Source organism: Flavonifractor hominis (assembly GCF_040095835.1).
In the GTDB taxonomy this organism is placed as follows: Bacteria; Bacillota; Clostridia; order Oscillospirales; family Oscillospiraceae; genus Flavonifractor; species Flavonifractor hominis.
Genome location: NZ_JBBMFT010000001.1, coordinates 224506 through 339848, shown reverse-complemented (window position 1 = coordinate 339848; position 115343 = coordinate 224506). Strand labels below are relative to the sequence as shown.

Below are 115343 nucleotides of genomic sequence, written 5' to 3'. Positions count from 1 at the left end.
AGTATAAGCAGGGCCTGGTGGATCGTGCTTCGGAGCCTGTACCAGATGAGCTGGAATTTGAGGATGATGCCATCCGCCAGAGCCGTGATGTCCCACCGTTTGACCTAGGAGAATAACGTCCATGACAAGGTATACCATCAAACCCGCGCAAGAAGATGCGCATGAACTTGTTCACTCAGGGCTTCGCTCCTACAATCGCCGCTTTGTATCTGATGCTGCCGATCTTTCTTTGGTTGTGGAAGATGAGGCTGGAAACATGATCGGCGGGTGTGATGCATTTCGCCTGGGTGATCTGGCTATTTTGGATGCGCTTTGGGTTGCCGAACCCTATCGGAAAAACGGCCTTGGTTCGCAAATGCTTCGACAGCTGGAACAGGAAGCGTCTCATCAGGGCGCTACCCATTTGGAGTTAAATACATTTGAGTTTCAAGCTCCTGGTTTCTACGAGAAAATGGGATACCATTGTTTTGGAACGATAGCATCTGCAATCGGAAACTACTGCCATTACTTTTATATCAAAAATTTAACCTGACAGGATCCGTCAGTCGGCGGGTGCACGGTATTTTCCGTGCACCCGCCGACACTTTTATATGACAAGCGTACCGTTCTCGTCTTCCAGCAGCAGCAAAATACGCTCTTGCTGACCGGTGATTGCGTTGACATAGACCAGCACATGCCCTCCGTCGGAATTCTGACATTTAAATTCATGACAGAGCACCTCATACTCTCCATCTGTAGGGATGAGAACCAGCTGCTGTGCCAGAACCGTAAGGCTGCCATCCAAGCCCGCCTGGGCTTGGGATACCGTAACGGTGGGCGTGGGGAGTGTGCGGCTGCCATGGTTCATCAGGTAGCCTTCTGCTTCAAATCCCACCACATCTCCATTGTCCAGAGCGACACTGACCTTGACCAGGTCTGGATAACAGTAGACTCCGTCCTGCACAGACGCAAAGTGGACTGTCAGGATACCGCTCTGATTGATACAGTAACTTGGCTTCATATCCTGATAGCCTTTCGAGCAAAGAAACTCCGCGGCTTTTTGCCGCCCCTCTTCCTGCGAGAGCATATCCTCTCCAATGGGACGGGAACTGAGCACCTGCAAGATCTGTCCACCCTGTTTTGTTACCTCCACATAGAGTTCGCCCCCATCTACCAGCGCTGAAAAGCCCCAGGCAGGAAGATTTCCTGCCCCATCGGAGGTCAGTGAAAAGATTTCCGGCCGCAGATCCAGAAACGAAGCAGCCGCAGAACGTGCTTCCTCCTGTGTGAACTGAGGTAATCCATCCAACATTTTGGGGGTTCGGCTGGAGAGATGCTCGGAGAAGGGCCCGTCGTAAATAAGAGATGGGACTTCTGGGAAATCCGCTTCCACTGTCTGAAATGCGGACCCGGCTGTTATCTCATTCCCGTCGGTAGCCGCCGCTAGCCGTTCCTGAGCGGTGCGCAAATCCTCCGGTTGTATCGCACCGGCATCCAGATCGGCCTGGAGAGACTGCAGCGTAGCGGAAAGGGAGGAGGCTGCTGAGGACAGGCCGCACAGTGTCTCTCGATGCTCTTGGGTACAAGCCTGTTCCGCCGTGGCATCTCGGACCATAGCCATAATATAATCTCCCGTTTTTGCCAGAAAGGAGGCGGTCTGCTCCAACTCCACATTGCCGTAAGGCAGTTCACCCAAGGCAGCCTGAGCGGCTTGCGCTTTGCTGTATGCCTGAGTACAGAGGGATGAAAATAGAGCTGGTGTGGTAGCATAGGTCACTTTTTCCAGAGCTGTATCCAGCTCACGTACTGTTGTAGTCAGTTCGGTAAACGCATGTTGATACCCGTTATCCAGTAGATGGCGGTACTGAGCAGCCTGGGCATGTCCTTGTACTGCAAACCCCGCTGTCACCGCAAACGCAGCGACCACCGCCGTGATGGAGAAGATCTTCCACGGTTGTTTCTGCATAAAAACGCCCCCTTTTCCGCTAGTTTGCGGAAAAGGGGGTATTCTATGTCCGGGAAAAACTGTTTTTACCGGCTAAGCTGTTCAATACCCAGGCGGATGCGGCGCAGAGCCTCTTCCTTGCCCAGGATATGGCACAGCTCTACCGCTCCACCGGGAGTAACCGCTTTGCCGGAGAGTGCTGTGCGTACCGGCCACATAATGCGTCCGTTTTTGAGCTCCAGACGCTGAGCCAGACCAATCAGCGCATCATGGATGGCATCAAAGGTCCACGCATCCAAACCTTCCAGCACAGGGAGCACCTGCTCCAAGGCTTCCTTGGAGTTCTCCTCATTGGTCTTCATCTTCTTATGGCAATAAAGCTCATTGGAGTACTCGGGAAGCGCATCAAAAAAGTCTACCTGGGGTGCGATATCCAGCCAGGTGTCACACCGGGGCTGGACCAGCGGGGCAATAAGCTTGAGATCAATGCCGGGAGTCTTTACTGCCTGTTTCAGATAGGGTTCAGCACCTTCGTAAAATGCCTCGGGAGAGAGTGCACGCAGATAGTTGGCATTGAAATACTTCAGTTTCTCCAAATCAAAGATAGCAGGAGACTTGGAAATACCGGCAATATCAAAGACTTCCGCCAACTCGTTCAGAGTGAAAAACTCCCGTTCGCTGTTTTCTCCCTTGGGAGACCAGCCCAGCAAAGTTACATAGTTGACCACTGCCTCAGACAAAAAGCCCATGGCAAGCAGATCCTCATAAGAAGGATCGCCTTTGCGTTTGCTCATCTTATTGTGCTGATCGCGCATGACGGGGGAGCAGTGAATGTAGGTAGGCACAGTCCAGCCAAACGCCTCATAGAGCAGATTATACTTCGGCGCGGAAGAGAGATATTCACTGCCGCGGACTACATGGGTGATACCCATCAGGTGATCATCAATAACATTGGCAAAATTGTAAGTGGGCAGCCCGTCGGACTTGATGAGTACCTGGTCGTCCAGTGTATCATTGTCTACTGTAATATCCCCAAATACCACATCAGAGAATGTTGTCTGCCCTTCGCTGGGAATTTTCTGACGGATGACATAGGATTCACCAGCTGCAATGCGGGCCTTGGCTTCTTCCAGAGACAGTGTCCGGCAGGGGTCAGCCGCCCGGTCAAACTGGCCGGATTCCTCTTCCGACTCCGTTTTTTCGCAGAAACAGTAATAGGCGTGTCCACGTTCCACCAGCAAGTGAGCATATTTCCCATACAGCCCTCGGCGCTCGGTCTGGATATAGGGCCCCACCGGACCGCCAATATCAGGCCCTTCGTCCCAATTCAGGCCGCACTTGCGCAGCGTATTGTAAATCACCGCTGTAGCGCCTTCCACCAGCCGCTCCTGATCGGTGTCCTCAATACGCAAAATAAACTTCCCGCCAGCGTGACGCGCAATCAGCCAAGTGTACAGAGCCGTACGCAGATTGCCCACATGCATATAACCTGTGGGGGAAGGGGCAAAACGGGTACGTACCCCCTCTTGGGGAATGCGGTCCTCCATTTCCTTAAACCAATTCAGATCCATAGGAAAAAACTCCTTTTCAAGCTTCATCGTGTTATTTTATATTTTCCTGCTAAGGATTGTCAAGGGCATTTAAATATGATATTATAAATCAATATGGGGCCATATACTTCAAAACGCAAAATTGCATCCGAAGAGGTGTTTTTTATGGAAGAGAATCGCAAAAGAATCTTTAGTGGCATACAGCCAAGCGGTAAGATCCATCTGGGCAATTACCTGGGTGCTGTACGCAATTGGGTGGCACTTCAGGATAGCTACGACTGTATCTACTGTGTGGTAGATGAACATGCCATTACTGTACGTCAGGATCCCGCTGAGCTGCGTCACAAGACACTGGAATTGTTTGCACAGCTTATTGCCTGCGGCATTGATCCGGAAAAATCCACGCTTTTCATCCAGTCCCATGTGCCGCAGCACGCTGAGATCGCATGGATTCTTAACTGCTACACCATGTTTGGTGAACTCTCCCGTATGACTCAGTTTAAGGAAAAATCTGCCCGGCACGCCGACAATGTCAATGCCGGACTGTTTACCTATCCTACTCTGATGGCAGGCGATATCCTGCTCTATCAGACCGATCTGGTACCGGTAGGTGAAGATCAGAAACAGCATGTGGAACTTACCCGCAACATCGCCCAGCGCTTCAATTATGTCTATGGCGATGTGTTTACCATGCCGGAGGCCTATATCCCCAAGGTAGGCGCCCGAGTCATGAGCCTGAATCAGCCTGACTCCAAAATGAGCAAGTCCATACCTGATGGCTGTGTATACCTCATGGAAAAGCCCGATGATATTATGCGGAAATTCAAACGTGCCATCACCGACAGTGACACAGAGCACTGTGTACGCTATGATCGCGCGAATAAGCCCGGTGTGGCTACTCTGATGGACATTTACGCTGCCATTACCGGGAAGAGCTACGAAGAGATCGAAGCAGAATTTGAAGGGAAGGGCTACGGTGCTTTCAAACCCATGGTGGGAGAAGCTGTCGTGGAACTGTTCCGTCCCGTCCGGGAGGAGACCGAGCGCCTGCTGGCCGACAAGGCCTATCTGGAGACCCTGTATCGTGCCGGGGCTGAAAAAGCCTCCTATATGGCCAGCAAGACCCTGCGTAAAGTCCAGAAAAAGGTGGGCTTCCTGGCCCGGTAAAAACAAAGGAGCAATTTTTCCATGACAATCAATCTGGAATTCCCTCTCATCGGTATTGTGGCCGCCGCGCTTGTGGTAGCCCTGGTGGTATCATTGGTAGCCACACCGGTGGTGAAGAATCTGGCCATTAAAATGCGTGCGGTGGACATTCCGAAGGACAACCGCCGCATGCACGACCATCCGATCCCCCGCATGGGCGGGCTTGCGATTTTCCTTGGTTTTATCCTCAGCGTACTGCTTTTCCTTCCGCTGGATACTCAGCTGAGAGGAATGTTGCTGGGGGCTTGCATCATTGTGGTGCTCGGCATTTTCGATGATATCTATAGTCTGAAGGCCATGTTTAAATTCGTGGTGCAGATCGTGGCTGCGCTGGTGGCGGTCTTGGCCGGCAATGTAATTGAGGTTTTATCCAACCCCAATGTCTTTTCCTCCAATCCCTATTGGGATCTTGGCTGGCTGGCCATACCTGCCACGGTAATCTGGATCGTAGCCATTACCAATGCGGTTAATCTGATTGATGGTTTGGATGGCCTAGCTTGTGGTGTTTCCACCATCAGTTCTATGACGCTGCTCGTCATTTCCCTGGTAATCAGCGATGGTCCCGTAGCCATTCTGATGGCGGCACTGGCAGGCGGTTGTCTTGGTTTTCTGCCTTACAACATGAACCCAGCCAAGATTTTTATGGGAGACACTGGTTCTACTTTTTTGGGCTATGTCCTGGCAGTGGTATCCATTCAGGGTCTGTTTAAGCTTTACACCATCATTTCTTTCGCGGTGCCTTTCCTGATGCTGGGTCTGCCTATTTTTGATACCTGTTTTGCCTTTATCCGCCGGATTGCCCATGGTCAGAGTCCCATGCACGCCGACCGCAGCCATGTACACCATCGTCTCATTGACATGGGACTGAATCAAAAGCAGGCAGTAGCCGTGCTGTACATTATCAGCGCCATCCTCGGCCTTTCCGCTGTTGTTCTGACCACAAGCGGCCCCGTCAAGGCTATGTTGCTCCTGCTGGCATTGTGTGTGGCAGGTGCCATCTCTGCTAAAATTTTTTTGGGCAACAATGGGAAAAAAAGCGATGCTGGTGATGTACCTGCAGAAAAGGAGAGACCGCAATGACTCCGATACGTGTGATGACCATCTTCGGCACTCGGCCGGAGGCCATCAAGATGGCACCTCTGGTGCAGGAACTGAGCCGGCGTCCCGGTATCCAGTCCATCTGCTGTGTGACCGCTCAGCACCGGGAAATGCTGGACGCAGTACTGAAGATTTTCCATCTTCAACCGGATTATGATCTTAATATTATGCAGCCGCGGCAGACCCTCTCCACCATTACCACCAAGTGCCTTTTGGGTATGGAGGAGGTACTGGAGCAGGCGAAACCGGATCTGGTCCTGGTCCACGGAGATACTTCCACGACCTTTGCCGGTGCATTGGCCGCATTCTACCGGCAAATCATGGTAGGTCATGTGGAGGCTGGTCTGAGAACGTGGGACAAGTATTCTCCTTTTCCGGAAGAGATGAACCGGAAACTGGTAGGGGACATTGCAGACTTGCATTTCTGCCCTACACCGGCCAACCGTGCAAATCTCGCCCGGGAAGGGATCACCGATGGTGTGTTTATTACAGGCAATACGGTGATTGATGCTCTGAAAACCACAGTTGTAAAGGATTATCGCTTTTCAACCAACCTGTTGAATCAACTGGACTATACAAATAAAAAAATCATCCTTGTGACCTGCCACCGGCGTGAAAACTATGGCCAACCAATGGCGAACATTATGACAGCTCTCAGACGGATTGCAGACGCTTTTCCGGATACCGAACTGGTTTATCCGGTCCATCTCTCTCCGGTAGTACGGGAGGCGGCAAAAACCTACCTGTCCGGCCATCCCCGCATCCATCTGATTGATCCACTCACGGCGGACGAGATGCACAATCTGATGGCTTTGGCCTATCTGGTGATGACCGACTCGGGCGGACTTCAGGAAGAGGCTCCTGCCTTAGGCCGGCCGGTCCTGGTCCTGCGTAGGGAAACCGAACGTCCGGAGGCCGTGGCCGCCGGCACGGTCCGGATTGCGGGCACAGAGGAGGATACTATCTTCCATATGGCTGCTGAGCTGTTGACTGATGAGGCATCGTACCGTGCCATGGCACATGCGGTTAATCCTTATGGAGATGGTGCTGCATGCCGTCGGATTGTAGACGCTATTGAATGGAAGTTCGGTCTGCGCGCTGATGCGCCGGAGGAGTTTCACGCCCGGAACGTTTGAGGCGATTTTGACCGAACCGGCACACCAGGAAAGGGGGAGACTCAGGGTTGGAACGGAAAAACCGTAATATCCTGGTGGTGCTGATTGCCATCGTCATTGCTGTGGCAATGATCTCCAGCTTTGGTTTTGGAATCTTTGCGCCGGATACGGCATCCATCATTTTGCCGGAACCCGCACCTTCTTCCGGCTTAGAATTAAGCACCGGTGGCCCAGAAGATGGATTGGTGCAGGTGGATGTCACACCGCAAACAGTTCAGAATGTGATTGCTACACTGTCCCGCCCCGAGAGCTATTACCGCGAGGTCACCGTGGAGGACTTCTGGGGAGAAGGAGAAAGTGGTACCACTGTAGCCAAAGTCTGGGTAGATGCTGGTTGGACCAGGACCGAAGTAACATGGCCCGGCGGAACCGTACGTAACTCTATCGTCGGGGAAGAACAGGTCTGGTTTTGGTACGGAAATGACCGTTCTGCGCTCACTGCTCCGGCAGATGAATATTCTGCCGATCTGGAAGGGCAGCGTATTCCAACTTATGAGACCGTTCTGGCGCTGGAACAGAAATCTATCTCCGCTGCCAGTTATGAAGAAAAAGGCGGCCTCAGTTGTATCTACGTAGAGACTACAACAGAGGATGAGATGTATGTGGAACGCTACTGGGTATCGATAGACAGCGGTCTGCTGGTCTGTGCAGAGACCGAACAGGAAGGTGCGTTGGTCTATCGTATGAGTGCTTATACCGTCGAGCAGCCGGTTCCGGCGGACACAACCTTTGCTCTACCAGACGGCACTATCCTGCATACGGTCAATAGCTAAATAAAAACGGGCGGCCATTCGGCCGCCCGTTACTCCAATCCCAGCAAAAGCAGAAGTCCCAAAGTAATCACAATCTCCAGATCATCACCTTCCAGAAACAGAAAAAGCAGAATAAGCAGCAGCAGTATATCTCCGGTATCCAGCCCAGTCAATTTTAGGTGATCCAACAGTTTAGCGAGGGCTGCGGAAGTATGCGCTCGAACTGGTTCTTCCGTCTGTCGCGGTGCTGGACCTGGTGACTCGGCGGAGCCATGGGCAGAAGGTCCATCTTCTTCCGGGATACGGGTATAGGATGCTCCATTAGGGATATAGCGATTATACATCCCGTTTTTCCTCCTCTCGGCTGTCCTGGAAGAGTTGAAACGCTACCCGGATTACTCGGGCCAACTTGGCGATCTGTACCGCTCTGTCTACTTTGGCATAGCGTTCAGGCTTTACAAATGGTTTCAGCGCTGTAAGCAGGGCAACCTTCCGATCATCTGCGGCAGAATATTCTGAAAACAGGCGGATGCCCGCCTGGAGCAAACGAGGATCCAAACCTGCCAGAGCAGACAGGGGAGTGCTATCCTCCCCATTTCCGCCCAAAAGTCCAAGCAGAGAAGACCAGTCTGTATCTTCCAACGGCGGTGTCTCCCTCTGAGACTGGATATCCTCCGTTTGTGGTTCGGATTCTCCCTTGGATTCGCCACTCAGCGATTTAGCGATGGATGCGATCTGGCCCATGGCCTCTGGATCGTTGAGGATTGCGTTGAGTTTTTCCTCGAAATCGGCCATGTGCCGCCCCTCCTTTTGCCGGAAAGTCAGTCAGTCTTTCTGTGTTTGCGGGACTGCCTGCTGGATCTTCTGGACCAGTTGCGCTCCTTCTTTACTCTGCATAACCTGACGGACCAATCCCATCAACGCACCGGTATCACCCTTTGCGGCGGAAGCTGCAGCAGATTTTAAGCCATCTCCGGCGTTCTGACTGAGCATCTGCATCAGTTTCTGAGTATCGTCGGAATGAATCAGGTCCTGAAGCAGGGCCCTATTCTTCAGCAGTCCAGCCGCTTTGGGATCCTTCATCAGTTCGTCCAGATTGGATTGGGGATTTGTCATATAATCAGCTCCATCTCACAGTTTCATAAGGACGTTCAATCCATTATATGTACCATATACCGGAAGGTGATTGCTTGAAAGTGCTTCTTTTTTCTGATTCCCACGGAAACGTAGCCAATATGGCCGATACCGTCCGTCTGGAACAGCCCGATCAAATCCTCCATTTGGGTGATTTGCTGCAAGATGCCGATGCGCTTTCCAGCCAATTTCCTCACATCCCGTTGGTGAGCGTGCCAGGCAATTGTGATGGACGACGGCCCGATCTGCCAGAGGAGCGTGTGCTGGAGCTGGATGGATGCAGAATTCTTATGACCCATGGCCATATCTACCAGGTTAAAATGGGTATAGGAGCGGCCGTACGGGCTGCTCGGGAGGTTCGTGCAGATCTGCTGTTGTTCGGGCATACCCACCAGGCATTTTGCGAATATGAAAATGGAATGTGGGTCGTTAATCCAGGCTCAGCGGGGAGTTTAACCCAGCCGTCCTATGCGGTCTTAATCCTAGAGGCAGGCGGAGCAGTCTGCTATCTGTCCAAGATCTGAGAGGGGGGATCAGCATGCTGCTTACTGTGGATGTTGGAAACACCAATATGGAGTTTGGTCTGTTTGAAGGGGCACAGTTGAAGGGGAGCTTTCGTCTGATGACGGATGCCAATCGCACTTCAGATGAATTGGGGTTGTGGCTATGCCAATATTTTCAACGCTTTGGCCTGTCTTTGGAGTGCATTGAAGATGTGATCATCGGCTCAGTAGTTCCTCAGGTGATGCATACATTGGGCAATGCCATACGCAAATATGTTGGTAAAATACCACTCATTTTGGATGAAGATCTGGACCCCGGCCTGCCCTATGTTGACTGTGCAACCGAGGAGCGCCTTGGCCCAGACCGGGCTGCAGCAGACGTGGCAGCCATTGAGAAATATGGTGCGCCTCTTATCGTGCTGGATTTTGGCACTGCCACCACACTGGATGCGTTGGACCGGAACGGGGTATACCAGGGTGGTTGTATTACCGCCGGAGTCCGCGTATCCATTGACGGTCTCTTCCAAAAGACGGCGCTGCTGCCTCGGGTCGAACTGGTAAAACCGCATACCGTACTGGGATTGACTGCCTCCAGTCAAATCCAGGCCGGAGCTGTTCTGGGATATATTGGTGCCATTGAGTACTTAATCCGCCAGGCAAAAGCGGAACTCGGTGCTCCGGATGTCAAAGTGGTTGCCACCGGGGGTCTAGCCGGTATGGTGGCTGAGCATACCAGCCTTGTCGATATCATTGACCCCCAATTGGTCTTGGATGGCCTGCGCATCATCTATGAAAGGGCTATGCGCCATAGATAAAAAGTAAACCGCCATAAGCACGCTTAGCGCTTATGGCGGTTTGTTGCATGTTATTGGGGCCTGCAGATCAAATCATCCATACAGTAGAGCCCCGGTTGCGTTACTCCCGCCAAAAATCGGGCCGCTTTGATTGCACCGGATGCAAAAGCGGTCCGGTTCAGGGCGGAGTGGCTCAGCTCCAGGACCTCGTCGGTCCCCGCCAGAAGTACAGTGTGGTCCCCAGTAATACCGCCGCCACGCACACAGCTTATGCCCACCTCTTCGCGCCTTCTCGGCGTTCCATGCCCACTCCCACGACAAACCGGGGTCAGCGGAGCCGCCAATCCGGCGCTTGCGGCCTTGGCCAGCAAAAGCGCGGTACCGCTGGGGGCATCTTTTTTATAGCGGTGATGGCGCTCTATGATTTCTACATCATACTCCTCACCCAAACACGCCGTTGCTTGTCGGACCAGCCAAGCCAGCAGATTGGCTCCAAGCGACAGATTGGCCGAATGAAAGATCGGGATAACATCAGCCGCCTGCTCCATGGCCGCCAATTGCCGCTCGGAGTGGCCTGTCGTAGCCAGAACCAGGGGGATTTTCCGCTCTTGGCAAAACCATAGCAGTCCATCCAATGCGGACGGGCTGGAGAAGTCCACTGCCACATCGATGGAACAGCGGATACCGGCTGGAGAAGGAAACACCGGGAATTCCCGGCTGTCTGAACCGAGCAAATCGCAACCGGCGGCAATCTCCACATCTGGCATCAAAGCACAGTATTGTGCCACTATGGTTCCCATCCGGCCATTGCAGCCGGAAAGCAGTAGGCGCAACATCTCAGCTCAACAGTCCAGCGCGCACCATGGACTGACGCAGGATTTCCAGGTGAGCAGGGGAGATATCACACAACGGCATACGCAGCGAACCGGCATCATATCCGATTAGCCGCATGGCCGCCTTGACCGGTATTGGATTGACTTCAATAAACAGAGCGTCCATAAAATCCAGATAGTTTAATTCCAGGCCAGCCGCAGTGTGGAAATCCCCCTCCAGACACAGATGGCTCATACGCATCATGATCTCTGGAATCACATTGGATGCCACCGAAATCACACCTTTGGCTCCCAAGCTCATCATAGGAACCACTTGGTCGTCATTACCGGACCAAATGTAAAACTCCTCTCCACAGAGCACACGTGTATGGTTGAGTAGAGAAAAATTTCCGCTGGCCTCTTTGACGCCGTTGATATTCGGGATCTGAGAGAGTACCTGATAGGTTTCCGCCGTAAATGACACGCCGGTCCGAGATGGAACATTGTAAAGGATGATGGGCAACTGCACCCGCTCGGCAATATAGGTATAATGGCGGATCAATCCGTCCTGAGTCGTCTTATTGTAATAGGGCGTGACCAGCAGCAGCGCATCGGCTCCTGAATCCTGCGCATGTTGGGACAAGTACAGAGCCGCAGAAGTATCGTTGCTCCCCGCGCCGGCAATCACCACAGCACGGCCTGCTGTCTGCCGGACACAAAATGCAACGGCAGCAATGTGCTCCCGGGTGGACAGGGTAGCGCTCTCTCCCGTGGTACCACAGACACACAGTGCATCGATGCCCTGTTCCAACTGTGTCTCAATGAGCCGGGCAAACCGCTCGTAATCAATAGCACCAGCTGGAGTGAAGGGAGTCACCAGGGCGGTACAAGTTCCAGTGAATACAGGCTCTCTCATAAGGTGGGATTACCTCCTTTGGATGTAACCCTCCGCACACAGAAGTTCAGCCAGAAGGACCGCACCGCCGGCTGCGCCGCGGAGGGTGTTGTGGGACAGGCAGACAAACTTGTAATCATACTGGGTATCCGGGCGCAGGCGGCCAATGCACACCGCCATACCGTTCTCACACATCCGGTCCAACCGGGTCTGAGGACGATCAGGCTCTTCAAAATAATGCAGAAATTGCTTGGGAGCAGAGGGAAGTTCCAGCTGCTGAGCACGGCCACGGAAGCCCGCCCAAACAGACTTGATCTCCTCCATAGAAGGTTTGTTCCGGAAGCGGACAAAGACAGCGGCCATATGCCCATCGGAAGCCGGTACACGCAGGCACTGGGCCGTGATAGCGGGCCCATCGGCATTGACGATAACACCGTTCTCCACCCGGCCCCAGAGCTTCAGCGGCTCCCGCTCGCTCTTCTCCTCCTCACCGCCGATGTAGGGAATGACATTGTCCACCATCTCGGGCCAGGTCTCAAAGGTCTTGCCCGCCCCGGAGATCGCCTGATAGGTACACACCAGCACCTGTTCCACACCAAAGGGCAGCAGCGGATGCAGCGCAGGGACATAGCTCTGCAGGGAGCAGTTGGATTTCACCGCGATAAAGCCCCGCTGGGTCCCCAGGCGCTTGCGCTGGGCAGGAATGACCTCCAGATGCTCCGGGTTGATTTCAGGTACCACCATGGGCACGTCAGCGGTCCAGCGGTGGGCAGAGTTGTTGGACACCACCGGGCATTCATGTTTGGCGTACGCTTCTTCCAGGGCCTGGATTTCTTCTTTCTTCATATCCACAGCAGAGAATACGAAATCCACCTGGGAGGCAATGGTCTCAATATCGCTCTCAGCATTGAGAACCACCATATTGCGGGCCTGCTCAGGCATCGGGGTCTTCATCGCCCAACGAGAACCCACCGCCTGCTCATACGTCTTGCCCGCTGAACGGCTGCTGGCTGCAATCGCGGCAAGCTGGAACCAGGGGTGATGTTCCAGCAGGGTGATGAAGCGCTGGCCCACCATGCCGGTACCGCCGATGACGCCAACTCTATACTTTTCCATAATCAAAGCCCTCCATCGTTCATGAGATTCTATTCCAACACCGGCTTGTCTCAGACCGGCAAATTGAGGAACCTAGAAAAAGAAAATCAGCGGTTTACAGGCCGGCTGATTTTGTACTATAATGTCACAGATAGGGGATTGCCCCGCTTGGTGGGTATTTAACAGTTTAACTTGAAAAATATTACCACACATTCTGCCACAGTGTCAACGGAAGCGAGATGAGAAAAGATACAAATGAAACGTTTAAAATGGCTGCAATTTGCAGCGTTTGTGCTGGCAGTGGCGTGCATGCTGCCCTTACCGCACGCCTCTGCGGCCACGGTAACGGTAGACCCAACCATCCGGGTCGGACTGTTTTTTGGAAGCAGTGCACTGCCAGGCGCTAATTTGCTTAACGATGTGGGCAGCGGCTACCGTTTCGGCTATTTTGATGAATCACTGGAGTTTGTCACTTTGGGAAATACCAGTGAGACTGCCATCTCCATGGTAAAGACCCAGAACGTCTGGTACGGCAAGATAGACAACTGGTCCGGCTATTACGATACCATTACCTCGGATATTGCAGTGGGGTGCTGGCATCTGCAGCTGCCCCAGACCTATTCCGACTTTGCACAGGCATCCGCTGCCGCCGCCCAGTATGCAGGCGGTTTTCCAGCCTGGGTAGACGGAGTTTATTACGTCCGGGTCGGTAACTATCTGGATGCAACTGCTGCTCAGGCAGCCCAGGTCACGCTGGGGTTGACGGACGCTACAGCGGTCACCGCCTCCGGCGCCGGCGTATCGGTAGTCAAAACCGGTACCAGCACGATCCTGTTTCAGTTTGACAGCACCTCGGGACAGTACCTTGCAGTGAAGCCGGGATTGGACGATTCTGTCAAGACTGAGACCTATTTTCGAGGTTACTCCTATTTCGGAGCATTTCAGTATCGACGCAGCGGCGGGAACCTGACCGTAGTCAACGTACTTCCGTTGGAAGATTATATACAAGGTGTCGTCATCCAGGAAATGAGCCCCACTTGGCCGCTGGAAGCTCTGAAAGCTCAGGCAGTTTGCGCACGCACATATGCTTACCGAAATCTTCTGGCCAGCAAGCACACCGGTCAGGGCTTTGATATCTGCAACACAGTGGACTGTCAGGCATACAGCGGGATCGCCACCATGAGTGAAACCAGCCAACAAGCCGTAGATGAGACCCGCGGACAATACCTCTGGTACAACGGCTCCTTGGCAACAGAGGCGGTCTATTCCTCTCATAACGGTGGAGCCAGTGAGAGTGCAGTCAATGTATGGGGACAGGAGTACCCCTATCTGATCGGCAAAACAGATCCTTATGAGGCAACCGTAGCAGATAAGATTTCCAATTACAACTGGAGCGTAACCTATACCGCTCAGGAACTCACCGATTTGCTCAATTCCAAGGGTTACATTAACTCCGGCATTGTCGATTTCCGGGTCAGCAAGACCAGCCCAACTGGAAACGCCATTGAAATTACCTTTACAGATTCTTCTGGTAAGAGCTGGAGCAAAACCGGTGACGCCTGCCGGACGTTTCTGGGGCTGCGCTCCATCCATTATACGGTGTCCGGGGGGAGCGGGAACTCCAGCGGCGGGAGCTATTCCGTAGACGGCACCGGTACACTAAGTACACTTAACGGCGCCTGGGCCATAGATGGAGCCGGAAGTACCAGCACGCTGTCTGATGGTCAGGTCTATGTCATCACTGGTGACGGAAACACGGTCCCCTTGACCTCCTCTGCTTCCGGTGGCAGCAGTTCACCTGACAGCTTCACCATCACTGGCTCCGGCTGGGGGCATAATGTAGGCATGAGCCAATGGGGTGCTTATTCCATGGCCCAGCAAGGGTATACATATCAGGACATTCTTAGCTTTTATTATACTGGAATCGAGGTGCGTCAACCATAAAGACCGCTGATTTTGATTTTTATTTGCCGGAAGAACTGATTGCCCAGACGCCGCTGGAGCGTCGGGATTCCTCCCGGCTGCTGGCACTGGACAAGCATACCGGTGCCACCAGGCACATGCACTTTTTTGATCTACCCACACTCCTTCGTCCCGGGGACTGCCTGGTCCTCAATGATTCCCGCGTCTTGCCGGCCCGACTCATCGGGCATCGGGAACCTACTGGAGGTGCGGTGGAGGTACTGCTGCTCATCGACCGTGGAAACAAAACCTGGGAGTGCCTGGTGCGCCCCGGCCGCAAACTCAAACCTGGCACCCGACTGTCCTTTGGCGATGGCGAGTTGAAGGCAGAAGTGGTAGAGGTATGCGAGGGGGGGAACCGCCTGGTCCGCTTTGAATACGAGGGAATCTTCCTGGAAACGTTGGAACGGCTGGGCAAAATGCCCCTGCCTCCCTATATCAAAGTGGAGCTCAACGATCCGGAGCGGTACCAAACCGTGTATTCCAGAGAGGTTGGCTCAGCCGCCGCCCCCACAGCTGGTCTCCATTTTACCAAAGATCTGCTTTGTCAAATTGAGAAAATGGGCGTTCACATTTGTTATGTAACGCTTCACGTGGGACTTGGCACCTTCCGTCCGGTAAAGGAGGAGGACATTCTGGACCACGAGATGCACAGTGAATATTGTATGATTTCCGCTGAAACAGCCGAAACGATCAATCGGACTCGTCGGGAAGGCGGCCGGGTCATTTGTGTTGGCACCACCTCTTGCCGTACCATTGAAAGCTGGGCTGCAGAAGACGGCACCCTGAAAGAAAGCGCCGGCTGGACCAATATTTTTATCTATCCCGGTTATCGCTTTAAGGTGTTGGATGGTCTGATTACCAACTTCCATCTTCCGGAATCCACGTTAATTATGTTGGTATCCGCACTGGCCGGACGAGAGCACATTCTAGCCGCATATCGTGAGGCTGTAGAACAACGCTATCGCTTTTTCTCTTTTGGCGATGCGATGTTCATTGGAGACCAGATCTAAAATTTTCCAATGAACCAAAAAAGTTGTGATTTTCCTGAAATCTGGTCTCCCATAAGGATGGGAGATGCAATGTTTATCGGGGCTCTGGATTAAATTGTCCCACAGAGCAACACCTACACAAAATCGAAAACACACAGCAGAACGGGCACCTCAAAGCGCCCGTCCTGCTGTGTGTTTTTCTTCATCTAAACCGCATAGAAGATGCAATATATATTAGAAATTCCATTGAAATTATTCGTTTAAAAGACTATATTAAAAATATCCACTTATAAAAATACGGGCCCGATGCTATTTGTTTTCTCAACATTAGATTCAACAGTAAACGAGGTGTCCGACAATGAATAAGGATAAGAATCAAATCTGTCCATATATTGGGGAACTGCTTGGATTTCTGTTCATAATAGGCGCAATGCTTTATGGAGGCATTTCTGGCCTTATCGCTGAATCCCCTACATTTTTATTTGTCTGTACATTTGTAGTAGTAGTCTGGCTGATCCAATACATATGTTCTTTTGCAGTGTTTTCCGTTCAGGCGTTGATTGATCTCATACGAAAAGACTATTGCAGGGAGAATGCGTTATTTAGAGAACAATATGTGCTTCGTGCAGACTCCCTCTTGGATAAGGTAATATATGAGAAAATGAAAAAGGGAAAGGGAAAGTATGAAAATATAAGACGGATGAAAGATGAAAAGATGAAGCAAACGTTTGGTTTCAAAATCATAGTCAAAACCAAAGACGGAATAAAAGTATTGACCTCCTCCAGCTACTTTGACTTAAAAGAGCATCACCACTACGAATTTGTGTATGGAAGACGGTCAGGTACTCTGATCGATGTCATAGCCTTGGAGGAAAACGTACAATAATTATACGTAGAACTCTTGGAGCATGTGGCTCCAGGGATCCCCAAACCAAATTAAAGCTGTTATCAGTCATCGAGGTTCAGATATACCTGCAGGACCCGGAAGCAACGGAACAGGTGGTAGAAGAGCACACGTACTGTGATCCAGCAGTGCGACTATGACACATTTGGAGTGGAGCGGGGCTGATACCAAAGATACCAATCCGTTCCGCTACTGCGGGGAGTATTTTGACCAGGAATCCGGCTAACATAATTTATGGGGATAACCCAGTCCAGCGGAATGCACAGGCGGCACGCAATGATGCTTTTGTCTATATGCGATACGGCAGAGAGGAAATCTATAGTGGAATAAGTCTTCTTGTAACAATTGCAATCGGAGCTTGGGTTGGAGCGCTTGTAAATGCCGGATTTACTGGCCAAAAGAAATTGGAAGAGCATTACTTGCAGGAGCTGTGAGTGGAGCAATTTCTGTAATTCCAATTGTAAACAACTCGGCACCTGCTGTTGCAAAGTTTGCAGCTGCATCGGTTATAGGGGCGCTTGGCAATATGGCTGTGCAATTCATAGCGGTTGAAATAAATTCTGAACGTGATGTCGTAGAAGTGATTACTGTAGGAACAGCAGCTGGAATGCTTGGAGAAGCGGCTGCAAATGTACTGATAAAGGCATTTCAAGCTCATTTTGCAACTCTCACAAGGACACAGCAGAAATCACTATTAAATCATATCTGGAATATTACAAATCATGAATTAACGATTATTAGAAAGACAATAAAAATGGGGAGCCGACAATGAATAACGATAAAAAGCAAATCCGTCCATATATTTTGGAACTGTTTTGCTTCCTGTTCATAACAGGTGCTATGCTTTATGGATGCATTTCTGGTCTTATCTTTCGATATGTAATGCTTTTATTTTGCAGTATATTTGTAGTAGGAGCCTGGCTGATCCACTACGTATCTTCTTTTGTGGTGTTTTCCATTCAGGCGTGGATTGATCTCATGCGAAAAGATTATTGCAGAGAGAAAGGGTTGTTCAGGGAGCAATATGTGTTTCATACAACGGCCTTTTTGGATAAGATGATATATGAAAAAATGAAAAAGGGGAGGGAGGAAAATATGGGGCAAACGCTTTACTTCAAAATCATAGTCAAAATCAAAGGCAAAAAGAAAGTATTGACTTCCTCCCGCTACTTCGAATTGGAAGAATATCACCGCTACGAATTTGTGTATGGAAGACGGTCGGGAGCTTTGATCGATGTCATAGCCCTGGAGGAAAACGTATAATAACTGTACATAGAACCGAGTGGCTCCCTGGACCTATGCTCCAGGGAGCCACAAACTAAGCCCCCAATATTATGCCAGATTTTTTCGGCAAGATGCGTTGGACTGTTTGTTGGAACAAACAGCCAATGGATGGTACATCTGTATCCCAGAGTCTGTACTGCTATGACAACAGCGGGAATTTGGTACGCCAGCGGGTAAAGCTGAGCGACGCTCCTGTGCACTACAGTATGATGGAGTATGTGAAGGATAATCCGAGCAAAAAGGGAAAAACACAATTAGAAAAATACGTAAGTAACAAATGGCATAAGAAAGAAACAGTTACACTGAAAAAAGCGGAGAAATTGATCCGAGCTCATTTACACATAAAAGTGGAATAACGACTTTTATGTTAGCTGGGAGTATGCGGGCGATGGAATAATTGCATATGACTATTATTCTGTTGCAGACTGGAAAATCATACGAGAAGCAGTTGCAGGCATTATTGTCATTGCAGCTCCGCCATACCTCATCTATGTAGCTGGTGGAGCTGCGGCCCCTGTTTTTTTGGTTCCTGCAGCTGCTATGTAACATAGGGGAAATACCATGGACGATTTTAACCGCAAATATTATAAAACGTGTGCTTCTATTGTTTTTCCGTATGGCTTTCGACGGTACAAGAGAGTGTTTGGAAGAGTGGTTAACGACGTATATCAAAGTTTCGACATTGAAAAATTAGGACGGCAGTCCGCTGGAAAAATAGTCCGAGTTGGCTTTGGCGTGGTGCCGCTGTGTGAAAAACTACAGGAGAATTGGCTGGAGAGTGGTGTAGGGCTATATTATTTAAAGCAGTTTGAATTAATTCCGTTTTATGGACCCGATTATACGTCCGATTATGATATTACGAATTGGTACTATCAACCGGAACCTGAAAGCATAGATGTCTGCGTGGCTGAAATTATGAGGTATCTGACCACATATTTGCTGCCGCTATTTGAACGTGCAGACAGCTGTGCCACGGCATTGCAGGCGCTGATAGAAGTGGAGCGGCTTTTTGAGCGGAATCGGCTTGCCAAAGTTTGGATGGAGGGAGATACGCCAAAGGTCCATCCAAACGGAGGAGTGAATATATTTGACAGTTCAAAATATTATATGGCGCTCAAAAGCGGTGACTATGCTTATGCGTTGAAAAGCTGTAGAGCGCTGGAGATGAACAATAAACGTGCCTATCAAAGCGGATGTGAAAACGGATGGCTGAGTGATGAAAATCGGATTTCCAGAGCAAAGGAAATAGCACAGTGGGAAGAGGATCGAATACATCTCCAAATGGGCGATACCAAGTACTTTCAGGCCATCCTTGCGGAAAATGAGGCTTATTCCAGAGATATACTGAAATCATTTTGGAAGCAGTGACGAATGCAACCTTGGAAGATGCTACCTGGTATTTACCAGCCAGAGCAGGAGAAGTCAGACGGCAGTCTGTAAAATACGTGGCTCCCTGGGCCATATACTCCAGGGCACCATGCTCATAGCTGACACAACGGAAAGTACTTAGCTCCTCGTTTCATGGGGCATATAATGCGCACTTCAACATCTCCACGGCATCGTTTATGGTCCGGATGATATTGAGGTGCTGGTTCCACCACAAAAGTTCATGGATGCAGAAGATCGAGACACCAACCGGGATGCGGCGTTCATCTTTCGGGCCGGAGTTGCACGGTTCCAAATACTGTTTTTTAGCAAACACTGGTCTGGGCGGATGGGGTGCAGCTCACCGGCGAAAGCAGCGGTGTGATCCAGCAGCATGCCTATGATGGGTTTGGAGTGGTTTAGAGATGGAATTTCGCGTGCAATCAGCAGCATATATGATGGTCTTTTACAAGAACAGAAGGATGTTCTTTTGGAAGTAGTAGGATAGCAAAAAATTTGATTTGAGGTGGTGAGGACATTGGGGAAAAAATATGTTTATACAATACAAACGGGTTTGGATGAGGTTTTGTCAACAATAAAAACCAAGGCCTACCAAGAAAAGCTATATGTTAGATTTCATAAGGGGGAACTTGTAGTACAGTCACCCAAACTAATATTTGGAGGACTACCAATAAGAGGTCAGACATCATTTGTCGCAAAAGCTTATGAGCATGATGGGAAAACAACGATTCAAGGGAGATTTGGCGCGCCTCAGATTTTTTATAAATTTGCTATAGGTATATTCATTGCTTTTTCACTAATATTCCTATTACTTTCATACTTAGGTGGCAGTCAAATAGTTTATCTTATTCCAAATGAGGCTCTACTATTTGTTTTTGGGTTTTTACTTACAAAACTTTATATAGGATTAGCCAATAAAATTTTTACAAAGCAAAATAAAATTGTAATAGCATTTTTTGAAGAACTAGAGAAGCAAGAGAACAAATAGAATAAAGAGGCGGAGGACTTTGATGCTGAATTCGGATGGTAGTGGACAGCATCGTTTATGCGGCGTTTACCTCCCGGGCCGGAGGCACAAAATTCCAGGTTCTGGATTTTGAGGGAACACTGGTCTGGGCGGATAAGGTGCATGAAGTCCAAAGCTATCTATCAGACCCGGAAGCAATGGAACTGGTGGTAGAAGCGCGCGCACCCGCACAGGGATTTGGCTGGTGGCCTCCAGAGGAAGCAGGCAACGTTTCCTGCTATCACCGCAATGTCCCCGGGGATGTGGTGCGGCTCACCGGAGAAAACGGCAGCATAATCCAGCAGTACAACTATGACGCGTTTGGAGTGGGCGCGAGGCCGACCTCGGAGATACCCCCCTTCTGCTACTTCGGGGAGTATTTTCACCAGGAATCCGGTTTTATTATCTACGCACCAGATACTATAATCCAAGTATTGGTAAATTTATTTCTAAAAATCCCGAAAGAGATAAATTGAATTGGTATATTTACGATAACAATAACCCGGTGATGTTTACAGATAGAACCAGGCTGCCAATTATCTTAAGAGGTATTACAAACAAGAATATGATAAGGTTCACCAAAATGACCCGGGATATGTGAAAATGGGAAGAAGGGCGGCATATTAATGTTGAGGAAAATAATAATAATTATGATTTCATTAGCTATATTTTCAAATTTGGTTGTATCCGCCTCTGATCGTGCGGAAGATAATCCGTGCAGTAATATAATAAGGGCTATTGCGCCCTATGTTGATGAGAATACAAATATATCCAGAGAAAATTGTATTGCTTCAGTTATGCAGTTGGTTGGAATTGATAAAAATACTGCTGCAATGTATGCTGATATGGATTTCGATCAACCCGTATTTTATGATATAGATAATGATTTAAATGCTGGGTATATTATTTTAGCAAAGTTTAGTGATGTTGCAACTGGTGTGAACTTAGACACTCGGAACATTGGCAATTTTGAACCCAATAGAGATGTCACAACAAAAGAATGTCTTGCATTTATGCTTCGTTGCTTAAAAGATTCTACAAGTGTGGAATGGGAAAATATCATACCTGAGGCAGAGGAAGTTGGGTTGTTGCAATCGGATGAAGTACAAAATCTCAATGGTGATGAGGCTCTTACAGGCAGTACTTTTAAAACTTTATTGGAACGAATGCTTAATATGAATCGGTATCTGTATTGGCCAACAGAAGAACCACAACCCGGTCATGCAAAGTCAATGCAAGTAGACACATCAAAAAGTATTAAGTACGTTGATTGGATTGTAGAAAGCGGTAGCAATTGGGAGAATACATGAAGGACGACTCGGTAGAATCCCTGATATTGATATGGAGCTGCTTTTTGAAAACGGCCCGAATAGAGAAAACACCGAAGGAAGAGATCGAAAAGATGGGGGATGGCGCCAAAATATTTGGTGAATCCTTTATCAATCGAATGCGGTTTACTTCCACTACGGAATATATCATACATGATATCGGGATGTACGTCGGACAGTGCTTTGTTTTGGACTATCCCCAGCTGTACTGGAGCTATAAAAAAGGGCAGAAGCAGAGTCCATGTCAGTGTTACAGTCAACCAGCCATTCGTTGGTAAATTCCGTATTCGCTATAATGGAATAGAAAGTGATGAACATTTTGCAATGATCCATATGGTACACGTGCAAGCGGCCACGGTTTTCTACCACACACAGCAGGAGACCGATTTGTACAAAATTTATAAATATTTGAAAAATAATATTTCCAAACAAAACACCTAGTAGGGCAGCCGCCGGAATCATCCGATTCCGGCGGTTGTGTATCATGACCCAAATAATTTCTATATGCTTTATATACAGACTAAATAACAAAAAAGCAGCCTTGAAACCCTTTGTTTTCAAGGCTATTAGGTGGACGAAGTGTAATTATAGGGCTTGGAAAAATCCAGTCATATCAATGGTTTTAGCGTAGCAAGCAAGAGGTTTTTATACCATTAGATACGATAATTAGAACGATCATCCAGCTTTTCGGCAAATGTTTTTGCCTGATCGGCTTCTTTTTCAAATTGCGCCTTGATTTGCTCGTTCATGCGTGCATCAAGGATTTTCACCACTTTCATATCTTCTTCCCTGACGGGAATTGTAGCAATATCATTCTTTTCACCGCACCGGGGAAAATTAACCAACCAATATCCGTTGATGTTTTCTGGTTCAGTGATCCACCCTTGCATACCTTTATGAACGCCATCTCTTGTGTACTTTTCCTTTTCGACGATAACTTCTACATTGTCCATGTATGTCATATTATTTACCTCCGTATGGCGTATTCAGTTTTATCTGCCCGTTGGGTTTTACCATCCAACCTGTGACAAAAGAAACATTGCCAAAGCCATCTTTCTTTGGAATAGTTACTCTGATATTGATTCTTTGTCCAAACATATTTAACTTTCCGAGCTCATATTGCCCAGAGATATAACTTTCCCTCGCTTGCCGTTCTACCTCTGCTTGCAGCCATCTTGCATCGTCGACAGTATATCCCCATTCTTTGAAGAGTTTTTCTTTATTATGTGTTTGCAGGCCGGTTGTGTTAAATAAATAAGGATCAAATTTACCATAATCGCTGTATACTGAAGCATTGCCAAACACTACAGCATACGGAATAGGATCCAATGCGCAATGGCAGTAGGGATGATGTGGGCAGGGCGGCGCATTTCTTTCCGAAAACCAGCAGCCATCCAGCATCAAGCACTCTTCACAGTGGGTTTCACCCTCTGAATGGTGCGTCCATTTGACCCAGCTTGGTAGTCCTGCACCCTTTTGTATTGTACCGAAACATCATTTATAGTACAACATTTATTCCCCCTTAAAAGTACAAGAAAATCATTCTTCACAAATAAGGGGAAATAAGCAAAAAGTTGCATGTTTCCGTACAGCTACTACAAAAAATTTTAAAAATAAAAAATCGGAGTACCCCGAAGGATACTCCGATGGTCCGAGTGGCGGGATTCGAACCCACGGCCTCTTGGACCCGAACCAAGCGCGATACCAAGCTTCGCCACACCCGGATAGAAAGCGTATATTCTACTTCAATAGACGCCGTATGTTATTATAATGTTTTCCCTATAGGTTGTCAAGAGAATAATTTCCTTACATCTGCAATTCTCTTTCAGCCTAAACATTTCTGCATACCCACAAACAAGCCCGCATATACCTATAGCGACACGTTACAGAAGGGAAGGGCGCCGGTATGGAGATGAGCAGCCGAACATGGGAAAGCAGACACGGAAACCGCGACCGGTCAAAACGGCGTCACGCCAAAAAGACCAGTTTTGGTGTGCGGGAACGGCGGCGTCTGATGCAGCTTTTGACTTGTCTGGTATTGTTTTTTATCGTTTTTCTGGGGAAAGGAATCTTTCCGAAAAATATAGTACAAATACGGGATACCTGTTTGGCAATGATTCAGGAGGATACCGACTTTGAAGCGGTCTTTTCGGAATTGGGGCGCTCTGTGACAACAGGAGAACCAGTCACAGATACATTAGAGGGCCTTTGGGTAGAGGTATTCGGAGGCGGCACATTGGAGTCCAGTAAGTCCCATAAAGCCGTACAAACAGCCACATTTCAGACTCAGGCAACCTTTCTTAGCGGGTATCCGGAACAGGTCACTCTTACTGAACATTGGATAGAGACCTTTGGAATTGTTCCAGAAACTACGTCTGAAGCACAGGAAACACAAGTGGCAGAGCCAGTCCAGACTCCCCAAGCCACACCACAACCGACTGTAGAGCACGTAGTCTATGATGGTCCTACATTACCCGAAAACACCAGCATGGATAAGTATATATTGGAAACATTTGGCGTATCTAACACAGTGACTCCGGCATTAGGCTGGGTCTCTTCTCCCTTTGGCTGGCGGGAACATCCGGTGGATGGAGGAGAAAAATTTCATAATGGAGTAGACCTAGCAGTTAATAATGGAACGGATGTGTTGGCCTTTGCTGATGGTACCATTGACTATATTGGAGACAGCCCGGTCTATGGACTCTACCTACAAATCAACCACGCAGGCGGCCTTCAGACATTCTATGCCCATTGCAGCGAATTGCTGGTACAGCAGGGACAGAGTGTAAAGGCTGGACAGGTCGTAGCGCTCTCTGGTGATACGGGAAATGCTACCGGTCCACACTTGCATTTTGAAATGAAATTAAATGGTATCCGAATCAATCCGCTTTATTATATCGAAACGGAGGCCTAATGCTGCAATGGAAGCGGCTGGAGATCAGCGGCAGTTTTTTGCTGCTGCTTGCCGTTTTATATTATCTGGATGAAGACGGACTTCTGCTGTGGGGACTCGGATTCTGTACGATGCACGAATTGGGGCACCTAATTGCCGTGTATATTCTTGGCGGTCAAATTAGTTACATCCGTCTAAGTTGTGTGGGAGCTGAAATTCGCCTGTCATCCCGAAAACCTCTGGGGCATGTACAGGAGCTTCTCGCAGCGCTGGCTGGACCAGCAGTCAACCTGATGCTGGCATACGCGGTAGCCAGGCTGCAAAGCCCATGGGGATACTGTGCAGCCGGAATGAATCTGGCATTAGCCTGGTTCAATCTACTGCCGGCAGCTCAGCTGGACGGCGGACGGATTGCTCTGCATATATTCGCTCTTCTAACGGGTGAACGGACCGCAGCACAAGTTGTAAGGATTCTTTCTGGCATCGTCTGCCTGGTTCTGGTCCTGGCTGGGGGGACGTTGTGGGTCTACGGCCGGAAAAACGTGACATTGCTGCTCACAGCCGGATGGTTGTTGTTTTCCATTTGCACCAGTGAGTCAAAAAAACTCAACAGAATTTAAATTTTTCTTGCAATCCTCGGAAACGTATGGTAAACTATTGCAGTCTCAATAAAGGGTGGTCCTCTGCGGTCGCAGCTTCAAGTGTAAGCGGCACGAATGGCGGCACGAACACCTATAAACTAGGAGGAACAATAAATATGGATCTCATGCAGGCTTTTAGCGCCAAATACCAGAAGGCTGAGCCCCCCGTGGCAGAAGTGGGCGATACCGTTCGCGTGCACGTGCACATCAAAGAAGGCAACCGTGAACGTATCCAGGTTTTTGAGGGCACCGTGATTGCTAAGAAGCACGGCGGCATCGAGGAGACCATCACTGTACGCCGTATCTCTTATGGTGTTGGCGTGGAGAAGGTGTTCCCCATCCATGCCCCCACGATCGAGAAGATCGAGACCGTCCGCAAGGGTAAGGTCCGTCGGGCAAAGCTCTACTATCTGCGTGACCGCGTTGGTAAGAGCGCCAAGGTCAAGGAGCGCATTTGATCGTACCTGTAAAATGGGAGAGGCAAACGCCTCTCCCATTTGCTATTTCAGAGATTTTATAAAGCATCCTCTTTTCAAATAAGACAATATTGAGTATAATAAAACGATAAGTGACTTGAGAAGGAGGCGGGAAAATGAATATCCAATGGTATCCCGGCCACATGACCAAGACCCGTCGGCAGATTCAGGCGGACCTGAAACTGGTGGATTTGGTGGCCGAGATTATTGATGCCCGTATCCCTATTTCCAGCCGCAATCCTGATATTGACGAATTAGTGGGAGATAAACCGCGTTTGATCGTGCTCAATCGTGCAGACCAGGCCGATCCGGACATGAACCGTGTGTGGGGCGAGTGGTTTCGCGCTCAGGGATGGGCTGTTTTGGAGACCAATGCCAGAGACGGCAAAGGCATCAAGCAATTTTCCTCTGTGATCCGGACTGCACTGCGGGACAAACTGGAACAGTGGAAGGCAAAGGGACTGGTAGGTCGGCCTATCCGAGCCATGGTAGTGGGTGTGCCGAACGTAGGTAAATCTACATTTATCAATCAGGTAGCCAAACGGAAATCTGCCAAGGCCGGCAACCGGCCCGGCGTTACCCGTGGTAAACAGTGGGTCAGTGTTGATGCTGGCCTGGACTTATTAGATACTCCCGGCATCCTGTGGCCAAAGTTTGAGGACGAGATCACGGGGATCCATCTGGCCTTCACCGGCGCGGTAAAGGATGAGATCATGGATGTGGAAACTCTGGCCTGTCACTTGATGGAGATTTTGGCCAGACGGTATCCAGAAGCATTGACCGCCCGCTATAAAGTGGAAGTCGATTCTTCATTGGCAGGTTGGCAGTTGTTGGAGCTCTGTGGCCGGAAGCGTGGATTCTTGATCTCTGGTGGAGATGTGGATACTGAACGCATGGCAAAAATCTTGCTGGATGAGTATCGTTCTGGAAAGCTCGGAACCTTTACACTTGAGTCACCTCAAGATTTGGACAAAGGGGAATGACGGATGGAGCATGATCTTTGGCAGCTGGAGCGTGAATGTTGGACACAGGGGATAACCTTAGTGTGCGGCTGTGATGAAGCAGGTGCTGGACCGCTGGCCGGGCCTGTATATGCAGCAGCAGTCATCCTGCCGCCGGAGTGTTCTATCCCCGGCCTTAATGACTCCAAAAAGGTCTCCCCCAAGAGACGCGCCCTTCTCTTTGATGTAATCCAGCAGACTGCACTCGCTTGGGCTATTGCCAGAGTCGAGGCGGAAGAGATCGACGCCACAGATATTCTCACTGCCCGTATAAAAGCCATGCAGCTAGCGATTGATCAGCTTTCACCATCTCCTGCGTTCGCTCTTATTGACGGGAACCGTGATCGAGGTAAAGGAGCTGCTATCACAACTCCTCACTTAACAGTCGTAAAGGGAGATAGCTTGTCATCCTCTATCGCCGCAGCCTCCATCTTAGCCAAGGTCAGCCGGGATCGCTATATGGAAGAAGTCGCACGCGATTATCCGCAGTATGAATTTGAGCGCCATAAGGGCTACGGTACCAAACGCCACTACGAACTACTGCGGCAATATGGTCCCTGTCCGATCCACCGTAAGACGTTTTTAAAGAATTTATGAGCCGAGTAGACACCAATTTGTTGGGACGTTGGGGAGAAGCACTGGTGGCAGAGGATCTCAGGCAGAAAGGGTACCACATACTAGCCGCTGGATATCGTACTCGTTTCGGCGAAATAGACCTGATTGCAAGTACTGGCCAGTATTTAATCTTTACAGAGGTAAAGCTACGGAAAAATAATTGTTTTGCTTCAGCAAGAGAGGCTGTTGGTCCGGCAAAACAGCGACGGCTTCGTGCTTCAGCAGAATTGTGGCTGTCAGAGCATGGAACGGGGGGCCTTCAGCCTCGCTTTGACGTGGCTGAGGTCTATGCACCAGAGGGTATGTCCACCCGGCATCCCTCCATTGAGTATATAGAAAACGCATTTTAGTCAGAAGGAGGGGACCACGTAATGAGCAAGTGCAGCATCGATCTGTTTGACGGACATTGCGATACTATTCTGCAACGTTATCTGTTAGGCGGGTCTCTGTGCAAAAATGATGGACATATCGATTTGGAGCGTGCGGATAAGTACCACCGCTATGCTCAGTTTTTTGCACTGTTTGGCGCGGCAGAGGATTTCCCTAACCGCAATTTTACGCCGACGCGTCTCTGGACGGTATTTCAGGAGGAGTATGCTGTATTTCAGCGGGAAATGCAGGCTAACGAAGAACGTATCACTTTTTGCCGCAACAGGGCAGAGGCAGATCAGGCCTTTGCGTCTGGAAAAGCAGCCGCATTTCTCTCGGTAGAGGGAGCAGAACTTCTGGACTGCAGTTTGGAGCGTCTGGAACAAGCACACGCCATGGGTGTACGAGCGGTCAATCTCACTTGGAACCATGTCAACGATCTCTCCGGGACCAATGTAGAAGAGCCGGAGCGCGGCCTCACTGCCCAGGGAAGAGCTTTTGTACATAAAATGGAAAAACTCGGGATGCTGATAGACGTGTCCCATCTATCTGATCCCGGCTTCTGGGATGTGTCAGAACTGTTGGATGGTCCTTTTTTTTCCAGCCACTCAAATTCCCGGGCACTGTGTTCCAACAGCCGGAACTTGACCGATGCGCAATTTACTGCCATAATAGAGCACGACGGTGTGGCCGGGCTAAACCTCTATGCTGATTTTTTGGGTGAGAATCCCGATATTGACACGGTGGTGGCCCATTTGGAGCACTTCCTGGAGCTGGGTGGTGAGCGGAATGTGGCTCTGGGAGGCGATTTGGACGGCTGTGATATACTGCCAACTGGAATTGCCGGCATTCAAGACCTGGATCGACTTTGGGAGCGTCTTCAGCAGCGCAATTACTCTGAGTCGCTGCTGCGTGCCCTGTTTTTCGAGAATCTGATGAGGGTTGTGAGCAAAGTATGTACTATGTAAGCACAAGAAACAAGAATGACCGACACACCGCCTCGGAGGCTATTGCCCATGGCCTGGCTGCAGACGGTGGATTGATGACACCGGAGGTCCTTCCCAATCTGTCCCACAATGCACTGGACACCATGCGGGACATGTCCTATCAGCAGCGGGCAGTCTATGTGATGAACGCATATTTGGATGATTTTACCTCATCTGAACTTTCCGTTTACACAACGAAAGCCTACGGCGGCGGGAAATTTGACACAAGGGAAGTGGCTCCTGTCCGTGGGGTAGATGCCAATACCTACTGTCTGGAACTCTGGCATGGACCCACCTGTGCATTTAAGGACATGGCCCTGCAGATGCTGCCCCATCTGCTGACCGCCTCCCTTGTTAAAAACCAGGAAGAGAAGACGGCCTGCATTCTGGTGGCTACTTCTGGTGATACTGGCAAGGCCGCACTGGAGGGGTTCCGGGATGTAGACAAGACCCGCATTCTGGTGTTTTATCCCAAGGACGGCGTCTCCGCTATCCAGCAGCTACAGATGAATACCCAGGAAGGTACCAATGTTGGCGTCTGCTCTGTGGTAGGCAATTTCGATGATGCGCAAACCGGTGTAAAACGGCTGTTCTCCGATGAGACACTGCGGCAGGAACTGGCTGGACGTGGCTATTTCTTCTCTTCCGCCAATTCCATTAACTGGGGCCGTGTGCTGCCTCAGATCGTCTATTATATTTCTGCCTATTGCGATTTGATGCGGGAAGAAAAGATCCAAAAAGGCGATCTGGTGAATGTATGTGTGCCTACCGGAAATTTCGGCAACATTCTGGCCGCTTATTACGCCAAACAGATGGGCGTACCTATCGGCAGACTGATCTGCGCGTCCAACCGCAACGATGTATTGACGGACTTTCTGAACACTGGTGTGTATGACCGCAACCGGACTTTTTACAATACTATGTCTCCCTCTATGGACATCCTCATCTCCTCCAATCTGGAACGTCTGCTCTTTGCTCTTTCCGGACAAAACGATGAGGAAGTACGCACCTATATGACTCAGCTCAGCGAGACTGGCCGGTATGAAGTCAGTCCGGCCATCCGCAGCAAACTGGATAAGCTTTTTGCTGCTGGCTGCTGCGATGACGAGCAAACTGCCCGAACTATTGGGCGCATGTGGCGTGAGCACCACTACCTCATTGATCCCCACACAGCTGTGGCATTTGATGTATTGGAGCAGTACCGGAGCAAAACCGGTGACCAAACGCCTACTATCGTAGTCTCCACGGCCAGTCCTTTTAAATTCTGCGATAATGTGCTGCGTGCCATCGGTGTCAATGATCTGGCACAGGGCACAGATATTCTGGATCAGCTGGCCGAGCAGAGCGGCGTCCCGGTTCCTGCACCTTTGGCTGCGTTGAAAGAGAAGCCCATCCGCTTTGCTGATACGGTGGACAAGGATCATATGGCGGACCGGGTTCTGGAGATGCTGCACTAAGATGGCTCTGTATGCTATCGGAGATACCCATCTTTCTTTGGGTGTCGACAAGCCTATGGATGTGTTTGGCGGCTCATGGAAGGGGTATGTAGACAAACTCAGAGCCGGGTTTGAGTGTGTGGCAGCAGATGATACGGTAGTCCTATGCGGAGACCTCTCTTGGGGCATGTCATTGGAAGGGGCGCAGAAGGATTTTGCTTTTCTCAATGCCCTGCCCGGGCGCAAGCTGATGCTCAAGGGAAACCACGATTACTGGTGGAACACCGCCTCCAAGATGAATCGTTTTTTTGCCGAACAGGGTTTTGACCGCCTGCATATCCTGCACAATAACTGCTATGAATACGGAGAATACGCCCTCTGTGGTACCCGTGGTTGGTTTTATGAGGAATCAGGAGACCAGAAAGTCTTTAAACGGGAACTCATCCGTCTGGAGGCGTCGCTGAAAGCAGCAGGAGACCGCAAAAAACTGTGTTTTTTGCACTACCCACCCTGTTACCAGGGCTATACCTGCCAGGAGATCCTGGATTTGTTGGAGCAATACAGCGTAGAGCGTTGTTATTACGGACATCTGCACGGCGGCAGCCACCGCCTAGCCGTGGAGGGAATGCGCGGCAAAGTAGAGTATCATCTGGTATCAGCAGACTATGTTGGGTTTACGCCGCAAAAAATCTGCGAATAATTTAAAAAAAGTGTGGAAATTTTCCCGCGTATCTGATACTATAAAACGGATAACGCGAAAGATAGCCCCTCGCGCGTCCTGATTAGGATGGAATGGGGCTGACAGGAGGAAGTAAACAAGATGAATGTCAAAAGCGTCGAGAAGCAGGAGAAGAGCACCGTTGAGCTGGTCATCGAAGTAGGCCAGGAGGAGTTCGAGGCCGCTGTTGAGAAGGTCTATAAGAAGCAGCGCGGCAAGATCAATGTGCCCGGCTTCCGTAAGGGCCACGCCCCCCGGAAGGTGATTGAGGGCATGTACGGCTCCGGCGTGTTTTATGAAGATGCCATCAATGAAGTCTATCCGGAGGCCTATACTGCCGCTATCGAGCAGGAGAAGCTGGATGCTGTGGCTTGGCCCAAGATCGAGGTTTTGAACGCTGGCAAGGATGGTCTGACCTTCAAGGCCACCGTCACCGTTCGTCCTGAGGTCAAGCTGGGCGAGTATAAGGGCCTGAAGGCTGAGAAGCCCGAGGTCACCGTGACCGATGAGGACATCGACAATGAGCTCAAGCCCTATATCAACCGCGCGACTCGTGTGGTGACTGTGGATCGCGAGGCCAAGATGGGCGACACCGTGGTCATCGACTTCGAGGGCTTCCTGAACGGCGAGCCCTTCGAGGGCGGCAAGGCGGAGGGCCACAGCCTGGAGCTGGGTTCCGGTTCCTTCGTGCCTGGCTTTGAGGATCAGCTGGTGGGCGTTAAGGCCGGCGATGAAAAGGATCTGGATATCACCTTCCCTGAGGACTATCACGCTGATCTGGCCGGCAAGGCTGTGGTCTTCAAAGTGAAGGTCCATGAGGTGAAGGAGAAGCAGCTGCCCGAGGTGGACGACGAGTTTGCCAAGGATGTGTCTGAATTTGACACCCTGGATGCTTTCAAGAAGGATCTGGCCGATAAGTTGAAGGAGCGCCGCGAGGCCCAGTCTCAGCGTGACTTTGAAAACGCTTTGATTGAGCAGGTCAAGGATAACATGGAGGTCGATATTCCCGATGCCATGGTTACCTTTGAGGCTGAGCGCATGGTCAGTGATATGGCCCAGCGTATTCAGGCGCAGGGCATTCCCTTCGAGCAGTATCTGGCCATGACCGGTATGACTCTGGACGCTGTCCGGGAGCAGGCTAAGGTTTCCGCACTGGAGCGGGTGCGTCTGGATCTGGCGCTTAACGCTGTTGTGGCTGCGGAAGGCATTACTGTTTCCGACGAAGACGTAGAGAACGAGTATAAGAGCGTGGCTGAACAGTACCATGTCACCGTGGAAGAGGCCAAGGAGGCCCTGCCCGAGACGGATATCCGCAAGGAGCTGTGTGCCCGCAAAGCCCGTCAGATGATCATCGATACTGCCACGGTTGGTAAGGCCCCTGCTAAGAAGAAGGCCACCAAGAAGAAGGCGGATGAGGCCGAGGGCGAGGAGAAGCCTAAGAAGACCGCTACCAAGAAGACCACCAAGAAGAAAGCGGACGAGACCGAGGCCGAAGAGAAGACCGAGGAATAACAAGCTGGAAAGCGGGCATACTCTGGTGTGTGACTGCCCGCCGATGGTTGGATGGCCGGACGCGACAGGCGTACAGACATCATAATAAAGGAGATCCAAGACCATGAGCTTAGTTCCTTATGTAGTAGAACAGACCAATCGGGGCGAGCGTTCCTATGATATTTTTTCCCGGCTGTTAAACGACCGCATTATTTTCCTGGGAGAAGAGGTTAACGCTACCACGGCCAGCCTGGTTGTGGCCCAGTTGCTGTATCTGGAGGCTCAGGACCCGGATAAGGATATCCAGTTCTACATCAACAGCCCCGGCGGTTCCGTGACCGACGGTATGGCCATTTATGACACCATGCAGTATATCAAGTGTGATGTATCCACCATCTGCATCGGTATGGCTGCCAGCATGGGTGCTTTCTTACTTTCTTCCGGCACCAAGGGCAAGCGTTTGGCATTGCCCAATGCGGAGATTATGATCCATCAGCCCTCTGCTGGTACCCAAGGACAGATTACGGATATGGCGATTCATCTCAAGCGCCTGGAAATTATCAAAAAGCGCATGAACCATATTCTGGCCGAAAACACTGGTAAGCCTCTGGAGGTCGTAACTGCGGATTGTGAACGCGATAACTTCATGTCTGCGGAAGAGGCAAAGGCGTACGGTCTGATCGACAAAGTGATTTATAAGCGATAAATCCAAACAGGGGAGCGGGGAAGAAAACGCCCCGCTCCCCTGAGCGTTAAGAAGACTTGAGGTAAGTTGTATTATGCCGAAAAATGACGATCATAAGTCAGTCCGGTGTTCGTTCTGCGGTAAGCATCAGGATCAGGTAGCCCGGATTATTGCCGGCCCTGGGGCATATATCTGCAATGAGTGCGTCCATCTGTGCATGAGCATTCTGGATGACACCTATGATCCGGAGCAGGAGCAGATGGATCTGGACATTCCTGATGTGATTCCCACACCTCGTGAGATCCGAGAAGTGCTGGATCAGTATATCATTGGACAGGATGCGGCCAAAATAGCTCTCTCCGTAGCCGTTTATAATCATTACAAACGCATCTATTTTGGCGGCGGGGAAGACGTGGAGCTTCAAAAGAGCAATATTCTGCTCATCGGGCCCACCGGCAGCGGCAAGACGTTATTTGCCCAAACACTGGCCCGTATCCTGAAGGTTCCCTTCGCCATCGCCGACGCCACCACGTTGACGGAAGCCGGCTATGTGGGCGATGATGTAGAGAATATCCTGCTCCGGCTAGTCCAGGCGGCTGATTACGATATTGAGTTGGCCGAGCGGGGCATCATCTACGTGGATGAGATCGATAAGATTGCCCGGAAGAGTGAAAATACTTCCATCACCCGCGACGTTTCCGGCGAGGGCGTGCAGCAGGCGTTGCTGAAGATTCTGGAAGGAACGGTGGCCAACGTTCCGCCTCAGGGTGGACGCAAACACCCCCACCAGGAATTCATTCAGATCAACACCAAAAACATTCTCTTCATCTGCGGCGGTGCATTCGACGGGATGGAGAAGATCATCGAGCAGCGGCTGGATCGCAAGACCATCGGATTTGGTGCAGAGATCCAGAGCCGGCAGGAGAAGGACACGACCTCTGTATTGAAAGAGGTGCAGCCCCACGACCTGCTCAAGTTCGGTATTATTCCCGAGCTGGTAGGCCGTCTTCCTGTAATTACCACCCTGGATGCCCTCAGCAAGGAGCAGTTGGTGCGTATTCTGACCGAACCGAAAAACGCCCTGGTAAAGCAGTATCAGAAGCTTCTGGAGTACGATCTGGTAGACTTGAAATTTACTCCGGAGGCATTGGCGGCGGCGGCAGACAAGGCGATCGAGCGACAGATCGGCGCCCGCGGCCTGCGTGCCGTTCTGGAAGAGGTCATGACACAGGTTATGTATGACGTACCGTCTGACCCCACAATCTCCAAGGTGACCATTACGGCCGAGAGCGTAAGGGATCACGTTCCTCCGGTCATTGAGCACGACCCCGAACGTACACAGCGGCCCCGTTTAGGTAGTGCTGCACTGCGTACGGAGGACGGCGGTGTCCATCCAAAAGGCAACGTCTCCTGATCCCAAGCAAACAGGTATCGGATGGGGCGGGGGAGTATCCCTCGCCCCATTCTGTCACAAACGACTGGACCGAGAGGAAGTGAATGAAAATGGAAAACAAGATGCCGCTTCAGATGCCGGCACTGGCCCTGCGTGGACTTACTATCTTTCCCAACATGTTGCTCCACTTTGATGTGGGGCGTGACGCATCGATTAAGGCGCTGGATGAATCCATGACCTCCGGCCAGCCCATTTTTCTGGTAGCTCAACGAGATCTTGCAATAGAAAATCCCAAAGAGAAGGATCTGTATTCTGTTGGCACGGTCTGCAATGTGCGGCAGATCCTACGTTTACCAGCTGACAATGTACGAGTCATGGTGGAAGGAATCAGCCGTGGTCGACTGATCCATTTGCTCCAGAACACCCCTTATATGGCTGCTGAGGTGGAAGAGATTGAGCCCGAGCAGATCGTCCGGTGCTCACCCCGGACCGAAGCGCTGATGCGGCGCACCTATGAACTGTTCGAGACATATGTAGAGCTGGCCCCCAAAATGACTCCGGATATCCTGCTTTCCATTCTCTCCAGCGAGGACCCCGGATATATCGCCGATTACATTGCCCAAAACCTTCCTATGCGTACGGGGGACAAGCAGCTCATTCTGGAAGAGCTCCGACCAATACGTCGTCTGGAGCGCTTGTGTCAAACACTTCGCCGGGAGCTAGAGATTCTGGAACTGGAACAGGATATGCAAAACAAAGTCCGAGATCAGCTTACCCGTAGCCAACGTGACTATGTTTTGCGAGAGCAGCTGAAAGTCCTTCAGCAGGAACTTGGGGAAGATCCTCAGGGCAATGACAGTGAAATTGCGGAGTATCGTCAAAAAATTGCCCGCACCAAACTTCCTTCTGAGGTAGCAGAAAAACTAATGAAAGAAGTAGGGCGGCTGGAAAAGCAACCATTTGGCTCTGCAGAGGCTGCCGTATTACGCAATTATTTGGACACAGTATTGGAACTCCCCTGGGGTAAAAAAACACGGGAGCGAGTAGATATTGAGGCAGCACGGAAGGTGTTGGACGCCGACCACTACGGTCTTGAAAAAGTTAAGGAACGCATCCTGGAATTTTTGGCCGTTAAACAACTGTCCCCTAATCTCAAGGGCCAAATTCTTTGCCTGGCAGGCCCACCAGGTGTAGGTAAAACGTCTATAGCTTCCAGCGTTGCCCGTGCATTGCATCGAAACATGGCACGCATTTCTCTTGGCGGCATTCATGATGAAGCTGAGATCCGCGGCCACCGTAAGACCTATGTAGGCGCCATGCCCGGCCGCATCATTGCTGCAGTAAAACAAGCGGGCAGCTGCAACCCCTTATTGTTGCTGGACGAGATCGACAAGTTGGGTAACGATCAGCGGGGCGATCCGTCTTCGGCGCTTCTGGAGGTGTTAGACGCCGAGCAGAACGCAACCTTCCGGGATCATTTTTTGGAGATTCCCTTTGATCTGTCCGATGTGCTCTTCATTACTACCGCCAATGATCTGGCAAATATTCCACGCCCGTTGCTGGACCGCATGGAGGTCATTGAACTTGGCAGCTACACGGATGAGGAAAAATTGCAGATTGCCAAACAGCACTTGCTGCCCAAGGAATTGAAGCGCCACGGCCTGACCCGCAGTCAGCTTCGTATCACCGATGATGCTCTACGGGAAGTTATCCGGGGCTATACCCGTGAATCTGGTGTACGTGTATTGGAGCGGATGCTGGGAACATTGTGTCGCAAAGCTGTAATGCGTCTTGTTTCAAGCAGTGTGAAGTCTGTTCGCATTACAGGAGACACTTTGGAATCATTTTTGGGCGTACGCCGGTATCACCCCGAGCAGGTACCTCGTACCGCCCAGATTGGCGTAGTCAACGGCCTGGCCTGGACCAGTGTGGGCGGTGAAATCCTAGAGGTAGAAGTGGGCGTCGTACCTGGTTCTGGAAAAGTGGAGCTCACCGGAAACTTAGGCAGCGTAATGAAGGAATCGGCGCAGGCGGCCCTATCTTATATTCGTAGTTGTGCAACTCAGCTTGGAATCAAGGAAGATTTTTATCAGAAAAAAGATATCCATGTCCACTTCCCAGAAGGTGCGGTTCCGAAAGACGGCCCATCCGCCGGCATTGCTATCACCACAGCCATGGTGTCAGCCCTGACTGGCGTACCGGTAAGACGTGAATTGGCTATGACCGGTGAAGTAACTCTTCGTGGCCGTGTATTGGCCATCGGTGGGCTGAAGGAAAAAACAATGGCAGCCTATCGCAACGGTATTAAGACTGTAATCCTCCCGTTGGAAAATCAAAAGGATCTGGAAGAGATCGACCCTACCGTTCGTTCTGCTCTGCATTTCGTTCTGGTAGAACAGGTGGATGCTGTGCTGGCTGAGGCATTGGAATTTGACGGGAGCAGCAGAACAGAGCAGGCAGTTCCTTGTCTACCGGAGCAATCTGCGGTTCAGAGCCCGAAGTTGCCTAGCTTCAAGCAGTGAGGGGGAGAGAAAATGAATGTGAATCTGCAAAAGGCGGAGTTCGTCCGTTCTGCAACCAAAGCATCCGATTTTCCCCGGGACCATCTGCCTCAGGTGGCGTTTGCCGGCCGATCCAATGTGGGAAAGTCGTCGGTAATCAATCGCTTGCTTAACCGAAAAAATTTTGCCCGCGTGGGTGCTGCGCCCGGAAAAACAACCCACATTAACTATTTCCTTATTGACAGTGCTTTTTATTTGGTCGATCTTCCTGGTTACGGGTATGCCAAGGTTTCCCGGGCAGAAAAAGAGCGTTGGGGCAGACTGATGGAAGAATGGTTCCATGATACCACGCTCATGACACTAGGGCTAATGATTGTGGATGCACGACACAAGCCTACGGCAGACGATTGTACCATGGCAGAATTTTTTAAAACCAGTGGCAGGCCCTTTGCTGTAGTGGCCAATAAGTTGGACAAGCTCCGTAAAAGCGACATTGAGCCTAATTTGATCCGGATACGGGAAACCCTTGGATTAGATAGCTCCGTAAAGCTAATTCCCTTTTCAGCCGAGAAAGGGGATGGAAAACAGGATTTGTTGAATTTGATTCTGGAACATGCGGGGGTGGGCGAATGAAATACGTAAAGCTGTTACGGAATGAGACCCCTGTTTGGGGCGTCCTACAGGGGGATGTGGTACGCACTTTGGCTAGACCGCCCTTTGATGGGATTTTTTATGATGGGGAGACACTGCCACTCGTGGCTTGCCATCTGCTGGCTCCCTGCGAGGCATCTAAAATCGTCTGTGTTGGTAAGAATTACTATGATCACGCAGTGGAAATGGGTGAAGAGGTCCCGGAACATCCCATTCTTTTCTTGAAAGCCGCTAATACGATCAACCGGCCAGAGGGAGAAGTCCACGCCCCAGCTTTTGTGGAGCGTCTGGACTATGAAGGTGAGCTTGCTTTCGTAATCCGTCGCCGCGCAAAGAATGTAAAGGCAGAAAACTTTGCATATTATATTTTAGGCTACACCTGTCTCAACGATATAACGGCCCGCGATATACAAAAGAAAGACGGTCAGTGGACCCGTGGCAAGAGCATGGACGGCTTTGCTCCCATTGGTCCGCTGGTTACGGATGAGGTGGATCCCTCAGATCTGGCAGTGGAGACCCGCCTTAATGGTACTGTGGTTCAGTCTGGCCGGACCAGCCAGTTTATGACCCGTATTCCTCAACTGCTGGAGTTTATTACCTCCGCTATGACGTTGGAGCCTGGTGATGTGGTTACCACCGGCACCCCGGCTGGCGTCGGACCAGTAAACCCGGGCGACATTGTAGACGTGGAAATCCAAGGAATTGGTACTCTGCGCAGCCATATTATTTAACTGGTTGGAAAAGGACCACTTTCCCGTTTGGGGAATGTGGTCCTTTTTGCTGCCTGATTGCCGATACACCAAGAGTATGTGCACTGTGCTTGTGTTTTTCGATAAAATTTGTTATACTTATATCTTAGCAATATTCAAATTTTGGCTGGGCAAAGTCTGCTTCGACAAAAACAAAGTGCTCACACCGGATATCCCGGTTTCGGACAACTGAGTGGAGGAATTGCGTTGGGCTCTTTTGCTAACTTTATCCAAAATATGGACTGGTGGGGCGGGCTTACGCTGTTGGTCAGCGCGGTAGCCGCACTGTTGTGTATCGTACTGCATGAACTCTCCCACGGTTTTGTGGCCTGGCGACTGGGGGACCCGACAGCCAAAAGTGCAGGTCGTCTTACACTCAACCCGCTCAAACATCTGGATCCTCTGGGTTTGCTGATGATGATCATAGTCAAAGTTGGTTGGGCTAAACCGGTTCCGGTGGACATGCGCTATTTTAAGCATCCAAAGTCCGGCATGGCCATCACAGCACTGGCTGGTCCTGTGGCCAATTTTCTCACCTCTTTTGCCTCTATCGCTCTTAGCTCCCTGATCGTGCGTCTGCCGCCCTTTGGGGAGGCGGAGGTTGTTTTACTGTGCTTTTTATCGAATTTGGCCCTGTTGGGGGTAGGCATGGGGTTGTTCAATCTGATCCCCATCTCGCCGTTGGATGGGTCCAAGATCCTGTTTGCACTGTTGCCGGACCGGATGTATTATAAAGTCATGCGGTATGAGAAATATGCCATGGGGCTGATTGTTGTGCTGATGCTCCTGGGTGTATTTGACCGTCCTCTGACCTTTCTGATGGTCCATGTGCTCCACTTCTTCTGCAGCATCACAGGGATGCCGCTGGGCAGCCTGTTGGCATTTCAGGACCTTTCCTATCTGTTTTCAATGTTTGGATGAGGTGAGTGCCATCGAAACGCCTGTGTTCCACTTGGAAAAGGTGGTCAAAGCTAAAAATCAGGATATGGAGGACTTTAACGGTCCTCTCGACCTTATTCTGCATTTGCTGGCCAAAAACAAAATGGAGATCAAAGATATTCAGATCTCTCTTATCCTCGAGCAATATCTGGCGTGGATGGACCAGCGCAAGCGGCTGGATCTGGAAGTTGCCAGTGAATTTGTCGCCATGGCGGCCCACTTGGTATTTATCAAAACGAGGATGCTGTTGTCTATTCACGACGAGGAAGCACTCTCCGAAATGGAGCAACTCATCGCCTCACTGGAGGAACACCAGCGGCACGAGAATTTTGCCAAGATCAAGGCCGTCATTCCGCAGCTTTCCGACCGCTATGCCATTGGTCGCGATTATATTCCTAAATTGCCAGAGAGCCTGCCCGTGGATAAGACCTACCGCTACGTACACGATAAAGCAGATCTTCTCCGGGCCATCAATATAGTTCTGAATCGGCTGGATCATCGACTGCCGCCCCCAATGGCGGCTTTTGAGGGAATCGTTGGCCGGGAACCATATCCGGTGGCAGATAAGGAAGATGAGATCCTGGAACGGCTCACCCGTTTCGGGGTCACCCGCTTTCGCGCCTTATTTCAAGGCAACCGCAGCCGCTCAGAAATCGTGGCTACCTTTATCGCAGTGCTGGAACTCTGTCGAGCCAGGCGTCTGCGTCTGGCAGGGACAGAGCAGGACTGTACTGTGACCTACATCGATGAACCGTCTGAGCGCCACGAGGAGCAATACCCGGTTTATGAAAGGGCGGAGGAGGGGTAAACTATGGAATTGAAGGAGATTGAATCCGCCGTAGAAGGCATTCTGTTTGCTGCAGGAGAGCCGGTGGGCGTAGAGCGACTCTGTTTGGCACTGGAGATCGACCGCGCTACAGCAGATGCAGTATGCCTTCGCTTGGCCGACTATTACCGCTATGAGCGGCGCGGTATCCGTCTGCTACGGTTAGAGAACTGTTACCAGCTCTGCTCAGCGCCGGAATTTGCCGATAACATTCGAAAAGCGTTTGAGAGTCGACGCCCCGCCCGACTGAGCCAACCCGCACTGGAAGTACTGGCTGTGATCGCCTATTACCAGCCTGTGACCCGCGCTTACATTGACCAGGTACGTGGAGTAGACAGCGCATATACCGTAAATCTGTTGCTGGAGCGTGACCTGATTGAGGAGTGTGGCCGTCTGGCGGTCCCCGGGCGTCCCATCCAGTATCGGACCACGCAGACCTTTCTTCGTTCTTTTGGCCTGTCCAATCTGGAGGAACTGCCTGAACTTCCAGATACTACTCCAGAGGACGGGCAGTTTACCCTGGAAATGCAGGCAGCCATCCAGCGACTGCGGACCGGGCAGGAGCAGACCGATGCAACAGCTGAGGAGATTGAACAAGCCGCCCATGAGCTGGCGGAGACGGAGGAGGCTTAGCGCCCATGCAGGTGCTCGTGATTCTGGGCATAATACTAGCAGTGCTGATTCTACTGGGCCAGCTGCGCCTTGGCGTACAGCTGAGAGGGTCTGCTAGCGGGATCACGGTACGAGTAGGTCTTGGGCCGGTCAAGTTTACAGTCTATCCACATAAAAAAAGCAAACCAATGCTCCGGCACAAACAGAGTGCTCCACAAAAATCCAAGAAAGCTTCCTTTACCAGCAACGGGATCTCTTGGACGAACGTAAAGCGCTTTTTGCCCCTGATTTCCCAGACCGCTGGGCAGCTGAAACGTAAAATCCGCATTGACGTAGTCTATCTGGATGTCATCGTTGCAGCCTTAGATCCAGCGTTGGCTGCGCTGAGTTTTGGTGGAATCAATGCAGCTATCGGTATGCTTTGGCCTTTGGTGGAGCAAAATTTCAATGTAAAAGGCCGACGGATCCGCACAGCGGTAGATTTCGACCGCCATCAACCCGAGGTTGAGTTTTACACCGCCGCCACATTAACTCTCTGGCAGGCACTTTTCCTTGCCGGTGGCACTGCGATAGGACTTCTAAAGGAATATTCCAAGGAAAAAAGGGAAGTCTCCCAAGCAACCAAACAGAAAGAGGCGATTTAAGTCATGGAAAAGCAACATCCCATTGGCGAACTGATCACAACTACCATGCAGAAAATTCGTGAGATCGCAGATGTAAACACCATCGTGGGCCAGCCCATCCATGCCGAGGGCGTTACCATTATCCCCATCTCCAAACTGTCCATCGGTTTCGCCTCCGGCGGGAGCGACTTTGCCACCAAAAACCAGAAGCCGGAGAGCGACAATGCCTTTGGCGGCGGAGGGGGAGCCGGTGTGAACCTGACGCCAGTAGCTTTTCTGGTGGTAAAAGGCGATACGGTCAAGCTTATGCCGGTAGCGCCTGCCCCTGGCAGCACGGTAGACCGAGTGGTGGAAATGGTCCCAGAGGTCATCGACAAAATCACCGGTTTCATTGAGAAACAGGATAAGGACAATCAAAATGCCTCCACCCATCAGACGCAGGAGGAGGATAAAACCGGCTGGTAAGCGGCATACTAGCGGCATCCGTTTATCCTGAGGTGATGCCGTTTGAAGCGAATCCTGGCTATTGTATTGTGTCTTATCCTGTGCGGAGGACTGCCGTACGCCCAAGCGGCAGGTCCTAACCTCTCCGCAGCCTCGGCTATCCTGGTGGATGGTGCGAGCGGGAGGGTACTCTATGCCAAAGATGCTCAGCAGGAGCGCCCTATTGCCAGTATCACCAAGCTGATGACAGCCCTGGTAGCGGTCGAATCCCATCCGACACTGTCCGATATGGTTACCATCCGGGCGGAGTGGACAGGTGCTGAAGGTTCCTCCATGTATCTGCGCGCAGGAGAGGAACTCACTCTGGAGAGCTTACTCTATGGTCTGCTGCTGGCTTCTGGCAATGATGCTGCCGTTGCAATAGCCGGTTTTTGCGCGGGGGATGTGGATACCTTCGTAACCTGGATGAATGAACGGGCATCTGAACTTGGAATGGAACACACCCATTTTCAAAATCCCAATGGACTGAGCGCCGAGGGTCATTATTCCACCGCAGCCGATATGGCTACTTTGGCACGGGTGGTCCTGCAGAACGAAACGCTGGCACGGATCGTGGGGACTAAATCCATCTCCATTGCCGGGCGCAGCTTCACCAACCACAACAAACTTCTCTGGCGCTATGAAGGGTGCCGGGGGCTCAAAACCGGCTATACAAATGAAGCGGGCCGCACTCTGGTCTCCTGTGCAGAGCGGGACGGACAACTGCTCATTGCTGTTACCCTGAACGATCCGGATGACTGGACCGATCACGCAGCACTGTTTGACTACGGCTTTTCTGCTTATCCCCAGACCATGCTGGCCTTGGCGGATCGTGAGGTCCAGACAGTACCTGTAACTGGAGGTCTCAACCGTTTTGTCCGCGTACGCACGTCCTCCGATGTCTGGTATCCTCTGGCAGAAGGAGAGCGGGTACAGGTAGAGTTTATATTGCCAGAGGCGGTAGAGGCGCCGGTGTCAGCGGGCGAAAGCGCCGGCCGGATGGTCTTTACACTCAACGGCATGGTAGTGGGGGAAACCCAGCTGCTTTATTCCTCTGATGTAAGCAATGATCAGGCGGGACGCGGTTTGTTTGACCGGGTGTTGGATTTTCTCTGCGGCAGACCGGCCGCACAGCAGTCTCCGGCTGCTTTCCTATACTCTTTGAGCAGTGTGACATGAAAATAAGGCGGAAGCGGCGATATGCCGCTTCCGCTTATGTATGAAAGGAGCGGGTGTATGTGGAAGAGCGCCTGCAGAAAATCCTCTCCGCCTGCGGAATTGCCTCCAGAAGGACAGCGGAACATTATTTGGAACAGGGACGCGTCACAGTTAACGGCCACGCAGCCCAGCTGGGAGACAAGGCAGACCTGGAGCGGGATGATATCCGTCTGGACGGAAAGCTGTTGAAAAAGCCAGTGGAACGTACTTATCTTATGCTTCATAAGCCAAGAGGATATGTGACTACTCTGTCGGATGAAAAGGGACGGCGTACGGTGGCCGACCTGATCAAAGACTGCGGGGCACGAGTATGGCCGGTAGGTCGGCTGGACTTAGACTCAGAGGGATTATTGTTGCTGACGGACGATGGAACCCTGACGCAAAAACTGCTGCACCCAAGCCACGAAGTTGAGAAGGAGTATCACGTCTGGGTTGAGGGAGATATGCCTGCCGCCCTGCCTATCCTGCGCGGCCCGATGAAATTGGATGGCGTACCGCTGCACCCTGCCCGCGTGGAACTGCTGGGTACTGACCAACTGTCGGTAGTCATCCATGAGGGGCGTAACCGTCAAGTCCGGCGGATGTGCGCTGCCGCTGGTCTGAAGGTAAAACGTCTTCAGCGGGTGCGTGAAGGCTCCCTTACACTGGGAACGCTTCCAAGGGGCCATTGGCGATACCTCAATTCCGATGAAGTGCAGATGTTGTACAAATAATGGTATTTTGCAGGATAACAGGCGCAGCTTGCAAAAAATCATTGCAATTCGGGAGGATTCCCGTTATCATAATTTTATTCACATACCGTATCCACCCCCAACAGGCAGGATACCGGGAGGTCATTGGCTATGTCAAAGGATATCTTGTCCTTAATTCAGGGCAATATGAGTACATTTTCCAAAGGGCAAAAGCTGATTGCCCATTTCATTTTGGAATCGTACGATAAAGCAGCTTTTATGACAGCCAGCCGTCTTGGGCGAACTGTCAATGTCAGCGAGTCTACTGTAGTACGTTTTGCTGCAGAACTGGGCTATGAGGGTTATCCGGCCATGCAGAAAGCACTGCAGGAGATGATCCGCAACAAACTCACTTCCATCCAGCGCATTGAGGTCTCCAACGACCGTATTGGCAATCAAGATATTTTGTCCATGGTGATGCAGTCCGACATGGATAAAATCCATATGACATTGGAAGAGACCGACCGGGAACAATTTGACCAGGCGGTAAACGCCATCGTATCGGCCCGTCATATCTACATCCTTGGTGTACGTTCCGCTGCAGCTCTCTCCAGTTTCCTTGGATTCTATTTTAATTTGATTTTTGACAATGTCACGGTGGTACATGCCACTTCCACCAGTGAGGTGTTTGAACAGTTGCTGCGCATCGGACCGGATGATGTGATCATCGGGATCAGCTTTCCGCGCTATTCCCGACGCACAGTGAAGGCCATGCAGTTTGCCTTTGACCGAGGTGCCGCCGCTATTGCCATCACGGACAGCAAAACCTCACCTTTGGCTTCGGTCTCTACCCTGACCATGTTGGCCAAGAGTGATATGGCGTCTTTTGTGGATTCTCTGGTGGCTCCTTTAAGTCTGATCAATGCGTTGATTGTGGCGATCGGGCGGAAAAAGAACGATGATCTGTCCAAGACATTTGAGACACTGGAACAGATTTGGGATGAATATGAAGTTTATGAGAAAGTGGAAGAAGAATTGTGAGTGATATCGTTGTGATCGGCGGAGGGGCGGCCGGCTGTATGGCCGCCTTTTCCGCTGCACAGTCAGGCGCTTCTGTTACGCTGCTGGAGCGCAACCAGAAACTGGGACGTAAGCTTTACATCACCGGAAAGGGCCGGTGCAATGTCTGCAACGACTGCACTGTGGAGGAGGTACTGCGTAATGTCCCCCATAACAGCCGTTTTTTGACCAGCTCAGTTACCCGTTTCCCACCGGAGGAAGTAAAAACATTCTTCCAGGCGCAGGGTGTTCCCCTAAAGACAGAACGTGGGAACCGGGTATTTCCTCAGTCGGACCATGCCTCGGACATCATTGATGCATTACTGAGAGCATTACGGAAATCTGGGGTACACATCGTACAGGACCGGGCGCTCTCCCTGTGTTACAGTGGGGATTCAGTGACCGGTGTGGAAGGAGAGCATGGACACTATAGCTGTAAAGCAGTCATCATTGCCACTGGTGGTGTCTCTTATCCGCTGACCGGTTCCACTGGAGACGGATACCGTCTGGCACAGGCGATTGGACATACCGTACTGCCAGCCAAGCCCAGCCTGATTCCCTTGGTTGCCGAACAGGAATTCTGTGCTAAAATGCAGGGACTCTCTCTGCGCAATGTGGCTATCCAGGTACGAAACCAGAAGAAAAAGACCATTTTTGCCGAGCAGGGCGAGTTATTGTTTACCCATTTTGGACTGTCTGGTCCACTGATTCTGAGTGCCAGCGCCCATATGCGGGATTTCGAGCAAGAGCATTATTATATCAATCTGGACCTGAAACCGGCACTGGATGAGGAAAAGCTGGATAAGCGTCTGCTGCGGGATTTTGAAGAAAATGCCAACCGAGACTTTCATAATGTGTTGGAGGGGCTGCTGCCCCGGCTGATGGTTCCGGTAATTGGAGCGCTAAGTGGGATCCCCGGGGATGCAAAAGTCCACTCCATCACCAAGGCCCAACGCCGTCGCTTGTTGGAGCTTCTCAAATGCCTGCGCATCGATATCAAAGGGCCGCGTCCGGTAGAGGAAGCCATCGTGACCTCCGGCGGTATCAAAACCGCTGAGGTAAATCCCACCACTATGCAGTCCAAGAAGCTGCCCGGGGTCTATTTTGCCGGCGAGGTGCTGGATGTAGACGCCTATACCGGTGGCTTTAATCTTCAGATTGCCTGGTCTACCGGTTGGGCGGCCGGTAAGGCGGCAGCACAGCAGACAGCAGAAGGGAGCGGGGGAGAATGAGTCATAAAAGCATTGCGGTGGACGGCCCTTCCGGAGCGGGGAAGTCCACTCTGGCCAAACTGTTGGCCCAGAAACTGGGCTATCTCTATGTGGACACCGGTGCTATCTATCGTACAGTCGGTCTGCGGGCCTATCGTGCCGGCGTAGACCCAAAGGACACAGCAGGTGTGACAGCCCTGCTGGACGGACTGCATATTGAGATGAAATACGCCCCTGACGGGCTTCAGCATATGTACCTGGACGGTGAGGACGTGACCGACGCCATCCGGGAACATGTTATTTCGGGATATGCCTCCGGCGTTTCGGCCATTCCGGCCGTACGTGCCTTCTTGCTGGATCGCCAGCGAGAACTGGCTAGAGAACATGATGTCATCATGGATGGCCGGGACATTGGGACCGTGGTTCTCCCTCAGGCTGACGTGAAAATTTTCCTTACTGCCTCTCCAGAGGATCGGGCTCGCCGACGCTTTGAAGAGCTGGTGCAGCGTGGACAGCAGACAGATTATGATACCGTGCTTCACGATGTAATTCAGCGGGACGAACAGGATATCAATCGTGCCGCTGCGCCACTGCGTCAGGCAGAAGATGCGTTGTTGGTGGATACTACGGGAAACGCGCTGGAAGAGAGCCTTGCTCTTTTGCTGGAAATCATAAAGGAGCGTCTGCAGGCATGAAGAAAAGAAAGAAAAATATTGTCTACGTTCTGGCTTACATTGTCATCTGGCCCGTTTTTCGACTGTTAATGCCTACAAAGTGTATTAACCGTCAAAATTTGCCTCAAAGTGGAGCACTTCTATGCGCCAATCATACTCGAACCAATGACCCCTTGTTTGTAGCCTATGCCATGGGCTGGCCCTACCAGATCCATGTTATGGCCAAGGAAGAGATCATGCACTGGCCTATTCTTGGATGGATCCTTAAGCATGGCGGTATTTTTGGTGTCAAGCGGGGAAAAGCAGACATCGGTGCCATTAAAACCGCTATGAAGTACCTGAAGGCAGGGGAGTTGCTTCTCATGTTTCCGGAAGGGACTCGGCATCAATCCGGAGAGTTTGGGGATGCAAAAACAGGAGCTGCCATGTTGGCGCTGCGCACGGGAGTACCCATTGTTCCAATTTATATCCCTGCTGAGAAACGGTGGTTTCGTTGGAACCAGGTGGTATTTGGAGAGGCTTATTATCCTGCCGCCCCAGAGGGACGCAAACCAACACCGGAGGATTATCATGCTGTAGCGGACGATCTGATGCGCCGCATCGAGGCATTGAAGCCTCAGGCCGGACGATGAAGCTGGAACTGGCTAAATCCGCAGGCTTCTGCTACGGGGTCCGCCGGGCGGTCCATATGGCGGAAGTAGAAGCGGAAACCGGACGTCCCTGTGTCATGTTGGGCCCCATCATCCATAACCGTGACGTGATCGAGTATCTGGAGCGCAAGGGTATTGGACTGGTCCACTCACCAGAGGAGGTACCAGAGGGAAGCGGCGTATTGATCCGCTCCCATGGAGAAGCCCGGGCCATCCATGAAGCTCTGGCAAAACGAACGTGCACGGTTATCGACGCAACTTGTCCCAACGTCTCCCGAATCCATCAGTTGGCCGTGCAGGCAGAGGAGGAAGGGCGGCAAGTTCTCATCGTGGGTACACCCACACATCCGGAGGTAACGGCCATCGCTGGCTGGTGCCGTCATCCGGTCATTTTGTCCGGAGAGACCGATCTGACCAACTGGCTGGAGGAAGCGCCTGAACGATGCCAAATGCCGCTGACAATGGTCTCTCAAACCACTTCCACCCGTTTTATTTGGGATTCGTGCGTAGAAAAAGCAAAAAAAGTGTGTACAAACTTAAAAATTTTTGATACAATATGTAATGCTACGTGTAAACGTCAATCTGAGGCGCAGGCTCTGGCCGCCCGATCCGATGCTGTGGTCGTCATCGGCGGACGGGAGAGTTCTAACACCAAACGGCTGGCGGAATTATGCGGGGCGCTCTGTCCCATGGTTGTTTGGATCGAACGGGCGGCGGAGCTGGAACCTTCCAACCTGTGTCGGAAGGCTTCTATTGGAATCACTGCGGGCGCGTCCACGCCTGAGTGGATTATAAAGGAGGTCTATGACAAAATGAGCGATGAAAACATTGAGATCGAGGAATCCTTTGCTGAAATGCTGGAGAAGTCGATCAAAACTTTGAATACAGGGGAGAAGGTTACGGGCGTCGTCACTGGGATTACGCCGACTGAGATCTATGTGGATCTCGGAACCAAGCACGCCGGTTACATACCGGTGTCCGAACTGACCGACGACCCTACGGCCAAAGTTGAGGACCTGGTAAAGGTCGGCGACGAGATCGAAACCTATGTCATGCGCGTGAACGACCAGGAGGGCGTTGTGACCCTCTCCAAGAAGCGCCTTGACACTGTGAAGAGCTGGGATGATATCGAGCAGGCCAAGGAAGAGCACACCACCGTTGAGGGTGTCGTGACCGAGGAGAATAAGGGCGGCGTTGTTGTGTCCATTAAGGGCGTGCGCGTGTTTGTTCCCGCTTCCCAGACTGGTCTGCCCCGCGAGACCCCGATGAGCCAGCTGCTCAAGCAGAAGGTTCGCCTGCGCATCACCGAGGTAAACCGTGCCCGTCGCCGCGTGGTGGGTTCCATCCGCGCTGTGGAGGCCGAGGAGCGTGCCGCCAAGGCCGCTGAGGTCTGGGCCAACATCGAGGAAAACAAGCGCTATACCGGTACCGTGAAGAGCCTGACCTCTTACGGCGCTTTCGTTGACATCGGCGGCGTGGACGGCATGGTCCATATCTCCGAGCTGTCCTGGTCCCGGATCAAGCACCCCTCCGAGGTCGTCTCCGTGGGCGACACGGTGGAGGTTTATGTTATCTCCTTCGACCGTGAGAAGAAGAAGATTTCTCTGGGCATGAAGGATCACAGCCAGGATCCCTGGGCGGTGTTCACCGGCAAGTATCAGCCCGGTGATGTAGCCAATGTGCGTGTGGTCAAGCTGATGACCTTTGGCGCCTTTGCCGAGATCGTTCCCGGTGTGGACGGTCTGATCCACATCTCCCAGATTGCGGATCACCGTATCGACAAGCCCGGCGATGTGCTGAGCGAGGGTCAGATGGTAGATGTCAAGATTACGGACATCGACTATGACAATAAGAAAGTTTCTCTGTCCATTCGTGCTCTGTTGGAGGGCACTCCGGACGAGGATGTCAGCGACGACGTCAACGAAGAGTAATCATTTCTCTAAAAAAGCAACGCTGTTTTTAAGAAAAACAGCGTTGCTTTTTCTTATTTTACAAAAAGAAAACACAAATTCACTTGCAAAGAGCAAAAAAAGTGTCTATAATACAGAATAGTAGGAGAAAATGAGTCTATACAGACTGGAATGTTTTGCTGGGAGGTGAGATCGTGTTTCGGGTAGGCGATAAAATCGTTCATCCGATGCACGGTGCTGGTGTGATTGACAGCATTGTGCAGAAGAAAGTCAATGGCGTCGTACGGGAATATTATATTCTGAAACTGCCGGTGGGTGGCATGCTTGTCATGATTCCAACGGAAAACAGCGAAGAAATTGGTGTTCGCCCTGTAATTCCAGGGGAGGAAGCCGATCGGATTATCGCTGCGATGCCAGGTATTGAAGTGGACATGACGCCGAACTGGAACCGACGTTATCGTGAAAATATGCTCCGCCTGAAGAGTGGGGATCTTCTGGAAGTAGCACGGGTTGTTAAGGGCCTGATGCTGCGGGATGAGGAACGCGGGCTATCTACCGGGGAGCGGAAGATGCTCCATTCTGCTAAACAGATTTTGATTTCTGAAATCGTTCTCTCCCAAAATGCCAGTTATGAAGATGTAGAGGCCCGCATAAACACCGCGTTGGCCTAATAAGATATTATGTAGCAGAAAGGAGCCGTGAGGCTCCTTTTTTGCAGAGGAGGAATGTACGGATGCTTGGACTGTTTAAACGGCTGGTCCACTCCAAATCTGAGGATGTAATCCGCTGCGCCGCTGTGGTACCAGCAGCGGGCAGCTCATCCCGCATGAAGGGCCAAGATAAGATTCTTCTTCCACTGGCCGAGCAGCCAGTCCTGGTCCATACTTTGCGGGCATTGGACCAATGTACATATATTACACAGATTATTGTGGTGACTCGTGAAGACCTGATCGTTCCGGTGGGGCAATTGTGCCGGGACTGCGGTCTGAGCAAGGTAAGTCGCGTAATTACAGGCGGCGCTACCCGCACCCATTCGGTGCTGGCTGGCGTGCGCGAAGTGGACGAGAATATTCCTCTAGTCGCCATCCACGACGGTGCTCGTCCATTGGTTAGTCAGGCAGTACTAGCCGCGGCCATCCTGCGTGCTTCGGAATGTGGTGCGGCTGCGCCAGCAGTGCCGGTGAAAGATACCATAAAGCGATCTCACGCCGGTCTTGTTGATGCCACCCTGGAACGCAGTGAGCTGTTTGCCATCCAGACACCGCAGGTTTTCGAACGCTCCCTTATTCGTGCAGCTCTGGCTAAAGCACTGGAAGACGGCGTTACCCTAACCGACGACTGTTCAGCAGTAGAACGGCTCGGGATCGGGGTTGCCCTGACACAGGGAGACTACTGCAATCTTAAAATCACTACTCCGGAAGACATGGCAGTTGCAGAGGCACTTCTGGCTTGGAGGGAGAACGAATGAGAATCGGACATGGATATGATGTACACCGCTTGGTAGAAGGGCGCAAGTTGATTCTGGGCGGAATAGAGATTCCGTATGAAAAGGGCCTGCTGGGGCATTCCGATGCGGATGTGCTTACTCACGCCGTCATGGATGCTCTCTTGGGTGCCGCCGGAATGGGCGATATCGGCAGGTTGTTCCCGGACAGCGATCCGGCTTATGAGGGGGCAAACAGCCTGGAACTGTTGGATGTGGTCATGGTACATCTACGTTCGACTGGGTATCAGATCGTTAATATGGATACCACTATTTTAGCTCAACGTCCTAAGCTGGCCCCACACATTCCCGCCATGCGGGAACAGTTGGCCATGCATCTTGGAATCACACCGGGACAGATAAATGTGAAAGCCACCACCGAGGAAGGTCTCGGCTTTACCGGCAGTGGCGAAGGCATTGCCGCCCACGCAGTCTGTCTGTTGGAACAGAAATAAGAAACCAAACGCTCCTCTCCCACATATGCTGTTGTGAGAGGAGCGTTTTGCTATGGTCTATTATCTGATCGTCTGCCGGTCCCTGACTTATGCTCAGCGGACGGCTGCCGTGCTGGAACGGGCTGGTATCACGGCACACATTCTCCGCTCGCCTAAAGGGATCGACCGCGAGGGGTGTAGCCATTCCGTTAAGGTTTCCGAGCGCAACCTGGCGAACGCCCTGCTGGTACTGGGCCGAGTGGGGCTTACACCGAAACGGATCTATATCATGTCTGGTGATGGTAGCTACAAAGAGGTGCTACTATGATTTATCTGGACTGCGCTGCCACCACACTGCAAAAACCGCCTGCAGTTGCCCGGGCGGTCTGTTCTGCCATCCATCACGCCGCCAGTCCGGGCCGTGGTGGCCATCGCCCCGCCATGCTGGGTGCAGAACTGGCTTTTCGCTGCCGCCAGGAGGCCGGAGCACTCTTCCAGGTCGACGACCCGGAACAAGTGGTATTCACGTTTAATGCCACACACGCCCTGAATATCGCTATCCGTTCGTTGGTCGGGCCAGGAGACCCGGTTGTAATCTCCGGCTGGGAGCACAACGCGGTGACTCGGCCTCTGCATGCCATCGGTGCCGAGATCCGCATCGCTCAAGGTACTCTGTTTGATCAGGCATCCGTATTGGAAGCGTTTGCACGGCAGCTCACACCGGATGTAAAGGCGGTCATCTGTAACCACGTTTCAAACGTATTCGGTTTTATTCTGCCTGTGGAAGCAATCGCCAAACTCTGCCAAGAGCAGAACATACCTTTTATTCTGGATGCATCTCAGTCTGCTGGCTGTATTCCCATAGGGATGAAGCAGTTGCACGCAGCATTTATTGCTATGCCTGGGCACAAAGGCCTTTATGGTCCACAGGGAACCGGCCTGCTGTTATGCGGCACAGATACCGTCCCATTGCTCTACGGCGGGACCGGAAGCTTATCCGCCCGGCAGGATATGCCGGACTTTCTGCCCGATCGTCTGGAGGCGGGAACCCATAATGTCCCCGGGATTGCTGGGTTGTTGGAAGGGATTCGCTACGTGCGTACCAGAGGAACAGGCGCCATCTTGGCCCGGGAGCGCGCATTGGCAGCAGCCGCTGGACGATACATGTCCCATATCCCTGGTGTCACAGTCTATCAGGCAGTCCGGCCGGAGGCGCAGGCAGGAGTACTTTCCTTCACGATGGAAGGGATAGACTGTGAGATGATAGGGGAGGCCTTGGGGAAACAGGGCATTGCCGTCCGTTCCGGACTCCACTGTGCTCCACTGGCCCACCGCTCCGCCGGCACATTGGAATGTGGCACGGTCCGGGTAAGCTTCTCCGATTTCAATACGCACAGCGAGACGGAACGCTTGGTCCAAGCTATAAAGCAGCTTCGTATCAGATAAAAGCAGCGGCATGGTATCGGCCATGCCGCTGCTTTTATCTGGCCGTTGTTCACAGAAAATTGATTTTCCATCCACTTGTCAACGGACCTGGAATACAGTATAATAAATTGGTTAAAAAAATGGCATTTGCCTGAATTTTAATTTCATATCCGGAAATACCGGCAAGCGGGAGACGAGAGGAAATGGAAGGAATCCTTTATTTGCTGGGGCTTCTCAAGGGAATGGTGACTCCATTCGGAATTACTGACCTGATTGACATTCTGATCATGGCCTTTGTGATTTACCAGGTCATCAAACTGATCCGGCGTACGAATTCCGGCGGTGTAGCCAAAGGGATTCTACTGTTTTTGATTGCCATGGGAGCTGCTAGCATTTTCAAGTTGAACACAGTCAGCTTCCTACTGGGCAAAGTAGTCGAATGGGGCGTATTGGCGCTGGTGATTCTGTTTCAGCCGGAGATCCGCCGCCTGTTGGAGCAGATAGGCCGCACCAATATCGGCAAAGTCTTCACCCATGAGGAAGAGCGCAATGAACTGGACAGTGCCATTACACAAACCGTGGAGGCATATACTTCTCTGTCCAAAACAAAGACAGGTGCGCTCATGGTTTTTGAACGTAAAAATATGCTGGATGATGCTATCAAGACCGGCACCGCACTGGATTGTACCGTAAATGCAGAACTTCTGAAAAACATCTTTTGGAACAAGGCGCCGCTGCATGACGGTGCAGTCATTGTGCGTGCCGGACGCATCGTAGGCGCCGGATGTATGCTTCCTATGTCTGGGAATGTGAACTTATCCCGGGAACTTGGTATGCGCCACCGGGCTGGCATTGGGGCCAGCGAGCATACCGATGCCGTGGTGGCCATCGTCTCGGAGGAGACCGGTTCCATCTCCGTGGCGGTAGGCGGTATGCTAAAGCGCCATCTGGCACCCGAGACACTGGAGCGGCTGCTGCGCAATGAATTGCTTCCGGAGCAGGAAGACGAAGATACCGCCCCAAAATTCAAGCTGAGCAATTTGCTCCGCACTGGAAAGGGGGAGAAGAGGGATGCCAAAAAAACTGACTGACAGCAAATGGTTTTATGTGGCTGTTTCTCTCCTGTTGGCCTTTATTCTATGGGTCTATGTGGGAAAAGAAGCCAATCCTATTACCACGGATAAAATCAACGACATACCGGTAGAGTTTAGCGGTCTGGAAAAACTGGAAGAGCGGGGATTGATGCTTTCTGATGGTTCGGAACAGAGTGTTAGCTTTTTTGTCCGGGCACGTAGGGATGTCATTTCCAATCTTCTTCAGGGGGAAAGCAGCATTACGGTAGATGTATCCAACATTACGGAAGCCGGTGAATACAGTCTGAGCGTAATGGGACAAAAGATCAACTTCCCACGATCGGTCTCCTCCGATTCTCTGGAGCTGTTGTATACAACCCCGGAACGGATCGAATTTACTGTCTCCCGCTGGGTTCAGAAGGAAATTGAGGTTCAGGCCGAATTTACTGGCAGCGTGGTTGATGGTTATCAAGTCGGAGATTTCTCTTTGGCGCCTCAGACCGTAACCATCAGCGGTCCGGAAGAGCTGGTAAATCAGGTAGACTATGCCCGGGTAACCGTCTCCCAAACCGATCTGTCTGAGACCTATAGCAAAGACACGCCCTATACACTGGTTGGCTTCAATGGAGAAGTGATTGCCGCAGAAGGGATAGAGACCGACCCGGAGACCGTCTTGGTCACTTTACCAGTGGTCAAGCTGAAAGAAGTTCCTCTTACCGTCGAGCTGGTCCCCGGTGGCGGTGTTACTGATATCGATACGCAGGTAGATGTAACCATCGAGCCGGAAACCATTACTGTTTCGGGTAGTGAAGAGGATTTGGAAGGCCTGAAGGAAGTCAAGCTTGGGAGCATTGAATTGTATAAGATTTTTGGGACCGATACTTTCCAAAAAACGATTCAACTCTCTCCAGAACTGACGAATGTCAGCGGAATTACGGAAGCTACTGTCACTGTTACCATCAAGGATCTGGCTGTTCGCACGTTGGAAGTAAGCGACATTGACCTCATTAATGTTCCAGATGGCTACACAGCGGATACTGTGACTAAGACTCTTAGCGTCCAGATCCGCGGCACAGAGGAAGCTGTAGACTCTGTTATTCCGTCGCAGCTTCGAATCGTGGCAGATCTTTCTGATGTTACCATGGCTACCGGTAACCAGACCGTACCAGTTAAGGTCTATCTGGACGGCAGCAGTGAAGTCGGCGTAGTTGGAGATTACAAAATCGTAGTTTCTATCTCGCGCTGATATGGATTTTCCGAAAGGACAATAAGGTGATACTATGATTCAAACGGCAAAAGTGACACGTGTGCTGGAGGACGGCCGGGCCGAAGTGGCAGTTAAGCGCCAGTCGGCCTGTGGCCATGATTGCTCCAAGTGCGGCGGCGGATGCAGCGAACTGATGGTAAGCTCCACTGTAGCGGTCATCGCTGCCAACCCTGTGCGGGCCAGACTTGGCGACACTGTGCGGGTAGAGTCCTCTACCGGCGGCGTACTTGGTGCAGCAGTCGTGGTTTATCTGGTACCGTTTCTGCTGTTTTTCCTCGGATATTTCTTGACTGCAGCGGCAGGATTCGGAGAGGGTGCCAGCGCCAGTGTCGGTGTAATTGGTTTTGCCCTTGGCGTTATCATTGCTATGATGACCGACCGCCAAGTACGCAAGCGGAGAGCCATTTCGTTTCAGATCACCGCTATTGAACCGGAGCTCTGATGTTTGGCTACGTGCGGCCCAACCGTGATGAATTAAAGGTCCGGGAGCTACGGGAATATGAGGCGGTCTATTGCGGACTCTGCCATACGCTTGGAAAACGCCATGGTTTTCTGGCACGTATGTTTCTCAGTTATGATATCGTCTTTCTCGCTATGTTGCTGGATGGAAACAAGCCGGAATTGACCCATCACCGCTGTCCGGCCCGTTTGTGGTGCCGAAAAAAGAATTGTACCTGCACCACTGGGCTGGATATCGCTGCGGATATTGGCACCATTTTAAATTACTGGAAACTGCGGGATACCATTGCCGATGGCCGCTGGTGGGAGCAGCTGGCCGCACGGGCACTTTCCTGGTTGCTTCTGCCGGGATATCGGAAAGCCGCCAGGAACAGGCCAGAATTTGTGGAGATGGTTCAGTCCTGTCTGGAAGAACTCCGCCGTCTGGAACAAGAGAACATCCCTTCCCTTGATCAACCGGCAGATACCTTTGCCCGCATGCTTTCTGCCGCTCCCCCTGCCAGTGGAGATCCAACTCGAGACCGGGCATTGAAGCAGGCCTTGTATCACATTGGGCGCTGGATCTATCTTGTGGACGCTTGGGATGACCTTTTGGACGATCGTCAGAGGGGAAATTACAATCCTATTATAGCCCGGTTCCCAGAGTTCCGTGAAGAAGATCAGCGCTATTTGCGCACCACTCTATGTCACTCCTTAAATCTGGCGCGTACTGCATGTGCGTTACTGGAACTGGGGCACTGGCAGGGATGTGTGGAAAATATCCTTTATCTAGGTCTGCCCATGGTAGAGGAACTGGTCTTTACCGGCCGTTGGAAGGCCGCGAAAAACAGTTACAGGAGAAAAAATAAATGAGCGATCCATATAGTGTACTTGGAGTAAGTCCCGATGCCAGCGACGAGGAGATCAAACGTGCCTATCGGGAACTAGCACGCAAATATCATCCAGACAACTATCAGAACAATCCTCTTGCAGACCTGGCAGAAGAAAAGATGAAGGACATCAACCAGGCCTATGACGCCATCAATAAAATGCGCAGTTCCGGTGGATACCAAAGACAGGGCAGCGCCACGTATCAAAAGGGTTATCAACAGCAATACTCCAGTTCCTCTTCCGGCAGCATATACAATCAAGTCCGCCAAGCCATCAACATGGGAGACCTCACACGGGCAGAACAACTGCTACGCAGTGCTCCCGCGCAAAATGCCGAATGGCATTTTCTTTCTGGTTCCATTGCATATCGCAAGGGTTGGCTGGACGAAGCTACACAACATTTTCAGATGGCTTGCAATATGGACCCCTCCAACGGTGAATATCGTCAGGCGCTGATGATGATGCGGCAGGGGGGACAGGCTTATCATCCTTACGGTTATGGAGGTGGCGTGGACACCTGTGATCTTTGTACTGCCTGTCTGTGTATGAACTGTCTGTGTGGCGGCTGCGGGAACTGAGCTATGAAACAAAATCGATATGATACAGGGACCGGACGTATTACTCTGGTAGCAGTATTAAGCGCTTTGTCATTCATATTCTTATACGTCTCTACAATTGTGCCCACCGCCCAGATGGGGGTCGTTGCCATCGCTGGTCTATTTCCAGCAGGCGCCGTGGTATCCGCCGGACTTGGTGCAGGATTCTTTTGCTACAGCGTAAGCGGATTGTTGGGCCTTCTGCTAATTCCCAACAAGGGAAATGCTCTGCTGTATCTGCTCTTTCTGGGTTTGTGGCCCATGCTGAAGAGTCTTTGCGAACGTCTTTCCAAACGCTGGCTGGAGTGGGTATGTAAATTAGCCATATTTAATGCGGCACTCTCTCTGCTCTGGATTGCCCTGCGCTCTGTTTTACTTCCCTTCCTTCCAGTCGCTCTGAACAGCACATGGCTCATCTATCTGACGGGAAACATTGCATTCTTGATTTATGACATCGGCTTTTCCAAATTGATTGCCTTTTATATGGTACGGATTGACAGGGTATTGCGGAAAACTACCTAGTCTGGTATAATATTTTAACCTTTAAGACGAACAGGGGGAACCTGCATTGGTAAAGAGCATGACGGGCTACGGCAGGGGAGAGGCTGTTCTGAACGGCCGCACCATCACCGTGGAATTGCGTTCTGTCAATAATCGGTATTTGGACTGTACGATCAAAATGCCGCGCATTTATGTATTTGCAGAAGATGCCGTAAAAGCCACCGTACAGTCCCATATTTCCAGGGGAAAGGTGGATGTGTTCGTCTCGATTGGCCCATCGGAACATGGAGATGTGGCTATCTCCGTCAACCAGCCGGTAGCAGACGGTTATTATGCTGCCCTGTGTGCTCTACGGGATCGATATGATCTGAAAGATGATCTCTCTGTCTCACTTCTATCCCGTTTCCAGGATGTCTTTTTGGTAGAAAAAAATCAGGAAGATTTGGAGGCAGTTGCCCAGGATATTTGTGCCGTTTTGGAGATGGCATTGCAGGACTTCGATGCGATGCGTATCCGGGAAGGAGAAAAACTTTGTCAGGATGTGCGCAGCCGGGCTCAGACCATTGCTCAACTCACAGCAAAGGTAGAAGCCCGCGCCCCCGGTATTGTGGCAGACTATCGGGCACGTTTAAGTGCAAAAATGGCTGAAGTGCTTCAAAACACTCAGATCGATGAAAGTCGTATCCTGACTGAGGCCGCAATTTATGCAGACAAAGTAGCTGTAGATGAGGAAACTGTGCGTCTTCGCAGCCATCTTTCTCAGTTAGAGCACATGTTGGCGCAAGGCGGAGCTATTGGACGCAAACTGGACTTCCTGATTCAGGAATTTAACCGTGAGACAAACACCATTGGCTCCAAATGCAACGACATTGAAACTGCAGGCTATGTGGTAGACATTAAAGCCGAGATCGAGAAGATCCGGGAACAGATCCAAAACATTGAGTAAAAGCGGAGGGTCTGCCGTATGAAACTCATCAATATTGGGTTTGGCAATATGATATCCGCAGGTCGCCTCATTGCCATCGTCAGTCCCGAATCAGCACCTATCAAGCGTATGGTACAGGAGGCCAGAGACCGTGGTGTACTGATTGATGCCACTTATGGTCGGCGTACCCGTGCGGTGCTGATCATGGACAGCGACCATATCGTTTTGTCTGCACTACAGCCTGAGACTGTGGCTGGGCGTTTAGCCGGCAAAGAGGCTGAGACGGCTGCGGAGGAGGTTGAGGAAGGGTAATGGTACAAAAGAAAAAGCAGCGCGGACAGCTAATCGTGCTTTCCGGTCCCTCCGGTGTGGGCAAAAGCACGGTGATTTCTGAGCTTTTGAGCGAGCGCAAAGATATTTACTTTTCCGTTTCTTTCACCACGCGGCAACCGCGGGTAGGAGAGGCGGATGGTGTAAACTATAATTTTGTCACCCGGGAACAGTTTGAGGAGATGATTGCCCGGGATGAATTGTTAGAATACGCCGAATATGTTCATAATTACTATGGCACCTCACTGCGGGTAATTCAGGAAAAGCTGGCGGCTGGAATCGATGTTCTATTGGACATCGAAGTACAGGGGGCGGCAAAAGTCCGGGAAAAATGTCCGGAAGCCATTCTTATCTTTATCATTCCGCCTTCTTTTGAGGAACTTTCCCGCAGACTACATCGCCGCGCCACAGATGCAGAAGATGTAATTCAAGGACGGCTGTGCAAGGCGAAAGAAGAATGCAAACAAATCCCTCAATATGACTATCTGGTAGTCAATGATACGGTATCGGAGGCAGCCGGAGAGATCATTTCCATTTTAACGGCAGAGAGTTGCCGCACACGAAACCGAATCAATCTTGTGGAAGGAGTCTGAACCGATTATGATGCTCTATCCCCCCATGAATCAGCTGCTTAAGGAAGTCCCCAGCCGCTATATGCTGGTCAATGTAGTGGCCCAAAGAGCCCGCCAGATTGCCAGCGAGGCAGAGGATGCCGGTATTCCTTTGGATGATAAGCCGGTTTCTATTGCCATTCGCGAAGTTGCTGAGGGCAAAGTGAATCTGAACGAAGAAGAGTGAGAGAGAGGCAAGCGCCGGACAGGTGTCCGCCGCTTGCCTTTTCTGGAGGAAAGGGGGACTGTGGATGGAGCGTGACACGGTGGCAAAAATTGCGTTGCATGCCGCCACTTACACCATCGACAAGCCCTATGACTATCTGGTCCCGCCAGAATTGAAGGACTGTCTAAAACCTGGGATGCGCGTCATTGTCCCCTTTGGGGCTGGTAATCGTCGTACAGAAGGAATTGTATTGGTTCTGGAAAACGGCTGTTCGTACGACCCAAAGCGCAAAAACGTGCTGACCCTCCTGGACGAAGAGCCGGTATTGGATACCCAAGCACTGCGCCTAGCCCTATGGATGCGGGAACGATATTTCTGCACAGTATATGACGCAGCCAGAGCTATGCTCCCATCCGGGCTATATTTTTCTCTTCAGGACAAGTGGAGCATTACCCACGGTGTAGACCGTGAACAAGCTTATGAAGTGGCTGGCCGTTCAGAGTCTGCTAAGCATCTTCTGGAACTAATCTACGCTTGGGGCGGCTCTGCCGAAGTAGCTCAAATCAAAGAGGCTTTTGGAACCCGAGATCCCAATCCTGCACTAAAACTGTTAAGAGAGCGCGGTATTCTCACTCTGGAAACAAGCGCTGAACGTGGCATAGGAGATAAGACTGAGCGTGTAGCCAGCCTGGCCATTTCCCCAGAAGATGCTATGGCTCTTGTGAGCGGAAAACGACGTTCTGCTCCGCTCCGCTATGCCGTAGTAGAACTTTTATGCACCGTTGGCAGTGCCTCTGCCAAGGAAATTTGCTATTTTACCGGCGCCTCCAATGCCACATTGCGTTCGCTGGAAAAAAGCGGAATTCTTTCATTGGAGCAGCGTGAAGTCTTCCGCCGAGTCACAGTCGATGGTGTAGAACCATCCGAACCTCCCATTCTCAACTCTGAACAGCAAGCCGCTTTTGAAGGCCTGAATGCCCTGGCTGCGGCCGAAAAACCTGCCGTTGCCCTGCTCTATGGGGTCACAGGCAGCGGAAAAACCCAAGTCTATCTCCGCTTGATTCAGGCAGTGCTGTCACGTGGACATACGGCTATGCTTTTGGTCCCGGAAATCGTTCTGACACCTCAGTTGCTGCGTATTTTTACTTCCTGTTTTGGTGATGATATCGCCGTATTGCACAGCTCGCTGCGAGCAGGTGAACGCTATGACGAGTGGAAGCGGGTGCGGGCCGGAAAAGCCCGTGTCGTCATCGGCACACGGTCTGCCGTCTTCGCGCCGCTCAAACATCTGGGGCTAATCATTTTGGACGAAGAGCAGGAGTACACCTATAAATCAGAGAATGTACCCAAATACCACGCCCGGGATGTAGCAAAGTTCCGTTGTGCCCAAAATGACGCATTGCTGGTGCTTGGCTCGGCTACCCCATCGGTGGAGAGCATGTATTATGCAAAACAGGGGACCTACCATCTGTTTACCTTGAAGCAGCGTTATAATACCAGAGCTCTGCCCGCTGTTATCCTGGCCGATATGAAGCAGGAACTGCGTGCGGGAAACGGCACAACTCTGAGCGGCCCATTGCGACAGGCCATTGCAAAAAATCTGTCCGCCGGAGAACAGAGTATTTTATTTCTCAACCGCCGGGGTGCCAGCCGCATGCTCTCCTGCGGCGAATGCGGCGCAGTCCCTACTTGTCCGCGTTGCTCGGTCCACCTCACGTACCACTCGGCCAACGGACGGTTGATGTGCCACTATTGCGGTCACTCAGAGCGGGTACCAGAGACTTGCCCCCAATGTGGCGGTACCCTGAATTTCATTGGTTTCGGCACCCAGAAGGTCCAGGAGGAACTTCAGACTGCATTTCCTGGGGTAGAGGTATTGCGGATGGATACCGATACTATCTCGGCTACCCATACCCACGAAAAGCTTCTTTCCCGTTTTGAACGAGAAAAGATTCCCATTCTGGTTGGTACTCAAATGGTTGCCAAAGGGCTGGACTTTCCAAATGTAACCCTGGTAGGTGTGGTGGCCGCAGATTTATCCTTGTACGTGGACGATTATCGTGCTGGAGAGCGCACTTTTTCGCTGCTCACCCAGGTAGTTGGCAGGGCGGGCCGGGGCGAAAAGAACGGTCGGGCCATTATTCAAACCTATACCCCGGAAAACGATGTGATTATCTGCGCCGCCCGACAGGATTACGATACGTTTTACGAGCAGGAGATTAACTTACGCCGGATGCGTGGTTGCCCGCCGTTTTGTGATTTGTTTGTACTGACTGCTTCGGGCCGAATGGAAAGCGCCGTACTCAAAACTTGTATGCGCCTGCGCCGCAGTTTAGAGGAATGGCTGTCCCGTCCACCGTTGGACCAGCTAAACGCTCAGCTGTTGGGACCTGCTCCGGCCAGTGTGGCAAAAGTCAATGAGCGTTACCGGTATCGCCTGACGTTGGCCTGCAGGAATACTAGGGAAGTGCGCGCTATGGTGGCCTATCTGCTCCGTTGTGCACAGACAGATAAAGAAAATAAGGGCGTGTCCGTTTCGGCGGATGTGAACCCATTGGATTAAAAGGAGTGTTAAATCATGGCTCTGCGAACCATCTTGACTGACAAGGATCCTGTCCTGCACAAGCCTTGCCGTCCAGTTACCACATTTGACGGTCGGCTTCACGACCTGATTGATGATCTGAAAGAAACTCTGGCTCACGCCAACGGCGCCGGTTTGGCTGCGCCTCAAGTTGGCATCCTGCGCCGGGTAGTCATTGTGGTGGACGATCAAGAGAATATGCTGGAGCTGGTCAATCCTGAGATTGTCTCCGAAGAAGGGGAACAGGAGGGATTTGAAGGCTGCCTGTCTGTACCTGGCCGTTGGGGAATTGTCAAGCGTCCCATGAAGGCCAGGGTACGGGCGCAGGACCGCAATGGTGCCTTCTTTGAAGTAGACGGCGAAGGGATCGTGGCCCGCTGCTTCTGCCATGAGTTGGAGCATCTGGACGGTCATCTGTTTACCGAGCACACTGACCGACTGTATACCACGGAGGAGCTGGACCAGATGATGGAGGACGAGGAATGAAAATCCTGTTTATGGGCACACCCGATTTTGCTGTGCCCTCTCTGGAAGGGTTGATTGCAGCCGGGCATGAGATCTGCGGCGTGTTTACCCAGCCGGATAAACCCAAAAACCGGGGTATGAAACTCCAAGCTCCCCCGGTAAAAGTGTGTGCACAGGCCCACAATATTCCGGTCTATCAACCGGTAAAGCTGCGAGACGGTACCGCGCTGGCACTCATTCAGGAGCTGGCTCCGGAACTCATCGTGGTAGCAGCCTATGGCCGGATTCTACCCGATGAGATTCTGGCTGCGCCACCCAAGGGCTGTATCAACGTACACTCTTCACTGTTGCCCAGCTATCGGGGTGCAGCGCCCATCAACTGGGCGATCCTTAATGGAGAGACGGAAACCGGTGTGACCATCATGCACATGGCCCACGATTTGGATGCCGGTGACATCATTGCCACTACCTCTACACCCATTGACCCAGATGAGACGGTCGTATCTCTTCATGACCGGTTGGCCGTACTGGGTGCTGAATTGCTGGTTAGAGTGGTGGCGGAGATCGCCGCTGGAACCGCCCAGCGTATTCCCCAGGATCATACCAAGGCGACTCTCGCCCCCATGTTGAGCCGGGAGTTGTCACCTATGGATTGGAGCCGTCCGGCACGCTACCTCCACAATCAGGTGCGCGGTTTGATTCCATGGCCCGCGGCTGTGACCGAGCTGGGGGGACACCGCTGCAAGATTTTTTCCACTGCGATTTTGGATGAGCAGACTGAGGCTGCGCCCGGTACCATTTTGGAAGCGGGGAAGCAGGGAATCAAAGTGGCCTGCGGGGATGGCACGGTGCTGCGCATTGACGAGCTGCAGGCCGACGGCGGCAAACGTATGAAAGCCGCCGACTATCTGCGAGGACACCCCATTGTGGTATGACAGTTCAGCTATCAAACTGTTCTGGACCCTGTCCGTCTCTGGGGCAGTAATCGCCCTGGGCCTGGCGTTGGTATCCCGCTGGTTGAGTACCGCTGGCGTTCCAATGCCGATCCGAGCAATCCGTGTACCAGAGTGCAAAACCGAGATCCCCGCGCGGGAGACAGCAGAGGTGTTTGGAGCAGCCCTGCTGTTCCGGCTGGCAATTTTTGTCGGCCTAACCGTACTGTTCTGCGTGATACTGTATCCCGGTTCCGGACTGGACACCGCTATACAGCTCTGGAAAAAATGGGATGCCTGGCATTATATAAATTTGGCAGAATTAGGCTATTACGGCTACACAGAAGAGGGCCAGCATCTGTTTGTGGTTTTTTTTCCGCTCTATCCTTGGCTGGTGCGGCTGGTTTCCTCAATCACGGGAAATACTATGGTGGCGGGACTAAGCGTATCTTTCCTCTGTTATGCCGGTGGATGCGTATACTTTTACCGTCTTGTCGCTTGGGACTATGGCCGTCCGGCAGCCCGTCGTGCCTTGTTGTTCCTGTCGGTATTCCCTTATGCCTTCTTTTTTGGCGGAGTAATGACCGAAAGTCTGTTTTTCCTGACCACAGCCGGCGCCCTGTGGTATATCCGACGGCACAAGTGGCTGCCCGCTGGTATATTGGGTATGCTGGCCGCTATGACGCGGATGCACGGGCTGCTGCTCATCGGTGCAGCCGCGGCGGAACTTGTGGAGAACATGGGTCGGCTGGACTGGAAGGTCATCCTGCGGCGTCTGCCAACTTTGTTGCTGCCGGCACTGGGAACTCTGGTCTATCTGTGGCTCAATGCATCAGTCACTGGAGATCCGTTTGGTTTTGTCCAGATGCAGGAACACTGGAGTCAGGGGTTCTGCTGGATTTCCGATACCCTCTGGTATGTGCTTCAAAATGCCATTTCGTTTCATACCCCGGAGGTCCGTTATGAAATCTGGATCCCTACTATCCTTCTGTTTCCGTTGTTCTTTGGCCTGCTGGTTGGTGCTTGTCGGCGCTTTCGCAGCATGTATACCCTCTACGGTTTTGTTTACCTGATTTTAAACTATTCTCTCTCCTGGCTGTTGAGCGCCGGGCGCTATCTGTCCTGCGCCCTTCCATTCTTCCTGTTTGCGGCTGTATGGACCGAAAAACGTCCGGTTGTCACCGCAGTGCTGACAGCCGCCATGGCAGGAGGGTTCCTGATCAACCTGTTCCTCTACCTGTCTGGAGGACAAATTATGTAAAGGATTTTTGCCATGCCATTTTTCTATTACTTTGACCCCTATTATTGGATCATCCTGGTCCCGGCAATGCTGATTGCGCTGTTGGCCCAGGCCAATGTCTCTTCTACCTTTAACCGCTATGCCAAGATAGCCAGCCGCAGGGGACTCACCGGCGCCCAGGCGGCTGAGGCAGTACTGCGTGCGCACGGAGTGACTGGAGTGCGCGTGGAGCGGGTTTCCGGGCGGCTTACCGATCATTACGATCCAAGAACCAATGTTATCCGTCTGTCGGACAGTGTATACGGCTCCAACAGCATTGCCTCTGTCGGCGTGGCCGCTCATGAAGCGGGCCATGCGGTCCAGTATGCTGTGGGATACGGTCCCATTAAGTTGCGTACTGCCATTATCCCCGCCTGCAACATCGGTTCCCAGCTATCCATCCTGCTTATTATCCTGGGCTTGGTACTGTATGCGCCGCCCCTGTTTGGCCTTGGTGTAATTCTCTTCGCTGTGGCTGTAGCAGGACAGGTGGTCACATTACCAGTGGAGTTTAACGCTTCCCGACGTGCCTTGGAGACCTTAGAAGGGACCTATCTGCTGGATCAGGACGAACTGCGGGGGGCGCGTAAGGTACTCAGCGCCGCGGCACTGACCTATGTAGCGGCACTGCTGGTTTCGCTTGCCCAGCTGCTGCGGTATATCCTGGCCTTCAGCGGCCGTCGAAGGGATTGAGAGTATGACTGCCAGAGAAGTGGCTCTTCAGGCCCTGGTAGCCTGCGAAAAGCAGGGGGCCTGGTCAGATGGCTTTTTGAAAAAGACCCTGCGGACCGCTGGCCTGGACAGCCGGGACGCTGCCTTAGCTACCCGGCTGTGCTTCGGGGTGCTCCAGAATCAGCTTTTGCTGGACTATTATCTAAACCAATTGTCTAAAGTAGATGTAGGAAAAATGGAAGCGACTGTCCGAAACTCTTTGCGGATCGGAGCTTATCAAGTACTTTTCCTTGACAGGATTCCGAATCATGCTGCAGTTAGCGAGTCGGTAAATCTAGCACGGAAAGGGTCCAAAAATCCACGTTCTGCCGGTTTGGTCAACGGGGTACTGCGCGCTCTGGTGCGGCAGAAAGACCAGCTGGAGCCGCCGGAAGATCCGGCGCTTCGGTATAGCCACCCAAAGTGGTTAGCAGAAACCTTTATCTGCCGGCTTGGGAGGGAAGAAGCTGAACAGCTGATGGCCGCCGATAACGACGAGCCTCCCACCTGTGCCCAGGTAAACACCACCAGAGCCACTGCAGAGCAGGTAGCTGAGGCGCTCCGTAACGAGGGAGTGGAAGTAAAATTTCACCCTTGGCTGCCAGACTGTCTGCTGCTGTCCCATACCGGAAGCCTGGAGGAGTTATCCGCCTTCCGAGATGGTCTCTTTTACATCCAAGACGCCGCAGCTAAACTGGCGGTACTGGCCGCAGATCTGAGAGACGGGATGAACGTACTGGATGCCTGCGCCGCACCTGGAGGCAAATCGTTTGCTGCGGCCATCGCCATGCAGGGGAGAGGCCGCGTCACTTCCTGCGACATCCATCCACATAAAATGGAGCTGATCTTGGCTGGTGCCAAGCGGTTGGGTCTGGATAGCATCTCGGCTAAAATACTGGACGCCAAAAGCTGTAACGGTGAATTCCTTAACAGCTTCGAGACGGTAATTGCAGATGTACCTTGTTCCGGACTAGGTATTATCCGCAAAAAGCCGGACATCCGTTACAAAGACCCCAAACCGTTGGAGAACTTACCCAGAGTACAGAGTGCGATTCTAGAGAATGTATCGTGCTATGTCAAACCGGGTGGTGTGCTGCTTTATGCGACGTGTACCTTGCTGGAACGAGAAAACGAGGATATCGTAAGAAAGTTCTTAGATAAGCATAAGGACTTTACGCTGGAGGGATTCGAGATCCCAGGGGACTTCGATGGGGCCAAGGACGGCATGGTCACTTGCTGGCCCCATCGGCATGGCACAGATGGCTTCTTTTTTGCAAAGCTGAGACGCATGCGTGGAGTCTATGAGATTCGCCCTAAGGAAGGGTTTGGTCCTTTTACGCTGGGTATGACCGAGAAAGAGGCCGATACGGCCAGGCAACAACTAGAGAAGTCGGAAAAAGCGGCCGCAGAAGTGGGGCGCCTCTTTGGCCGGTATGGCGCGCCGGAATCGTTTCAGTTAGAATATCAGGATGGCCGACTGAGCCGTATAGGTTTAAATCGTGCCTCCGATCTCCGTGTCTTATACCAAGGAATGGATTTGATGCGGACCCACGCGGAGAATCTGATCCCCATTCTGGCCCGCAAGGCTGACTTCCGATGCGACTGTGAAGACCCTGAGTTGGGATCTACTTATGAGTTCCCTGAGCTGGGACTGGAACTGTGGCGTGAGCAGGTATATCACCCCAAACTGCTCGATCGGCCAGGTTTTCAGGAGTTGATTCAGACTTTGCCGGAGAACCTTGAATACGAGCAGGAGCACGGTTGGTGTTTTGAGCAGGTCTGGGTCCAGAGCAGCGATTTTCGGGAACAGTATCCACTGGAGCCAGGTCCAGCTCCATACAGTTGTCCCACCCGGCCTGTGCTCATCCATCATGAGCCAACAGCAGAAGAGGTGGATGCTATTTCCAAAAAATATGGACTGATACCGCCGAAACCGTCTGGCGGAGGAGAATGACATGACTGATATCAAATCTATGAATCTGGCGGAGATGAGCGGCTTTTTTAAACAGCTCGGAGAGCCGGCTTTTCGAGCCAAACAGGTTTTCCAGTGGCTTCACCGTGGTGCTGGCTCCTTTGACGAGATGACCAACCTGTCCAAAGCACTGCGTGAGAAACTGGCTGCCTCCTGTATCCTTTATGTGCCACAGGTAGAACGGAAACAGGTTTCAGCTCAGGATGGAACCATCAAATATCTCTGGCGTTTGCGGGACGGCAACTGCATTGAGACCGTTTTGATGCGCTATCACCATGGGAATACTGTGTGTATCTCCTCGCAAGTAGGCTGCCGGATGGGGTGCGCCTTCTGCGCCTCTACGCTTGGTGGCAAGGTAAGAAACCTTACACCAGCGGAGATGTTGGATCAGGTGCTTTTTACCCAACTGGATTCGGGTGCTCCCATCAGCAATATCGTACTGATGGGCATCGGAGAGCCACTGGACAATTTTGATACGGTGCTTCGCTTTTTGGAGTTGGTTAATAGTCCGGATGGGATGAACATCGGCATGCGCCACATCTCACTGTCCACCTGTGGTCTTACCGAACAAATTGACAAACTGGCGCAGCATCAGTTACAATTGACTTTGTCGGTATCCCTCCACGCGCCGGATGATGAGACCCGCAGCCGGATCATGCCAGTGAACCGCAGTGTAGGGGTGGAGAAACTGTTTGATACTTGTCGCCGGTATTTTGAAACTACCGGCCGTCGTATCTCCTATGAATATGCCATGATCGATGGGGTCAATGATGCGGACTGGCAGGCTGACCTGCTGGCCAGTCATTTGAAAGGGACACCGGGCCATGTAAATCTCATCCCACTGAACAATGTGGAAGAGAGTCCATTTAAACCTAGCCGCCGGGTAGCGGAGTTCCAGAAACGCCTGGAGAGTTATGGCATTACCGCTACTGTTCGCCGCAAATTGGGCGGTGATATCGATGCGTCCTGCGGTCAGTTGCGCCGCAAGCAAATGCAGAAACAGACGAGTAGTCTTTGAGCATAGACATAACGCCCCACGGGACCGCGCAGAGCGGGGCGTGGAATACGAGCGCGGGAAAGAGGCAAGTTCACTATGATACATGCATGGGGTATTACCGACAAAGGTGCGGTACGAACCCAGAATCAAGACGGGTTCTATGTGGATGTTCCATCGGAACATTTGGCCGTTGGCGTAGTATGCGATGGAATGGGTGGAGCAAAGGCAGGTAATATTGCCAGTCTGCTGGCTGTAGAGACCTTTGTAGAAACCCTGCAGAATGGAGCACAAGGAGATGAGGAACCACCTACAATTCTGGCTAAAGCAGCAGAAGCTGCTAACACCGTGGTCTATCATCGAGCCTGCACGGAACCAGACTGCAGGGGAATGGGTACCACCATGGTAGCTGTCCTGATGGTGGAGCATACCGCCTATCTGCTCAACATTGGCGACAGTCGTGCCTACCATATGAATGAGGAACAAGGAATCACCCGTCTGACACGTGATCATTCAGTGGTAGAGGATATGGTGGCCCGCGGGGACATTACACCGGAAGAAGCAAGAAATCATCCCCGAAAAAATTTGATTACACGCGCCCTGGGTTCGGAAGAACGAATCCGGGCAGACCTATACGAAAAAGAACTTCAGACAGGCGATTTTCTTTTGCTGTGTTCCGATGGATTGAGCAACATCGTAACCGACCAGGAGATGCTATATGAAGCAATCCATGGTGGAGAACCAGAAGACTGCTGCCGGCGGCTACTGGATATCGCCATGTCCAGAGGTGCGCCGGACAATGTGACGGCCGTCCTCTTCCAGATCATTTAAAAGGGGGTAATGAACTATGGATCAGTACATAGGGAAATTACTCGACAACCGATATGAGATATTGGAACGCATCGGTACCGGTGGTATGGCCGTTGTATACAAAGGGCGGGATCATCGGCTCAACCGGCTGGTAGCCATTAAAATCCTGAAAGAGGAACTGGCTCAGGATGCAGAGTTCCGCCGCCGTTTTCACGATGAATCTCAAGCGGTTGCCATGCTCTCTCATCCTAATATCATGGCGGTATATGACGTTTCCCACACGCCTGAATTGGACTATATCGTAATGGAACTGCTGGATGGGATCACATTAAAGCAGTATATGCAGAAAAAAGGCGGAAAATTGGCCTGGCGGGAAGCTCTGCATTTCATTACGCAAATTATGAAAGCCCTTTCCCACGCTCATAGCCGTGGCATCATCCATCGCGACATCAAGCCTCATAATATCATGGTCCTGCGGGATGGCAGCCTGAAGGTGGCTGATTTTGGTATTGCTCGGCTCACTTCCGCTGCACAGGCCACTCTGACGCAGGAAGCACTTGGCTCAGTGCACTATATTTCACCCGAACAGGCCAGAGGCAGTCGGATTGATGCCCGCAGTGATATCTATTCTGCTGGTGTGGTACTCTATGAAATGATCACTGGACGTTTGCCCTATGAAGGTGACTCTCCAGTCGCCGTGGCCATCCAGCACATCAATTCCATCCCGCTTTCTCCCCGTGAAATCGATCCTGAGATTCCAGAAGCATTAGAGGCCATCACCATGAAAGCCATGGCTTCCGATGTTAATCAGCGATATATTTCGGCAGATGCCATGCTCTCAGACTTGGAAGAGTTCCGCAAGAATCCCAGCATTAATTTCGATTACACGCCAGCTGACCTGCTGGTTACGGATGGGGATGAACCTACCCAAATCATTGGGGCCAACACTCCACATACCGTACGTTCCCAGCCAGCCCACGTACACCATGCCACTGAAAAAGATGATATGGAATATACAAGGCCAGTGTCAAAGGGACGAAAATCAAGCCGCATTTCAGATCCTGAAGACTATGATGATTACCGTGAGTCAGATAACAGCCGCCTTCCTATTGCCCTTGCCATCGGTGCCATCGTGGTATTTCTGATTGGCATTGGAGCATTCCTTTGGTTTTCCTTTTTCAGCGGTGCTGGAAGCAGTCAAAAGACCTACAGTGTACCCAGTCTTCTGGGCAAAACGATGGAGGAAGCTCAACTGATAGTAGAGGAGCAGGAGGGCGACTTCCAAATCGTACAAAACGAGACAGTAGTAAGCAACCTGCCCGCCGGACAAATTGTGGAACAGACTCCTGATGCTAATCGCCGCGTAGAAGCTGGTACGATCATCAATGTTAACATCAGCGGAGGTCAGGAAGATGATACAGATGACAGCGAGAAGATGCCGGACCTACTCAATCAGGACCAGCGGATCGCGGTTAAACAGCTTCGTGATCTTGGCTACAGTGAAGACCTGGGAAACCTGATTTTGGAGGAACAATCCTCGGACGAGTACACCAAGGGTTACGTGATGAAGCAGGATCCTGTGGCAGAGACCAGTTTGGATGATGTAGATACAATTACGTTAACCATCAGCACCGGACCAGAGGAAGAAAAGGTTACTGTCATTTCCTTCCTTGGCATGGCAGAAGCGGATGCCCGTAAAAACGCTGAGGAACAGGGGCTGGTCGTTGAATCCGTTGAGGCAGTATTCAGCGATGAGTTTAAAGCCGGCTTGATTTGCTGGCAGAGTATTGATAACACCACAACAGTGCCCAAAGGGACCTCCATCCGTTTCCAGGTCAGCAAAGGTCCAGATCCGGAACAGGATGATCCGGAAACTTCTCCCAGCCAAGAACCGGGTACAACACCCACGCCGCCAGTAGAAACTCCCGACAGCGGAAATGTCACACCGGTATACCAGAACGTGAAAGTAGAGTTACCCAATGACGGTCGTGAAACTGTCCAGGTCAAGATTGTTGTTGGGGGAGAGGTGCAGTATGACCGCCCAGTAGATACAATCCTGCAAGTAAGTATGATCCCAGTCTATGGGAACGGAGTTCAGGAAGTACAGATCTATATTGACGGCGTGCTTACCTCTACCCAAACCGTGGATTTTGGTAGCTGAGTATGGAAGGGATCATTTTAAAAGCACTGAGTGGATTTTACTATGTGGATGGTGGAGAGGCAGGTCTTATCGCTTGCCGAGGACGAGGAAAATTTCGCCATCAGCATATTACTCCTCTGGTAGGTGACCGGGTACGCTTCACCCAATTGGAGGCTGAAAAAGGTATTCTGGAGGAAATTCTCCCACGGAAAAATCAATTCCAGCGTCCTGCAGTGGCTAATATTGATCAGCTGGTAATCATCGCCTCGGGTGCTATTCCGATCACCGATCCTTTTTTGATCGACCGGGTTATCTCTATTGCAGAGGGTCGCAACTGTGAACCTATCGTCTGTATCAACAAATGTGACTTAGATGATGCGGAAGAATTGTTTCAGACCTACCGCAGATGCGGCTTCCGAACTCTAAGGGTAAGCGCTGAAACCGGAGATGGAATCCCGGATCTGGACCGAGCCATTGCTGGCAAGATATCCGCCTTTACAGGTAATTCTGGCGTTGGAAAATCCAGTATTCTCAATGCATTGGAACCGAATTTTCAACTGCAGGTGGGTGAGATTTCGGATAAGCTTGGTCGCGGCCGCCATACAACCCGTCATGTGGAATTGTTCCGCCTGCGCTCTGGAGCCATTGTGGCAGATACACCTGGCTTCTCTTCGTTTGACACCGAAGAGAATGAGCTGCGCCGTCCAGAAGAACTTCAATATACTTTCCGGGAATTTGCCCCTTATCTGGACCAGTGTCGCTATGTTGGTTGTTCACATGTAAAGGAAAAAGGCTGTGCAGTGCTGGCCGCAGTCAAAGAAGGAGCGATTCCGGCCAGCCGTCACGCCAGTTATGTGCGCCTATATGAACAGGCAAAGGAAGTGCCCGAATGGGAACGGAAGTAAAGCGAGCGCTGATTTTTGGATCGATGCCGTGCGGAGATGGCAGTTTTCTGCGTCCGTATCTCTCGGAGGGAACATGGGACATCTTTTGTGCCGACGGTGGGTTGCTGAACGCCAGAGCAGCTGGCTTAAAACCTGACTTTCTTATCGGCGACTGGGACTCTGGAGGTGTGCCGGTCGATGACGTTCCATATGTTACTCTTCCGGTCGAAAAAGACATGACCGATTTACAGGCAGCTGCAGACAAAGCACTGGACATGGGATATCGTGAACTGCTGCTCTGCGGCTGTACTGGCGGTCGGTTGGACCACACAGCCTCCAATCTTGTTCTTCTGGAATGGATCGCATCCCGCGGTGGCCGAGCCAGAATTGTAGATTCAGATAATGAAGTACAGTTTCTGGATAGTGGGACACTTTTTCTGGACCATCAGGTGCACTATCATTATGTATCCATAATCCCTCTGGATCGGCAAATTACAGGCGTCACTCTGCACGGGATGAAATACCCGCTGGAACAGGCGGTCCTTACCCGGGGCGATACCCTCTCTGTCAGCAACGAACCCTCTGAAGAAACTTCTGTAATCTCTATCGAGCATGGACGCGTACTTGTGATCCGTAGTCAGAGGGCGTGAAATAGAATCAAAGGATCTGGCACCTGCGGCCGCCTCCTGCGTATACTGGGCTGAGACCAGTTACGAAAGGAGGCGGCCGTTTTGACGGAACAGACCAGGCGGGCATTGCGGACCGGGTTGCTGTGTGCAGGCGGCCTGGTCCTGCTACTCCATCCGGTAAGTCTGCTGGCCTTTGGGGTCGGGACTTGGGCCGGATATGAGGGGAAGGCCCGTATCCGACAATTTCTGGAGAATAGGGGGATTTTAGAATGAAGATCGTGGTGGTAAAATCACCAAAAGCGCTGCGTGGAATCCTGAAGACACTCTTTGGATTGCGCTGAGTTCCAACAGGCATAGTTGTCTTTCCTTGTACATATAGTTCTGTAGCAAAGCATGAGAAAGGGCCGGAGGGCCTGTACAAGGAGTGGAACACTATGGAGCTGGAACTGGACCGTACTCAACTCAATGGATTCGAGACCGTGCTGGACACTACGGTCTGTCACGAAGAGACGCTGGAGGCTATTGTTCCGGATGCATATCCGGATATCCGAACCGTATGCGATACGGAGGGCATCGTACTACTCAAGCGCAAGGAAGCTCAGGACGGGCGTGCGGAATGTGCCGGATCTGTGCAGGCTGTGATCTTATACCTACCCGATGGCGCGGATGGGCTGCGGCGAATGGATGTGACGCTTCCTTTTACCTGTGGTGTCGATCATACCGGAATCACCAGCAAGTGCGGTGTTATGGTCATGCCCTATCTTCAGGCCATTGAAACGAGGCTGCTTAATCCACGTAAGGTATTGGTGCGTGTAAATCTGTCCATTCAGTTTCAGGTCTGCGCTCCTGTCAGTACCACAGTGTGCGGCGGCGTATTGGAACCAGAGAATGCCGGCGTCCAGCAAATGTCAGAGCGATATGAAACGTGTGTTATCGCCTGTATACAGGAGAAACCTTTTCCTTACTCAGATGAAGTAACCCTGCCCGGAAGCAAACCAGAGGCGGAATGCCTTCTGAAAAACCGTGCGGCTCTGCGTTGTGGCGAGGCCAAGGTGATCGGCAATAAACTGATCTTCAAAGGAGACGCGCGGGTACAGCTGCTCTACCGGAGCACGGAAGGCGGACTATGCACAGCGGAATTTGAGATTCCTTTCTCTCAGATTATGGAGATAAGCGGCGCAGGAGAGGAAGCGACCTGTGAAATCCAGATGGTTTTGACTGATTTGGATTGCGCATTGGAAGAGGGCAATGGAGGGCGTACCTTCCGGATCACCATGGGACTTTTGGCCCAGGCAGCCGTACGGGACATGCGGACCATTGACATGTTGACGGATGTGTATTCTACCTCCTACGATCTGACCGGTGAGACACAGGTATACACGCTCAACCAGCTTCTGGACCATGGAGAAAAGGAACAGACTATACGCGAGATTCTGGAAACAGGCACACTGGCCAGGGAAGTATTTGATGCCTACGCCACGATAAGCGGAGTAACACAAAACTGGGAGGGAGAACGACTGACCCTAAGCGCAGACGTCCAAGTGACAGTATTGTACCAGACCGAAGAGGGCGGGTACACCTCTGCCGTACGCTCCATCCCTGTTAGCTGTCCCCTGGAGTTGCCCCATACAGGTGTCTGCAGCTGCTGGTGCAGCTGTACATCTCCCGTGTACGCGACACCGACCAGCGGCGGTATCGAGGTGCGGCTTCCCGTCTGTTTCCGCTATACGGCGCAGGAAGGGCATAAGGTCCCGTCGGTGACCGCTGTCCGCCTGAATGAAGATGCTCCCAGAGATCATTCTGCGCTGCCATCCATTGTACTTCGTATGGTCGGTCCGGGCGAGCGGCTCTGGGATATCGCCAAGGCCTATGGTACAACCACCTGTGATATCATGCAAGCCAATGCTCTGGAGGAGGACGCCATTCCGGAAGGACAGCTCCTGCTCATTCCGCGAAAACGGTGAATCGATGCCGTCCGGCTATACCAGCCGGGCGGCATCTTCTTTATTCACTCCTCTGGGAATATTTTATGGCTTATCCCCATAGACATGTAAAGAAAATGACCGGCTCATGCGGCCGAAGGAGGAATCGCAAGTGGAACAACGCAAGATCTACGAGGATATCGCCCTGCGTACCGAAGGTGATATCTATATCGGCGTCGTCGGGCCGGTGCGGACTGGAAAATCGACGTTCATCAAGCGTTTCATGGAGACCATGGTGATCCCAAACATCGAGAACGTGTACCGGCGTGAGCGGGCAAGAGATGAACTTCCCCAGAGCGGCTCCGGCAGGACCATCATGACGGCAGAACCAAAATTTGTTCCGGAAGAGGCCGTACAGGTCACCATGGACAACGGCGCAGCGTTTTCCGTGCGTCTGATCGACTGCGTCGGATATATGGTGCCTGGCGCAACCGGTTCTCTGGAGGACGATGCGCCGCGTATGGTCACTACCCCATGGTTTGACTACGAGATTCCTATGACAGAGGCCGCAGAGATCGGGACCCGGAAGGTCATCGCTGAACACTCCACCATTGGTATCGTCGTTACGACCGATGGTTCTATTACTGATATTCCGCGCGAAGACTACCTGGAGGCGGAAGAGCGTGTCATCCTGGAATTAAAAGAGCTGGGAAAGCCTTTTCTGGTGGTACTCAACTCCGCATACCCCAGCTCCGAGCGGGCCCAGGCCATCCGTGCTGACATCGCGTCCCGATATGATGTGACCTGTGTCTGTGTGGACTGTCTGCAATTGGACGAAAGCGCTGTGACTGATATCATCAAGGGCGTGCTCTACGAATTTCCAGTGAAGGAGCTGGATCTGTTCCTTCCGCCCTGGGTGGATGCGTTGCCCTATGATCATCCCATCAAAAGCGGCCTTTACTCCGCCATCCGTCAAGGGGCCGAGGGAATGCACCGCATCCGGGATGTAGAAAAGGCTGTGACCTCCATCGGAGAATGCGACACGGTGAGCCGTGCAGCCATTACTTCCATCAGTTTGGGTACCGGCCAGGCTGTGGCGCAGCTGGAGCTGCCAAGGTCGCTCTTTTATGACACCCTGTCTCAACAGTCCGGTTTTACCATCCACGATGACGGAGACCTGTTGGAGCTGCTTTCTCAGCTTTCCCACGTAAAAACCGAATATGACAAGGTGGCCGGAGCACTGGAGGAAGTCAAAGCCACTGGATATGGTATTGTCGTCCCCAGCACCGATGAGTTGGTTCTGGAGGAGCCGGAAATCGTTAAGCAGGGAGGACGCTATGGGGTACGCCTGAAGGCTTCGGCTCCTTCCATACACATTGTATGGAACAAAACGAAGATTAGAACCAAAAGGGGCGGACACACAGTGGTGTGTCCGCCTCTTTTATTGATTGGCATATCCCATAAGATATGCATCCACTTCATGAGCTGCGCTGCGCCCTTCCTGAATGGCCCAGACCACCAGAGACTGGCCGCGGCGCATATCCCCGGCGGTGAATACGCCAGGCACGTTGGTCTGATAACTGCCGTCCCGGGTTTTTACGCAGGAACGTGGCGTCAGCTCCAGACCAAAGGCCTCGGGCACATAGGCCTGTGGCCCCAGAAATCCTGCTGCAATCAGGAGCAGCTGACACTCCAACGTTTCCTCGGTACCGGGAACCTGCTGAAGTTTCTTGTCAAGCTGTACGGTTTTGACTGCCTGCAGAGCACCGTTTTCATCGGCAAAAAGTTCCGTCACCGTGGTCTGGTACATCCGTGGATCCCGGCCAAATACGGCGGCGGCCTCCTCCTGTCCATAGTCAGTCTTGCATACCCGGGGCCACTCTGGCCAGGGGTTGTTTTCCTTACGACCCTCCGGAGCTTTTGGCATCATCTCCAGCTGTATCACACCGGCGCACCCATGGCGGATGCAGGTACCTACGCAGTCGTTACCGGTATCACCTCCGCCGACAACGATCACCTGTTTACCCCTGGCAGAGGGGTAGGTACCTTCTGTCAATCCATGATCCAGCAGGCTACGTGTTGTCTCTTTCAAAAAGTCCACAGCAAACCAGACGCCATCCACATCCCGACCAGGAATGGACAGGTCCCTTGGCTGAGCTGCGCCGCAGCACAGCACGACTGCGTCATAATCCCGCAGCAACTCTTCCGGCGCGATATCTCTGCCTACATCTGTACTGGTCCGAAAGACGATTCCTTCAGCGGTCATCCGTTCCAGCCGGCGGAGTACCACGTGCTTTTCCAGTTTCATGTTCGGGATACCGTACATCAGCAATCCGCCAGGCCGGTCTTCCCGTTCAAAAACGGTGACCATGTGTCCACGATGATTGAGCTGGTCGGCACAGGCCAGACCAGATGGGCCGGAGCCAACCACGGCCACTCGTTTCCCGGTGCGGTTCTGTGGAGGGCGGGGGGACATCAGTCCCCGCTCCCAGGCGTCCTCTATGATCCCCAGCTCATTTTCACGTATAGTCACCGGGTCGCCGTGGAGACCACAGGTACAGGCAGCTTCACACAGGGCGGGACACACCCGGCCGGTAAACTCGGGGAAATTATTGGTTTTCAAGAGCCGAGCCAGAGCGTGTTCAAAATGGCCGGTGTAGATCAGGTCATTCCACTCAGGTACCAGGTTATGGAGGGGACAGCCAGACACCATTCCATTGAGTACTGCGCCTGACTGACAGAAGGGAACACCACAGGCCATGCACCGCGCGCCCTGCTGCCGGCGCTCCTCATAGCTCAGTCTGGGATGGAATTCCTGGTAGTGCCGGACACGCTCCAAAGGCGACTGAGTTGGATTGCCTTGACGCGGATATTCCAAAAATCCAGTGGGTTTTCCCATATTATTCCCCTGCCTTTCTGGTGTTGAGATAGAAGGCCTCCACCTGAGCTTCTTCCTTGCTCATACCCTTTTCCTCACAGTGGGCAATAGCCCGGAGCATCCGCTCATAGTCATAAGGGAGGATTTTTTTGAAAAGGGGGAGGACCTCTTCAAAGCGGGACAGGATATCCTTAGCCTTAGGTGAACCGGTGGCATCGGCATGGGCCTGGATTAGGGTGCGAAGCTCAGCGGCGTCATGAGGTTCGGTGACCGGCTCCATGGATACCAGTCCTTTGTTCAAGCGCAGGTAGAGATCCCGGTGCTCATCCAATACATAGGCCACACCGCCGCTCATGCCGGCAGCAAAATTCTTACCTGTGGAGCCCAGGACTACCACCCGGCCGCCAGTCATATATTCGCAGCCATGATCGCCCACGCCTTCCACCACAGCTGTAGCACCGGAATTGCGCACACAGAATCGCTCTCCGGCCACACCATTGAGATAAGCTGTACCGCTGGTGGCGCCATACAAAGCCACATTGCCTACCAGAATGTTTTCTGCCGGGTCGAAGATACTGCCCTCAGGAGGATAGACTACAATCGAGCCTCCGGAGAGCCCCTTGCCCAAATAGTCGTTGGCGTCCCCCTCCAGCTCCAGGGTCAGGCCCTTTGGCAAGAAGGCACCGAAGGATTGGCCGCCACCGCCGGTGCACTTGATTGTAAATGTGTTATCTGGTAGGGAATTGCCATGTATCCGGGTCAGGTCAGAACCCAGAATAGTCCCCAAGGCCCGATCAATACTGGAGACGGCAAGCTCCAGCCGACGCGGCTCGCCCCGTTCCAAGGCAGAGCCCAGCTGCTTCTCCAGAAAACGCAGATCTACCGTTTCTTCCAGTTTGAAGTCGTAGACATCCGCCGGGTCATAGTGGGTCTTGACACCGGGAGTTGCAGCCGGAGTATGCAGTAGGGCGGAGAGATCCACCGAAGCGGCCCGCTCGTTGACAGCAGGGGAGCGGAGAGTGAGCAGATCGGTACGACCCACCAGCTCGTCCACCGTGCGTACGCCCAATTTGGCCATGTGTTCCCGCAGTTCCTGAGCAATGAAGCGCATAAAGTTGACCACATACTCCGGTTTGCCGCAGAAGCGCTTGCGCAGCTCCGGGTTTTGGGTGGCCACACCCACAGGGCAAGTGTCCAGATTGCACACCCGCATCATGACACAGCCCAGAGTTACCAGAGGGGCGGTAGCAAAGCCGAATTCTTCAGCACCCAGCATACAGGCGATAGCCACGTCACGGCCGCTCATCAGTTTTCCGTCGGTCTCCACCACCACACGGGAGCGCAGGCCGTTTTGAATCAGAGTCTGGTGCGCTTCCGCCAGGCCCAGCTCCCAGGGCAGTCCTGCATGGTGGATGGAGGTGCGTGGAGCCGCACCGGTACCGCCGTCATAGCCGGAGATGAGCACCACCTGGGCCCCCGCCTTAGCCACACCAGCGGCAATGGTGCCTACGCCAGCCTCGCTCACCAGCTTGACTGAAATGCGAGCCTTCCGGTTGGCGCATTTTAGATCGTAGATGAGCTGAGACAGGTCCTCGATGGAGTAGATGTCGTGGTGAGGCGGGGGAGAGATGAGCGTGACACCTGGGGTGGCGTGGCGGCATTTAGCGATCCAGGGGTATACTTTGCCGGCGGGCAAGTGGCCGCCCTCACCAGGTTTGGCACCTTGGGCCATTTTGATCTGGATTTCCTTAGCGCTTACCAGATATTCGCTGGTGACGCCGAACCGGCCGGAAGCAACCTGTTTGATGGCAGAGTTCCGGGCAGGATCCTTCAGACGGTCGGGCTCTTCACCGCCTTCGCCGGAGTTGGATTTGCCCCCTAACAGGTTCATGGCTTGAGCCAGACACTCATGAGCTTCCCGGGAGATAGAGCCGTAGCTCATAGCTCCGGTTTTAAAACGTTTGACGATGGAATCCACGCTCTCCACTTGGTCCATGGGGATGGGTTGGGCAGCATACTTCATGTCCAGCAGGCCACGAAGCGTATGGGGACGGGTCTCGTCGTCCACCCGGGCGGTATACTGCTTGAACAGCTCATAGTTCCCTTGGCGGGTGGCCAACTGGAGCAGGTGGATGGTCTGGGGATCATAAAGGTGATCTTCGCCGCCGGCGCGGGCTTTGTGGCGCCCAAGGCTATCCAGTTCCAGATCAGTATCCAGCCCCAGAGGGTCAAAAGCCTTGGCATGATTGCGATCCACCGCGGCGGCCATCTGTTCCAGGCCAATGCCGCCAACCCGGGAGACGGTATTGGTAAAGTATTTGTCAATCACATCCTGACGGATACCTACCGCCTCAAAGATCTGGGCGGACTGGTAGGATTGGAGGGTTGAGATACCCATCTTTGAGGCAATCTTTACAATTCCATGGAGAATAGCGGCATTATAGTCGTTTACCGCCGTATGGAAGTCTTTATCCAATAGACCCTCTTCGATAAGCTCTACAATCGTTTCTTCCGCCAAATATGGGTTCACCGCTCGGGCGCCATAGCCCAATAGGGCAGCAAAGTGGTGTACATCCCGAGGTTCGGCGGATTCCAACAGGATGGAAACAGCGGTGCGTTTCTTCGTTCGGATCAAATGCTGCTCCATGGCGGAGACCGCCAGAAGAGAGGGAATGGCCACATGATTTTCATCCACCCCCCGGTCAGAGAGTACGATCACATTGGCGCCTTCACGCCAAGCCCGGTCTACCGCTACTGCCAGCTGGTCCAGTGCCCGATCCAGAGGAGTGTTGGTATAGTAAAGCAGGGAAACGGTAGCCACATGGAAACCGGGGTGATCCATGGCTTTGATCTTCATCATGTCGGTAGAGGTCAGAATGGGATTATGAATCTGGAGAACCCGACAGTTTTCCGGCTTTTCCTCCAGCAGGTTGCCGTCGTCGCCCACATAGACAGTGGTATCGGTAACAACCTCCTCCCGGATGGCATCCATGGGTGGGTTGGTCACCTGGGCAAAGAGCTGCTGAAAATAGTGGAACAAGGGCCGGTCCTGATTGTCCAGCACAGCCAATGGAATGTCAGCGCCCATGGCAGCGGTTGGCTCGGCCCCAGTACGGGCCATGGGCAGAATGGTGTCGTGTACGTCCTCATAAGTGTAACCGAAGGCCTTTTGCAGTCGGTGGAGCTGTTCTTTGTCGTGGTGTTCCACACGCTTGTTTGGAATAGGCAGGTCAGCCAGGTGGAGCAGGTTGCTGTCCAGCCACTCGCCATAGGGTTGCCGGGCGGCATAGGATTCCTTGAGGTCTCCATCTTCTATGATTTGTCCCTGATTCAGATCCACCAACAGCATACGGCCAGGGCGGAGACGGGATTTTCGCGCAATCTGCTCTGCCGGAAGATCCAGTACCCCCACTTCGGAAGAGAGGATAAGCCGATCATCTGTCGTGACATAATAGCGGGAGGGACGCAGGCCGTTGCGATCCAGCACGGCACCTACTATATCGCCATCGGAGAAGAGAATAGCTGCTGGGCCGTCCCAGGGCTCCATCAGGGTGGCGTAATATTGATATAGGTCACGACGGGTGCGGGAGATCGTCTTGTCGCCCATCCAAGGCTCCGGAATGCAGGCCATCACCGCCAGCGGCAGTTCCATGCCTGCCATCATCAGAAATTCCAGGGTGTTATCCAACATTGCAGAATCCGAACCAGAGGCAGATACCACCGGAAGTACCTTGGACATGTTGTCACCCAGGGCCTGGGAGGACATGGTTTCCTCCCGCGCCAGCATCCGGTCTACATTGCCACGGATGGTGTTGATCTCGCCGTTGTGGGCCATAAGCCGGTTGGGATGGGCACGCTCCCAGGAGGGGTTTGTGTTCGTAGAGAAGCGGGAGTGGACCAGCGCCAAAGCGGACTGGTAATCCGGGCTTTGGAGATCAGGATAGAAGGCCCGCAGCTGATGGACCAGAAACATCCCCTTGTAGACAATGGTGCGGCTGGAGAGGGAGGGAACATAGGTATCCCCGCAGGATTGCTCAAATACCCGGCGGGCCACATAGAGTTTCCGGTCAAAATCCAGACCGGGAGGAGTACCATCCGGACGCTGAACAAACCCTTGTTCAATATACGGCATTTTCTCCCGAGCTCGCTGCCCAAGAATCTCGGGACATACCGGAACCGTTCTCCAGCCAAGAAAGACCATGCCTTCTTTTTCAATCACCAGTTCAAAAAGTTTTTTTGCCTGATTGCGCCGGAGGGAGTCCTGCGGGAAAAAGAACATCCCTACGCCATAATCCCGGGGGCCGGGCAGAGAGAAACCAACTGCCTGGGAGAAAAAGGAGTGGGATACCTGTACCAGAATACCCACGCCATCCCCCGTCTCACCCCGGGCATCCTTTCCGGCTCGGTGCTCCAGCTTCTCCACAATCTTCAGCGCGTCATCTACAGTCTGGTGGCTGGGACGGCCGTGAATATCCACCACAGCCCCAATGCCGCAGGCATCGTGCTCAAAACAGGGCCGATACAGTCCCTGCTGCGCTTGTGTCCTCATGTGTGCATCTCCTCTCCGGATGGTTAATAAAAAAGGCGGCAGCCACGTCCCGGACTGCCGCCGCGAGACCACCTCGTCTCCTGTTATCTTATCCCAATTCTGCTCCGTCCAATACCAACTGAGCAGTCTGGACCAGTTTGGACCTGCTGTCCATACTTGTTTTTTGTAAAAAGCGGTGCGCTTGTTCTTCTGTCATACCATTTCGGTCCATCAGCAACCGTTTCGCTTGCCGGATGACCTCCTCAGCCTCCTGGGACCGGCTGGGGCGCACAAAGCGCTCCAGCCGGTGGCTGATCTGTGTCAACATCCGAACAGATGCCACCAAATCCCCTTTGGATACCGGTGCGGTCAGACGGAAGATATCATCGTTCTGAATTAGTTCCAGTCGATCCTGGGGGGCAAGCACCAGCATGGCACAGAACAGCGGAAGGTCCTCAAACAAATTTTCCGCCGACTGGTCAGACAGTTTATATCCGCATACCACTGTTGTGATATGGAGTTTACGTACCGTCCGGCGCACCTGGTCGGCTGATTTGCAGACAATGCAGGAGATGGCGCCGGAAGCTTCCAGGATCTCCTTGACCCGCCAAAGGCTCTTTTGATTTTCAAAGGCCACGATCACCTGTTCCATTCCAGATTCCCTCCCAACCGCGATGCCGGGCCACCCCGGCTCTTAATAGTTGATGATATACTTGTCGCGCTCCCAGGAGGAGACACGGGTACGGAACTCATCCCATTCCTTTTTCTTGCCTTCAATGTAGTTGGCAGCCACATGTTCGCCCAAAGTGTCCAGGATCAGTTGGTCACTTTCCAACGCGGCAATAGCCTCCTCCAAAGAACCAGGCAGAGAATCAATACCCTTGGCTTTCCGGGTTTCCTGGTCCATAGCAAAGATATTCTCGGTCACCTCAGCAGGAGGGGTCATGCCCTTTTCAATACCGTCCAGACCGGCGGCCAGGCAAACAGCCAACTCCAGGTAGGGGTTGCAGGCGGGGTCGGGGGAACGGAGCTCCACACGGGTAGACTGTCCACGGGCAGCAGGAATTCGGATAAGAGCAGAGCGGTTGGAGGCCGACCAGGCCAGATAGCAGGGAGCCTCATACCCGGGCACCAGGCGCTTGTAGGAGTTAACCAGCGGGTTGGTAACCGCCGCCATGCCCTTCACGTGATGCAGCAGGCCAGCAATAAAGCTGTAGGCCTCCCGGGACAGCCCCTTCTCGCCGTCAGCATCATAGAACACGTTCTTGCCGCCCCGGAAGAGAGACATATTGGTGTGCATACCGGAACCGTTGATGCCAAAGATGGGCTTGGGCATAAACGTGGCGTGCAGGCCATTCTTCTGCGCCAGGGTCTTGACCGCCAGTTTGAAGGTCATGATGTTATCCGCGGTACGAAGAGCCTCGGCATATTTAAAATCGATTTCATGCTGGCCCTGAGCCACCTCGTGGTGACTGGCTTCAATCTCGAATCCCATCTGCTCCAGGGCCATACAGATCTCCCGGCGGGTCCCCTCACCGTGGTCCAGTGGGCCCAGATCAAAGTAACCAGCCTCGTCATTGGTCTTAATGGTGGGCTTACCCTCATCATCGGTCTGGAACAGGAAGAACTCCGCCTCAGGCCCAACATTAAACGCATCATAGCCCATGTCCTGAGCCTTCTTGAGTACCCGCTTCAGGACGTAACGGGGATCGCCCACAAAGGGAGTGCCATCAGGATTGTATACATCGCAGATCAGGCGGGCCACCTTCCCATGACTGGGACGCCAGGGAAATACGGCGAAAGAGTCCAGATCGGGATAGAGATACTGATCAGACTCATCAATACGGACAAAACCTTCGATGGAGGAGCCGTCAAACATAATCTGGTTGTTGACCGCCTTCTCGATCTGAGAAGCGGTGATGGCCACATTTTTCAACTGGCCGAAAATATCTGTAAACTGGAGGCGGATAAATTCAATATCCTCTTCTTTTACCCGGCGAATGATTTCTTCCTTCGTATACGACATTGCAAGCAGCTCCTTTCTGTCCTTCAAACAAAAAAGGACAAAGAGATTCCGGCCAGACTGGCGGGGAACCTCTTTGTCCTCGACTATGGGCGAAAGTATACCCGTTTACCCGCCAAGTGTCAAGAGGTTTTGAGGAAATTAAGCTAATTTCTTTTGCAGAGCAAAAACAAGACTGCATTCTGTATCGCTCATTATGCAAGAATTACAAGAAACTCATGCATATCGAAGCGCGTAATATAGACCTTCGTTGCGTTATTTTGTGGAAAAAACAGACAAATAGCCAGTGGTATGGGGTGCGGGTTTATCCGCAATGCCGAAGTTGCGAATATCGACTTGACATCAGCAGGGAGGAGGACTAAACTCTGAATAAGCAAAGGCGCTGCCGGGATCTTACCGGCGGCGCCTATTTTGCTTGCTGCAGCAGAGAATACCAACCATATATCCGCACAAGGACGTGCCCGCCGGCAGATCACCGGCAGGTACGTCTTTTTGATACGGAGGAGGAGAGAAGCTATGGATTTATCGATTTGGTACCTGATGGGTGCAATTTTGGTCTTTTTCATGCAGTGTGGCTTTGCCATGGTGGAAACCGGTTTTACAAGAGCGAAAAATGCCGGCAATATCATCATGAAGAACCTCATGGACTTCTGCATCGGCACAGCGGTGTTTGTCCTGTTGGGCTATGGCATTATGAATAGTGAAAACTATTTCTTCGGACTGATTGGCATGCCGGAGTATCAGATGTTTACTGATTTTTACGCCTTTGACTGGTCCAACTTTTTCTTCCAGCTGGTGTTCTGCGCCACGGCAGCTACGATTGTATCCGGCGCCATGGCTGAGCGCACCAAGTTTTTGGCTTATTGCATATATTCCGGCGTAATCAGCGCCGTGATTTATCCCATTGAAGCTGGCTGGGTTTGGAATGGTCAGGGCTGGCTGGCCCAGTTGGGCTATGTGGATTTTGCTGGTTCTTCGGTCATCCATATGGTAGGCGGGTTAACTGCACTGGTAGGCGCCTGGATGCTGGGGCCCAGACTGGGCAAATACACCAAGCAGCCGGATGGGAAGATCAAAGTTAATGCGATCCCGGGCCACTCTTTGACCCTTGGGGCATTGGGGTGTTTTATCCTCTGGTTCTGCTGGTATGGGTTTAATGGGGCTGCAGCTTCGGATACGGCTCAGCTGGCTCAAATTTTGGGCAATACCACTTTGGCTCCTGCCGTGGCCACAATATGCTGTATGCTCTTTACTTGGGTACGTAGTGGAAAACCCGATGTGTCCATGTGTCTCAATGCCTCACTGGCTGGTCTGGTTGGTATTACGGCACCCTGTGCTACAGTAGATGCCCTGGGTGCTATTATCATTGGTGCGGTAGATGGTATTTTGGTGGTCCTGGTAGTGGAGCTGCTGGACTTTAAGCTCCATGTGGATGACCCGGTCGGTGCAGTAGCGGTCCACTGCGCCAATGGTATTTGGGGCACGCTGGCCGACGGACTATTCAATACCTCCAGCGGTCTGTTCTATGGCGGCGGTCTGGCCCATCTGTGCATTCAGTGCTTAGGTGTAGTGGTCATCGGTGCTTATACTGTGGTGACTATGTTCATCGTGTTTAAGATTATCGATAAAACCATTGGACTGCGGGTATCTCCAGAGGAGGAGATCATGGGGCTGGATATTACCGAGCATGCACTGGCCTCCGCCTATGCTGACTTCCTGCCTGCCGCACCCGGTACTATCGGTGAAGAATGTGGCACATCGGTCGACCTTACGCATCTGACGCCGGTGGTGCTGGACGACAGCCATTCGATTAAGCACACCGAAAGCGGCATGACCAAGATCAGCATTATCTGCCGGGAAGAACGTTTCTCGGTCCTGCGAGATGCTATGGCGTCTATTGGTGTAACCGGCATGACCGTCAGCCGTGTAATGGGCTGCGGCGCCCAGATGGGTAAAGTGGGGCAGTACCGCGGAGTAAAAATGAGCATGCATTTGCTGCCCAAGCTGCAGGTGGATATCGTGGTGGCAAAAGTAGATCCAGCTCTGGTAGTGGCTGCTGCAGAACGGGCATTGTGCACTGGTACCCAGGGAGATGGCAAGATCTTTGTCTGTCCTGTGGAACATGCGGTGAAGATTCGCACCGGCGAGTTGGATTATGACGCCCTTCAGGATGACAACTGAAGGTTCTCTTGACAAAACTGCGGCAGGCGCTTATAATGGCGGGGTCAGCAGTAAAGGCGCTGTGGCATTGGGCCACAGCGCCTTTTTTCTGTTTTTAATCCGGTTCAGGGAGGAATCATTATGCCTATCCATGAGGAATGTGGTATATTCGGAATTTATGATCCGCAGGGCAACTGTGCCCGTACTGTTTATTATGGCCTGTACGCTCTTCAACATCGGGGACAGGAATCCTGCGGGATTGCAGCAATCAACAATCGTGAACTCTCTTTTCACAAGGATGTAGGCCTGGTGGGTGAGGTCTTTGACCCGGAAACGCTGAACCGGCTCAATGGCACCATGGCGGTGGGCCATGTGCGGTATGCCACTACCGGCGGTACTCAGAGAGAAAACGCACAGCCGCTCACACTCAATTATGTAAAAGGCACACTTGCGGTAGCGCACAACGGAAATTTGGTCAATACCAAGCAGCTGCGTACCACGTTTGAATATCGAGGGGCTATTTTTCAGACTACCACGGATTCTGAGCTCATTGCCTATGCCATCGCTCAGGAGCGTCTGCGCTGTGATTCAGTGGAGGAGGCAGTCTGTCAAGCGGTGAAGGGCCTGCGCGGGGCTTACTCTTTGTTGGTCATGTCTCCGCAGAAGCTTATCGCAGTCCGTGACCCCTGGGGATTCCGCCCATTGTGCATGGGACGTAGGGGAGACGCCGTAATATTTGCTTCGGAGAGCTGTGCGCTTAACGCAGTGGGTGCGCAGTTTGAACGGGAAGTGGAGCCCGGTGAAATCGTAGTTGTGGAAGGGGGAACCGTTACCTCTATTCGTGAAAACTGCGAAAGCGCCACCAGCCATATGTGTATTTTTGAATACATCTATTTTGCGCGACCTGACTCGGTGATCTGTGGTCAATCCGTCCATGAAGCCAGACGCCGTGCTGGTCGCCTGCTAGCTAAGGCCTATCCAGTAGAAGCAGACGTAGTTATCGGTGTGCCTGATTCCGGACTGGACGCCGCCATGGGATATGCCGAGGAGGCTGGGATCCCTTATGGTATAGGGCTGATAAAAAACAGGTACATCGGCCGCACGTTTATCACACCAGGCCAGCAGAGCCGGGAACAGGCAGTACGCATCAAACTTGGGCCATTGAAAAGCTGTGTGGACGGCAAACGGGTTATTATGATTGACGACTCTATCGTCCGCGGCACGACATCCAGGCAGATCGTCTCATTGCTAAGAGAGGCCGGAGCGTGTGAGGTACATATGCGTTCTTCTGCGCCGCCTTTCATTGCTCCCTGTTTCTTCGGAACCGATATTCCGGATAAAGAAAATCTGATTGCCTGCCGCTATTCTGTGGAAGAGATCCGAGAGCTGATCGGTGCGGACAGTCTCGGCTTTTTGAGTCTGGAGGATCTGCACAAAATCGCGCCAGACGCCACCTGTGGCTTTTGCGATGGATGCTTTACCGGTCGCTATCCTATCAGCGTATAAGCGTCATAATACATCTTGCGGTTCCATACACTCTGTTCAGGGAGTGTGACCGCAATGGATAATTCCGTCAAAGCTATGATTCCCTTGAAACGTGAGATCATGTTACAGATCAACGAGCGCCTTTACCTGCAAAAAAAAATCTCACTGGATCAATATCAGCACGCAAAACAACAAATCTTGATTTGGAATGCACATAACCGTACATAACGCAAAGGACAAGATCTCACCTATGGGATCTTGTCCTTTCTATATAAATATGGTATAATTTTTTAAAAGATAGGGGTGGATATGTATGAATCAAAGAAAAAAGATTCTGCTGTTTCCCGCTATTCTCTTATTGATAGTCTTCTTTCTTCTATTCTATCAACATCAGAATAGATTTGAAGCTAAGGTTGTACAACGTGTCCCCTCTGGTTTTATACAAATCGATGAATTGACGGAAAACTTTGAGGGGGATCGGCAATATGTTTTTTGGGAAAGTCAGGTTGCTATATTAGATACAAGTGGGGAATGCGTTTATCAGACCAGTGTAAAAAACGACCACTTTATTGTGAAATACAAAGGAGATTACTATATCAACCAAGATATGCTGATGTAGATAACACTGTGGAAGCGTTCGTCTGCACCCGATTACAGGGTGCAGACGATTTTTTTAGCATGGATAAGCTCTCCCTGTATTATGATAACAGTGTATGAAACAAAGAAAAGAGGTGCATCATGGATCTCTACGAAATGCGTAGTGCCCTAAACCAGGGAAAAAGCATCTATGACTTGAACCTGCGCGTAACTTTTTATGCCCGTGTATCCACTGAAAAGGAAGAGCAGCTTCATTCCCTGGCTGCTCAGGTCCAGTATTATACGGATTATATTATCAAATGCCCTTCCTGGACCCTGGTGGACGGCTATGTGGACGAGGGCATCAGCGGCACCAGTGCCGGAAAACGCGAGAGCTTTCTGAAGATGGTGGGAGATGCAAAACACGGAAAGTTTGATTTTATTGTCACCAAGGAGATCTCCCGCTTTTCCCGCAACACTCTGGACAGCATCCGCTATACCCAGGAATTGCTGCAATGCGGGGTAGGAGTACTATTCCAGTCAGACAACATTAACACTCTGATGCCAGATGCAGAATTGCGCCTGACCATCATGTCTTCCATTGCCCAAGACGAAGTGCGGAAAATTTCCGAGCGGGTAAAATTTGGCTTTCGGCGAGCCATTGAATCCGGTGTCGTGCTGGGCAACAGTAAGATCTGGGGATATGAAAAGCAGGATGGAAAACTGGTAATCCAGGAACAGGAAGCGGAACTGGTGCGTCTGATATTCGATCTTTATGCCAACCGTCAGATGGGTATCCGTGCCATTGCGGGACATCTGACTGACCTGGGGTATCAGAATACCAGAGGACGCCCCTTTTCCTTCAGTACCATCCGCGGAATTTTATCTAACCCAAAGTACAAAGGCTATTACTGCGGGGGAAAAAGCTGTAAGTATGATTATAAGCTCAGCCAGCGCAAATATCTGGAGCCAGCAGATTGGGTCATGTATAAAGATGAGCAATCTGTTCCACCCATTGTATCAGAAGAATTGTGGGACAGAGCCAACCAATTGCTGAGCGCACGCGCACAAGCCAGGCGCTCTCCCGAACATAGTGGTTACCAAAACAGATACCCATACAGCGGGAAAATCATTTGCGCCAGACATCATATACCTTATTATCATGCAGTCCGGTCTTCCAAATCTGGCAGCCGGGAACTCTGGCAGTGTCAGGAGTATGCGCGAAAGGGGAGAAGCGGCTGCACCTCGCCTGCTTTATACACTTCAGAGCTAGATGATATAATTCGTCAAACATTAGATGCCCTCCCTCTGTCCAAGGCCGAACTGGCTATGGAATTGATGCAGATTTATGCCAGCACAGACCATAGTGCCAAACGAAATGCCAGTATCGCCAAATGCAAAGCCGCAATGGATGTGCTCCACCGTCGTAAAGATAGACTTCTGGACCTGAATATAGAGGGACGGATTTCCGATCAGGAATTTGCTTTACGTAATGAGCGTTTCAATCAGGAAATTGAGGCATGGAGCGCACAGCAGAGCGCACTGGAAGAATCGAGCTGCCTGGAGAGTGACGTGCTGTCTGGGGATGCACTGCAACAGGCTATCCTGTACGAGATGGACTTTGCCCATGGATTTGAAGCTGGTGTGCTTTTTGAACTCCTGGACCGGATTGAAGTCTCTCCAGCTCAGTCCCCCTATGTTGCTTGTGCCAAAGTGATGGTAAAGCCAGTCCACCAGAGCCAGGAATATCTGGTCCGACGTAGATCAGGTAAATCTTCCGTTTGTTCCATACAATACATATGATACGGGCAGATATCGAGACCGAGGTATCTCCTATTGTAGGCAATGAGAAACAGTCGGAAGAGATGGTCAATTTCCTGTTGCAGGAGTTTGAAGGGGATACCAAAGCCATTTGGCAATCCAACATTTTTGGTAAGTCGTTCCATGAACTGGTCAGCGAGGATCTCAACGGTAAGTTAAAACGCATGCCGGAAGATGCCAGAGCTAAGCTTCAGGAAACTTTGCAGCGCATCATCAACGAAGGCTCAGGCGGACTGATCTGTATTATTTTGTAAGCACGAAAGAAATCGAAATATCTATTGAAAAAATATGGGGAATAGGATATACTACCAATATCCTAGATATTTGGAGGTATTCCCCCATGGCTCAGATTACAAAAGACACTATCATCGGCGATATTCTGGACATCGCTCCGGAAACGGCCCCTCTGTTTCTGTCCATTGGTATGCACTGCCTGGGTTGCCCGTCTTCCCGCGGTGAGACGGTGGAGCAGGCCTGCATGGTCCACGGTGTGGATGTAAACGACCTGCTGGCTAAGCTTAATGCCAGCATCGGCGTTGCAGAGTAAGTAATCAGCAAAAAGGGCGGCCCGTGGCCGCCCTTTTTTGTTTAAAGAGGTGACAGAATATGAAGCCGATCGCGCTAACCCCTCGTTTGCTGGCCGTGGCGGAGCTAGTGTCCGCTGGTACACGCTTTGCAGATATTGGCACGGATCACGCCTATCTTCCGGTATGGCTACTACAGCACGGAGTGATTGACCATGCTCTGGTCACAGACTTACGTCAGGGACCACTGGAGCGGGCTCGGATGACCGCCGAAAAATACGGACAAACACAGCATATGGACTTTCGTTTGTGTGACGGTCTGGAGGCGGTTCACCCATATGAAGCCGAGACTATCGCGATTGCCGGCATGGGCGGAGAAACCATAGCATCCATTCTTTCCGCCGCACCCTGGACCAAAGCACAGTCCTGCCAGTTGTTGCTACAGCCCATGAGCGCACAGCCTGAGTTGCGCCGCTGGTTACAGAAAAACAGCTATACGATCGAGCGGGAAATTCTTGTACGGGAAGGCCGCACAATCTACACCATATTTCTCGTCTGTCCCGGTCCAATGCCGGAACTGACCGCCGGAGAACTTTGGGCTGGCCGGCAGCAAAGCGGTGAGGCGTCCCCTCTACGTATGGAATATCTAACGCGCCTTCTGAAACAGGTGGAGCACGCAGTCTCTGGACTTCAGAAATCTAGCCGCTCTGAGGATGCTCAGAGGCTGGCAGAATTGGAACAAGTCTATCTGGATCTGCAAAGGATGAAAAAGGAGTGAACAATATGGCAACTGTACGAGAAATCTATGCATACCTGGACGGACAAGCTCCGTTTTCTCTGCAGCTCGGCTTTGACAATGCCGGATTTCTAGTAGGCAGGGGAGACCGGGCCGTAACAACTCTTTTGGTCTCGTTGGACATTACTGAAGAAGTCGTAGCAGAGGCAGTTGAGATTGGAGCACAACTGATCGTTTCCCATCACCCGGTTTTATTCCACCCGGCAAAGTCTATCACCGATCGCGATCCAAACGGCCGCATTTTGCTGGCCTTGACCGAGCAAAAGATTGCTGCTATCTGTGCTCACACCAACTTGGATGCTGTCTTTGGTGGGGTCAACGATGCTTTGGCTCAAAAGTTGGGTCTTATACAGGTGGAACAACTCAAACAGGACGGTGTAGATACTTCAGGGCGCCCCTATGGCATCGGCCGCGTAGGAAACACCAGTGGAGCACCCATGTACGCCCCGGCCTTTGCAGCGTTTGTAAAGCAAACTCTGGGTGCCAATGGAGTACGCTATGTGGACGTCCGCCGTCCGGTACGGCGGGTAGCGGTTGGTGGAGGCGCCTGTGCAGACATGTTGCAGGATGCCCTAGCTATGGGATGTGATACGTTTGTCACTTCCGATGTGAAATATAATGGATTCCTGGATGCCAAAGCGCTCGGTGTCAATCTGATCGATGCAGGCCACTATCCAACAGAGCAGGTTGTAGTCCCAGTCCTGGCCAAATGGCTGTCCGCCGGTTTCCCCACGGTTACAGTCGCCACCACACAGCGGCACAAAGAAGTCTTTTCTTATCTCTGAGGGGTTGTCAAGCTCGGCCAAAAGTGATAAACTATTTCCGCTGATTTTCGACTAAGGAAGGGAACGAGAAGTATGTCAGGACATTCCAAGTGGCATAATATCCAGAAAACGAAGGGCGCCGCCGACGCCAAGCGTTCTCAGATGTTTACCAAAATTGCCCGCGAAATGATTGTGGCTGTCAAAACTGGCGGCAGCGGGGACCCCAATAACAATTCCCGTCTTGCAACTGTCATCGCCAAGGCGAAGGCCGCAAATATGCCCAACGACAATATCAAGCGCACCATTGACAAGGCGCTTGGTTCGGGCAATACCGACAGCTATGAAAATGTTGTATATGAAGGATATGGTCCCTCCGGCGTTGCTGTTATTGTTGATGCTCTGACTGATAACCGCAATCGTACCGCCCCTGAGGTTCGGCATTTGCTGGATAAATACGGTAAAGGTTTGGGCGCCACCGGATGTGTCTCCTGGTCTTTCGACCGTAAAGGCGTTATCATCATTGAGAAAGAGGATCTCGATGAAGACGTCGTAATGATGGATGCTCTGGACGCCGGTGCTGACGACATGCAGGTAGAGGATGAGGTATTTGAGGTCTATACCGATCCCGATGCATTCGGTACAGTGCTGGCCGCTATGGAAGAGAAGGGCTATACTTTTGTCCAGGCCGCCGTGGAGATGGTGCCTCAGAACTATGTCAAGCTGGAAAACGAAGACGACATCAAGAACATGGAAAAGCTCATTGACCTTTTGGAGGACAATGACGACGTTCAGAACGTTTGGCACAACTGGGACCAGGGCTAATTAAAGAAAAGGCGTTCATCCAACCGGCAGAGAACCGGTTGGATGAACGCCTTTTTTGAGGTTACGTCCGGTCAAACGCCGGATTTGTAAAATAGACATTTTTTTGATCCATTTTTTCCTTTGCCAAACGCACCGCTTCACCGAAACGTACAGGATAGAGCGTCTTTCAGATGCGCCACTTGATCTGGATGCAATTCTGTGTAACGCAGATTGTCTCGATCAATAGCTCGACAACACGCCGCTTATCTGAAAAACTCAGTTGATTCCAATCGGCAGGGCAGACACAGTCCTTCTGGTCGTCTCTGCGGGAAAATGTAGTATGGATCCGCTTTTGAAGGGCCGCTTTTTGCTGATCAAGCCGACTGATACGCTGATGAATATAGCGATACATCAGCTCATCCGCGCTGGTAAGCCGTTCCAAAAGAGCCGCAATTTCCTGCTCTACCTTTTTTAATGCAATAGTAGTTTCTGTAAAGATAGGATCTGATCTCATATCCATCGACTGTCGGAGCGACTGAAGTCCTGACAGCTTTTCTAACAGCGCCTCGCGCACCACATCTTCTAGCACTTCCGTATATATGGTACCCGGCCCAGGACATGCTTTAGAGTCCATTCTATGGGAACAGAGTAGATAGCGGTTACGTGTATCGTTATAGTGTTTGTCCACTAGGGCATACCCACACAGTCCACATTTGATTTTTCCTGCCAACCAGGTATTTTTTGCCTTCTGGCGTGGTGCTGCTTTGTTGCCTGCTTGTCTCTTCTGCTGACACTTTAGCCACAATTCGGCTGGTATTAGCCCCTGATGCGGAGCTAATACCAGATATCCCTGTGTATCTGTCTCTGCACCTTTCCCGATCTCCCTACGCCCTTTATAGTAATAACAGCCATTGGTACCGACGAAATCAGAAGGGGGATTTATAATCTGTACACCCTGCTGCTGGAAAAAATGGTATATGGATACATCCGCTTTAACATAAACCGGGCTGCGCAGCATCTCTGCTAATCTAGTGCGTCCCCATGGCTTTCCACGTTTCGTAAGTGCCTGCCCGTTCAGATATTTTGCAATATCACCACAGGAATATTCCGGCTCAGAATAGAGTTCATAAATCTGTCTGATCTGTTCCGCCTCCTCTGGAATGGGCTCATACATAGCTGTTTTAATATGATCAAGGACGGTCGGTACCAGACGATAGCCATAAGGAATCCTTCCCCCCATGTAAAACCGTTTCCGGCTACGTGTAAAATAGGCGTCCGCCACTCTTTTCTGTATGGTCTCCCGTTCCAGCTGCGCAAATACAACACATATGTTCAGCATGGCCCGTCCCATAGGCGATGCAGTATCAAACTTTTCTGTGGTAGAAACAAACTCTACATGGTACTGGCCAAAAATCTCCATCATAGATGCAAAATCCAGAATCGAACGACTAATCCGGTCTAGTTTGTAGACAATGACTCTGCAAATTTGGCCGGCTTTCATGTCTTCCATCATCTGTTGGAACCCTGGCCGCTGTATATTTTTTCCGCTATATCCACGATCTATATAGGTTCGATAAGCACCACCCTTTGTCTCATATTTGCAAAAGTCAATTTGACTCTCGATGGATATACTATCTGATCGTTCCACTGACTGTCTGGCGTAAATAGCATCCACAGGGCATAATTCATTCATATCGAGCAAATACCTCAGCTAAATTCGCTTTAATGCTGCGGCATCGCTCTGCATATTCCTGTTCCGCTAAGAGTGGAATCTTATGCTCTACAATCACTTTATGATGCTTTCCAAGCACTGTGTAAGTTTTGCTCGTATATTCAGGCATCAAAGACATTTTATACTCCTCCTTTCAAAATATCTTTAATACACCCTATGTTTCCGGCGTGCCCAACAGAAGTAAAAAAGTTTTCTCCTACCCATTGACAAGTATATTAGTAGGATATATAATGTGCTACCGCAAGGCAAAGGTTACAATTAAAAGTAAATTTTATAGATGGAGAAAGAAAATGAAACCGAAATTCAGAACAATACCAGTTGCGCTGACCTCTTTGGCACTGATTGGTCAACTCTGTATTCCGAGTGCAGCTCTGGAACGTATCCAGCCCGAACCTCCGCAGGGAGACGTTACAATCACAAGTGTCTTCCCGGACCGTGAATTTCAGGCGTGGCTCCTGGACAGCAAAAATATCAACGGATTTGGTGCAGACGGCATCTTAACCGAAGAAGAGCGTCAAAATATTACTGAGCTAAATCTGTCCGGACTTGGTCTGACCAGTTTGACAGGTCTGTCTGCATTTCCCAATCTTGAAACTCTGAATTGCAGCAACAACAATCTGACGGAGCTGGATCTGTCTGGCAATCCGTCCCTGACCCGCCTGTACTGCTCCTACAATCAGCTGGCTCAGCTGGATTTGTCAAAGAATTCTGAACTGATGTATTTGAGCTGTAGTTATAACCGTATGAAGCAATTGGATCTTACGGGCCATGACAAACTTATTGCTCTCAACTGCGAAATGAATCAGCTTACCAGTCTGAATTTGTCCGGATGTACACAGCTGTTGTCTCTATATTGTCGAAACAATTTACTTACTGAGCTGGATCTCACTGACAATAGTAAGTTGGAGTTTATCGAAACGTTCAGCAACTCTTTGACGTCTATTGATGTACGTCATTTGCAGCAGCTGCGCTTTCTGCATATTGATCATAACAAGCTGACGGAACTGGATATGAGCCAGAATACCAATCTGGAGGGCGGCGGTTTTGTTGCCAGAAATAACTTTGTGGAAAAGATTTTTCTTCCCACACAGCCCGGGCTGACCATTTATCTGGACGACTACGGCGAACAAGACCCCATTAACGGCTACGATCAGGTTGCCTGGTATCTGGATCCATCTTTTACAGAGCCTGCCCCGGAAACAATGGAAGCCCAAGGGCAAACTCTATATAGCCAGCGCATTCCAAACCGCTATACAATCTATTTCTCTGCTAATGGGGGTACCGGTTCCATGCCCGGCATCTCAGCTACATGGGATAGCCCCGTTCAGCTGCCCACCAATACGTTTCGTCGGTATGGCTATACCTTTGTTCAGTGGAGCAGCCTGCCCAATGAGGATTACCTGACCCATCAGGATGAGGAAGAAGTCAGCAATCTGGCTGGTAAAACCACCGACGGTGATCGTATTACACTGTATGCCCGCTGGGCTCCCAACCGATACACTATACAGCTCGATCCCAACGGGGGAGAGGGAGAAGTAAAAACGATCGAAGCCACCTACACACAGTACTTGAATCTTCCCGCTAACGATTTTACCAAAGACGGAAAAGAATTTGCCGGTTGGGCAACCACCCAGAATGGGTACGTTCGTTATCTGGACCAAGCACAGGTTCAGGGCCTTACCGCGCAGGCCGATGGTGTCGTTACATTGTACGCTGTCTGGAAAACTCCTATCAGTGAGCTTCAAAAGCCTTATCTGGAGGAGTTGGAAACTGCTTTTGGTGGATATGAATCGTCCGAATACACCACTCAGGACTGGAATGCACTGGCTGACGCTTACGCTGAAGCTGCAAAGAACATCCGAGCCGCTGAGAATACCAGTTCTATGAGCTCGGCTATGAATGCAGGAATTGAAGCAATGAAGGAAATTCCCAAGATACAGCAGCGTGTAGGCGATGTTACCTCCGCTTGGGAATCGTCAAACGCTCAGGCGTTGTCTTTCCTGCATACTAAGGATCTGAGCGAAGCCAACGCCCAACAGGCAAATGATGCGGCAACGACTGCTTTAAAAACTCTGGAACAGGAACAGCTTGGAGCATTTTGCCCACTGGAAAATCCGGAGGACAAGAGTCTGGTCGTAGGCCAGGCCAGTGTAGAGCTGCAGTCCGTTAGCGATGAGCTGATGAATCTGCAACAGGCTGCGCATTGGCTCGCAGCACTGGATGGCCTCAGCACCCGCACCATGACAGAAGTTCAAGAGGAGCATCTGAGCGACTATCAGAATGCTATTTCCCATTACAACACCTTGGAGTCGAGCATAACGGATTATATAAGCCCGAGTGTACTTCAGGGTCTGCAGGAGCGCTATGAACTGGCAGGGCAGAAAAAGAGCGATATTTTGGCCCTCCAGAATGCATATGATGCACTGGATAAAGAGGAGTACTCTGCCACAGGTCGTGACTCTTTGAAGCAAGAGTTGAACAAAGGTCTGGCCGCAGTCCGCAGTGCTGCCTCGGTAGATCAGGCAGAGCAGGCCCGAAAAACTGCTCTGGAACGTATAAATCAGGTTCCCAAGGCAGATCAGGAGCCAACCACACCGCCTTCTGGTGGTGACGGCGGTAGCACCGGCGGTGGCAGCACCGGTGGCGGAAGCACCGGTGGCGGAAGTACCGGTGGCGGAAGCACCGGCGGCGGCAGCACCGGTGGCGGAAGCACCGGTGGCGGAAGCACCGGCGGCGGAGGTACCATCTCTCCCGAAATTCCCTCAAATAATACAACATCCACGATTAAAGACGAAACGACCGGTGCATATGCCACAGTCACCACAACCAAGGATGGGCACGTAAGCGCTGATGTAACTGTACCGGATGGCATCTCCCATACCGTTATTCGCATTCCGTATTCCGGAAGTGCAGGAACCGTAGCCGTACAGGTCATGGAGGATGGGACCAAACGCACTGTCTTGAATTCGTTCTATCAGGCTGGCATGTTTACCGTGCGGCTGGAACAGTCTGCGCATATTGAGCTCGTGGACGCCAGCAAACAGTTCTCTGATGTTATGGCAGAAGATTGGTATTCTGACTCGGTCCAGTTTGTGGCTAGCCGTGAGCTTTTCTCTGGTATTGGCAAGAATACTTTTGCCCCTGATATGCCCATGGACCGTGCAATGCTTGTCACTGTGCTTTACCGTATGGAGGGTTGTCCTGTCGTTTCTCAAGGCTCTCATTTCCAGGACGTTCCAGATGATATTTGGTATAGTCAGGCAACCATTTGGGCTGCAGAGCAGGGAATCGTCAGCGGTACAGGCACTGGTGTGTTTACACCGGATGCGCCTATAACCCGGGAGAGTCTTGCTGTGATGCTCTATCGCAGTGTTGGCAGTCCTGCACCCACTGCCGAAGAGCAAGAGGCATTGACCCGCTTCCAGGATGGTGCTCAGATCTCCGCCTGGGCTCAGGATGCCATGGCATGGGCTGTTGCTCATGGAATTCTCAACGGAGATACTCAGGGGAACTTGATGCCTAACGGCAACAGCACCAGAGCCGAAGTAGCCACTATGCTGACCCGTTTTATCACTTGGAATACTACTACTAACTAATTGTTTAACCTTACAAAACGGCATGCCGCAAGTTTCCCTGCGGCATGCCGTTTTGTATCCTGTACGGTTTGCTTCGCCAAAGCGCTGGAAATGGACAATCTCACGCTCTCGCAAAAAGCGAATAACATCTGTGACATCCGGGTCATCACTTAAGCGCAAAATATTGTCATATGTCACGCGTGCTTTTTGCTCTGCTGCCATATCTTCCGTCAAATCTGCAATTACGTCGCCCTTTACTCCAATCCCGGCAGCATTCCAGGGCGCGCCAGACGCTGCAGTAGGATAAATTCCTGTAGTATGATCCACAAAATAAGGAGCAAAACCGCTGTCGCAAATCTGTTTTTCTGTCAGGTTGCGGGTAAGTTGATGCACAATTGCACCAATCATCTCCAGATGGCCCAGCTCTTCTGTGCCAATATCAGTTAACAGGCCTTTAAGTTCAGGATAAGGCATTGCATATCGTTGACTCAAATAACGCAGAGAAGCTCCAAGTTCACCATCTGGTCCACCATACTGACTGATAATAAAAGAGGCCAGTTTAGGATTGGTACGGGTAATCCTTACAGGATATTGCAGCTTTTTTTCATAAAGGAACATTAACGCCCACCTTCTTTCTGGATATTCCAGGGCCATGGGTCGCTTAGCCAGGCAGCCCAAGTTTTTGCTGCCGCAGTGGCAGACTGCGTAATTGGGCCATGGTTTGCCTCATAGGTGGCACGCGCCTGCTTTTCCATGGACGCATATTGCTTATATAACTCAAATGCCTCGCTGTCTTCCTGATGTGTGTCCAGGTAAAGCCCTAGTTCCAGCAGGACAAATTCAAGAGCCTGCAGTTCTGCCAATTCTCCACCGAGTGCCTGGACTGTCTCATCCTTGATGCGGAAGGGAAGATTCAGCCCCGGAAAAAGCGTGCCGTTACTCAGCGCATCCTGTTGCGAATAGCGCTTGGAACCAGTTTGCTGAAAAGGAACATAGGGAACCGCTAGTGGGGCACATTCCGGCAATGTACCGCAGTTATCACCGCAAGTGCTGGGACGGTCTGTGTCAGGATACAAGTACATCTCCTCCTAGCATAGATGGATGGAATGAAGAGATCGCTCTTCATTCCATCCTATGCAGAGGGGAGAAAAGCGAAACCGCCCGCATCGGCCCGGAACAGGGCGATGGGGCGGCTATTATAGGGAAAAAGATAATACATGGTGGAAAACGATAAAATTAGCTTGTCAATCAATCCAATTTTACTTTTGCTACAATAACACGCACCGGCTTTACGCCGTTATAGGCCAAGCGCGGCGCATGGAGATCCTGAGGCCATACAATGTAGAAGGTACCAGGAGAAATCGTCAACGTATCCCATTGCGCAGTGAAAAACTGAATGTCTTTCGTGGCATCGTAATCGGCAGCAGGGACCACAGCAGAGTCTGCCGCGGTATACCCCAAAGCTTCTTCACCGGAAACCAGGAACTGAATATCTGCATAGTTCTGGTGGCCTTCCAGCTGGGCATTAGATGCGGGCTTGGTCTCCACATCAAAGCGAGTTGCGTATACATTTTCGCCATCAATACTTACCCGCTGTCCAGGAACTAGGGTATCCGGGTCAATTTGTGCCAGCCACTCCAACGCTGTTTGAAAGCGTGGGCCAAGACCATAGTAGAGAGATGCTCGCTCAATCCTATCCAATACCATTATGGTTCGCCTCCTTATCCTGATAGTCCTTATGGTAACCCGTATACACACAAAAGGCAACCATTATCTCAAAAAATATGATATACTAATCAATAGGGATACCTCATAATCTGTGCAGGTAAGGAGGTGTCTTTTCATGGTACAAAAATCAGGTGGTATAGTCTTGTTGGCCATCTTTGTAATCGGAACTATCTGCTGTCTGATTAGTACCCCTCAAACAATAGTACCTGTATTTTCTTCTGTGCGTAGCCGCGGCAATACATTAGTAATTGATGCCGGACACGGTGGGGAAGACGGGGGAGCCGTGTCACATTCCGGAGTCCCTGAAAGTAGTATTAATCTTGCTATTTCTTTGAAATTGGATCAGCTTCTCGGCTTTTACGGTGAAGTACCTGTCTTACTTCGTTGGGATGACCGCTCACTCCATGACAGTAGTGCCAATACACTGCACGAAAAAAAGGTATCTGATCTGCACAATCGTGTAGAACTGGTCAATTCTATTGAACAGGCCGTACTGCTCAGCATCCATCAAAACACATACCCAGAGAGTAAATATCATGGCGCTCAGGTTTTTTACGGAAAAAAAGAAGGCAGTGATTCATTCGCCTCGCTTACTCAGACTATTCTGTGTAAGACTCTAGACCCGTCAAACACCAGGCAGGCAAAGCCTATTCCTGAATCTGTTTATTTGATGAAACACGTCACATGTACTGCTATTTTAGTGGAGTGTGGTTTCTTATCAAACCCTGAAGAGGATCTGCTCCTACAAACAGAGGACTACCAAAAGAAACTTGCATCTGCTCTGGCTGCATCATGGATACAGTATCTTTGTAGCAACGGAGGGGGAGAGGCAAATTAGAGAAATGAGAAGGAGTGACCCAAGCGTTGAAATCCAAAACTCTTTTTTATTGTACAGAATGCGGAAATGAACTACCAAAATGGGCCGGTCAATGCCCGGTCTGTAAAGCATGGAATACCATCGTGGAGCAGCCCTCAGAAGCGAAAAAGAAGGGAATTCAAAATTTATCAAACAGTAGCATTATAAGAAAAGGAAATGGGAATCGTCCCAGTCCCATTCAGGAGGTAGAAACCACACAAGAGCTGCGGTTTGAAACCGGCATGAGCGAACTGGACCGAGTCCTGGGCGGGGGAGCGGTAAAAGGTTCCCTGGTACTAGTAGGCGGAGCTCCTGGTATTGGAAAATCAACACTGATGCTTCAGATTTGTGATCATCTGTGCCGTTTTGCAAAAGTATTATACGTTTCTGGAGAGGAATCCGAACGGCAGATCAAACTGCGCGCAGAGCGTTTGCAGGTACGCGGTGATGGTATGTATCTATTGGCGGAAACCAATCTAGAAGATGTGATTGAGTCCGTCAATGAGCTCCATCCCGATATCCTGATCGTAGACTCGATACAGACACTTTACAATGGTGATCTTAGCACCGCACCCGGCAGCATTGGTCAGGTCAAAGATTGTACCATGGCTCTTATGCAGCTGGCCAAGGGACAGGGGATTACGATTTTCGTCATCGGCCATGTCAATAAAGAAGGCTCCATTGCCGGACCAAAGGTATTGGAACATATGGTAGACTGTGTGCTCTATTTTGAAGGAGAACAACAGAACTCTTATCGTATTCTCCGTGCAGCCAAAAACCGTTTCGGTGCTACTAATGAGATTGGTGTATTTGAAATGGGGGATAGTGGACTGAGTGAAGTACCCAATCCATCTGAAATGCTCCTGTCCGGCCGTCCACAGGATACACCCGGTACCTGTGTTACCTGTGTAATGGAGGGTATCCGCCCGGTTTTGGCAGAAGTACAAGCTTTGTTGGCCCCCACCAGCTTTAATGTGCCACGCCGAACAGCAAATGGCTTTGATTTCAATCGAACCAATCTTTTACTCGCAGTATTGGAAAAGCGCGGCGGGTTGATGGTCAGCTCCTGCGATGCTTATATCAATGTAATTGGCGGTCTGTTTCTGGATGAACCGGCTGCTGACCTAGCAATGATCATTGCGCTGGCCTCTAGTTTTCGAGATAAACCTGTACCAGGTAATCTGGCAGCTATCGGTGAAGTGGGTTTGACTGGTGAACTTCGTTCCGTCAACGCACTGAGTCAAAGACTCAGCGAAGTACGGAGACTTGGTTTTACTAAGTGTTTGATTCCAGCACGGACAGGCGGAAAGCTTGATCCTCCACATGGTCTACAACTTATCCAAGTACATAACATCCGTGAGGCGCTGGCCACCATTGTTTGAATCGGTCGACCTTCTCGGGATAAAGTTAACACAAGGAGATTGCTTATCCGGAAAACCACAGGATGCTGCGCGCTCTAACGTGCAGCATCCATCTTGCTGATAAACGCAATTACTGGTACAGGCAATCAGACTCATAAAAACTTCAACTCCATTTACGAAAGGGGGTGCACCTCCAACTCAACAAAATAAAAATTTTGTTGAGTTGGAGGTAGGGTCTTGAACCAAAATGACTATCGATTGACCGCCCCCGCTGTGTTGCGGGATTTTCTGGTCTATCACGAAACTATCCAAGGTCATTCAAAGAAAACAGTCGATGAGTATTATCTGGACTTGCGAAACTTCTTTCGGTTTATTAAACTGGAAAAAGGCAAAGTCCCACGTGATACAGAACTGGATGAAATCTCAATTGATGACGTAGATCTGGAACTAGCACGTTCTGTAACACTCAGCGACGTGTATTCCTACATGAATTATCTGAGTCGGGATCGCGCGAAACACGCCAATAGTCCTTCTACTCGTTACGGACTGGAAGCCTCTGCTCGGGCACGTAAAATTGCCGCTATCCGTTCTTTCTATAAGTATCTCACCAGCAAAGCCAAATTACTCACGGAAAATCCCATGCAGGATTTGGATTCACCTCGTCTGAAAAAGTCGCTGCCCCGCTATCTGAGCCTGGACGAAAGTCTGCAGCTTCTAGAATCCGTGGATGAACCAAACCGGGCCCGCGATTACTGTATTCTGATGCTTTTTCTCAACTGCGGTTTACGGATTTCCGAGTTAGTTGCACTAAACACTACTGATATTCGAGAAGAACAGCTCCGTGTACTCGGCAAAGGAAACAAAGAACGTATACTCTTTTTAAATGACGCCTGCCGCGCCGCATTGGATGATTGGCTGGATGTACGCAGTCATCAGGCAGCAGCAGATAAAAACGCACTCTTTTTGACCCGTAGTCATACCAGAATGACCCGAGATGCCGTGCACTATATGGTAAAACAGCGTCTAAAGAAGGCTGGATTAGATGCTTCTCTATACTCCAGCCATAAATTACGACACACTGCGGCAACTCTAATGCTTCAAAACGGTGTGGATGTACGAACCCTTCAGGAAGTTCTAGGACATGAAAATCTCAATACAACCCAAATTTATACTCATGTAGACAACGAAAGTCTCCGACTAGCAGCTAAGGCAAATCCTTTAGGAAGAGCTCCTATAGGCAAAAAATCTCACTCAAATTTAGAATCAGAAGACACCTAGACCTTTTTGCGATATGCTCCAAGAATATGCAAAAAACGGATTTCATCAAATACATAACTGCTTAGCGGCCGCCAATCTGCATCATAAGAATGTGCTGCTACCAGTGTATTTTCTAGGGTCGGTATACGCCCAGTTGATACCACAACCGGCGTATGGCTGAACACGTCTTTCTGGAATCTCAGTTGTACAAAATCCCCTGGGCGGAGTTGTCGGATTGTCACAGAAGCACCAAATGGTCCCTCACTGTGCTCCATTCTGGTAAGGAAACGGTAAAAATAATCCACTCCTGTCCACGCAGGCGCTTTATTATTGGGATCTAGATAATACCATCCAAAAATCGGTTCAAAGTTCATTATCCCAGTCCCTGCATACAGACACTGGGATGCAAAATTAGTACAATCTCCTCCAATGGCTTCATAATCATAAAAATCGGGATTGCGGCCATAGGCCCACTTATGCGCATAAGCTACTGCCGCTTGACGGTTATAGGGCAGCCATTCCAACATGACTGTTCTCCCCCCTTTCTCCATCATTCTATGCATAAAAGGAGGAGAGGGCCTCCCCTCTCCTCCCTTTCAGAGAATATTTAATTGAATCAGGCCTTGCCATCACAGCCAAGCACATCAATCAACTTATGTTTGACCATCTCTTTGATGTTGGCACGAGCAGGCTTGAGGTACTCACGGGGATCAAATTTATCCGGATGCTCCGCAAAGAATTTCCGGATAGTACCCGTCATGGCCAGACGCAGATCGGAATCGATATTGATCTTACATACTGCCATGCGGGCCGCCTGACGCAACTGATCTTCTGGTACGCCAATCGCGCCCGGCATATTGCCGCCGTTCTCGTTGATCATCTTTACATATTCCTGCGGCACACTGGAAGAGCCGTGCAGAACGATAGGAAATCCAGGAAGCCGTTTGGAGACCTCCTCCAAAATATCAAAGCGCAGCTGAGGTTTGGTACCAGGTTTAAATTTGTAGGCGCCATGGCTGGTCCCGATGGCAATTGCCAAGGAATCACACCCCGTCTTGGTAACAAACTCCTCCACTTCTTCTGGGCGGGTATAGGAAGAGTCTTCCGCAGAAACTTTGACTTCATCTTCCACACCAGCCAGCGTACCAAGCTCCGCCTCTACTACCACACCATGGTCATGAGCATACTCCACCACCTTCTTGGTGATTTCAATGTTCTCGGCAAAGGGCTTGGAAGATGCATCGATCATTACAGAAGTGAATCCGCCGTCAATACAGGATTTACAAAGCTCGAAAGAATCACCGTGGTCCAGATGCAGACAGATGGGCAGGCCGGTTTCGATCACAGCCGCTTCCACCAGCTTCATCAGATATGTGTGGTTTGCATAAGCACGCGCACCTTTTGAGACCTGGAGAATCAATGGAGCATTGACCTCTTTTGCGGCTTCCGTAATACCTTGGACAATCTCCATGTTATTCACATTGAAAGCGCCAATAGCATAACCGCCGTTGTAGGCCTTCTGGAACATTTCCTTTGTGGTAACCAGTGGCATATAGCAGTCATCTCCTTTTCAGTTTCCACGACAATTTTACCAGTTTTCATTGCTAAATGCAAGAGGACGTGGTATGATATTTACGAAAAGCATCCAACATTATCCAACAGGAGGCATTATCTTATGAGTGAACTAAAAGGCGCATGCATCATTGGACAATCCGGCGGACCTACCGCTGTTATCAATGCCAGCGCGCTTGGTGTCATCCGGACTGCACTGGATACTCCATGCATTACCCGCGTGTTAGGCGCGGCTCATGGTATTAAGGGCGTACTGGAGGACAAGCTCTATGATATGGATCAGGAATTCGCCGAAGAATTGGAATATCTGAAATATACCCCCTCTTCCGCACTGGGTTCCTGCCGCTATAAATTGGCTGATCCAGAAGTGGATGATACCGACTATAAGCGTATCCTGGAGATTTTTAAGAAATATGATGTGCGCTATTTCTTCTATAATGGCGGTAATGACTCCATGGATACCTGCAACAAAATCTCCAAATACATGCAGGGCGTTGGTTATGAATGCCGGATTATCGGGGTTCCCAAGACGATTGATAACGATCTTAACGGGACCGATCATTGTCCAGGCTTTGCTTCTGCAGCTAAATATATCGCCACCTCCTGTGCGGAAATCTGGCAGGATGCCCATGTGTACGATACAGGTATGGTGACGATTATAGAGATCATGGGCCGTCACGCCGGTTGGCTGGCCGGCTCAGCCGCACTGGCTTCACTGTCTGGTTGTGGTCCAGATTTGGTCTATCTGCCGGAGACAGATTTCGATATGGACCAGTTCATTCAGGATGTGACGGATACTTATAAGAAAAATGGTAACTGTATCGTTGCTGTGTCGGAAGGTATCCACTATGCAGACGGCACTTTTGTATCAGAAGCCAAAACCTCTTCGACTGATGGATTTGGTCATGCCCAACTGGGTGGACTGGCTACTATGTTGGCTGATATTGTAAAGCAGAAAACGGGCGCGAAAGTACGCGGGATTGAGCTTTCTTTGCTTCAGCGCTGCGGCTCGCACATTGCCTCCAAGACGGATATTGACGAAGCGTTCCTGGCCGGTAAAGCTGCGGTAGAAGCAGCCGTATCTGGGACTACCGATAAGATGGTGGCATTTGAATGTTCCCGTGGAGTAGATGGCTATACGTGTAAGACGGTGCTGCAGCCACTGGACATCGTAGCCAATTTCGAGAAAAAGGTACCCCGTGAATGGATTAATGCCGCAGGAAATGGCGTTGAACAGCCGTTTATTGACTACGCATTGCCTCTTATTCAGGGCGAACCAGAGCGTCCTACAGAGAACTCCCTCCCCCGCTTTGTCCGGCTTAAAAAGGTCCTAACCTGCAAGGACTAATAAAAAAAGAAACCGGAGGTATAATTACCTCCGGTTTCTTTTTGTTCAATAACGTATTCTGTTATACTCCTGTCAAAACACGCATGACAGTATATGTTTGCTGGTCCAGACCCTTTTGCATAGCCAAGGCTTCCGTAATATCATAATCCACATAGGACTCACCCTGCATAGCAACTACACGACAATCCTTACCTTCCGCCAGCAGGCGGACTGCTTCATACCCCATATAAGTGGCAGCAATCCGATCCCGCACTGTGGGGGCACCGCCGCGCTGTACATGCCCCAGAACTGTGACGCGGGTATCCAGCGCAGTCGCTTCATGGATCTTCTGTGCTACTCCATAAGCACCGCCCTCTACGCCCTCTGCTACAATGATCATAAAGTGGGTCCGACCAGCAAGACGAGCACGACGGATAGGCTCCATGACGTCTTCCTCATAATCTACTTCCTTTTCCGGGACCAGAACCACCGTAGCACCACATGCAACACCCACGTTCAGAGCCACGTGGCCTGCGTGGCGGCCCATGACCTCGACAACCGAGCAGCGCTCATGTGAAAGCATGGTATCCCGAAGTTTATCAATGGACTCCAGCGCCGTATTGCAGGCAGTATCAAAGCCTATAGTATAAGTAGAGCAGGCAATATCATTGTCAATCGTACCAGGAATTCCGATTACACTTAGTCCCTTCTGAGCCAGTGTAAGCAGGCCACGGAACGTCCCATCGCCGCCAATGCCCACCAAGGCATCCAAGCCCAGTAGTTTACAGGTCGCCTCCGCACGCTCCAGCCCCTGTTTGGACTTAAAATCCTCACTCCGTGCGGAATAAAGCATGGTTCCGCCTCGGCGAGAAAGTCCACTGACACTGTCAAAATCTAGCGGCACGAAGTCACCGTTAATCAACCCATGATATCCACGGCGGATGCCCACACACTCAATTCCCATATGCAGAGACGTACGTACAACAGAACGTATGGCTGCATTCATGCCAGGTGCGTCGCCTCCGCTGGTAAAGACACCAATTCGATGTACAACTTTTTCCATATGATTGGCCCCCTATTATACGCTCAATTCTGTGTCCTCGCCGCGCAGGGCATCTGCATAGCGCTCCAGTACAGGTTGGACATCTTGACACAGAAAATCCGTCACCTGAGCTGGACAACGGCCAATATAACGACTTGGCTCCAGATGGGCTGTGATCTCCTCCCGACTCAGCATAGAAAATGCGGGGTCGGCCGCAATCAGGTCAATCAGATTATTGGACAGGCCTTTGTCTTTCACATTGCTGCCTGCCTCCTGGGACAATACCCGAATCCGCTCATGCAGGTCTTGACGATTGCCGCCCTTCTTCACAGCATCCATCATAATATTCTCGCTGGCCATAAAGGGCAGTTCTTCCAAAACATGCCGCTCAATAACCTTTTCATGGACCACCAACCCGCTGGCCACATTGGCATAGATATTCAGAATGGCATCTACAGCCAGGAACGCCTCCGGGACAGACAGTCGCTTATTAGCAGAATCATCCAGTGTACGCTCAAACCACTGACTTGCAGATGTAACGGCCGGGTTGACTGCGTCAACCATAACATAGCGGGCTAACGCGCAAATCCGCTCACAGCGCATAGGATTGCGCTTGTACGGCATAGCGGAAGAACCGATCTGGTTCTTTTCAAAAGGCTCCTCCACTTCCTTCAGGTGGCAAAGCAGGCGCATATCCGTAGCAAACTTGCTGGCTGACTGTGCAATGCCGGAGAGCGTGGACAAGACAAAATAGTCCACTTTACGGGAATAGGTCTGCCCGGAAACCGGCACCGTGGCATCAAATCCCATTTCCTCAGCCACTTTCCGGTCCAGCTCCCTACACTTCTCATGGTCACCCTCAAACAGTTCCAGGAAGGATGCCTGCGTACCTGTGGTACCCTTACTGCCCAAAAGCTTGAGAGAGTCAATACGATGCTCCACTTCCTCCAGATCCATCAGCAGCTCATTCATCCACAGTGTGGCACGTTTCCCCACGGTCACCAACTGGGCAGGCTGGAAGTGGGTAAAACCAAGGGTAGGCAACGCTTTGTATTTCTCGGCAAACTTGGACAAGTGCTCCAGAACCCGTACCAACTTGTCCCGAACCAACAGCAGTGCTTCACGCATCAGAATGATATCTGTATTGTCACCTACATAGCAGCTGGTAGCACCCAGATGAATAATAGGCATGGCTTTCGGGCACAAATCGCCATAAGTGTGCACGTGCGCCATCACATCATGGCGAAGTTTTTTTTCATAATCTGCAGCTTTGGCATAGTCGATGTCTGTAATATGAGCAGCCAACTCGTCTACCTGTTCCTGTGTAACAGGCAGGCCAAGTTCCATCTCAGCCCGGGCCAGAGCAACCCAAAGTCGGCGCCAGGTAGAAAACTTTTTATCCGGAGAAAAGATGTACTGCATCTCAGCGCTGGCATAACGGGATGACAGCGGACTTTCGTAACGCTCGTGCATTTGAAGACCTCTTTTCATTTGGAATCTACACGTTAGAATATCATAAAACAGGGGCGGACACAAGTTCCGCCCCTGTTTTTTACTTGGTCACTCCGCCAAAAATTTCTCCAAACGATCCAGTCCTTCTTTGATATTCTCCATGGACGTAGAGTAAGACCAACGGACGAAATTAGGTGCGCCAAAACCGGAACCTGGCACTACTGCTACCAGGCCATACTTCAAAAACGCATCGGCAAATACCTGATCATCCGTAATGGTGACACCGTGAATCGTGCGCCCTAAAAGCTGCTCCAAGTTCATCATGACATAAAATGCACCTTCCGGCTTGATGCAGCTAACTCCAGGAATGGTGTTCATCCGCTCTACGATGTAATTTCGCCGCTCTTCAAACGCCTGACGCATGGTTTCAATCTTTTCCTGTGGGCCAGAGAGTGCCACCGTAGCGGCCCGCTGAGAGATCGCAACCGGCGATCCGGTGGAATGACTGACGTAGTTGGCCATAATCTTAGCGATTCGTAGATCAGCACAAGCATACCCTATACGCCAGCCAGTCATCGCATAGGATTTGGATACACCGTTGATAAGAATCGTGCGGTTTTTGGCATCTTCGTTGAGACTGGCAAAACTGGTGAATTGAGCCTTATCATACACCAAACCATAATAAATCTCATCCGCAATTACATAGAGGTCATAGCGTGCACATACAGCGGCCAATGCCTCCAGTTCACCTCGGTTATACATCATGCCGGTTGGATTGGATGGATTGTTTAGGATAATGGCCTTGGTCTTTTCAGTAATCGCTCCCTCCAACTTTTCCGGGGTCAGTTTAAAATGCTCCGCCTCTGTGGCAGTAACCACCACAGGAATACCACCAACCATCTTAATAAGTTCAATATAACTTACCCAATACGGTCCAGGAAGGACCACTTCGTCCCCCGGATTTACCAGTGCACGCAGGGCCAGATAGACCAGATGTTTGGCACCGCTGCTGATGACTACCTGGCCAGGTTCATACTCTACCCCGCAGTCCGCTTTCATTCGTCCACAGACAGCTTGTTTCAGCTCCAGCGTACCAGAAGCGGCTGTATAACGGGTCACATTCTGCTCGATGGCGGCAATTCCAGCCTCCTTAATTTCATCAGGGGTATTAAAATCCGGTTCACCCGCACCAAAGCCAATCACATCGATTCCATCCGCCTTCATCTGCTTGAACATGGTGTCGATGGCCATCGTACTGGACGGTTGGATGGCTTCTGCGATCCTAGACAGCTCTTTCACTGGAATCTCTCCCTTTGCAAGTCAAAATCATGACATATTATATCTATAAACTTGCAAAAAGGCAAGTGTTTCTTGCGACTAAAAGCATAAAATTGAATGTGTTTTAAATTTGCCATGCAAAAAGCGCCTGTCCAAAAAATGACAGGCGCTCAAAGAAACCCTTTAAAAATAATTTTTGAACGGCTCATGTGCCGCCATGTATATCGACAGGTCACTCTTTACGGTTTTTTCTGGTATTTTTCTCATATAGCAAATATAGTCCGCTCATGACAAGATCAGCATCATAATGGATGGTACGTTTGCAGTAACGCAGAATGCGTGGAGCATTCCCTCCTGTGGCTACCACTGTCACCGGGCATCCCAGTTCTGCCTCAATCCGGTCCACCATCCCTCCTATCATGCTGGCATGTCCATACAATACCCCCGAACGCATGGCCTCCTCTGTGGTGTGACCCATCAGTCCAACCGGCGCAGCACTTTCCAGTGAGATGGGCGGAAGTGCTGCCGCCCGCTCGGAGAGCGCTTCCAGCGCCAGAGTCAATCCTGGCATGATACTGCATCCTTCATAGACGTTTCCAACAATCAGTGACAGGGTCGTAGCCGTCCCCATATCTATGGTCACTATCGGACTTTTATACTTGGCAATCGCTGCCACAGACGATGCAACAATATCGCTCCCCAGCTGATTGTGAATCTCTGCTTTGATATTTAGGCCGGTCTTGATTCCCGGTCCCACCACCATTGGCGGTCTCCCGGTAAAATGTGCAATGGCATCCGTCATGATCGCGGTCAATGGCGGAACTACACTGGAGAGAATAGCTCCATCCACGCTCCGGACATCCGCCCCATAAAGACGCATCACTCCAAGCAGATCAATGGCACACTGGTCCCTGGTCTTCCCTCGCGATGTCTCCATTGAAGAGAGAAATGACAATTTGCCTGTCGGTTCAAACAAACCCACCGTTGTGGTAGAATTGCCAATATCGACCGCAAGAATCATATTTCTTCCTCCCCCGATTGTCTTAGGTTTATTATACACATACACCACAAATTGAGTCAAGCTGTGTGGCAAGCTGAGCTCACCCGACATAGAGTAGAGAGAAAAGGAGGTGCACAAATTGGCTTCGATTGGAACGATCGTAACCAGAGTCTATACATCCAGAGCACAGGTCCCTATTCAGGGCGCAACAGTAGCTATTACACAGAAAGCCGCCGATGGTCGGAGCACACTGCTGGCCATCCGCATTTCCGATGAAAATGGGCGCACATCCCCTGTACGGGTACGTACACCTGATCCGTCCGACAGTGAATCTCCCGGGAATCCCGTTGGTTTCACGTCCTGTGATATTTGGACGGAAGCACCCGGTTACGAAACCAGCCTGATTGAAAATGTGCAGGTGTTTCCAAACACAGAGACTCTTCAGGAATTAGAGCTCATCCCACTGCCGGAACAGGCGGATCCCAACACCACAATGGACCGCGTGGATGTTCCGCCTCAGGATCTCTAAAGGAGGGTACGTTATGGCAACCGCTCCCATTACCCCTTATGTTCCACAATACATTACCGTACACCTGGGGCCACCTGATTCCAACGCGGAAAATGTAACAGTATCCTTCCCTGATTATGTAAAAAACGTGGCCTCCAGTGAAATCTACCCCACCTGGGAACCCGAGGCGATCCGCGCAAATATCCTGGCAATCATATCCTTTGCCCTTAACCGGGTCTATACCGAATTTTATCCAAGTCGTGGCTATCCGTTTAATATCACCGCCAGCACAGCATATGATCAAAAATTTATAAATGGGCGTAATATTTTTGAAAATATAAGTCAGATGGTGGATGAGATCTTCAACTCCTACATACGCAGAGTCGGCTTTGTTGAGCCATTGGCCGCGAAATTTTGTAACGGTACAACTACCACCTGTGACGGGCTGTCCCAGTGGGGCAGTCAGGCTCTGGCAGAAAATGGTGCAGACGCCATGGAGATCCTACGCTATTATTACGGTGACAATATTGAGCTAGTACAAAACGCTCCTGTGATGGGTATCCGCTACTCTTACCCGGGCTACCCCATTCGACGAGGTGCGCGGGGCGAAGAGGTGGTACGCATTCAAACTATGCTCAACCGTATTTCCCGGGACTATCCTGCTATCCCAAAAGTCAGCCCAGTGGATGGTAACTTTGGCTCACAGACCGAGGCTTCTGTAAAACGATTCCAAGAAATTTTTAGTCTGACCCCAGACGGCATTGTAGGAAACGCCACGTGGTATAAGATGGTCTACCTCTATGTAGGCATTCTGGACCTGGCGGAACTCATCAGCGAAGGGCAAACATTTTATTCCATCGGCATCCCACTGGATTTTCCGGATACTATCTCCAAAGGCGACAGCGGAGAGCAGGTAAAGGTAATCCAATACCTGCTCTCCGTTGTATCTGAGTTTTATAATACCATTCCGCCTGTAACAGTAGATGGTATCTTTGGCACAAACACTGAAAATGCGGTCATCGCATTGCAACGAATGGCTGGTATCACGCAGGATGGCATCGTGGGGGCGGAGACATGGCAAGCCCTCTACGCACTCTACGCTGGCATAACCGACACTCTATCCAACTATACCAACGTCATTCCTGAACAGTTCCGCCCGGAGATCCCAGAGAGTTTGGCCACCAGCCTGACCCAATACCCAGGCAGTCCGTTAATACTTGGAGCCGTCGATGAGAGAGGAGCTGATATCTGATGCGAAGCCAATTCCATTATTTAGGGCAACCTGTACGCAGTCTTCAAACCATGCTGCGTGCCCTTTCCTTCACATACGAATTTCTTCCCAGACTCACTCCAGACGGCATATTTGGAGAACGGACTCTGGAAGCCGTCATGCTCTTTCAACGGGAATTATTCCCTCCGGTTACCGGACGGGTTGATCAGACCACCTGGGATGCCATCGCGGCCGCTTACCGTCAGTCAATCGCATTTCAAAAGTCCTCTTTCCCCTTTGCAGGGTATCCAGGGCCGGGTAAAACAATTTCTCCGGGGCAGGACAGCACCTATCTCAGACTGCTTCAGTCCATGTTCCTGACTCTTTCCAAGTCTTTTACCGATGTAGAACCAGGCCCAGTCTCCGGCAACTACGATGTACCCACCGGTCACAACATCCGATGGGCCCAGCGGGCTGCCGGACAACCGGAGAGTGGCGTGCTGGATCAGGCCTGCTGGGATACAGTAAATCGCCTATACCGGCTGTTTGTATCGGAACCCAAAAACAAAATCAGTTCACCCCTGCCAACGTGGCGGCCATGACCGCCTTGATGGTGTGCATTCGGTTTTCCGCCTCATCAAAAACGATGGAAGCGGGACTTTCAAATACGTCGTCGGTCACTTCCATTCCGTTCAGACCATATTGCTCCCCAATCTTTTTTCCAATGGTCGTCTTCTGATCATGGAAAGACGGGAGGCAATGCATAAACACCGCCTGCGGACCAGCCAGATCCATAACCGTCTGATTCACCTGATAGGGCAGCAGTGCATGGATCCGCTCCTCCCATACTTCAGCCGGCTCCCCCATAGAGACCCAGATATCTGTATAAATTACATCTGCACCAGTGACTGCCTCAGCTACATTTTCTGTAAAATGCAGCTTGGCCCCTGTCTGTCCGGCAATGGCAACACACTGGTCCACCAACTTCTGATCCGGGAAATACGCTTTAGGGGCACACGCAGTAAATTCCATCCCCATTTTGGCACAGCCCACCATCAGAGAATTTGCCATATTGAAATGGGCATCCCCCATAAAGACAAACTTAATCCCTTTCAAATGGCCAAAATGTTCCTGGATCGTGAGCAGATCTGCCAGAATCTGGGTTGGATGGGACTGGTCAGTCAGTCCGTTCCACACCGGTACGCCGGCATAATGAGCCAGCTCTTCCACTACGCTCTGCTCAAATCCCCGGTACTCAATCCCATCATACATCCTGCCCAATACACGGGCCGTATCAGCAATACTCTCCTTGTTTCCCATCTGGGAACCAGCGGGATCCAGATACGTTACCCCCATACCCAGATCATAGCCGGCCACCTCAAAGGCGCAGCGGGTACGGGTGCTGGTCTTTTCAAAGAGAAGTACAATATTCTTTCCCTCACAGAGCCGATGCGGAATTCCAGCTTTCTTCCACGCCTTTAGTCTTGCTGACAGGTCCAGAAGTCCATGGATCTCTTCCGCAGTCAGGTCTGATACGCTCAGGATGTGTTTCCCCTTCAGGTCCATATAGTTCACTCCTTCGATTCTTCCTGTGCCAGAAAATGTGTAATATAGTCTATCTGGACCTGCACGGAAGCCATACCGGTACCACCGGCAGAAATACGCTTTTCCACGCAGGTATGCAGGTCAATCGTCTGGTACAGTTCCGGCCCAAACAAGGGCGACAATGCACGATATTCCTCCAGTGGAAGATCCTCCAAAACTCGGCCTTCTCTGATGCACTTGGCCACCAGTTGGCCCACAATCTTATAGGCAGAACGGAAGGGCATCCCCTGTTTAACCAAATAGTCCGCCAAGTCTGTGGCGTTGATGAATCCCTTCTGCGCAGCGGCATACATGTTGTCCTTCAGCGCCGTCATGCTTTCCACCATTGGCACAAACACTTCCAGACAGTGGTGCACAGTATCCACAGCGTCAAAGATCGCCTCTTTATCCTCCTGCATATCCTTGTTGTAGGCCAGCGGAAGCCCTTTGAGCATGGTCAGGGTACCCATCAGATCGCCGTATACCCGCCCAGTCTTACCTCGAACCAGCTCGGCCATATCCGGATTCTTTTTCTGCGGCATAATGCTGGAGCCGGTGGTAAAACTATCGTCCAGCTCCACAAACTTGAACTCCCAGGAGGACCAGAGCACGATCTCCTCTGAAAAGCGGGACAGGTGCATCATGATCACAGACATCGCCGAGAGCAGTTCCACACAAAAATCCCGATCAGACACACCGTCAATACTATTAAGGGTAATCCCATCAAACCCAAGCGTTTTGGCTGTAAGCATCCGATCCGTATCA

At 51.3% G+C, this 115343-nt stretch carries 114 protein-coding genes, 1 tRNA gene and 3 pseudogenes (2 of these 118 only partly in view); 90 read left to right on the top strand and 28 right to left on the bottom strand.

The window, feature by feature from the left end:
* Both WMO45_RS01775 and WMO45_RS01770 read left to right on the top strand, forming a co-directional pair.
* Window positions 1–116 carry the final stretch of an FtsK/SpoIIIE family DNA translocase gene (locus WMO45_RS01775; protein ID WP_349138932.1) on the top strand. 2557 nt of this gene lie to the left of the window's left edge, so 116 of the gene's 2673 nt are visible here — the last part of the coding sequence; its start codon lies off the left edge, out of view; its stop codon occupies window positions 114–116.
* 5 nt (window positions 117–121) lie between these two features.
* Complete coding sequence (locus WMO45_RS01770; protein ID WP_349138931.1) at window positions 122–532, top strand: GNAT family N-acetyltransferase; 411 nt, start codon at window positions 122–124, stop codon at window positions 530–532.
* A gap of 54 nt (window positions 533–586) precedes the next feature.
* On the opposite strand, the gene ypeB is transcribed toward WMO45_RS01770, so the two are convergent.
* Complete coding sequence (gene ypeB / locus WMO45_RS01765) at window positions 587–1945, bottom strand: germination protein YpeB (RefSeq protein WP_349138929.1); 1359 nt, start codon at window positions 1943–1945, stop codon at window positions 587–589.
* A gap of 65 nt (window positions 1946–2010) precedes the next feature.
* Window positions 2011–3495, bottom strand: coding sequence for a glutamate--tRNA ligase (gltX, locus tag WMO45_RS01760; RefSeq protein ID WP_349138928.1), 1485 nt, complete (start codon window positions 3493–3495; stop codon window positions 2011–2013).
* A 144-nt stretch (window positions 3496–3639) separates the two neighbouring features.
* On the opposite strand from gltX, the gene trpS reads away from it, so the two are divergent.
* Genes trpS through WMO45_RS01740 form a run of 4 tightly spaced genes read left to right on the top strand, consistent with a single transcriptional unit; the run spans window position 3640 to window position 7726 of the window.
* Window positions 3640–4641 carry a tryptophan--tRNA ligase gene (gene trpS, locus WMO45_RS01755; RefSeq protein ID WP_349138927.1) on the top strand — a complete coding sequence of 334 codons (1002 nt, stop codon included), beginning with the start codon at window positions 3640–3642 and terminating at the stop codon, window positions 4639–4641.
* Window positions 4642–4662: 21 nt separating this feature from the next.
* Window positions 4663–5760 (top strand): MraY family glycosyltransferase, encoded by a 1098-nt coding sequence (locus WMO45_RS01750; protein ID WP_349138926.1) that lies wholly within the window; start codon window positions 4663–4665, stop codon window positions 5758–5760.
* Window positions 5757–6914, top strand: coding sequence for a non-hydrolyzing UDP-N-acetylglucosamine 2-epimerase (gene wecB / locus WMO45_RS01745; RefSeq protein ID WP_349138925.1), 1158 nt, complete (start codon window positions 5757–5759; stop codon window positions 6912–6914). Before WMO45_RS01750 ends, wecB begins: the two co-directional genes overlap by 4 nt.
* Window positions 6915–6961: 47 nt before the next feature.
* Complete coding sequence (locus tag WMO45_RS01740) at window positions 6962–7726, top strand: hypothetical protein (RefSeq protein ID WP_349138924.1); 765 nt, start codon at window positions 6962–6964, stop codon at window positions 7724–7726.
* A gap of 29 nt (window positions 7727–7755) precedes the next feature.
* Here WMO45_RS01740 and WMO45_RS01735 read toward each other — a convergent pair whose 3' ends face one another.
* The 3 genes from WMO45_RS01735 to WMO45_RS01725 are packed head-to-tail and all read right to left on the bottom strand — an operon-like array spanning window position 7756 to window position 8821.
* Window positions 7756–8049: a hypothetical protein gene (locus tag WMO45_RS01735; protein WP_349138923.1), complete on the bottom strand. Its 294-nt coding sequence runs from the start codon at window positions 8047–8049 to the stop codon at window positions 7756–7758.
* Entirely contained in the window at window positions 8042–8500 is a 459-nt protein-coding gene (locus tag WMO45_RS01730) for a hypothetical protein (RefSeq protein WP_349138922.1), read from the bottom strand. The genes WMO45_RS01735 and WMO45_RS01730 overlap by 8 nt, the downstream gene beginning before the upstream one ends.
* 30 nt (window positions 8501–8530) lie before the next feature.
* Window positions 8531–8821 (bottom strand): hypothetical protein, encoded by a 291-nt coding sequence (locus WMO45_RS01725; RefSeq protein WP_349138921.1) that lies wholly within the window; start codon window positions 8819–8821, stop codon window positions 8531–8533.
* A gap of 47 nt (window positions 8822–8868) precedes the next feature.
* Here WMO45_RS01725 and WMO45_RS01720 point away from each other — a divergent pair, with 47 nt between their 5' ends.
* Together WMO45_RS01720 and WMO45_RS01715 are read left to right on the top strand one after the other, a co-directional pair.
* On the top strand, window positions 8869–9363 hold the full coding sequence (locus WMO45_RS01720; protein ID WP_349138920.1) for a metallophosphoesterase: 495 nt from the start codon (window positions 8869–8871) through the stop codon (window positions 9361–9363).
* 14 nt (window positions 9364–9377) lie between these two features.
* Complete coding sequence (locus WMO45_RS01715) at window positions 9378–10157, top strand: type III pantothenate kinase (protein ID WP_349138919.1); 780 nt, start codon at window positions 9378–9380, stop codon at window positions 10155–10157.
* 50 nt (window positions 10158–10207) lie between these two features.
* Here the strand turns inward: WMO45_RS01715 and dapB are convergent, their stop codons facing one another.
* Genes dapB through asd form a run of 3 tightly spaced genes read right to left on the bottom strand, consistent with a single transcriptional unit; the run spans window position 10208 to window position 12959 of the window.
* The gene (gene dapB, locus WMO45_RS01710) at window positions 10208–10972 is read right to left on the bottom strand and encodes a 4-hydroxy-tetrahydrodipicolinate reductase (protein WP_349138918.1); all 765 of its coding nucleotides are present in this window, start codon (window positions 10970–10972) and stop codon (window positions 10208–10210) included.
* 1 nt (window position 10973) lies between these two features.
* The gene (dapA, locus tag WMO45_RS01705; protein ID WP_349138917.1) at window positions 10974–11864 is read right to left on the bottom strand and encodes a 4-hydroxy-tetrahydrodipicolinate synthase; all 891 of its coding nucleotides are present in this window, start codon (window positions 11862–11864) and stop codon (window positions 10974–10976) included.
* Between the two features lie 9 nt (window positions 11865–11873).
* Entirely contained in the window at window positions 11874–12959 is a 1086-nt protein-coding gene (gene asd / locus WMO45_RS01700) for an aspartate-semialdehyde dehydrogenase (protein WP_349138916.1), read from the bottom strand.
* A gap of 234 nt (window positions 12960–13193) precedes the next feature.
* Here asd and WMO45_RS01695 point away from each other — a divergent pair, with 234 nt between their 5' ends.
* From WMO45_RS01695 to WMO45_RS01655, 10 genes are all read left to right on the top strand, one after another.
* Window positions 13194–14882, top strand: a complete 1689-nt coding sequence (locus WMO45_RS01695; RefSeq protein WP_349138915.1) for a SpoIID/LytB domain-containing protein — start codon at window positions 13194–13196, stop codon at window positions 14880–14882.
* Window positions 14879–15913, top strand: coding sequence for a tRNA preQ1(34) S-adenosylmethionine ribosyltransferase-isomerase QueA (gene queA / locus WMO45_RS01690; RefSeq protein WP_349139327.1), 1035 nt, complete (start codon window positions 14879–14881; stop codon window positions 15911–15913). The genes WMO45_RS01695 and queA overlap by 4 nt, the downstream gene beginning before the upstream one ends.
* A 337-nt stretch (window positions 15914–16250) precedes the next feature.
* Window positions 16251–16778 (top strand): hypothetical protein, encoded by a 528-nt coding sequence (locus tag WMO45_RS01685; protein WP_349138914.1) that lies wholly within the window; start codon window positions 16251–16253, stop codon window positions 16776–16778.
* Window positions 16779–17226: 448 nt separating this feature from the next.
* On the top strand, window positions 17227–17568 hold the full coding sequence (locus WMO45_RS01680; RefSeq protein WP_349138913.1) for a hypothetical protein: 342 nt from the start codon (window positions 17227–17229) through the stop codon (window positions 17566–17568).
* A complete protein-coding gene (locus WMO45_RS01675; protein WP_349138912.1) occupies window positions 17565–18059 on the top strand; it encodes a hypothetical protein in 495 nt (164 codons plus the stop codon). The genes WMO45_RS01680 and WMO45_RS01675 overlap by 4 nt, the downstream gene beginning before the upstream one ends.
* A gap of 582 nt (window positions 18060–18641) precedes the next feature.
* Window positions 18642–19448 (top strand): hypothetical protein, encoded by an 807-nt coding sequence (locus WMO45_RS01670; protein ID WP_349138911.1) that lies wholly within the window; start codon window positions 18642–18644, stop codon window positions 19446–19448.
* A 535-nt stretch (window positions 19449–19983) separates the two neighbouring features.
* Entirely contained in the window at window positions 19984–20454 is a 471-nt protein-coding gene (locus tag WMO45_RS01665; RefSeq protein WP_349138910.1) for a hypothetical protein, read from the top strand.
* Between the two features lie 35 nt (window positions 20455–20489).
* Entirely contained in the window at window positions 20490–20948 is a 459-nt protein-coding gene (locus WMO45_RS01660) for a hypothetical protein (protein ID WP_349138909.1), read from the top strand.
* Window positions 20834–21073 carry an RHS repeat-associated core domain-containing protein gene (locus WMO45_RS13655; protein ID WP_353963427.1) on the top strand — a complete coding sequence of 80 codons (240 nt, stop codon included), beginning with the start codon at window positions 20834–20836 and terminating at the stop codon, window positions 21071–21073. The genes WMO45_RS01660 and WMO45_RS13655 overlap by 115 nt, the downstream gene beginning before the upstream one ends.
* 49 nt (window positions 21074–21122) lie before the next feature.
* A complete protein-coding gene (locus tag WMO45_RS01655) occupies window positions 21123–21782 on the top strand; it encodes a hypothetical protein (protein ID WP_349138908.1) in 660 nt (219 codons plus the stop codon).
* Between the two features lie 671 nt (window positions 21783–22453).
* Here the strand turns inward: WMO45_RS01655 and WMO45_RS01650 are convergent.
* The 3 genes from WMO45_RS01650 to WMO45_RS01640 form a co-directional block, all read right to left on the bottom strand.
* On the bottom strand, window positions 22454–22762 hold the full coding sequence (locus WMO45_RS01650) for a hypothetical protein (protein WP_349138907.1): 309 nt from the start codon (window positions 22760–22762) through the stop codon (window positions 22454–22456).
* A gap of 1 nt (window position 22763) precedes the next feature.
* Window positions 22764–23201, bottom strand: coding sequence for a DUF6883 domain-containing protein (locus tag WMO45_RS01645; protein ID WP_349138906.1), 438 nt, complete (start codon window positions 23199–23201; stop codon window positions 22764–22766).
* A 246-nt stretch (window positions 23202–23447) separates the two neighbouring features.
* Window positions 23448–23524 (bottom strand) — tRNA-Pro (locus WMO45_RS01640).
* A gap of 182 nt (window positions 23525–23706) precedes the next feature.
* Between WMO45_RS01640 and WMO45_RS01635 the strand changes: the two genes are divergently transcribed.
* The 55 genes and pseudogenes from WMO45_RS01635 to spoIVA form a co-directional block, all read left to right on the top strand.
* Window positions 23707–24714, top strand: a complete 1008-nt coding sequence (locus WMO45_RS01635) for a M23 family metallopeptidase (RefSeq protein ID WP_349138905.1) — start codon at window positions 23707–23709, stop codon at window positions 24712–24714.
* The gene (locus WMO45_RS01630) at window positions 24714–25313 is read left to right on the top strand and encodes a site-2 protease family protein (protein ID WP_349138904.1); all 600 of its coding nucleotides are present in this window, start codon (window positions 24714–24716) and stop codon (window positions 25311–25313) included. The genes WMO45_RS01635 and WMO45_RS01630 overlap by 1 nt, the downstream gene beginning before the upstream one ends.
* A 137-nt stretch (window positions 25314–25450) precedes the next feature.
* Window positions 25451–25792 carry a 50S ribosomal protein L19 gene (rplS, locus tag WMO45_RS01625; protein WP_349138902.1) on the top strand — a complete coding sequence of 114 codons (342 nt, stop codon included), beginning with the start codon at window positions 25451–25453 and terminating at the stop codon, window positions 25790–25792.
* Window positions 25793–25926: 134 nt separating this feature from the next.
* Entirely contained in the window at window positions 25927–26793 is an 867-nt protein-coding gene (ylqF, locus tag WMO45_RS01620; protein WP_349138901.1) for a ribosome biogenesis GTPase YlqF, read from the top strand.
* A gap of 3 nt (window positions 26794–26796) precedes the next feature.
* Complete coding sequence (gene rnhB / locus WMO45_RS01615; protein ID WP_349138900.1) at window positions 26797–27408, top strand: ribonuclease HII; 612 nt, start codon at window positions 26797–26799, stop codon at window positions 27406–27408.
* Window positions 27405–27776 carry a YraN family protein gene (locus WMO45_RS01610; protein WP_349138899.1) on the top strand — a complete coding sequence of 124 codons (372 nt, stop codon included), beginning with the start codon at window positions 27405–27407 and terminating at the stop codon, window positions 27774–27776. Before rnhB ends, WMO45_RS01610 begins: the two co-directional genes overlap by 4 nt.
* Before the next feature lie 21 nt (window positions 27777–27797).
* Complete coding sequence (locus WMO45_RS01605; RefSeq protein WP_349138898.1) at window positions 27798–28763, top strand: dipeptidase; 966 nt, start codon at window positions 27798–27800, stop codon at window positions 28761–28763.
* On the top strand, window positions 28751–30238 hold the full coding sequence (gene thrC, locus WMO45_RS01600; protein WP_349138897.1) for a threonine synthase: 1488 nt from the start codon (window positions 28751–28753) through the stop codon (window positions 30236–30238). The genes WMO45_RS01605 and thrC overlap by 13 nt, the downstream gene beginning before the upstream one ends.
* Before the next feature lies 1 nt (window position 30239).
* Window positions 30240–30917, top strand: coding sequence for a metallophosphoesterase (locus WMO45_RS01595; protein ID WP_349138896.1), 678 nt, complete (start codon window positions 30240–30242; stop codon window positions 30915–30917).
* A gap of 120 nt (window positions 30918–31037) precedes the next feature.
* Window positions 31038–32447 carry a trigger factor gene (tig, locus tag WMO45_RS01590; protein WP_349138895.1) on the top strand — a complete coding sequence of 470 codons (1410 nt, stop codon included), beginning with the start codon at window positions 31038–31040 and terminating at the stop codon, window positions 32445–32447.
* Between the two features lie 103 nt (window positions 32448–32550).
* Window positions 32551–33132, top strand: a complete 582-nt coding sequence (gene clpP / locus WMO45_RS01585) for an ATP-dependent Clp endopeptidase proteolytic subunit ClpP (protein WP_349138894.1) — start codon at window positions 32551–32553, stop codon at window positions 33130–33132.
* Window positions 33133–33205: 73 nt separating this feature from the next.
* Complete coding sequence (gene clpX, locus WMO45_RS01580; RefSeq protein ID WP_349138893.1) at window positions 33206–34525, top strand: ATP-dependent Clp protease ATP-binding subunit ClpX; 1320 nt, start codon at window positions 33206–33208, stop codon at window positions 34523–34525.
* Between the two features lie 89 nt (window positions 34526–34614).
* On the top strand, window positions 34615–37026 hold the full coding sequence (gene lon, locus WMO45_RS01575; RefSeq protein ID WP_349138892.1) for an endopeptidase La: 2412 nt from the start codon (window positions 34615–34617) through the stop codon (window positions 37024–37026).
* Between the two features lie 18 nt (window positions 37027–37044).
* Window positions 37045–37638: a ribosome biogenesis GTP-binding protein YihA/YsxC gene (yihA, locus tag WMO45_RS01570; RefSeq protein WP_435387675.1), complete on the top strand. Its 594-nt coding sequence runs from the start codon at window positions 37045–37047 to the stop codon at window positions 37636–37638.
* Complete coding sequence (locus WMO45_RS01565) at window positions 37635–38387, top strand: fumarylacetoacetate hydrolase family protein (protein ID WP_349138890.1); 753 nt, start codon at window positions 37635–37637, stop codon at window positions 38385–38387. Before yihA ends, WMO45_RS01565 begins: the two co-directional genes overlap by 4 nt.
* 225 nt (window positions 38388–38612) lie before the next feature.
* Complete coding sequence (locus tag WMO45_RS01560) at window positions 38613–39326, top strand: site-2 protease family protein (protein WP_349138889.1); 714 nt, start codon at window positions 38613–38615, stop codon at window positions 39324–39326.
* A 1-nt stretch (window position 39327) separates the two neighbouring features.
* On the top strand, window positions 39328–40152 hold the full coding sequence (locus tag WMO45_RS01555) for a segregation and condensation protein A (RefSeq protein ID WP_349138888.1): 825 nt from the start codon (window positions 39328–39330) through the stop codon (window positions 40150–40152).
* Window positions 40153–40155: 3 nt separating this feature from the next.
* The gene (gene scpB / locus WMO45_RS01550; protein ID WP_349138887.1) at window positions 40156–40803 is read left to right on the top strand and encodes an SMC-Scp complex subunit ScpB; all 648 of its coding nucleotides are present in this window, start codon (window positions 40156–40158) and stop codon (window positions 40801–40803) included.
* Window positions 40804–40808: 5 nt separating this feature from the next.
* Complete coding sequence (locus tag WMO45_RS01545) at window positions 40809–41426, top strand: DUF2953 domain-containing protein (protein WP_349138886.1); 618 nt, start codon at window positions 40809–40811, stop codon at window positions 41424–41426.
* 3 nt (window positions 41427–41429) lie between these two features.
* Complete coding sequence (gene ytfJ, locus WMO45_RS01540) at window positions 41430–41870, top strand: GerW family sporulation protein (protein WP_349138885.1); 441 nt, start codon at window positions 41430–41432, stop codon at window positions 41868–41870.
* Between the two features lie 42 nt (window positions 41871–41912).
* Window positions 41913–43067 (top strand): D-alanyl-D-alanine carboxypeptidase family protein, encoded by a 1155-nt coding sequence (locus WMO45_RS01535; RefSeq protein ID WP_349138884.1) that lies wholly within the window; start codon window positions 41913–41915, stop codon window positions 43065–43067.
* A gap of 59 nt (window positions 43068–43126) precedes the next feature.
* Entirely contained in the window at window positions 43127–43819 is a 693-nt protein-coding gene (locus WMO45_RS01530; RefSeq protein WP_349138883.1) for a pseudouridine synthase, read from the top strand.
* Between the two features lie 129 nt (window positions 43820–43948).
* Window positions 43949–44818: a MurR/RpiR family transcriptional regulator gene (locus WMO45_RS01525; RefSeq protein ID WP_349138882.1), complete on the top strand. Its 870-nt coding sequence runs from the start codon at window positions 43949–43951 to the stop codon at window positions 44816–44818.
* The gene (locus WMO45_RS01520) at window positions 44815–46068 is read left to right on the top strand and encodes a BaiN/RdsA family NAD(P)/FAD-dependent oxidoreductase (protein WP_349138881.1); all 1254 of its coding nucleotides are present in this window, start codon (window positions 44815–44817) and stop codon (window positions 46066–46068) included. The genes WMO45_RS01525 and WMO45_RS01520 overlap by 4 nt, the downstream gene beginning before the upstream one ends.
* On the top strand, window positions 46065–46742 hold the full coding sequence (cmk, locus tag WMO45_RS01515; protein ID WP_349138880.1) for a (d)CMP kinase: 678 nt from the start codon (window positions 46065–46067) through the stop codon (window positions 46740–46742). Before WMO45_RS01520 ends, cmk begins: the two co-directional genes overlap by 4 nt.
* Window positions 46739–47353: a lysophospholipid acyltransferase family protein gene (locus WMO45_RS01510; protein ID WP_349138879.1), complete on the top strand. Its 615-nt coding sequence runs from the start codon at window positions 46739–46741 to the stop codon at window positions 47351–47353. The genes cmk and WMO45_RS01510 overlap by 4 nt, the downstream gene beginning before the upstream one ends.
* Window positions 47350–49302: a bifunctional 4-hydroxy-3-methylbut-2-enyl diphosphate reductase/30S ribosomal protein S1 gene (locus tag WMO45_RS01505; protein WP_349138878.1), complete on the top strand. Its 1953-nt coding sequence runs from the start codon at window positions 47350–47352 to the stop codon at window positions 49300–49302. The genes WMO45_RS01510 and WMO45_RS01505 overlap by 4 nt, the downstream gene beginning before the upstream one ends.
* A gap of 173 nt (window positions 49303–49475) precedes the next feature.
* Window positions 49476–49952: a CarD family transcriptional regulator gene (locus WMO45_RS01500; protein ID WP_349138877.1), complete on the top strand. Its 477-nt coding sequence runs from the start codon at window positions 49476–49478 to the stop codon at window positions 49950–49952.
* A gap of 62 nt (window positions 49953–50014) precedes the next feature.
* Window positions 50015–50749 carry a 2-C-methyl-D-erythritol 4-phosphate cytidylyltransferase gene (ispD, locus tag WMO45_RS01495; protein ID WP_349138876.1) on the top strand — a complete coding sequence of 245 codons (735 nt, stop codon included), beginning with the start codon at window positions 50015–50017 and terminating at the stop codon, window positions 50747–50749.
* Complete coding sequence (gene ispF, locus WMO45_RS01490; protein WP_349138875.1) at window positions 50746–51219, top strand: 2-C-methyl-D-erythritol 2,4-cyclodiphosphate synthase; 474 nt, start codon at window positions 50746–50748, stop codon at window positions 51217–51219. The genes ispD and ispF overlap by 4 nt, the downstream gene beginning before the upstream one ends.
* Before the next feature lie 52 nt (window positions 51220–51271).
* Window positions 51272–51526, top strand: coding sequence for a putative Se/S carrier protein (locus WMO45_RS01485; protein WP_349138874.1), 255 nt, complete (start codon window positions 51272–51274; stop codon window positions 51524–51526).
* On the top strand, window positions 51523–52644 hold the full coding sequence (locus tag WMO45_RS01480) for an aminotransferase class V-fold PLP-dependent enzyme (protein ID WP_349138873.1): 1122 nt from the start codon (window positions 51523–51525) through the stop codon (window positions 52642–52644). Before WMO45_RS01485 ends, WMO45_RS01480 begins: the two co-directional genes overlap by 4 nt.
* 182 nt (window positions 52645–52826) lie before the next feature.
* Entirely contained in the window at window positions 52827–53714 is an 888-nt protein-coding gene (cdaA, locus tag WMO45_RS01475) for a diadenylate cyclase CdaA (RefSeq protein ID WP_349138872.1), read from the top strand.
* Window positions 53695–54942, top strand: coding sequence for a CdaR family protein (locus WMO45_RS01470; protein WP_349138871.1), 1248 nt, complete (start codon window positions 53695–53697; stop codon window positions 54940–54942). The genes cdaA and WMO45_RS01470 overlap by 20 nt, the downstream gene beginning before the upstream one ends.
* Before the next feature lie 34 nt (window positions 54943–54976).
* Window positions 54977–55405 carry a SoxR reducing system RseC family protein gene (locus WMO45_RS01465; protein WP_349138869.1) on the top strand — a complete coding sequence of 143 codons (429 nt, stop codon included), beginning with the start codon at window positions 54977–54979 and terminating at the stop codon, window positions 55403–55405.
* On the top strand, window positions 55405–56274 hold the full coding sequence (locus WMO45_RS01460) for a DUF5685 family protein (protein WP_349138868.1): 870 nt from the start codon (window positions 55405–55407) through the stop codon (window positions 56272–56274). Before WMO45_RS01465 ends, WMO45_RS01460 begins: the two co-directional genes overlap by 1 nt.
* Complete coding sequence (locus WMO45_RS01455) at window positions 56271–56870, top strand: J domain-containing protein (protein ID WP_349138867.1); 600 nt, start codon at window positions 56271–56273, stop codon at window positions 56868–56870. The genes WMO45_RS01460 and WMO45_RS01455 overlap by 4 nt, the downstream gene beginning before the upstream one ends.
* 3 nt (window positions 56871–56873) lie before the next feature.
* A complete protein-coding gene (locus WMO45_RS01450; protein WP_349138866.1) occupies window positions 56874–57410 on the top strand; it encodes a hypothetical protein in 537 nt (178 codons plus the stop codon).
* A 46-nt stretch (window positions 57411–57456) separates the two neighbouring features.
* Entirely contained in the window at window positions 57457–58335 is an 879-nt protein-coding gene (locus WMO45_RS01445) for a YicC/YloC family endoribonuclease (protein ID WP_349138865.1), read from the top strand.
* An 18-nt stretch (window positions 58336–58353) separates the two neighbouring features.
* Window positions 58354–58626: an extracellular matrix/biofilm regulator RemA gene (gene remA, locus WMO45_RS01440; RefSeq protein ID WP_349138864.1), complete on the top strand. Its 273-nt coding sequence runs from the start codon at window positions 58354–58356 to the stop codon at window positions 58624–58626.
* Window positions 58626–59237 carry a guanylate kinase gene (gmk, locus tag WMO45_RS01435; protein ID WP_349138863.1) on the top strand — a complete coding sequence of 204 codons (612 nt, stop codon included), beginning with the start codon at window positions 58626–58628 and terminating at the stop codon, window positions 59235–59237. Before remA ends, gmk begins: the two co-directional genes overlap by 1 nt.
* 7 nt (window positions 59238–59244) lie before the next feature.
* On the top strand, window positions 59245–59442 hold the full coding sequence (rpoZ, locus tag WMO45_RS01430; protein ID WP_349138862.1) for a DNA-directed RNA polymerase subunit omega: 198 nt from the start codon (window positions 59245–59247) through the stop codon (window positions 59440–59442).
* A gap of 64 nt (window positions 59443–59506) precedes the next feature.
* Window positions 59507–61984, top strand: coding sequence for a primosomal protein N' (gene priA, locus WMO45_RS01425; protein ID WP_349138861.1), 2478 nt, complete (start codon window positions 59507–59509; stop codon window positions 61982–61984).
* 15 nt (window positions 61985–61999) lie between these two features.
* Window positions 62000–62488 (top strand): peptide deformylase, encoded by a 489-nt coding sequence (def, locus tag WMO45_RS01420; RefSeq protein ID WP_349138859.1) that lies wholly within the window; start codon window positions 62000–62002, stop codon window positions 62486–62488.
* Entirely contained in the window at window positions 62485–63402 is a 918-nt protein-coding gene (fmt, locus tag WMO45_RS01415) for a methionyl-tRNA formyltransferase (protein ID WP_349138857.1), read from the top strand. The genes def and fmt overlap by 4 nt, the downstream gene beginning before the upstream one ends.
* Entirely contained in the window at window positions 63392–64660 is a 1269-nt protein-coding gene (locus tag WMO45_RS01410) for a glycosyltransferase family 39 protein (protein ID WP_349138856.1), read from the top strand. Before fmt ends, WMO45_RS01410 begins: the two co-directional genes overlap by 11 nt.
* A gap of 12 nt (window positions 64661–64672) precedes the next feature.
* Window positions 64673–65371 (top strand): zinc metallopeptidase, encoded by a 699-nt coding sequence (locus WMO45_RS01405; RefSeq protein WP_349138854.1) that lies wholly within the window; start codon window positions 64673–64675, stop codon window positions 65369–65371.
* A gap of 4 nt (window positions 65372–65375) precedes the next feature.
* A complete protein-coding gene (gene rsmB / locus WMO45_RS01400; protein WP_349138852.1) occupies window positions 65376–67343 on the top strand; it encodes a 16S rRNA (cytosine(967)-C(5))-methyltransferase RsmB in 1968 nt (655 codons plus the stop codon).
* A gap of 1 nt (window position 67344) precedes the next feature.
* The gene (rlmN, locus tag WMO45_RS01395) at window positions 67345–68379 is read left to right on the top strand and encodes a dual-specificity RNA methyltransferase RlmN (RefSeq protein WP_349138851.1); all 1035 of its coding nucleotides are present in this window, start codon (window positions 67345–67347) and stop codon (window positions 68377–68379) included.
* Window positions 68380–68454: 75 nt separating this feature from the next.
* On the top strand, window positions 68455–69186 hold the full coding sequence (locus tag WMO45_RS01390; protein WP_349138850.1) for a Stp1/IreP family PP2C-type Ser/Thr phosphatase: 732 nt from the start codon (window positions 68455–68457) through the stop codon (window positions 69184–69186).
* 16 nt (window positions 69187–69202) lie between these two features.
* Complete coding sequence (gene pknB / locus WMO45_RS01385) at window positions 69203–71326, top strand: Stk1 family PASTA domain-containing Ser/Thr kinase (protein WP_349138848.1); 2124 nt, start codon at window positions 69203–69205, stop codon at window positions 71324–71326.
* A 2-nt stretch (window positions 71327–71328) separates the two neighbouring features.
* Entirely contained in the window at window positions 71329–72210 is an 882-nt protein-coding gene (gene rsgA, locus WMO45_RS01380; RefSeq protein ID WP_349138847.1) for a ribosome small subunit-dependent GTPase A, read from the top strand.
* A complete protein-coding gene (locus WMO45_RS01375) occupies window positions 72195–72839 on the top strand; it encodes a thiamine diphosphokinase (RefSeq protein WP_349138845.1) in 645 nt (214 codons plus the stop codon). Before rsgA ends, WMO45_RS01375 begins: the two co-directional genes overlap by 16 nt.
* 413 nt (window positions 72840–73252) lie before the next feature.
* A complete protein-coding gene (locus WMO45_RS01370; RefSeq protein WP_349138843.1) occupies window positions 73253–74782 on the top strand; it encodes a DUF3794 and LysM peptidoglycan-binding domain-containing protein in 1530 nt (509 codons plus the stop codon).
* Between the two features lie 130 nt (window positions 74783–74912).
* Window positions 74913–76121 (top strand): annotated as a pseudogene (gene spoIVA, locus WMO45_RS01365) (stage IV sporulation protein A); the annotation flags it as partial.
* Between the two features lie 60 nt (window positions 76122–76181).
* Here the strand turns inward: spoIVA and WMO45_RS01360 are convergent.
* The 4 genes from WMO45_RS01360 to glnA all read right to left on the bottom strand — a co-directional run bounded on the left by WMO45_RS01360 (window position 76182) and on the right by glnA (window position 84172).
* Window positions 76182–77639, bottom strand: coding sequence for a glutamate synthase subunit beta (locus WMO45_RS01360; protein WP_349138841.1), 1458 nt, complete (start codon window positions 77637–77639; stop codon window positions 76182–76184).
* Window position 77640: 1 nt separating this feature from the next.
* A complete protein-coding gene (gene gltB, locus WMO45_RS01355) occupies window positions 77641–82167 on the bottom strand; it encodes a glutamate synthase large subunit (RefSeq protein ID WP_349138839.1) in 4527 nt (1508 codons plus the stop codon).
* 88 nt (window positions 82168–82255) lie between these two features.
* Window positions 82256–82798, bottom strand: coding sequence for an ANTAR domain-containing response regulator (locus WMO45_RS01350; protein WP_349138838.1), 543 nt, complete (start codon window positions 82796–82798; stop codon window positions 82256–82258).
* A gap of 42 nt (window positions 82799–82840) precedes the next feature.
* Window positions 82841–84172, bottom strand: coding sequence for a type I glutamate--ammonia ligase (gene glnA, locus WMO45_RS01345; protein ID WP_349138836.1), 1332 nt, complete (start codon window positions 84170–84172; stop codon window positions 82841–82843).
* Window positions 84173–84685: 513 nt separating this feature from the next.
* Here glnA and WMO45_RS01340 point away from each other — a divergent pair.
* From WMO45_RS01340 to WMO45_RS01300, 9 genes and pseudogenes are all read left to right on the top strand, one after another.
* Window positions 84686–86350: an ammonium transporter gene (locus tag WMO45_RS01340; protein WP_349138835.1), complete on the top strand. Its 1665-nt coding sequence runs from the start codon at window positions 84686–84688 to the stop codon at window positions 86348–86350.
* Between the two features lie 120 nt (window positions 86351–86470).
* A complete protein-coding gene (gene purF, locus WMO45_RS01335) occupies window positions 86471–87835 on the top strand; it encodes an amidophosphoribosyltransferase (RefSeq protein ID WP_349138833.1) in 1365 nt (454 codons plus the stop codon).
* A gap of 292 nt (window positions 87836–88127) precedes the next feature.
* On the top strand, window positions 88128–88433 hold the full coding sequence (locus WMO45_RS01330; protein ID WP_349138831.1) for a hypothetical protein: 306 nt from the start codon (window positions 88128–88130) through the stop codon (window positions 88431–88433).
* Between the two features lie 119 nt (window positions 88434–88552).
* A complete protein-coding gene (locus WMO45_RS01325; RefSeq protein WP_349138830.1) occupies window positions 88553–90193 on the top strand; it encodes a recombinase family protein in 1641 nt (546 codons plus the stop codon).
* A pseudogene (locus WMO45_RS01320) lies at window positions 90181–90465 on the top strand (sporulation stage IV protein A); the annotation flags it as partial. The gene WMO45_RS01325 and the pseudogene WMO45_RS01320, both read left to right, overlap by 13 nt.
* An 86-nt stretch (window positions 90466–90551) precedes the next feature.
* Window positions 90552–90758: a DUF1858 domain-containing protein gene (locus WMO45_RS01315; protein ID WP_349138829.1), complete on the top strand. Its 207-nt coding sequence runs from the start codon at window positions 90552–90554 to the stop codon at window positions 90756–90758.
* Between the two features lie 59 nt (window positions 90759–90817).
* Window positions 90818–91513 carry a tRNA (adenine(22)-N(1))-methyltransferase gene (locus tag WMO45_RS01310; RefSeq protein ID WP_349138827.1) on the top strand — a complete coding sequence of 232 codons (696 nt, stop codon included), beginning with the start codon at window positions 90818–90820 and terminating at the stop codon, window positions 91511–91513.
* 5 nt (window positions 91514–91518) lie between these two features.
* Window positions 91519–92316, top strand: a complete 798-nt coding sequence (locus tag WMO45_RS01305) for a Nif3-like dinuclear metal center hexameric protein (RefSeq protein WP_349138826.1) — start codon at window positions 91519–91521, stop codon at window positions 92314–92316.
* Window positions 92317–92388: 72 nt separating this feature from the next.
* A complete protein-coding gene (locus WMO45_RS01300; RefSeq protein ID WP_349138825.1) occupies window positions 92389–93117 on the top strand; it encodes a YebC/PmpR family DNA-binding transcriptional regulator in 729 nt (242 codons plus the stop codon).
* 166 nt (window positions 93118–93283) lie between these two features.
* On the opposite strand, the gene WMO45_RS01295 is transcribed toward WMO45_RS01300, so the two are convergent.
* Window positions 93284–94789 (bottom strand): recombinase family protein, encoded by a 1506-nt coding sequence (locus WMO45_RS01295; RefSeq protein WP_349138824.1) that lies wholly within the window; start codon window positions 94787–94789, stop codon window positions 93284–93286.
* The gene (locus tag WMO45_RS01290) at window positions 94782–94946 is read right to left on the bottom strand and encodes a hypothetical protein (RefSeq protein ID WP_349138823.1); all 165 of its coding nucleotides are present in this window, start codon (window positions 94944–94946) and stop codon (window positions 94782–94784) included. Before WMO45_RS01290 ends, WMO45_RS01295 begins: the two co-directional genes overlap by 8 nt.
* 172 nt (window positions 94947–95118) lie before the next feature.
* Between WMO45_RS01290 and WMO45_RS01285 the strand changes: the two genes are divergently transcribed.
* The gene (locus WMO45_RS01285; RefSeq protein WP_349138822.1) at window positions 95119–98424 is read left to right on the top strand and encodes an S-layer homology domain-containing protein; all 3306 of its coding nucleotides are present in this window, start codon (window positions 95119–95121) and stop codon (window positions 98422–98424) included.
* 63 nt (window positions 98425–98487) lie between these two features.
* Here the strand turns inward: WMO45_RS01285 and WMO45_RS01280 are convergent.
* The 3 genes and pseudogenes from WMO45_RS01280 to WMO45_RS01270 all read right to left on the bottom strand — a co-directional run.
* A pseudogene (locus tag WMO45_RS01280) lies at window positions 98488–99021 on the bottom strand (manganese catalase family protein); the annotation flags it as partial.
* Window positions 99021–99479, bottom strand: coding sequence for a spore coat protein CotJB (locus WMO45_RS01275; protein WP_435387674.1), 459 nt, complete (start codon window positions 99477–99479; stop codon window positions 99021–99023). The pseudogene WMO45_RS01280 and the gene WMO45_RS01275, both read right to left, overlap by 1 nt.
* 172 nt (window positions 99480–99651) lie before the next feature.
* Window positions 99652–100110, bottom strand: coding sequence for a NanQ anomerase/TabA/YiaL family protein (locus tag WMO45_RS01270; protein WP_349138819.1), 459 nt, complete (start codon window positions 100108–100110; stop codon window positions 99652–99654).
* Window positions 100111–100246: 136 nt separating this feature from the next.
* Here WMO45_RS01270 and WMO45_RS01265 point away from each other — a divergent pair, with 136 nt between their 5' ends.
* From WMO45_RS01265 to WMO45_RS01255, 3 genes are all read left to right on the top strand, one after another.
* Window positions 100247–100969 (top strand): N-acetylmuramoyl-L-alanine amidase, encoded by a 723-nt coding sequence (locus WMO45_RS01265; protein ID WP_349138818.1) that lies wholly within the window; start codon window positions 100247–100249, stop codon window positions 100967–100969.
* 26 nt (window positions 100970–100995) lie between these two features.
* On the top strand, window positions 100996–102369 hold the full coding sequence (gene radA, locus WMO45_RS01260; RefSeq protein ID WP_349138817.1) for a DNA repair protein RadA: 1374 nt from the start codon (window positions 100996–100998) through the stop codon (window positions 102367–102369).
* Window positions 102370–102585: 216 nt separating this feature from the next.
* Window positions 102586–103626, top strand: a complete 1041-nt coding sequence (locus tag WMO45_RS01255) for a tyrosine recombinase XerC (RefSeq protein WP_349138816.1) — start codon at window positions 102586–102588, stop codon at window positions 103624–103626.
* Here the strand turns inward: WMO45_RS01255 and WMO45_RS01250 are convergent.
* Window positions 103623–104132, bottom strand: coding sequence for an amidase domain-containing protein (locus tag WMO45_RS01250; protein WP_349138814.1), 510 nt, complete (start codon window positions 104130–104132; stop codon window positions 103623–103625). The two genes, WMO45_RS01255 and WMO45_RS01250, sit on opposite strands and share 4 nt — an antisense overlap.
* An 89-nt stretch (window positions 104133–104221) precedes the next feature.
* On the bottom strand, window positions 104222–105157 hold the full coding sequence (gene fba / locus WMO45_RS01245) for a class II fructose-1,6-bisphosphate aldolase (protein ID WP_349138813.1): 936 nt from the start codon (window positions 105155–105157) through the stop codon (window positions 104222–104224).
* A gap of 123 nt (window positions 105158–105280) precedes the next feature.
* Here fba and WMO45_RS01240 point away from each other — a divergent pair, with 123 nt between their 5' ends.
* Window positions 105281–106525: a 6-phosphofructokinase gene (locus WMO45_RS01240; protein WP_349138812.1), complete on the top strand. Its 1245-nt coding sequence runs from the start codon at window positions 105281–105283 to the stop codon at window positions 106523–106525.
* A gap of 61 nt (window positions 106526–106586) precedes the next feature.
* Here WMO45_RS01240 and WMO45_RS01235 read toward each other — a convergent pair whose 3' ends face one another.
* From WMO45_RS01235 to WMO45_RS01220, 4 genes are all read right to left on the bottom strand, one after another.
* Window positions 106587–107567 carry an ATP-dependent 6-phosphofructokinase gene (locus WMO45_RS01235; protein ID WP_349138811.1) on the bottom strand — a complete coding sequence of 327 codons (981 nt, stop codon included), beginning with the start codon at window positions 107565–107567 and terminating at the stop codon, window positions 106587–106589.
* A 15-nt stretch (window positions 107568–107582) separates the two neighbouring features.
* Window positions 107583–109019, bottom strand: a complete 1437-nt coding sequence (gene purB, locus WMO45_RS01230) for an adenylosuccinate lyase (protein WP_349138810.1) — start codon at window positions 109017–109019, stop codon at window positions 107583–107585.
* Between the two features lie 87 nt (window positions 109020–109106).
* Complete coding sequence (locus WMO45_RS01225) at window positions 109107–110297, bottom strand: pyridoxal phosphate-dependent aminotransferase (RefSeq protein WP_349138809.1); 1191 nt, start codon at window positions 110295–110297, stop codon at window positions 109107–109109.
* Between the two features lie 211 nt (window positions 110298–110508).
* A complete protein-coding gene (locus WMO45_RS01220) occupies window positions 110509–111297 on the bottom strand; it encodes a type III pantothenate kinase (protein WP_349138808.1) in 789 nt (262 codons plus the stop codon).
* A gap of 118 nt (window positions 111298–111415) precedes the next feature.
* On the opposite strand from WMO45_RS01220, the gene WMO45_RS01215 reads away from it, so the two are divergent.
* Genes WMO45_RS01215 through WMO45_RS01205 form a run of 3 tightly spaced genes read left to right on the top strand, consistent with a single transcriptional unit; the run spans window position 111416 to window position 113596 of the window.
* Window positions 111416–111805 (top strand): spore cortex-lytic protein, encoded by a 390-nt coding sequence (locus WMO45_RS01215; protein ID WP_349138807.1) that lies wholly within the window; start codon window positions 111416–111418, stop codon window positions 111803–111805.
* Between the two features lie 13 nt (window positions 111806–111818).
* Entirely contained in the window at window positions 111819–113036 is a 1218-nt protein-coding gene (locus WMO45_RS01210; RefSeq protein WP_349138806.1) for a peptidoglycan-binding protein, read from the top strand.
* The gene (locus WMO45_RS01205; RefSeq protein WP_349138805.1) at window positions 113036–113596 is read left to right on the top strand and encodes a peptidoglycan-binding domain-containing protein; all 561 of its coding nucleotides are present in this window, start codon (window positions 113036–113038) and stop codon (window positions 113594–113596) included. The genes WMO45_RS01210 and WMO45_RS01205 overlap by 1 nt, the downstream gene beginning before the upstream one ends.
* Here the strand turns inward: WMO45_RS01205 and argF are convergent.
* Both argF and argH read right to left on the bottom strand, forming a co-directional pair.
* Window positions 113565–114560 (bottom strand): ornithine carbamoyltransferase, encoded by a 996-nt coding sequence (argF, locus tag WMO45_RS01200; RefSeq protein ID WP_349139326.1) that lies wholly within the window; start codon window positions 114558–114560, stop codon window positions 113565–113567. The two genes, WMO45_RS01205 and argF, sit on opposite strands and share 32 nt — an antisense overlap.
* A gap of 5 nt (window positions 114561–114565) precedes the next feature.
* Window positions 114566–115343, bottom strand: partial view of an argininosuccinate lyase gene (gene argH, locus WMO45_RS01195; protein WP_349138804.1) — the 3' portion only. It continues 617 nt past the right edge of the window; 778 of the gene's 1395 nt are visible here — the last part of the coding sequence; its start codon lies beyond the right edge, outside the window; its stop codon occupies window positions 114566–114568.

Coding starts and splice junctions, on each gene's coding strand:
- def (WP_349138859.1), top strand. CDS start 62,000: ATGGCTCTGCGAACCATCTTGACTGACAAGGATCCTGTCCTGCACAAG.
- glnA (WP_349138836.1), bottom strand. CDS start 84,172: ATGTCGTATACGAAGGAAGAAATCATTCGCCGGGTAAAAGAAGAGGAT.
- WMO45_RS01405 (WP_349138854.1), top strand. CDS start 64,673: ATGCCATTTTTCTATTACTTTGACCCCTATTATTGGATCATCCTGGTC.
- WMO45_RS01630 (WP_349138904.1), top strand. CDS start 24,714: ATGCTGCAATGGAAGCGGCTGGAGATCAGCGGCAGTTTTTTGCTGCTG.
- WMO45_RS01360 (WP_349138841.1), bottom strand. CDS start 77,639: ATGGGAAAACCCACTGGATTTTTGGAATATCCGCGTCAAGGCAATCCA.
- WMO45_RS01340 (WP_349138835.1), top strand. CDS start 84,686: ATGGATTTATCGATTTGGTACCTGATGGGTGCAATTTTGGTCTTTTTC.
- scpB (WP_349138887.1), top strand. CDS start 40,156: ATGGAATTGAAGGAGATTGAATCCGCCGTAGAAGGCATTCTGTTTGCT.
- WMO45_RS01510 (WP_349138879.1), top strand. CDS start 46,739: ATGAAGAAAAGAAAGAAAAATATTGTCTACGTTCTGGCTTACATTGTC.
- WMO45_RS01470 (WP_349138871.1), top strand. CDS start 53,695: ATGCCAAAAAAACTGACTGACAGCAAATGGTTTTATGTGGCTGTTTCT.
- WMO45_RS01270 (WP_349138819.1), bottom strand. CDS start 100,110: ATGGTATTGGATAGGATTGAGCGAGCATCTCTCTACTATGGTCTTGGC.
- ypeB (WP_349138929.1), bottom strand. CDS start 1,945: ATGCAGAAACAACCGTGGAAGATCTTCTCCATCACGGCGGTGGTCGCT.
- trpS (WP_349138927.1), top strand. CDS start 3,640: ATGGAAGAGAATCGCAAAAGAATCTTTAGTGGCATACAGCCAAGCGGT.
- remA (WP_349138864.1), top strand. CDS start 58,354: ATGAAACTCATCAATATTGGGTTTGGCAATATGATATCCGCAGGTCGC.
- cmk (WP_349138880.1), top strand. CDS start 46,065: ATGAGTCATAAAAGCATTGCGGTGGACGGCCCTTCCGGAGCGGGGAAG.
- WMO45_RS01525 (WP_349138882.1), top strand. CDS start 43,949: ATGTCAAAGGATATCTTGTCCTTAATTCAGGGCAATATGAGTACATTT.
- WMO45_RS01545 (WP_349138886.1), top strand. CDS start 40,809: ATGCAGGTGCTCGTGATTCTGGGCATAATACTAGCAGTGCTGATTCTA.
- tig (WP_349138895.1), top strand. CDS start 31,038: ATGAATGTCAAAAGCGTCGAGAAGCAGGAGAAGAGCACCGTTGAGCTG.
- rnhB (WP_349138900.1), top strand. CDS start 26,797: ATGGAGCATGATCTTTGGCAGCTGGAGCGTGAATGTTGGACACAGGGG.
- WMO45_RS01655 (WP_349138908.1), top strand. CDS start 21,123: ATGATTTCATTAGCTATATTTTCAAATTTGGTTGTATCCGCCTCTGAT.
- WMO45_RS01460 (WP_349138868.1), top strand. CDS start 55,405: ATGTTTGGCTACGTGCGGCCCAACCGTGATGAATTAAAGGTCCGGGAG.
- ylqF (WP_349138901.1), top strand. CDS start 25,927: ATGAATATCCAATGGTATCCCGGCCACATGACCAAGACCCGTCGGCAG.
- clpP (WP_349138894.1), top strand. CDS start 32,551: ATGAGCTTAGTTCCTTATGTAGTAGAACAGACCAATCGGGGCGAGCGT.
- WMO45_RS01770 (WP_349138931.1), top strand. CDS start 122: ATGACAAGGTATACCATCAAACCCGCGCAAGAAGATGCGCATGAACTT.
- argF (WP_349139326.1), bottom strand. CDS start 114,560: ATGGACCTGAAGGGGAAACACATCCTGAGCGTATCAGACCTGACTGCG.
- WMO45_RS01390 (WP_349138850.1), top strand. CDS start 68,455: ATGATACATGCATGGGGTATTACCGACAAAGGTGCGGTACGAACCCAG.
- WMO45_RS01635 (WP_349138905.1), top strand. CDS start 23,707: ATGGAGATGAGCAGCCGAACATGGGAAAGCAGACACGGAAACCGCGAC.
- WMO45_RS01685 (WP_349138914.1), top strand. CDS start 16,251: ATGAATAAGGATAAGAATCAAATCTGTCCATATATTGGGGAACTGCTT.
- WMO45_RS01730 (WP_349138922.1), bottom strand. CDS start 8,500: ATGGCCGATTTCGAGGAAAAACTCAACGCAATCCTCAACGATCCAGAG.
- wecB (WP_349138925.1), top strand. CDS start 5,757: ATGACTCCGATACGTGTGATGACCATCTTCGGCACTCGGCCGGAGGCC.
- WMO45_RS01220 (WP_349138808.1), bottom strand. CDS start 111,297: ATGATTCTTGCGGTCGATATTGGCAATTCTACCACAACGGTGGGTTTG.
- WMO45_RS01455 (WP_349138867.1), top strand. CDS start 56,271: ATGAGCGATCCATATAGTGTACTTGGAGTAAGTCCCGATGCCAGCGAC.
- WMO45_RS01720 (WP_349138920.1), top strand. CDS start 8,869: ATGTACCATATACCGGAAGGTGATTGCTTGAAAGTGCTTCTTTTTTCT.
- WMO45_RS01735 (WP_349138923.1), bottom strand. CDS start 8,049: ATGTATAATCGCTATATCCCTAATGGAGCATCCTATACCCGTATCCCG.
- WMO45_RS01235 (WP_349138811.1), bottom strand. CDS start 107,567: ATGGAAAAAGTTGTACATCGAATTGGTGTCTTTACCAGCGGAGGCGAC.
- fmt (WP_349138857.1), top strand. CDS start 62,485: ATGAAAATCCTGTTTATGGGCACACCCGATTTTGCTGTGCCCTCTCTG.
- WMO45_RS01670 (WP_349138911.1), top strand. CDS start 18,642: ATGGACGATTTTAACCGCAAATATTATAAAACGTGTGCTTCTATTGTT.
- WMO45_RS01450 (WP_349138866.1), top strand. CDS start 56,874: ATGAAACAAAATCGATATGATACAGGGACCGGACGTATTACTCTGGTA.
- WMO45_RS01325 (WP_349138830.1), top strand. CDS start 88,553: ATGGATCTCTACGAAATGCGTAGTGCCCTAAACCAGGGAAAAAGCATC.
- WMO45_RS01370 (WP_349138843.1), top strand. CDS start 73,253: ATGGAGCTGGAACTGGACCGTACTCAACTCAATGGATTCGAGACCGTG.
- purB (WP_349138810.1), bottom strand. CDS start 109,019: ATGCACGAGCGTTACGAAAGTCCGCTGTCATCCCGTTATGCCAGCGCT.
- WMO45_RS01650 (WP_349138907.1), bottom strand. CDS start 22,762: ATGACATACATGGACAATGTAGAAGTTATCGTCGAAAAGGAAAAGTAC.
- WMO45_RS01750 (WP_349138926.1), top strand. CDS start 4,663: ATGACAATCAATCTGGAATTCCCTCTCATCGGTATTGTGGCCGCCGCG.
- WMO45_RS01285 (WP_349138822.1), top strand. CDS start 95,119: ATGAAACCGAAATTCAGAACAATACCAGTTGCGCTGACCTCTTTGGCA.
- WMO45_RS01485 (WP_349138874.1), top strand. CDS start 51,272: ATGGTCTATTATCTGATCGTCTGCCGGTCCCTGACTTATGCTCAGCGG.
- rlmN (WP_349138851.1), top strand. CDS start 67,345: ATGACTGATATCAAATCTATGAATCTGGCGGAGATGAGCGGCTTTTTT.
- WMO45_RS01725 (WP_349138921.1), bottom strand. CDS start 8,821: ATGACAAATCCCCAATCCAATCTGGACGAACTGATGAAGGATCCCAAA.
- clpX (WP_349138893.1), top strand. CDS start 33,206: ATGCCGAAAAATGACGATCATAAGTCAGTCCGGTGTTCGTTCTGCGGT.
- WMO45_RS01265 (WP_349138818.1), top strand. CDS start 100,247: ATGGTACAAAAATCAGGTGGTATAGTCTTGTTGGCCATCTTTGTAATC.
- WMO45_RS01595 (WP_349138896.1), top strand. CDS start 30,240: ATGGCTCTGTATGCTATCGGAGATACCCATCTTTCTTTGGGTGTCGAC.
- lon (WP_349138892.1), top strand. CDS start 34,615: ATGGAAAACAAGATGCCGCTTCAGATGCCGGCACTGGCCCTGCGTGGA.
- WMO45_RS01505 (WP_349138878.1), top strand. CDS start 47,350: ATGAAGCTGGAACTGGCTAAATCCGCAGGCTTCTGCTACGGGGTCCGC.
- WMO45_RS01480 (WP_349138873.1), top strand. CDS start 51,523: ATGATTTATCTGGACTGCGCTGCCACCACACTGCAAAAACCGCCTGCA.
- purF (WP_349138833.1), top strand. CDS start 86,471: ATGCCTATCCATGAGGAATGTGGTATATTCGGAATTTATGATCCGCAG.
- ispF (WP_349138875.1), top strand. CDS start 50,746: ATGAGAATCGGACATGGATATGATGTACACCGCTTGGTAGAAGGGCGC.
- rsmB (WP_349138852.1), top strand. CDS start 65,376: ATGACTGCCAGAGAAGTGGCTCTTCAGGCCCTGGTAGCCTGCGAAAAG.
- WMO45_RS01375 (WP_349138845.1), top strand. CDS start 72,195: ATGGGAACGGAAGTAAAGCGAGCGCTGATTTTTGGATCGATGCCGTGC.
- WMO45_RS01330 (WP_349138831.1), top strand. CDS start 88,128: ATGAATCAAAGAAAAAAGATTCTGCTGTTTCCCGCTATTCTCTTATTG.
- WMO45_RS01310 (WP_349138827.1), top strand. CDS start 90,818: ATGAAGCCGATCGCGCTAACCCCTCGTTTGCTGGCCGTGGCGGAGCTA.
- rpoZ (WP_349138862.1), top strand. CDS start 59,245: ATGATGCTCTATCCCCCCATGAATCAGCTGCTTAAGGAAGTCCCCAGC.
- WMO45_RS01715 (WP_349138919.1), top strand. CDS start 9,378: ATGCTGCTTACTGTGGATGTTGGAAACACCAATATGGAGTTTGGTCTG.
- cdaA (WP_349138872.1), top strand. CDS start 52,827: ATGGAAGGAATCCTTTATTTGCTGGGGCTTCTCAAGGGAATGGTGACT.
- WMO45_RS01565 (WP_349138890.1), top strand. CDS start 37,635: ATGAAATACGTAAAGCTGTTACGGAATGAGACCCCTGTTTGGGGCGTC.
- fba (WP_349138813.1), bottom strand. CDS start 105,157: ATGCCACTGGTTACCACAAAGGAAATGTTCCAGAAGGCCTACAACGGC.
- gmk (WP_349138863.1), top strand. CDS start 58,626: ATGGTACAAAAGAAAAAGCAGCGCGGACAGCTAATCGTGCTTTCCGGT.
- WMO45_RS01305 (WP_349138826.1), top strand. CDS start 91,519: ATGGCAACTGTACGAGAAATCTATGCATACCTGGACGGACAAGCTCCG.
- WMO45_RS01660 (WP_349138909.1), top strand. CDS start 20,490: ATGGTAGTGGACAGCATCGTTTATGCGGCGTTTACCTCCCGGGCCGGA.
- WMO45_RS01210 (WP_349138806.1), top strand. CDS start 111,819: ATGGCAACCGCTCCCATTACCCCTTATGTTCCACAATACATTACCGTA.
- pknB (WP_349138848.1), top strand. CDS start 69,203: ATGGATCAGTACATAGGGAAATTACTCGACAACCGATATGAGATATTG.
- asd (WP_349138916.1), bottom strand. CDS start 12,959: ATGGAAAAGTATAGAGTTGGCGTCATCGGCGGTACCGGCATGGTGGGC.
- dapA (WP_349138917.1), bottom strand. CDS start 11,864: ATGAGAGAGCCTGTATTCACTGGAACTTGTACCGCCCTGGTGACTCCC.
- WMO45_RS01315 (WP_349138829.1), top strand. CDS start 90,552: ATGGCTCAGATTACAAAAGACACTATCATCGGCGATATTCTGGACATC.
- WMO45_RS01465 (WP_349138869.1), top strand. CDS start 54,977: ATGATTCAAACGGCAAAAGTGACACGTGTGCTGGAGGACGGCCGGGCC.
- rsgA (WP_349138847.1), top strand. CDS start 71,329: ATGGAAGGGATCATTTTAAAAGCACTGAGTGGATTTTACTATGTGGAT.
- WMO45_RS01300 (WP_349138825.1), top strand. CDS start 92,389: ATGTCAGGACATTCCAAGTGGCATAATATCCAGAAAACGAAGGGCGCC.
- WMO45_RS01205 (WP_349138805.1), top strand. CDS start 113,036: ATGCGAAGCCAATTCCATTATTTAGGGCAACCTGTACGCAGTCTTCAA.
- WMO45_RS01610 (WP_349138899.1), top strand. CDS start 27,405: ATGAGCCGAGTAGACACCAATTTGTTGGGACGTTGGGGAGAAGCACTG.
- thrC (WP_349138897.1), top strand. CDS start 28,751: ATGTACTATGTAAGCACAAGAAACAAGAATGACCGACACACCGCCTCG.
- WMO45_RS01645 (WP_349138906.1), bottom strand. CDS start 23,201: ATGCTGGATGGCTGCTGGTTTTCGGAAAGAAATGCGCCGCCCTGCCCA.
- gltB (WP_349138839.1), bottom strand. CDS start 82,167: ATGAGGACACAAGCGCAGCAGGGACTGTATCGGCCCTGTTTTGAGCAC.
- WMO45_RS01290 (WP_349138823.1), bottom strand. CDS start 94,946: ATGTCTTTGATGCCTGAATATACGAGCAAAACTTACACAGTGCTTGGA.
- WMO45_RS01250 (WP_349138814.1), bottom strand. CDS start 104,132: ATGTTGGAATGGCTGCCCTATAACCGTCAAGCGGCAGTAGCTTATGCG.
- WMO45_RS01695 (WP_349138915.1), top strand. CDS start 13,194: ATGAAACGTTTAAAATGGCTGCAATTTGCAGCGTTTGTGCTGGCAGTG.
- ytfJ (WP_349138885.1), top strand. CDS start 41,430: ATGGAAAAGCAACATCCCATTGGCGAACTGATCACAACTACCATGCAG.
- WMO45_RS01295 (WP_349138824.1), bottom strand. CDS start 94,789: ATGAATGAATTATGCCCTGTGGATGCTATTTACGCCAGACAGTCAGTG.
- gltX (WP_349138928.1), bottom strand. CDS start 3,495: ATGGATCTGAATTGGTTTAAGGAAATGGAGGACCGCATTCCCCAAGAG.
- rplS (WP_349138902.1), top strand. CDS start 25,451: ATGGATCTCATGCAGGCTTTTAGCGCCAAATACCAGAAGGCTGAGCCC.
- WMO45_RS01240 (WP_349138812.1), top strand. CDS start 105,281: ATGAGTGAACTAAAAGGCGCATGCATCATTGGACAATCCGGCGGACCT.
- WMO45_RS01675 (WP_349138912.1), top strand. CDS start 17,565: ATGAATAACGATAAAAAGCAAATCCGTCCATATATTTTGGAACTGTTT.
- WMO45_RS01605 (WP_349138898.1), top strand. CDS start 27,798: ATGAGCAAGTGCAGCATCGATCTGTTTGACGGACATTGCGATACTATT.
- ispD (WP_349138876.1), top strand. CDS start 50,015: ATGCTTGGACTGTTTAAACGGCTGGTCCACTCCAAATCTGAGGATGTA.
- priA (WP_349138861.1), top strand. CDS start 59,507: ATGGAGCGTGACACGGTGGCAAAAATTGCGTTGCATGCCGCCACTTAC.
- WMO45_RS01350 (WP_349138838.1), bottom strand. CDS start 82,798: ATGGAACAGGTGATCGTGGCCTTTGAAAATCAAAAGAGCCTTTGGCGG.
- dapB (WP_349138918.1), bottom strand. CDS start 10,972: ATGTTGCGCCTACTGCTTTCCGGCTGCAATGGCCGGATGGGAACCATA.